The following is a 113,249-nucleotide window of genomic DNA, read 5'->3' as shown; positions in this document are numbered from 1 at the left end:
GCGGGTGCCTTGACCGTGAGCGAACTCGCGGCGGCAGGCCTGCCTTCGATGCTGGTGCCTTTGCCCCACGCCATCGACGATCACCAGACCCACAACGCCCAATATCTGGCTCGGGAAGGCGCCGCCTTCCTCATGCCACAAGCGACAACTGGCGCAGCGCAACTCGCTGAACGCCTGAACGAGGTGCTGATGCAACCCGAGAAACTCAACACCATGGCCGGCACCGCACGGCGCCTGGCCAAACCTGCAGCAACCAGCACCGTGGTGGATATCTGCCTGGAGGTGGCCCATGGTTGAAAGCCAGAAAGCCATGCCCCATCCGAAGATGGGCCGTATCCGTCGCATCCACTTCGTCGGTATCGGCGGCGTGGGCATGTGCGGCATCGCCGAAGTGCTGCTGAATCTGGGCTATGAAGTGTCCGGTTCCGACCTCAAGGCATCGCCGGTTACCGAGCGCCTGGAGTCGTTCGGTGCCGAAATCTTCGTCGGCCACCGTGCCGAGAACGCTGCCAATGCCGATGTGCTGGTAGTGTCCAGCGCCATCAACCCGGCCAACCCGGAAGTGGCCACCGCCCTTGAGCGGCGCATTCCAGTGGTGCCACGTGCCGAGATGCTCGCCGAGCTGATGCGCTATCGCCACGGCGTGGCCGTTGCCGGTACCCACGGCAAGACCACCACCACTAGCCTGCTGGCTTCGGTATTCGCCGCTGGCGGCCTGGATCCGACCTTCGTCATCGGCGGCCGCCTGACCGCTGCCGGCACCAATGCCCAGCTGGGCACCAGCCGCTACCTGATCGCCGAAGCCGATGAAAGCGACGCCAGCTTCCTGCACCTGCAGCCGATGGTCGCCGTGGTCACCAACATTGACGCTGACCACATGGCCACCTACGAAGGCGACTTCAACAAGCTGAAGAAAACCTTCGTCGAGTTCTTGCACAACCTGCCGTTCTACGGTCTGGCCGTGATGTGCCTGGACGACCCGGTGGTGCGTGAGATCCTGCCCCAGGTCAAGCGCCCAACCGTGACCTATGGCTTCAGCGAAGAGGCCGACATCCGCGCCATCAATGTGCGCCAGCAGGGCATGCAGACCCACTTCACCGTGCTGCGCCGCGACTGCGAGCCGCTGGAAGTGTCGGTGAACATGCCCGGCAACCACAACGTGCTCAACGCCCTGGCGACCATCGCCATTGCCACTGACGAAGGCATCAGCGACGCCGCCATCGTCCAGGGCCTTTCCGGCTTCCAGGGTGTCGGCCGACGTTTCCAGGTGTATGGCGAACTGCCGGTCGACGGCGGCAGCGTGATGCTGGTCGACGACTACGGCCACCACCCGACCGAAGTGGCCGCGGTGATCAAGGCCGTGCGCGGCGGGTGGCCAAGCCGCCGTCTGGTCATCGTCTACCAGCCGCACCGCTACAGCCGTACCCGTGACCTGTACGACGACTTCGTACAGGTGCTGGGCGATGCCAACGTGCTGCTGCTGATGGAGGTCTACCCGGCCGGTGAAGAACCGATCCCCGGTGCCGACAGCCGTCAGCTGTGCCACAGCATCCGCCAGCGCGGCAAGCTGGACCCGATCTACATCGAACGTGGCGCCGAGCTGGCGCCGCTGGTCAAACCGCTGCTGCGCGCCGGCGACATCCTGCTGTGCCAGGGTGCCGGTGATGTCGGTGGCCTGGCCCCGCAATTGATGAAAAGCCCGCTGTTCGCAGGCGCCAAGCAGGAGAAGTCGAAATGACCAGCGCCTACGACAAGTTGCACTCGACCCTGGACGTCAAGGCGTTCGGCCGCGTCGCCGTGCTGTACGGTGGCAAGAGCGCCGAGCGTGAAGTCTCGCTGAAATCCGGCGCTGCGGTGATCGCCGCGCTGACCAGCGCCGGTGTCGACGTGGTCGCCATCGATGTGGGCGACGACCTGCTGACGCGTCTGCAGAACGAAAAGATCGACCGCGCCTTCATCATCCTCCACGGCCGTGGCGGCGAAGACGGCAGCATGCAAGGCCTGCTGGAGTGCCTGAGCATTCCTTACACCGGCAGCGGCATCCTCGCGTCGGCCCTGGCCATGGACAAGCTTCGCACCAAGCAGGTGTGGCAGAGCCTGGGCATTCCGACCCCGCGCCACGCCGTACTGGCCAGCGAAAGCGATTGTGTTGCCGCCAGCAGGGAACTGGGCTTCCCGTTGATCGTCAAACCTGCCCATGAAGGCTCTAGCATCGGTATGGCCAAGGTGAACAGCGAGCAGGAACTGATCGCTGCCTGGCAAGACGCCGCCCACTACGATTCGCAAGTTCTGGTCGAACAATGGATTCACGGCCCGGAGTTCACCATCGCCGTGCTGCGTGGCCAGGTGCTGCCGCCGATCGCGCTGGGCACCCCGCACGTGTTCTACGACTACGACGCCAAGTACATCGCCAATGACACCCAGTACCGCATCCCGTGTGGGCTGGACGCTGTCAAGGAACAGGAACTGATCGACCTGACCGCGCGCGCCTGCGATGCCATCGGCATCGAAGGCTGGGGCCGGCTGGACGTGATGCAGGACGAGCAGGGCCGGTTCTGGCTGCTCGAAGTCAACACCGCACCGGGCATGACTGATCATAGCCTGGTGCCCATGGCGGCCCGCGCGGCCGGTCTGGACTTCCAGCAACTGGTGCTGGCGATCCTGGCCGACAGCGTAGCGACGCGAGGTTAACCAGCCATGCAAGGCGCGATGATACGTCAGCAGCAACCCGTTACCGGCCGCAGCAAGCCGGTGCCGCGTGGTGCCAGCCGACTGGTGGCCGACGAGCCCGTATCGGCGCGCCTGCCGCGGCCGAGCCTGGGCGGCCTCAAGCGCCTGCTGTGGCCAGTATTGCTGGTGGCCGCAGGCTTCGGCGCTTATGAAGGCGCCATTCGCCTGATGCCCTATGCCGACCGACCGATCACCAAGATCGACGTGCAAGGTGACCTCAGCTACATCAGCCAGCAGTCGGTACAACAGCGAATCGCGCCGTACGTGGCGGCGAGCTTCTTCAGTGTCGACCTTACGGCGATGCGTGCGGAGCTTGAGCAGATGCCCTGGATCGCCCACGCCGAAGTGCGCCGGGTGTGGCCGGACGAGGTGGTGATCCGCCTGGAAGAACAGCTGCCAGTGGCGCGCTGGGGTGACGAAGCCTTGCTCAACAACCAGGGCCAGGCCTTTACCCCACGCGAGCTGGCCAACTATGAACACCTGCCGCAGCTGGCCGGACCGCAGCGTGCTCAGCAACAAGTCATGCAGCAGTATCAGGTATTGAGTCAGATGCTGCGCCCCCTGGGTTTTTCCATCGCTCGCCTGGAGCTGCGCGAGCGGGGCAGCTGGTTCCTGACCACCGGTGCCGTCAACGACGGGCCGGGTGTCGAGCTGCTGTTGGGGCGCGACCATCTGGTGGAGAAGATGCGCCGTTTCATTGCCATTTACGACAAGACACTCAAAGAGCAGATCACCAACATCGCCCGCATTGATCTGCGATATGCCAACGGACTTGCCGTTGGTTGGCGGGAACCGAACGCACCGACGACGGCCCAACCCGCCGTTGCGAAGAATTAGAGAGAGGCAGGACCATGGCAAACGCGCATAGCGGCAAAATGATCGTCGGGCTGGACATTGGCACCTCCAAGGTGGTGGCGCTGGTGGGTGAAGTGGGCGAAGACGGCACCCTCGAGATCGTGGGTATCGGCACCCACCCGTCCCGCGGCCTGAAGAAGGGCGTGGTGGTGAACATCGAGTCGACCGTGCAGTCGATCCAGCGTGCGGTCGAAGAAGCGCAGCTGATGGCGGGCTGCCGCATTCACTCGGCGTTCGTCGGCGTGGCCGGCAACCACATCCGCAGCCTGAACTCCCACGGCATCGTCGCCATCCGCGACCGCGAGGTCAGCGTTGCCGACCTCGAACGCGTACTCGACGCCGCCCAGGCCGTGGCTATCCCGGCTGACCAGCGCGTGCTGCACACCCTGCCGCAGGACTACGTGATCGACAACCAGGAAGGCGTGCGCGAGCCGCTGGGCATGTCCGGCGTGCGCCTGGAAGCCAAGGTTCACGTGGTCACCTGCGCGGTCAACGCGGCGCAGAACATCGAGAAGTGCGTGCGCCGCTGCGGCCTGGAAATCGACGACATCATCCTCGAGCAGCTTGCCTCGGCCTACTCGGTGCTGACCGATGACGAGAAAGAACTCGGCGTGTGCCTGGTGGACATCGGCGGCGGCACCACCGACATCGCCATCTTCACCGAAGGCGCGATCCGTCACACCGCGGTCATCCCGATTGCCGGCGACCAGGTGACCAACGACATCGCCATGGCCCTGCGTACGCCGACCCAGTATGCCGAGGAAATCAAGATCCGCTACGCCTGCGCCCTGGCCAAACTGGCCGGCGCCGGCGAGACCATCAAGGTGCCGAGCGTGGGCGACCGTCCGCCGCGCGAGCTGTCGCGCCAGGCCCTGGCCGAGGTGGTGGAGCCACGTTACGACGAGCTCTTCACCCTGATTCAGGCCGAGCTGCGCCGCAGCGGCTACGAGGACCTGGTGCCAGCCGGCATCGTCCTCACCGGCGGCACCGCGAAGATGGAAGGTGCCGTGGAATTGGCCGAGGAAATCTTCCACATGCCGGTACGCCTGGGCGTACCGCACAGTGTTCGGGGGCTGAGCGACGTGGTGCGCAACCCGATCTATTCCACCGGCGTGGGCTTGCTCACCTACGGCCTGCTCAAGCAGTCCGAGGACCTGGTCCTGACCGGTAATAGCAACAGCAGCAGCAACAGCTATGGCGATGAACCGAAGGCCCCAGTGCTTGAGCGCTTCAAGCGGTGGGTCCAGGGCAACTTCTAAGTTTCAAAGCAGTAGTGGTAGGCGCGACAACTAGAGAACTGTAAGGAGAGGGAAAATGTTCGAGCTCGTAGACAACGTCCCGCAAAGCCCGGTCATCAAGGTGATCGGCGTCGGCGGTGGCGGCGGCAACGCCGTCAACCACATGGTGAAGAGCAGCATCGAAGGCGTCGAGTTCATCTGCGCCAACACCGATGCCCAGGCGCTGAAAAGCATTGGCGCACGCACCATCCTGCAACTGGGTACCGGCGTAACCAAGGGTCTGGGTGCCGGTGCCAATCCGGAAGTCGGCCGTCAGGCCGCGCTGGAAGACCGTGAGCGCATCGCCGAAGTGCTGCAAGGCACCAACATGGTGTTCATCACCACAGGCATGGGTGGCGGTACTGGTACCGGTGCTGCACCGATCATCGCCGAAGTGGCGAAGGAAATGGGCATTCTCACCGTCGCCGTGGTGACCCGCCCGTTCCCGTTCGAAGGCCGCAAACGTATGCAGATCGCCGATGAAGGCATCCGCATGCTGGCCGAGAGCGTCGACTCGCTGATCACCATCCCCAACGAGAAGCTGCTGACCATCCTGGGCAAGGATGCAAGCCTGCTGTCCGCCTTCGCCAAGGCTGACGATGTACTGGCCGGCGCCGTTCGCGGTATCTCCGACATCATCAAGCGTCCAGGCATGATCAACGTCGACTTCGCCGACGTGCGCACCGTGATGGGCGAGATGGGCATGGCGATGATGGGTACCGGTTGCGCCAGCGGCCCGAACCGCGCGCGCGAAGCCACCGAAGCGGCAATTCGCAACCCGCTGCTCGAAGATGTCAACCTGCAGGGCGCCCGCGGCATCCTGGTGAACATCACCGCAGGCCCTGACCTGTCGCTGGGTGAGTACTCCGACGTCGGTAGCATCATCGAAGCCTTCGCCTCCGACCACGCGATGGTCAAGGTCGGCACCGTGATCGATCCGGACATGCGCGACGAACTGCACGTGACCGTGGTCGCCACTGGCCTGGGCGCGCGCATCGAGAAGCCGGTCAAGGTGGTCGACAACACCCTGCAGACCGCGCAGCAGGCGTACGAGGCCTCCAATCCGGCACCGGTTCGTCAGGAGCAGCCAGCAGTGAACTACCGTGACCTGGAGCGTCCGACCGTGATGCGCAACCAGGCCCATGCAGGCGCCGCGGCGGCAGCTAAACTCAACCCTCAGGATGATCTGGACTACCTGGATATCCCAGCCTTCCTGCGTCGTCAGGCTGATTAATGGAATTTATCAGGGGTATAAGGGTGATTGGTGTTCAGCAAAGGCGGGGTCTGGTATTATCCTTAGCCTTTGTTGATACCTGTTCGCAATTAGCGATGAAGCGGCCAATGCCATGATTAGACAACGCACCCTGAAGAATACCATCCGTGCCACAGGCGTCGGCCTGCACTCCGGGGAGAAGGTCTACCTGACCCTCAAGCCTGCGCCTGTCGATACCGGCATCGTCTTCCGTCGCGCCGACCTCGACCCTGTGGTCGAGATCCCGGCACGTGCGGCCAACGTCGGTGAGACCACCATGTCCACCACACTGGTCAACGGTGACGTCAAGGTCGATACCGTCGAGCACCTGCTCTCCGCCATGGCGGGTCTGGGCATCGATAACGCCTACGTCGAGCTCTCCGCCTCGGAAGTTCCGATCATGGATGGCAGCGCCGGTCCCTTCGTATTCCTGATTCAGTCTGCCGGCCTGGAAGAACAGGACGCAGCCAAGAAGTTCATCCGCATCCTGCGCGAAGTGACAGTGGAAGAGGGCGACAAGCGCGCCACTTTCCTGCCGTTCGAAGGCTTCAAGGTGAGCTTCGAGATCGACTTCGATCACCCGGTCCTCAAGGGCCAGACCCAGAGCGCTGTCGTCGACTTTTCGAGCACCTCGTTCGTCAAGGAAGTCAGCCGCGCCCGTACCTTCGGTTTCATGCGTGACATCGAGTACCTGCGCAAGCACAACCTTGCGCTGGGCGGCAGTGTCGAGAACGCCATCGTCGTCGACGAGACCGGTGTATTGAATGAAGACGGCCTTCGCTCCGAAGACGAATTCGTCAAGCACAAGATCCTCGACGCCATCGGCGACCTCTACCTGCTGGGCAACAGCCTGATCGGCGAGTTCAAGGGCTACAAGTCCGGGCACTCGCTGAACAACCAGCTGCTGCGCAAGCTCATCAAAGAAACCGATGCCTGGGAAGTGGTCACGTTCGAAGATGCCAGCACGGCGCCGATCTCATACATGCGCCCTGTTGCGGCCGTGTAAGTTCGAACACTCTCTAGTTCATTGAGGCCACCTTCGGGTGGCCTTTTTTATGGCTTGTGTTTGGCGTGACCTGCCAGGCGTTCCAGAGCGGCGCGTAGCTTGGGGTCGGTGATGCCCTCAGCGGTATCGCGCAGGTTCTCGGCAGCGCTGTTCGACAACTCGGCGGCATGCCCGCCACGCTTGGCCGGTACCAGTGGCGGCTGCACTTTGAACAGGATTCGCCGCAGGTTGCCGAATGCCTCCATGGCCTGCAAGGCGGCCAGCAAGCGCTTCTGCTGGTAGCGCAGACGCGTGGCCCAGTGCCCGTCGGTGACCACCAGCAGCAAGGTCCCATCGCGCCACGACGCCACATGGCAATGCTCGCGGGCAGCCGGTTGCAGCTGGCTTTCCAGTAGGCGTTGCAGGTGCTCCAGGCGCTCGGCCTGGTTGAGCAGCAGGCGCAGCGGGCGGACCTGGCGCAACAGCGCTGAAGGCGGCTGGGCGGGGGAGGGTTTGTAGGCCATGGGGTACGCAGGAAGTTACAAGATCGGCAGTCTAACATCTCTAGCGATCTTGCCGGCCCTTCGCGGGGCAAGCCCGCTCCCACAGTCTGGAGTTCGACGGAGATATTGTGGGAGCGGCGGTCCGGCGATCCGGCTTGCCCCGCGAAGAGGCCGGTACTGGCGAGACTCATTCTCGATACGTTTCATCATGCTCTGGGTTGAACTCGGGGAAAATGCCCCAATCATACAAACGCCCCCACCCAAGCGCTGTGCCAGCATCGTGGCAATCGACCACTTTCCTCACCATCGTTTCCGGGTAGAATGCTCGTTCGCATGCGGCCTCAGGGCTGCACGGGCGACTCATGGGGCCGCCCTCCATCCCTACGTGTGGAAGATCCTGCCGATATGTTTGCGCCTTTGTTAAAGAAACTTTTTGGAAGCAAGAACGAGCGTGAAGTCAAACGCATGCTCAAGACGGTGAATATCGTCAATGCCTTCGAAGAGAAAATGGTCGCCCTCTCCGATGAGCAACTGCGCGCCAAGACCGCAGAGTTCAAGGAGCGCCTGGCCAAAGGCGAGACACTGGACCAACTGCTGCCTGAAGCCTTCGCCGTGGCCCGTGAGGCCGGCAAGCGCGTAATGGGCATGCGCCACTTCGACGTGCAGCTGATCGGCGGCATGACCCTGCACGAGGGCATGATCGCAGAAATGCGCACCGGTGAAGGCAAGACCTTGGTCGGTACCCTGGCCGTCTACCTCAATGCCTTGTCCGGTAAAGGCGTGCACGTGGTCACCGTCAACGACTACCTGGCCCGCCGTGACGCCAACTGGATGCGCCCGCTGTACGAATTCCTCGGCCTGTCCGTAGGTATCGTCTCGGCGTTCCAGCCGCCGGAAGAAAAGCGCGCCGCGTATGCGTCCGACATCACCTACGGCACCAACAACGAATTCGGTTTCGATTACCTGCGCGACAACATGGCGTTCAGCCAGGAAGAGAAGTTCCAGCGTGAACTCAACTTCTCGGTCATCGACGAAGTCGACTCGATCCTTATCGACGAAGCGCGAACCCCGTTGATCATCTCCGGCCAGGCTGAAGACAGCTCCAAGCTGTACATCGAGATCAACCGCCTGATCCCGCGCCTGACCCAGCACATCGAAGAAGTCGAAGGCCAGGTCACCCAGGAAGGCCACTTCACCATCGACGAGAAGAGCCGTCAGGTCGAGCTCAACGAAGCCGGTCACCAGTTCATCGAAGAGATGCTCACCCAGGCTGGCTTGCTGGCCGAGGGCGAGAGCCTCTACTCGGCGCACAACCTGGGCCTGCTGACCCACGTTTACGCCGGCCTGCGCGCGCACAAACTGTTCCACCGCAACGTCGAGTACATCGTCCAGGAAGGCCAGGTCCTGCTGATCGACGAACACACTGGCCGTACCATGCCCGGCCGTCGCTTGTCCGAAGGCCTGCACCAGGCCATCGAAGCGAAAGAGAACCTGAACATCCAGGCCGAGAGCCAGACCCTGGCCTCGACCACTTTCCAGAACTACTTCCGCCTGTACACCAAGCTGTCCGGCATGACCGGTACCGCCGACACCGAAGCGTTCGAATTCCAGTCGATCTACGGCCTCAATGTGATGGTCATCCCGCCGAACAAGCCGCTGGCGCGTAAGGACTTCAACGACCTGGTGTACCTGACCGCTGACGAGAAATACGCCGCGATCATCGCCGACATCAAGGAAAGCATGACTCAAGGTCGTCCGATCCTGGTGGGTACGGCGACCATCGAAACCTCCGAGCACATGTCGAACCTGCTGCAGAAAGAAGGGATCGACCACAAGGTACTGAACGCCAAGTACCACGAGAAGGAAGCCGAGATCATCGCGCAAGCCGGTGCCCCAGGAGCGCTGACCATCGCCACCAACATGGCCGGCCGTGGTACCGACATTCTCCTGGGCGGTAACTGGGAAGCTGAAGTGGCTGCCTTGGAAAGCCCGAGCGCCGAGCAGATCGCCCAGATCAAAGCTGACTGGCAGAAGCGTCACCAACAGGTAATCGAGGCGGGTGGTCTGCACGTGATCGCCTCCGAGCGCCACGAATCGCGCCGTATCGACAACCAGCTGCGTGGCCGCTCCGGCCGTCAGGGTGACCCGGGTTCCAGCCGTTTCTACCTGTCCCTGGAAGACAGCCTGATGCGTATCTTCGCCTCCGACCGGGTGAAGAACTTCATGAAGGCGCTGGGCATGCAATCCGGCGAGGCCATCGAGCACCGCATGGTCACCAATGCCATCGAAAAGGCCCAGCGCAAAGTCGAAGGCCGCAACTTCGATATTCGTAAGCAGCTGCTCGAATACGATGACGTGGCCAACGAACAGCGCAAGGTGATCTACCACATGCGCAACAGCCTGCTGGCTGCAGAGAACATCGGTGACACCATCGAGGAGTTCCGCAAGGAAGTGCTCGATGCCACCATCAGCCAGCACATTCCGCCACAGTCGCTGCCCGAGCAGTGGGATGTGGCCGGCCTCGAAGCCGCGTTGTCCAGCGACTTCGCCATGAAACTGCCAATCCAGCAGTGGCTCGACGAGGACGATCACCTCTACGAGGAGACCCTGCGCGAGCGCCTGTTGAAGGAAATCACCGAGGCGTATACCGAGAAGGAAGACCAGGCCGGCATCGACGCTCTGCGTACCTTCGAGAAGCAGATCTTGCTGCGCGTGCTGGACGACCTGTGGAAAGACCACCTGTCGACCATGGACCACCTGCGTCACGGCATTCACCTGCGCGGTTATGCGCAGAAGAACCCGAAGCAGGAGTACAAGCGCGAATCCTTCAGCCTGTTCCAGGAGCTGCTCGAGTCGATCAAGCGCGACACTATCCGCGTGCTCTCGCACGTTCAGGTCCGCCGCGAGGACCCGATCGAAGAAGAAGCCCGCCTGCGCCGCGAAGCCGAAGAGCTGGCGAGCCGCATGCAGTTCCAGCATGCCCCGGCGCCGGGACTGGAGAGCGAGCAGTTGAGCGAGGAGGGCGCTGAAGTGGCGGTAGCCGCTGCCCCCGTGCGCAACGACCAGAAGCTCGGCCGCAACGAGCCGTGCTGGTGTGGTTCGGGCAAGAAATTCAAGCATTGCCATGGTCAGATTGAATGATCTGATCCACTCGCAGTAACGTGACAACACCGGGGGCCGCTGCGCGGCCCATTCGCGGCACAAGGCCGCTCCCACAGGGTCTGCGCGGTTGCCCTTGTGGGAGCGGCCTTGTGCCGCGAATGGGCCGCGAAGCGGCCCCGCTCTACCATCAATATTTCCCCGATTTTCTAGGAGCGCTCTAATGGCTGTTGGTCTTGGTCCTTTGCCCACCCTGCACCCGGTTCCGGGTTTTGAACTCGGCATCGCTTCTGCCGGCATCAAGCGCCCAGGGCGCAAGGATGTAGTGGTCATGCGCTGCGCCGAAGGTTCCAGCGTGGCTGGCGTGTTCACCCTCAATGCGTTCTGCGCCGCCCCGGTGATCCTGTCCAAGCAACGCGTTCAGGGCACCGTGCGCTACCTGCTGACCAACACCGGCAATGCCAATGCCGGCACCGGCGCCCCAGGCCTGGCCGCCGCCGAGCGTACCTGCGCCAAGCTGGCCGAGCTGACCGGCGTCCCTGCCGAAGCGGTGCTGCCGTTCTCCACCGGCGTGATCGGTGAGCCGCTGCCCGTCGAGAAGATCGAAGGTGCCCTGCAAGCCGCGCTGGACGACCTGTCGGAAAACAACTGGGCCGAAGCCGCCACCGGCATCATGACCACCGACACCCTGCCCAAAGGTGCCAGCCGCCAGTTCCAGCACGACGGCGTGACCGTCACCGTGACCGGTATCAGCAAAGGCGCCGGCATGATCCGCCCGAACATGGCCACCATGCTCGGCTACATCGCCACCGACGCCAAAGTCGCCCCCCAGGTGCTCAAGGACCTGATGCTCGACGGCGCGAACAAGTCGTTCAACCGCATCACCATCGATGGCGACACCTCGACCAACGACTGCTGCATGCTGATCGCCACCGGCAAGGCCAACCTGCCGGAGGTCACCGAAGCCAGCGGCGCACTATTCGAAGCGTTAAAGAAAGCCGTATTCGAAGTGTGCATGGAAGTGGCCCAGGCCATCGTCCGTGATGGCGAAGGCGCCACCAAGTTCGTCACCGTGCAGGTCAATGGCGGTGGCAATCATCAGGAGTGCCTGGACGTCGGATACGCTGTCGCCCACTCGCCGCTGATCAAGACCGCGCTGTTTGCCTCCGACCCGAACTGGGGCCGTATCCTGGCTGCAGTCGGTCGCGCGGGTGTGCCGGAGCTGGATGTCAGCCTGATCGACGTCTACCTCGACAGCGTCTGCATCGCCAGCCAAGGCGGCCGCAGCCCGAGCTATACCGAGGCGCAGGGTTCGGCGGTGATGGCCCAGGAAGAGATCACCATCCGTATCGACCTGGGTCGCGGCCAGTGCAGCGAAACCATCTGGACTACCGACCTGTCCCACGAGTACGTGAAGATCAACGCCGAATACCGTACCTGATTCGAGGGCCCTTTCGCGGGGCAAGCCCGCTCCCACAGGTACAACACTGCTCTGGAGAACAGTTGAGTACCTGTGGGAGCGGGCTTGCCCCGCGAAGGGCTGCAAAGCAGCCCCAAATTTCAGAAACATGGAGCCGACCCATGAGCTATCACCTGATCATCGGCGACAAGCTGTATTCTTCCTGGTCGCTACGCGGCGCCCTGGCCCTTGAACTGGCCGGCGTACCCTATGAAGAAACCCTGATCAAACTCCGCCAGCCCGACACCCGCCAACGCATCCTCGCATTCTCCTCCACCGGCAAGGTGCCGCTGCTCAAGACTGAGCACGGTGTGATCGCCGACTCCCTGGCCATCGCCGAATACCTCAATGAATGCCACCCCGAGGCCCAACTGTGGCCCGCTGATGTAGCCGCCCGCGCCCAGGCGCGTTCGGCGTGCGCGCAGATGCACAGTGGCTTCGCCGCCCTGCGCGGGGAGATGCCGTTCGACCTGTCGCGGGATGAAGCGTTGGAGACTATTGCCTTGGACGTGCAGATAGACATCGACCGCATCGTCGCGCTGTGGTCCGAATGCCGTCTGGTGGCCAAAGACAGCGGGCCGTTCCTGTTCGGCAAGCCGACCCTGGCCGATGCTTTCTTCGCGCCGGTGGCCGTGCGTCTGCGCAGTTACCGGGTGGAAGTGCCCGCGGAGGCGGCCACTTATATCGAGACCATTTACCAGTGGCCAGCCTTCCAGGCCTGGCAGCAAGCTGGCTTGGCGGAGCGTGAAGGGTGAAACGGATTCATGTAGCAGCAGCGGTCATTCGTGGTAACGATGGCCGCATCCTCATTGCCCGACGTGCTGACAGCCAGCACCAGGGCGGTTTGTGGGAGTTCCCTGGTGGCAAGGTGGAGGAGGGCGAAAGCGTCGAGGCGGCGCTGGCCCGAGAACTTCGCGAGGAGCTGGGTATCGAAGTGAGCCGTTCGCGGGCGCTGATCAAGGTCAGCCATGACTACCCGGACAAACAGGTGTTGCTGGATGTCCGCGAGGTCGAGGCGTTCACTGGCGAACCCCACGGCGCCGAAGGCCAGCCGCTGGCCTGGGTGTCGCCACGGGACTTGGCGCAATACGAATTCCCCGAGGCCAACCAGCCAATCGTGGCCGCAGCGCGCCTGCCGGATCAGTACCTGATTACCCCGGATGGCCTGGAAGTGCCCGAGATGCTCAAAGGCATTCAAAGGGCGGTGGCCAGTGGTATTCGCCTGATCCAGCTACGTGCCCCGGACATGTACGATCCCAAATACCGTGACGTCGCGGTGGATGCGGTAGGCCTGTGTGGCGGCAAGGCGCAGCTGATGCTCAAAGGGCCGCTGGAGTGGCTGGGTGATTTCCCGTCCGCCGGTTGGCACCTGACAGCAGCGCAATTGCGCAAATACGCGGCCAAGGGCCGGCCATTCCCGAAAGAGCGGTGGCTGGCGGCCTCCTGTCATAACGCAGAAGAGCTGGCGCTGGCCGAGCAGATGGGCGTGGATTTCGTCACCCTGTCGCCGGTGCAGGCTACCCAAACGCATCCCGAGGCCGTACCGCTGGGTTGGGATGAGGCGCAGCGGTTGATTGCAGGCTTCAGCCATCCGGTGTTCTTGCTGGGTGGGGTAGGGCCGGGTGAGCGTGAGCGCGCCTGGGAAGCTGGGGCGCAGGGCGTTGCCGGGATTCGGGCGTTCTGGCCTGAGGCCTGACTGACTCATTAGCCTGACAGCGGCGTTGGGCTGTCAGGCTTTTGTTGCAAGTGGTGGCTTTCAAACCGGTGGGGTTGGACTCTTGACCTTGAACATCCAGCAAGTCGCGCACCAGCACAGCGCTACAAACATGTTGTAAGGGAAGAGCACCAGCCAGAGCGGCAGCATCCAGTTTTTCTTGCCCTGCAATTCACCGCGCTCGCCGGTGCGCCAGGGGGCGTAATGGCGCCACGCCTGTTTCGGTGTCAGGCAAATCGTGTTCAGAGGGATGTACCACCAGTTCGGCTCTTTGGGTGGGGGCAGTTTGTCTGGGCCGTGGTCCATGAATTGACAGATGTATTCCCAGACTTCCTGTGCGTAGATGGGGTTGCACTCTGTGGGTTCGTTGGTAGGGAACCATATAGCATCTTTCTTTTTTATCTTGCCTTCGTCAGGGCGTTCAGCGATGGCTAACCCGTACTCAATGCTGACGGAGTTTCCGCCAAATTCAGTTTTCTGAAAAAAACCACCTACACATTTATTCCAGTCGAATGTCAGAATGTTTTTATTTCGCTTGTAAATAATGGTTTTGGAGTGGCGATCGAAGTATAGGTGTGAAAGTCTTTTGATTAGAAATATTCGATACCATAGGAAAGGTGCGGCGAAAAACGGTGCAATGATATTAATGATGGCAAGCTGGATGTCAATGATGTCATTGAAGTGCCATATGTCTGAGTCATGCCAGAGACAAATCTGCATAATGATCAGAGCAAAGGTTGATGATGCGTACATTTTCCCCATTAGTACTGAATCTGGAATCCAGGGGTTTCGCAAGCCCAAAAATTCATCATCTACTGTAACTAACTGATCGTTGATGGCAGGCGAAATCTTTGAATTGGGCTTGTTTGAAAATATCCAGTGAATGCTCATGCGTGCGCGCTCAGTTCCAGAGTTACCAATGATATATGTTGTTCGTCGATGCCCGTAATGAGACAAAGAGCTTAAAGTTGGAGTCGCGAAGAATCTCCCGTGAAATGCCTTAAAGGATCGTAGGAAAATTCGCTATTTGCTTTGGTCGTCAGGTTTCGCACGCGGCTGCCGCCATCGCTCGATGATGGCGTGATTATTAATCTGACAATTTTGCGCCGGGCTGTCCGACTTTTCATGCAAGGAGAAGCTCTCAAGCCGGTGGGGGTGGGCTCTTGACGTTGAACATCCAGCAAGTCGCGCACCAACACAGCGCTACAAACATGTTGTAAGGGGAAAGCACCAGCCAGAAGGGCAGCATCCAATTTTTCTTACCCTGCAATTCACCGGGCTCTCCGGTGCGCCAGGGGGCGTAATGACGCCATGCCTGTTTCGGGGTCAGGCAAATCGTGTTCAGAGGGATGTACCACCAGTTTGGCTCTCCGGGTGGGGGCAGTTTATCGGGGCCCTTGTTCATGAATTGGTAGATGTATTCCCACAATTCCTGTGCATAGACCGGGTCGCACTCAGTGGGCTCGTTGGTAGGGAACCAGATTGCGTCCGTTGGCTTGATTTTGCCATCTTCAGGGCGTTGGGCGATTGCCAGGGCATAGCTGATGCTGAAGGCACTGCCGCTGAACTCGGTTTTTTGAAGGAAGCCGCCTATGCATTTGTTCCAATTCCATGTTGTGGTTTTTTTGCTTCCCATGATTATTATGGTTTTTGTTGTGCGGTCAAAGTAGAAGTGGGTGAGCCTTTTGATAAGGAAAAGTCGATACCAAAGAAAAGGTGTTGCAAAAAATGGTGCAATAATCGTTGCTGCTGCGAGAGGGGCGTGGAAGGTTTCAGGCCGCCATATATGTGAGTCATGCCAGAGGTAGGTTTGTAAAATGATAAGGAAGAATGTTGATGCTGCGTACATTTTTCCCATCAACACAGAATCAGGAATCCAAGGATTGCGTAAGCAAAGGGATTTATCGGTTAATTTCACCAGTTGGTCGTTAATGGCAGGTGAGATCGATGGGTTCGGTTTGTTTGGGAATATCCAGTCAATGCTCATGAGTGGGCGCTCAGTGTTAGAGTTGCGGATGCGATGTTTTCTTCGATACCTTTTTTAGGTTGGTATTCGATTGTCCGGAACTTCAGGCAGGGCGAGAGACGGTACGGGTGTTGCTATTCGGCATGAGGGGCTCCTTGTCCTGTTACCACCTGGGTTAAGGGTGGTAACTCTGGTATGAGACAAAGAGCTTACTGTTGGTGTCGCGAAGAATCCCTCGCAAAACGCCTTAAAAAATCGTAGGAAAATTCGCTATTGGCTTGATCGTCAGGTCTTTCGCACGGCTGCCAAAGTAGTTCAGGCACAGCTTGCCGTCGCCCGGTGATGACGTGATCATTAATCTGACCATTTCGCCGGGCCGCCAGGTTTTCGATGCAAGCAGAAGCTCTTAAATCGGAGGGGGCGGGCTCTTGACGTTGAACATCCAGCAAGTCGCGCACCAGCACAGCGCTACAAACATGTTGTAAGGGAAGAGCACCAGCCAGAGCGGCAGCATCCAGTTTTTCTTGCCCTGCAATTCACCGCGCTCGCCGGTGCGCCAGGGGGCGTAATGACGCCACGCCTGTTTCGGTGTCAGGCAAATCGTGTTCAGAGGGATGAGCCACCAGTTTGGCTCACCGGGGGGTGGCAGTTTATCGGCGCCCTTGTTCATGAACTGGTTGATGTATTCCCACAGTTCTTGTGCATAGATCGGATCGCACTCAGTGGGCTGGTTGGTAGGGAACCAGATTGCGTCCGTTGGCTTGATCTTGCCATTTCCAGGGCGTTGGGCGATTGCCAGGGCATAGCTGATGCTGAAGGCACTGCCGCTGAACTCGGTTTTTTGAAGGAAGCCGCCTATACATTTGTTCCAATTCCAAGTTGTGGTTTTTTTGCTTCCCATGATTATTATGGTTTGTGTTGTACGGTCAAAGTAGAAGTGGGAGAGACTTTTGATAAGGAAAATTCTGTACCAAAGAAAAGGTGCTGCAACAAAAGGCAAAATAATTAATCCGATTGCAAGGCAGATCTCGATAGAGGTTTTGAGGTGCCATATGTCAGAGTCGTGCCAGAGATAGATTTGTAGGATTATGAGTGTGCAAGTTGATGATGCATAGATTTTGCCCATCAATATAGAGTCTGAAATCCAAGGGTTTCGTAGGCATAGTAAATTATTATTTACCGTTGCCAGTTGGTCCTTGATGGCAGGCGAAATCGATGGGTTGGATTTGTTGGGGAATATCCAGTCAATTCTCATGAGTGTGCACTCACTTTCAGTGTGGCAGATGATTTGTTTTCATCGTTAATGCCTGTGTTTGGATAGTATTCGATTGTAAGGCTCAGCGTGCTTCCTGGAGGAAGTTGTGTCCTGAAGTTGAGGAGCAACCCCCCTTGAGTAAAAATGCAGGTGGGTGATATTTTTAATGTTTCGGTTTTTTTTGTGAGTGATTTTATTTGGATTGTTGTCGGTGACCATGTGCTCTGGCCAAGTAGGAAGCCACGCAGGAAAACTGTTATTTCTCCACGATTCTGTGAGTGTTCGATGCCGGTTTGAACAATGGTTCCCCAATCGGGATGTGCCCAGCGTGTGGTGTTCTGAATTCCGCTAGTGAAATCTGCCAACCCTAGTTCTCTTGCCTGGTCGCCGGATATTTTCAAGGGCATGTAATAGACGGAGTACCAGTTCTTGATTTCATAAGCAAGACTTTCGAAGCCAGGAAGGTTACCAAACGAGTCGAGTGTTAGATCTTGACGTTCTTCACCATCGTTTCTACGAGTTCCGAACACACTCCTGGCGGTCCATAATTCCAATGGGCTATGGAGCCGCTCACTACCTTTGGCTTGCAAAGCCAGGCCTGCTACAAGAACGATCGCTCCCACTGCAGCAATTGCGATCGCACGCCATCCGGCAAACGGGATTACAATTGTGGCTCCGCGTATTGCTAGACTTCCTTCTAGCATTGCTCCGGAACCGATTGAAATCGCAAGGGCTGAAAGCAATGTATACCCTGCGGCAATAGCATCCCCATTTTCTAATTGCCTTTGAATTTTTAAAGCATCGGAGGCTAATCCTAAAAGGATGGCCGGGTAGCCCGTAATGCGCGCGAAAAGGTTACTGCTCGCGAACTTGACAAGCCCGTTGCCGAAGGCCATGCCCGGCGCTGAGCTAGTTAGTTTCACCACAATCGCCTTCTGCGCCGCGCGGGTAGTGACGAGGGTCGCACTTAGCGAGCCTATTACGCCGAAAATGGCTGAGGCGAAAGCTGTCGTATATTCCGGAGCCTGACTCTTCTGCACGTTCGCGTAAGCAACTTTCAAATTGACTATGTTCAGCCAGAGCATCCCAGCGTTCGCTCCAGCGCCTGCAACTGAACGCACTATCGACGCAATCTTGGGTTTCACCGTCTGTGTCGTGGTCATTTCCAGCGTCACCGTGCGGCTGCCACTAATTAGCAACTTCTTCGACTCTTCTATCTGCGCCATGCCTGAGTCGATAAATTCAGTCACTGTCTGGCTAAGTGCGCTTTCACGTATGGCTTGGCCGGTAATCTTGTAACGCGTACTCAACAGGCCTAGCGCCTTTTCGGCATTGGCCTCCTGCGCGGCGGCCAGTATCCGCTGCTGAAAAGAGTGGCTGGCATCCCAGCGGGCCTTGCCGTTCAAGCGTTTGAGCACCACCGTATGCACCGCCTGAGCCGTGAGGTCGGTTATGTCAGCGATTGCCGGGAAGCGTCCCTCCAGCACTTCGATGGTGCTGTCCGAAGCCCCGATCAGCGTACCGGCAGCATCGGCCCTGTCTTTGAACGGATTGAACGGAGCGAGCGCCAGGTACAAAGGGCTGTCATGCTGATCGAGCCATTTCTCCAGCCGCTCAAACCGCAGATCCTGGTCTTCGGCGCCGGGGACAGGTTGGCTCATGCTGCCGAGCATCAATGCCAGGCTCATCTCCAGCCCAAGGGCGCTGGAGTAGTTGTCGCGATCGTAACCGGCAATAACGGCTGCCAGTGATCGGGGGTCGTCGACATGCCGGCCTTCGGCGGACGCCAGCCAGGCGTCATGGTCCACGCTGGCCAGCAATGCCTGCATCTGCAAGTCGGCTAGCACTTGTTGCTGCGCTTCGCGCTCGGCGATGAAGGCGTGGAAAAGCGCGCTGTCGATGCGTTGCCCCAGCCGGGCACCTTGCGGTGAGTAGTGCTCGTCAGTCAGGGCTTCGTAGCGTGCCAAGCCTATCGATTGATCGCTATTTGCCGCGCGTACGCTTGCCTCGTACTCCACATCCGGCGCATTGGCTGGGTAGAGCGTATGCAGGGTTTTTTCCAGCAATGCGGCCACGATGCTCTTGTGGTGGTAGTCCTTGCTTTGCTTGCAGATGCGCTCCACATCGTATCGGTAACAAACGGGCACCTTCTCCTGGCTCTCTGGCGGGCCGCCGAACGCATGGCGGCTTGGGTCGGGTGCGGCGGGGTCGCGCATGGCGTGCTGATAGGCATTGGCCGACAGCCCCAGGTCCATCGAGATGCCTTCAGCGTCATACAGTGCGACAACCGCAGGGACACGCGGTTGTGTGGCGGGGTAATGACGCGCCATGCTGGCTAGAGTGCCGCAGGGCATTATTTCCGGGCATGGGTGGCTGCTCCAGTCCAGGCTCATGCGCAGCGCATCGGGCTTGAAGTCCTCGACCCAGGTGCGCAGGGCGCTGACAGGCAGCACATGGGCCTGGCCGGAGTTTGTTGGCTCGCCGGCAATTAGCTCAGGAATGTCCAACGCCTGCATATGGCGGCGGCGTACCGCCGCCGAAGCCATGATCCGTGCAGTCATCGCATTGCTCCACAAATGGGAGCTGTAGCCGATCCACACTTCACCGGCGGTGTCCTGATAGGTATCAGCCCAGACCCAACCTGAGGATGCGCCGCTGATGTACCTGTCCCGTCGGTGGTACTGCTCAAGGCCGTTGTAGCGCAGTTCTTTATAGCGCCCCGCGCCGTCATGTTCGTGGATGACCAGTTTCTCGCCGCAAGGCCCTGCCATGAAGACATAGACATACCCGGCGCGCAGGGCGCGGAGGGTGTAGGCGCTTTGATGCAGTGAGGGGAAGCCTTGCTCCAGGGCGAAGCCGGCGTCGGCATAGCGAAAGTAAGGCGCGTCGACTGCCTTGGGTACTACGGCGTAGCGAATCGGCAGAATGGGAATTCGAGCGCTGCAGGCAGGGCGAGAGACGGCACGGGAAACCATGTTGCTATTCGGCATGGGGGGCTCCTTGTCCCGTTACCACCTGGGTTAAGGGTGGTAACTCTGGTATGAGACAAAGAGCTTACTGATGGTGTTGCGAAGAATCTCCCGTGAAACGCCCCAAAGAATCGTAGGAAAATTCGCTATTTTCTTTGATCGTCAGGTTTAGCGCACGGCTGCCAAAGCACTTCAGCAATAGCTTGCCGCCGCCCGATGATCCGCGCCGCCACGAACAGCAGATCCGAGAGACGGTTGATGTAAGCCAATCCAACCCCCTCCAGCGGTTCCACAGCATTCAACTGCTGACAACGCCGCTCCGCACTGCGCGCCAGGCTGCGACACACATGTGCCTGAGCAATCAGCGCTGAGCCACTGGGCAAGATGAAGTTCTTCAGCGGCCCCAGCTCTTCGTTCCACACATCGATGGCGGCCTCCAGGCGTTCTACTTCACTGAGGTTCAACGCCTGGTAACTCGGCATCGCCAGCTCGCCACCCAGGTCGAACAAGCGGTGCTGGCAAGGCGCGAGCACCTCACTCACCTCATCCAATCCCTGCTCGGCCAGGCCCGCCAGCAGCAGTCCGAGTTGGCTGTTGAGGCTATCCACCTCACCAATCGCTTCGATCCGGGGATGGTCCTTGGGCACTCGGCGCCCGTCTCCCAGGCCGGTTTCGCCCTTGTCGCCGGTGCGGGTGTAGATTTTCGACAGGCGATAGCCCATGTCAGGTCTCCGTGTGGGTCGGCGCCGGTGCTGCCGGCTGGCCGAGGGGCAGTCGCAGGGTGAAGCAGGTGCCCTGGCCGGGCGTGGACTGAACTTCCATCTGCCCCTTGTGGTTGTTGGTGATGATGAAGTACGAAACCGATAGCCCAAGGCCGGTGCCTTGGCCGATTTCCTTGGTGGTGAAGAACGGCTCGAAGGTGCGTTTGCGCACTGCCTCGGGCATGCCGACGCCGTTGTCCTCGACCTGGATTTCCGCCCACGGCGGGCTCAGTCTGGTGCGCAGGGTAATTCGCCCAGGCTCGCCATTTTGCGGTCGTTGGTGAATGGCCTGGGCGGCGTTTTTCAGCAGGTTCAGCAGCACTTGTTCCAGCTCGTTGGCGGTGCACGGCACAGGGCCCAGGTTGGGGTCGAACTGGCGGACGATGGCTTGGCCCTTGAAGTCGAAACCGATGGTCAGGTCGAAGTCATTGCCGGCGATTTCCACGGCCTGGTCGATCAGTGCGGGCAGGTCGCAGGGGACCAGCTGGCGGTTGCTGCGGCGGCTGAAGCTGAGCATGTGGGTGACGATCTTGGCAGCCCGGGCGCCGGCCTGCTGAATGCCATCGAGCAGTTGCGGTACCTCGCGGCTTTCCAGGTAACGGTTGACCACCGGCAGCTCGATGCCCAGTTCGCTGGCCTGTTCCTGGTTGCGCGGCAGCTCAGGCGACAGGCGTCGACGAATGTTCTGCACGTTGTGCAGGATCGCCCCCAGCGGGTTGTTGATCTCGTGCGCCATGCCTGCGGCGAGGCCGCCGACCGAGAGCATTTTTTCCGACTGCACCATCATCTCTTCCAAAGACAGACGCTGGGTGATGTCGTCGATGCGGATGACCACGCCACGGCCGCCACCGCCCATTAACGGGTAAAAGGTCAACGCGTAATGGCGCGGCTCGTCGTCCTTGGGCCAGGTGACCCGCTCGATTTTCGCCACGCGGTGTTTTTCCACCGTTTCCTTGAGCTGGGGCAGAAACGGTTTGAGCGGCTCGAAGGCGATGAAGATTGGCTGGTTCAGCGCCTCATCCAGTGGTGTGCCGGAGAGTACCGTGGCTTCGTGGTTCCACTGGGTCACATAGAGCTGTTCATCGAGGGCGATCAGTGCCGAGGGCATGGAGTCGATGATGCTGTTGAGGTAGTTCTGAAAGCCGGTTAGCTTTTTCTCGATCTTGCTGCGCACCTGGACTTCCAGCTCCAGCTTGCGGTTGGTATGGCGGGTTTCTTCGGCCAGGCCCTGGGCTTGGTCGTACGCGTCCTGGAACTCGTCGCGGGTGCGCTTGAGCTGCTGCTCGCGCGCTTCGATGCGCGAGAGCATGGTGTTGAAGGCGTTGGCCAGGCTGCCGATTTCGTCGTCGTTGCCGCGTTTGGCACGCAGGGCGTAGCTCTCTTCACGGGTCACCTGGCGGCTGAGTTCTTCGAGCTGGTTGATCGGCTGGGTGATCAGGCGCTTGATCTGGCGGGCGATGACCAGCCACAGCAGGATGCTGAACACCAGGATCGCCAGGCTGGCGCTGAGCGTGCCGGTGTAGAAGGCCATGGGCAATTCGCTGCTGGCCACCAGCAGCAGGTGCGCGGGCGGGCTGGCCTCGCGGGGGATGCGGATGAGTTGCGTGCTGCGAAACTCCATCAGGCGCCAGCCGTCGATATTGCGGTAGCGCTTGGGCAAGGCCAGTGGCTCGCCATGTTGCAGTTGGGCCAGCAGGCGCCCATCGCCTCCGTAGACGGCAGCGGCGCGCAGCGGGGTGTAGCTGTCCAGTTCCTTGAGCAACGCCGTGGCGGTGTCCGGGTTGTCGCCGGCACGCGCGGCCAGCTGCGGGTTGGCGACCAGTCGGCCGATGGTCTGCAACGCCTGTGGCGCCATGCTTTCCTGGGTGATCCAGTAAGCGGCGCTGATGAAGGTCAGGTTGGCCACCAGCAGGATGGTCACCAGCAGCACCAGCAGGGCCGCCAGCAGCTTCTGCCCGACCGGGAGGTTTTCCAGGCGTTGGCGCAAGGTCATGGGCAAGGCAATGTCCGTATCCGGTTGAAAGGGCGCGTCAGGCGCAGGGCAAACCGCGCGTACGCAGGTTATCGACCAGGCGCTGGTGCAGGCGTTCCAGCTGGGGCAGGGCGATGCCGTGGCGGGCTGCGGCGCGGCAGGCGTGGCCCAGCAGATAGTGCACCTCGGTGCGCCGGCCAGCGCGTACGTCCTGGTACATGGAAGAGTAGTTGGCTGAAGTGGCCAGGATCACTCGTTGCACTTCTTCGTCGAGGTTCTCCGCCGCCTCGGGCTGCCCGCAGCGGTGCAGCAGCTGGGCCAGCTCTGCGCTCAAGCCGTCGACCTCGCTCAGGTGCGCCAGCAGGCCGCCGTTGTGGCAGTCGTGCAGCACGGTCAGCGGGTTGATCGCACAGTTGAGTGCCAGTTTTCGCCACAGGCGGGTGAGAATATCCACGGTCCATTCGCCTGGAATGCCGGCATCGTGCAGGTCTTCGAACCATTCAGGTATGCCCGGGTTGGCCGGGTCGCCCAGCCAGTTGAAGCCGTGGCCGGCAAAGCGCACCCGCCAGTCGTCCTCGCGGAACGCGCCCTCGGTACTGGAGGCAAAGATGCAGCGGGTGTGCGGGACCTGGTCGGCGACTTCATCCTGGCTGCCCAGGCCATTTTGCAGCAGCACGATCTCGGCACCGTCCGCCAGGCGTGGCGCCAGGCGGGCGATGGCGGGCGCGGCGTCATAGGCTTTGCAGGCCACCAGCAGGCGGTGCACCGGCCCACTGGACTCGGCGGTTTCAGCCGGGATTGCGTAATGCGTCGCCTGGTCCTGTTCGACCAGCGTCAGGCCACCGGCCTGTTCGTAAGCCTGCAAGCGTTGCCGATCGCGCAGGATCAGCTGTACCGCCTTGCCTGCCCGTGCCAGGCGGCAGGCCCAGAGGCTGCCGAGGCTACCGGCGCCGAGAATATGCCAGGTGCTGCTCATCTGCGTTTCGCAACCCGTTATAATGAGCCCGCATTTTAACCTTCTAACCCCGACGCGCTCCATCTGCAGACTGAGCGCGCTTTCATTTTATGGAGAACAACCATGCCTTCGTTCGACGTGGTATCGGAACTGGACAAGCACGAAGTGCAGAACGCCGTCGAAAACGCCATCAAGGAGCTCGACCGCCGTTACGACCTCAAGGGCAAGGGTAGCTTCGAGTTCAAGGACAAAGAGCAGACCGTGATGCTGACCGCCGAGGCCGAGTTTCAGCTCGAGGCGATGGTCGAGATCCTGCGCCTGGCGCTGGTCAAGCGCAAGATCGACGTCAAATGCCTGGAGGTCAAAGACGCCTATGCCTCGGGCAAGGAAATGAAGCAGGAAGCCAAGTTCCGCGAAGGCATCGACAAGGAGCTGGCGAAGAAGATCGTCGCTCATATCAAGGACGCCAAGCTCAAGGTCCAGGCTGCCATTCAGGGCGAGCAAGTGCGTGTTACTGGCAAGAAGCGCGATGACCTGCAAGAGGCGATTGCTGCATTGCGTGCCAAGGAATTCGACATGCCGCTGCAGTTCAACAACTTCCGCGACTGATCGCCGCTGTGGCGGAACCCTGGTGGCGCAGTGATGTCCATGGGGGCCATGGCCGCTGAATCGCTGGCGGCCTGCTTTACTGTGTATTTGCCGTTCGGCATCAGGAGATAAATATGGATTTGAACGCTGAAGTCGATCAGCTGGTCCGCCAGTCGCAGACCTGGATCCCCTTGATCATGGAATACGGCAGCCGTGTGCTGCTGGCACTGCTGACCCTGGCGGTCGGCTGGTGGATCGTCAACAAGGTCAGCGCACGCCTGGGCAAGCTGGTCGGCCTGCGTAACGCCGACCTGGCGCTGCAGGGCTTCATCAGCACCCTGGCCAATATCGTACTGAAGGTCCTGCTGCTGGTCAGCGTGGCGTCGATGATCGGCATCGAGACCACCTCGTTCGTCGCCGCCATTGGTGCCGCCGGCCTGGCCATCGGCCTGGCCTTGCAGGGCAGCCTGGCGAACTTTGCCGGTGGCGTGCTGATCCTGATGTTCCGCCCGTTCCGCATCGGTGACTGGATCGAGGCGCAGGGTGTCAGCGGTACCGTCGACAGCATCCAGATTTTCCACACGGTGCTGCGTACCGGTGACAACAAGACGGTGATCATGCCCAACGGCAGCCTGTCCAACGGCATCATCACCAACACTAACCGTCAGCCGACACGCAAGGTGGTGTTCGATGTCGGTGTGGATTACGAGGCCGACCTGCAGAAGGCGCGCAACGTACTGCTGGAATTGGCGCAAGACCCTCGCGTGCTGGCCGACCCGGCGCCGGTGGCAGTGGTCTCGACGTTGGGCGACAGCTCGATCACTGTGTCGCTGCGCCTGTGGACCAAAACGGCCGATTACTGGGACGTGATGTTCATGCTCAACGAGCAGGCGCGTGACCGTCTGAAGGCCGAAGGGATCGACATTCCATTTCCACAGCGGGTGATCCGTGTGGTGCAGGAAACCGCAGCGCAGTAACGCTGCCCAGGGTCCAGGGCCGCATTCGCGGCCCTTTTTTTCGCCTATTACACTTGTTCACAGCCAATCGCCGTCATTTCTGGCATATAGCCTGACCCCACCTGCCTTTACCCGAAAGCCATCATGAAACCACTGCTGTACATCACCCCCCTCAGAGCCCTGCTGTTCGGCCTGACCCTGGCCCTGTTCGAGCTGCTGACCTACCTGGCCAGCGACGCCGTGATGCCGGCCATGCCCGTGGTCGTCGACCACCTGAACGCCAGCCCGGAATACATCCCCCACGCGCTCAATCTGTACCTGCTCGGTGGCGTGGTGCTGCAGTGGCTGATCGGCCCGCTGGCCGACCGCTACGGTCGCCGGCCGCTGCTGTTGACCGGTTGTGCGCTCTTCGGGGTGGCTTGTCTGGCCACTTACTGGGTGGAGGATATCGGCCTGTTCAACCTGCTGCGTCTGCTACAAGGCATCGGCCTGGGTTTCGTGGTGACGGTCAGCTATCCGGCGTTGAACGAGGCGTTCAGTGAGGCCGATGCGGTACGGATGATGGCCTTGTTGGCCAATATCGCGTTGCTGTCGCCGCTGCTCGGTCCGCTGGTAGGCACCTTGATGCTGCAATGGCTGGACTGGCGCTGGTTGTTCGTGGCGTTCGCCGTGGGTGCTGTGCTGGTGTGGGGGCTATTGTATCGCCTGATGCCCGAGACCCTCGGCGTCGAGCGCCGCGATGGCTCGCGGTTGCCGTTCACACCAATTCACTTGCTGCCGTTGCTCTCAGGCTACGGGCAACTGTTGGCAAACCGTCGCTTTGTCGCCGGCAGCGCTGCGTTGGGCCTGGTGGGTCTGCCGTTGATCGGCTGGATCGGCCTGTCGCCGGTGCTGCTGATCCACGACGAGGGGCTGAGCACGATGGCGTACGCGCTGTGGCAATTGCCGGTGTTTGGCGGACTGATTCTCGGCAACCTGATCATCAACCGCATCGCTGACCGCTATCCGTTGCCGGCGCTGGTGCGCGGAGCGTTGTGGCCTTATCTGGCTGGCCTATGCCTGATGGTCCTGGCGACCTGGTACTGGCAGACGGTGACCAGTGTAGTGGCTGGCATGTCGCTGTATGCGCTGGGGCTGGGCGTGGCCAATGCGGTGCTGTACCGCATGACGCTGTTCTCCAGCGAGCAGAGCAAGGGGCTGGTGTCAGCGATGCTGGGGATGATCACCATTGCCTTGCTGGGGCTGGGGGGCGCGGTGATGGCAATGATTGGAGCGGGGGCAAGCTTGATGCACTTTGCACTGGCGGCGGGTGTGGCGGGGGCGTTGGCGCTTTGGCCGTTGTGGTTTGTGGTCGGTGATCGGCCAGGTGAGGGAGCTGTAACTCAGTAGTGCCTTCACCGGCCTATTCGCGGGGCAAGCCCGCTCCCACAGTGTCTGGCTTGCACAGATCCATTGTGGGAGCGGGCTTGCCCCGCGAATAGGCCAGTAGAGACTGCAGAGACCTGTCAGGGCTGCTCGGCCGCCGAATTCTCCACCGGTGCCGGCTTGCCTTTGCCTGCTTCCTGGCGCCAGTGCAGCGCGATCAGGATCAACGTCGGCACCCCAAGCAGCGCGGTAATCAGGAAGAAGTTGTGATAGCCGAACTTCTCCACCATCACCCCCGAATAACCACCGATCAGGCGCGGCAGGAGCAGCATGATCGAGCTCAGCAGCGCATATTGCGTGGCTGAGAACTTCAGGTTGGTCAGGCTCGACAGGTACGCGACGAACGCCGAGGTGGCCAGGCCTGAGCTGAAGTTGTCCAGCGAAATGGTCACCACCAGCATTTCGAGGTTCGGGCCCATGTCGGCCAGCATCAGGAACAGGATGTTGGTCGCTGCCGAGGCCACGCCGCCGATGAACAGAATGGGCAGAATGCCGAAGCGCACGATCAGCAAGCCACCGGCACCCGCGCCGACCAGGGTCATGATCAGGCCGAAGATCTTGCTGACGCTGGCGATCTGGTCCTTGGTGAAGCCCATGTCGATGTAGAACACGTTGGCCATCACGCCCATCACCGTGTCCGACATGCGATACGTGGCGATCAGCCCGAGCAGCAGCAAGGCTTGCCAGCGGTAGCGGCTGATGAAGTCGTTGACCGGTGTCAGCACCGGCGCCAGGCCGCGACGGCCCATGCTCGACAGGCACGCCCAGGTCAGCAACGCATAGAGGATCAGGCGCAGGAAGGCACGGTCATCGAGCAGCAGGTCGAGTGGCGTGGCATCGCCGAAGATGACACTGGCCCAATCGGTGTTGAACAGCTGAGTAAAGCTGGCCGGTACCGACACCAGCAGCAGGATCAGCACGAACACCGAAGCCAGTTGGTGAACCAGCCCATAGCGCGCCGCCGACAACTGGGTGCGCAAGGGCACCGGCGGTTCGCGCATCACCAAGGTAGTAAACAGCGCCGGGAGCATCATCACGCCGAACAGCACGTAGGTCCCCGCCCAGGCTTTGTGCAGGTAGCTGAAGCCGGTGGAGCCGAACCATTCGGCGAAGAACAATGCACCGGCAGTGGCGAGCAGGGCGGCGACGCGATACCCGGCCATGTAGCTGGCGGCCAGGGCAGCCTGGCGCTGATCGTCGGCAATCTCCAGTCGATAGGCATCGACGGCGATATCCTGGGTGGCGGAGGCAAACGCCACCAGCACCGCCAGGGCAATCAGCCAGGAAAGGTGTTGCTGCGGGTCGCACAGGCTCATGCCAACGAGGCCGATCACCACCAGCGCTTGAGACAGCAGCAGCCACGAACGGCGCCGCCCCATGCCGCCGAGCAGCGGCAGCCGCCACTGGTCGAGCAGCGGCGACCAGACCCATTTGAAGGCATACGCCAGGCCGATCAGGCTTGCATAACCAATGGTTTCGCGCGCCACGCCAGCTTCGCGCAGCCACACCGAAAGGGTCGAAAACACCAGCATGTAGGGCAAGCCAGCAGCAAAGCCCAGCAGCAGAAGCACCAAAGTAGACGGGCTGGCATAGGCAGCAAGCGCAGCGCGCCAGGTTTTACGGGGCATGGGCCAACATCTGCCTCAAGTTTGCGAAAACAAAACGCGCACTCTAACCGCTGTGCTCCATCGGGCGCCAGCCATGGCGCGACATATCCACACGATTATTGGTTACATTCACGCCCTCCGCACGCAAGCGTGCCCGTTGTTCATCGCCCGATGGCGTACCCAGCGCCAGGCTCAGGCGCCCACCAGCGCCCAGTACCCGATGCCAGGGCAGCCGGGTGTCCGCTGGCAGCTGCCCGAGGGTTCGGCCAACCCAGCGTGCCGCCCGGCCAAGGCCGGCCAGTTCGGCCAGTTGACCATAGCTGACCACCTTTCCCTCTGGCACTTGGCCCAGAACCGAATACAGTGCCGTTCGTCGGGCCTCAGGTGTTTCCAGCGCGTGCACATATCCCTCAGACATCACGGCCTCCCTGGCCTGAAGTGAAACTGGACGAGTGGTCGCAGTAAATGAGAGTTGAACTCAACGCCATGCTGGTCGGTCTGTCCTTGCTCTGGTTGTCGGTATCTGGATAATGCCCGGCTTTTTCGTCAAATCGAACCCGTAGTCCGCTTATGCATTCTAGATCGTTGTTGTGCCTGTTGACCGCTTCCCTGTGCGCTGCCCCTGCGTTCGCCGACACCGTGTGGATGAAGAACGGTGACCGTCTGAGCGGTAAGATCCGCGTCTTCGACGGTGGCAAACTGCTGCTGGAAACACCTTACGGAGGCTCGATCTCGCTGGACTGGAAACAGGTCCAGACCCTCGAGAGCGACCAGGAACTGCTGGTCAAGCAAGATGCCTACAACGGTGAGCGCGCCAAGTCGTTGAAGGCCGCCGAGCCTGGCAAGGTGACCCTGGCCAATGGCGATGCGCCGAAGACCGTCGACCTGGCCAGCATCGAACAGATCATGAAGCCCAAGCCGGTGGTCGAGGACCTGGTGTGGAAAGGCAACGTCGACGTTGCGCTGGACTACAAGCGGGCCGAGAACGATACCGACGACTATGACGTCGGCTTCAAGACCACCGCGCGCCATGGCCGCTGGCGGCACAACGCCGAAGGCGAATACAACCGCGAGACCAAGGACGAGGTCACCACCACCAACAACTGGAGCGCCGAATATGCGCTCGACCGCTTCCTCACCGAGAAATGGTTCTGGCAGGGGCGTCTCGAATACAAGCGTGACCACATCGAGGATCTGGCTCGCCAGCGTACAGTGGGTACCGGCCCCGGTTACCAGTTCTGGGATGACGAACTGGGCGCGTTCTCGCTGGGTTCGCTGATCAACCGCACTGACTTCGAATATCAGGATGGCGCCAAGGACAACTTCTATTCGGCCGCGATGAAGTGGGACTACACCCGTTACCTGGTCGGCAAAAAGGTCCAGTTCTTCACCAACGGCGAGTTCGCCAAGCCGCTGGGCGGCGTCGCCGACTATTCGCTGGATGCCGAAGTGGGGCTGCGCTACAAGGTCACCGACTGGGCCTCGCTTAACCTCAAGGCCGAGAAGGACATCATCACCGGCACGCGTGAAAGTGACCTGGACAAGACCCGTTACACCGCTGGGTTTGGTGTGACCTGGTAAGTTGAGTGGGGGCGCTTTGCGCCCCATTCGCGGGACAAGCCCGCTCCCACACGTCCTTATGGCACCCGGCGGTGATAATGCTTATCTTGTCACCCATCCAGTCCGCCGCCAGGAGCGCCTCAAGTGAGTACCAACGCCATCCGCCCCGCCCGGGAACTGCTGCTCAAGGAATACCGCGGTGTGCTCTCGACCCATTCCAAGTCCATGCCCGGCTTCCCCTTCGGCTCAGTGGTACCTTATTGCCTGGATGCCGAGGGCAACCCGCTGATTCTGATCAGCCGCATTGCCCAGCATACCCACAACCTGCAGAAAGACCCCAAGTGCTCGCTGCTGGTTGGCGAGCGTGAGGCCGAGGACGTTCAGGCCGTTGGCCGCCTGACGGTGATGGCCGAGGCCCACAAGCTGGTCGACGAGTCCGCGGTCGAGGCAGCTGCCGAGCGCTACTACCGCTACTTCCCCGATGCTGCCAACTACCACAAGGCCCACGATTTCGACTTTTGGGTATTGCACCCCGTACGCCACCGCTACATCGGCGGCTTCGGTGCGATCCACTGGCTCGACCAGGTCACCCTGGCCAATCCGTTCGCGGGCAAGGCCGAGGCCAGCATGATCGAGCACATGAACAGCGATCACGCCAATGCCATCGCCCACTACGTCGAATTGAGCGACCTGCCACGCAGCGCAGCGGCGCAGCTGGTCGGCATCGACAGCGAAGGCATGCACCTGCGCATTGGCCAAGGCATCTATTGGCTGCCATTCCCGAGCACTTGCAATACGCCGACACAAGTTCGCGAAGTCCTGGTTTTTCTGGCGCGCGCCGACCAATGGCCGGCTGCAACTGAAGTCGAAGCTTGAAAAAGCGAGCGCACGCATCCATCTGTTGGTCTTAAAGGAAGATTGTCTTCCGTCGAGGAATCCTTGATGCGTGCTTTTCTACTGCTGTTTCTACTTTTCCCTGTGCTGGAGTTGTTCGTTTTCGTCAAGGTCAGCGCAGCCATCGGTTTCTTCCCGGCGCTACTGTTGATCATCGCCGGTTCCGCACTGGGTGTGCTGGTGATGCGTGTGGCCGGCCTGGCCACCGCCCTGCGTGCCCGTGAGAGCCTGCAGCGTGGCGAACTGCCCGCCGAGGACATGTTCCAGGGCATGATGCTGGCGGTCGGTGGTGGCCTGCTGCTGCTGCCGGGTTTCATCAGCGACGTGCTGGGCTTGCTGTGCCTGCTGCCATTCACCCGCCACCTGGCCGCGCGCAAGCTGCGTCAGCGTGCCGAGGCACAAGCCATGCGCCAGCGCGCGTTTCAGGATGATCCGTTCCAGGCACAGCCGCGCGACAGCGGCCACCGGCCCAATGTGATCGAAGGCGAGTACGAGCGCCGCGACAAGTGAATCCCCTTGGGGCCGCCTTTTGCGGCCCTCTGTTTTTCAGAGCACTGAAAAATTTTCTGCAGCAAGCCTTGTAATTGATTATGTCGGCCTCATGTATGTGGTCACCGCAAGGTTTCTGGTGGCAACGCCAGACAATACACAGGTGGTTCGCCCATCGCGGGCCACCCCCGGCAACGCCGGACCGCATCAACCCGCCGGTGTCGACACCGGCCGATGAAAACCACAATTTGGGAGAGATCGACAATGAAGCTTCGTCCTCTGCATGACCGCGTAGTTATCCGTCGCAGCGAAGAAGAATCGAAAACCGCTGGCGGTATCGTCCTGCCGGGTTCGGCCGCTGAAAAACCAAACCGTGGCGAAGTTGTCGCCGTCGGCACCGGTCGCATCCTCGACAACGGCGAAGTACGTGCGCTGGCCGTGAAAGTAGGTGACAAAGTGGTTTTCGGCCCTTACTCGGGCAGCAACACCGTGAAAGTCGATGGCGAAGACCTGCTGGTCATGGCCGAGAACGAAATCCTCGCCGTTGTCGAAGGCTGATTTCCCCGACTTCCCGTTACTCCAAAGAATTCCAAGGATTAAACGATCATGGCTGCTAAAGACGTAAAATTCGGCGATTCCGCCCGTAAGAAAATGCTGGTTGGTGTCAACGTTCTGGCTGACGCGGTAAAAGCGACCCTGGGCCCGAAAGGCCGCAACGTGGTGCTGGCCAAGAGCTTCGGCGCGCCGACCATCACCAAGGACGGCGTTTCCGTCGCTAAAGAAATCGAGCTGAAAGACGCCTTCGAAAACATGGGCGCCCAGCTGGTCAAGGAAGTCGCTTCCAAGGCCAACGATGCTGCCGGTGACGGCACCACCACCGCTACCGTTCTGGCTCAAGCCATCGTCAACGAAGGCCTGAAAGCCGTCGCTGCCGGCATGAACCCAATGGACCTGAAGCGCGGCATCGACAAGGCCACCGCTGCCGTCGTCGCCGAGCTGAAAAACCTGTCCAAGCCATGCGCCGACTCCAAGGCCATCGCTCAGGTCGGCACCATCTCCGCCAACTCCGACAACTCCATCGGTGAAATCATCGCCGAAGCCATGGAAAAAGTCGGTAAAGAAGGCGTGATCACCGTTGAAGAAGGCTCGGGCCTGGAAAACGAACTGTCCGTCGTAGAAGGCATGCAGTTCGACCGTGGCTACCTGTCGCCGTACTTCGTCAACAAGCCGGACACCATGGTTGCCGAGCTGGAAGGCCCGCTGCTGCTGCTGGTCGACAAGAAGATCTCCAACATCCGTGAGTTGCTGCCAGTGCTGGAAGCCGTTGCCAAGGCCGGCCGCCCACTGCTGATCGTTGCTGAAGACGTCGAAGGCGAAGCCCTGGCTACCCTGGTCGTCAACAACATGCGCGGCATCGTCAAGGTTGCTGCGGTCAAGGCACCAGGCTTCGGCGACCGCCGCAAGGCCATGCTGCAGGACATCGCCGTCCTGACCGGCGGCCAGGTCATCTCCGAAGAAATCGGCCTGTCCCTGGAAACCGCAACCCTGGAGCACCTGGGTAACGCCAAGCGCGTCATCCTGTCCAAGGAAAACACCACCATCATCGACGGTGCTGGCCAGGAAACCGACATCCAGGCTCGCGTCACTCAGATCCGTGCCCAGGTTGCCGACACCACCTCGGACTACGACCGTGAGAAGCTGCAAGAGCGTCTGGCCAAGCTGGCTGGCGGTGTTGCCGTGATCAAGGTCGGTGCTGGCACCGAAGTTGAAATGAAAGAGAAGAAAGCCCGCGTTGAAGACGCCCTGCACGCTACCCGCGCAGCCGTCGAAGAAGGCGTGGTACCTGGCGGTGGTGTTGCCCTGGTGCGCGCCCTGAACGCCATCGTTGACCTCAAAGGCGACAACGAAGACCAGAACGTCGGTATCGCTCTGCTGCGCCGCGCTGTTGAAGCTCCGCTGCGTCAGATCACTGCCAACGCCGGCGACGAGCCAAGCGTTGTGGCCGACAAGGTCAAGCAGGGTTCGGGCAACTTCGGCTACAACGCTGCTACCGGCGAATACGGCGACATGATCGAGATGGGTATCCTCGACCCAGCCAAGGTCACCCGTTCGGCACTGCAAGCAGCTGCTTCGATCGGCGGTCTGATGATCACCACCGAAGCCATGATTGCTGATGCCCCAAGCGAGGCTCCAGCTGGCGGCGGCATGCCAGACATGGGCGGCATGGGTGGCATGGGCGGCATGATGTAAGCCAGCCTTACCCCAGCAGTAAGAAAAAGCCCCGCCTAGTGCGGGGCTTTTTCGTTGGTCTATGTGGGAGCGGGCTTGTCCCGCGAATGGGCCGCAGAGCGGCCCCTCTGTCAGGCAACGCCGGGCTCAGCATCAAGGGCATCCGATGCAGCAGCTCGATACAGAATCAAATAATAAGACCCCAGCCCGATCAGCCAGCAGAACACTGCTGTCCACAGGTTGTGCGACAGGAAGTGCGCACCTTGCATCATCCTGCCGAGTGACAGCACCGAGCCTGCTACGAGTGCCACGGCCAATGCCAACCGAGCCAGGCGCGGCCGTCGATCACGCAGCATGAAGAACACGCCGAACAGGCAGAAACCGGTCGCCGCATGGCCGCCTGGCCAGCACAACCCCGGTTTGTCAGTCGCCGGGCGTGGCTCAAGCAACTTGCTGTAGGTTTCTTTACCGCCGAATTGGCTCAAGCTCCACGGGCACTGCACCTGGGTGACTTTCTTCAACGGTGTGACAAAGGCTGTTGAAAGACCCAGGGCCAGCACCAGGCAGCCCAGTTCGCGGCGCCAGCCAAACAGGCGCTTGCAGCAGAAACTCAGGGCAAATGTCAGCAACGCCAGCAACCCCAGTACGATCACGCCCTGTTTGACCCGATCATGCAGGATGTTCTCCAGCCAATAGCTGTGGCGGCCGATGAACTCACCCGCGGCCCGGTCGTAAAACAGGTTGGCGATGTCCATGTCGACCGAGGTCAGTTCAAGCAGGATCAAGGCCACCGCAGTAGCCACGGGAATGCCCAGGTACAGCCAAAAATTGATCGGACGAGGGCGAATGCGTTGTTGCATGACGGCTCCAGGGGATGGAAAAGACCGGGCATTGTCCTGCCCCCGCTATGCTGTGTCCGTGAAGGATGGGTGAAAAAACCGTCAACTTCGCTGAATTTATCCCAGGGCTGGCACAGACGCGGGGATGGCCTTAAGCTGCGCCTGCCGCGCACCTCAGCGAAGCGCCGCACAGGAGAACCCGATGCGTATTCTTTTGGTTGAAGACAACCGCGATATCCTTGCCAACCTGGCCGATTACCTGGGCATGAAAGGCTACACCGTCGATTGCGCCCAGGACGGCCTGTCCGGCCTGCACTTGGCCGCCACCGAGCATTACGACCTGATCGTGCTTGACATCATGCTACCCGGGATCGATGGCTATACCCTGTGCAAGCGCCTGCGCGAGGATGCGCGCCGCGATACCCCGGTGATCATGCTGACTGCCCGCGACCAGCTGGATGACCGCCTGCAGGGCTTCCGCTCCGGCGCGGATGACTACCTGCTCAAGCCGTTTGCCCTGTCAGAATTGGCCGCGCGCATCGAAGCGGTCTTGCGCCGGGCCCAGGGCGGCGGGCGCCGTACCCTGCAGGTCGCCGACCTGAGCTACGACCTCGACACCCTTGAGGTCACCCGCCAAGGTCGCCTGCTCAAGCTCAACCCGGTCGGCCTCAAGCTGCTCGCCGTGCTGATGCAGAAGAGCCCGCACGTACTTCGCCGTGAGGTACTGGAAGAGGCCCTGTGGGGCGATGACTGCCCCGACAGCGACAGCCTGCGCAGCCATGTGCACCAGTTGCGCCAAGTCATCGACAAACCGTTCGAAAAACCGCTGCTGCATACCGTCCATGGCGTCGGCTATCGCCTCGCCGAGGGCCGTGATGGAGTTTAAGCAAAGCCTGGCGCAGCGCATCATCATTGCCTTTGCGCTGATGAGCGCGCTGGTGGCAGGGGCCTTCGCCTTCGGTATCGTCGCCACGGTGCACCTGGTCGAGGAGCGGTTGATTTCCTCGGTGCTCGGTGGCGACCTGCAACGCCTGCTGCGCATGGACAGTGTCAGTGACTGGAGCCATCGCCCGCGTCCCGATCAGCTGTTCTACTTCAGCGGCGGGCGTGACGACTTCGAGCTGCCCAAGGACTTGCGCCACCTCGATAAAGGCTTCCATGAGGTTTTCCGCGACCAACTTTCTTACCACGCGATGGTCGAGATCGTCGACGGACGCCATTACGTACTGCTGCAAGATCAAAGCGATTTCGAAGAGCGCGAACGGGTGCTGTTCGCGGTCGTGGTCGTAGGCTTCGTGCTCAGCCTGGTGTTGGCAGTGTTCCTTGGCTGGCTGTTGGCACGGCGGGTGATGGCGCCGGTGATCCGCCTGGCAAGACAAGTGCGCCACCGTGACCAATTGCTTGGCCTGGCTCCGCCTTTGGCGCCGGATTACGCAGCCGATGAAGTGGGCCAGTTGGCGATTGCCTTTGACGACACGCTCGGACGCTTGCGCGATGCACTGACCCGCGAGCGGCTCTTCACCAGCGACGTCAGCCATGAATTGCGCACGCCGTTGATGGTGCTTGCCACCTCCTGCGAGCTGTTGATGGAAAACCCCAACCTCGATACCCGCTCGCGTAACCAGGTCGAACGGATTGCCCGCGCCACCGAAGAGATGCGCGAGCTGGTCAAGACTTTCCTGATGCTCGCCCGTGCCCAGCGCGATCAGGGTGCCGTGGCGTCGCAGGCGACCCTGCGCGAAGTGGCCGACGACCTGATCGGTGTGTGGCGTGACACCATCGAGCAGAAGGGCCTGACGCTGTATTTCGATGGCCGCATCAGCGCCGGTCCGTTGTTGTACAACGCCACCTTCCTGCAATCGGTGATGGGCAACTTGTTGCGCAATGCCGCGCACTACACGGACAGTGGCTACATTCGTTTGAGCCTTGAGGGCAATGGTTTCAGCGTCGAAGACAGCGGTGTCGGCATTCCGGAAGAGCAGCGCGAAGCGATGTTCAAGCCCTTTGTGCGCGGCGACGAGCGGCGTGGCGAGGGGTTGGGCCTGGGCTTGTCGCTGGTGCAACGGATCTGCGATGACCAAGGCTGGCGCGTGACCCTGACTGCGACCGCGCCACATGGGTGCCGTTTTCAGGTGGACTTGAGCCAGGGCGCCGAGAAGATCGATCCGTCGCTGCTTTGCGAGTAACGCGCTGAAACATCTTGCTTTGGTGATAACACTTTTTTCACATTGGCATGACCTGTTTCCTACGCTCACTTACCTAAGGTGAGCGCTATGGAGCCAGGAGATGCCTAATGCGTAGCCCGATCAAACTCGAATTTTCCGAGAAGTACGACCAGCAACATGCGCGTGAGTACTTCCTCAAGCACCAGGATGGCCTGGCGCGTCGCTTGTCCCACAAGCGTGACGAGCAATTGGCCCGTCGTGCCCTGGCGCTCGCCGGAGAGCCAGGGTTAGTGCTGGACTTGCCCTGCGGTGCAGGCCGATTCTGGCCACTGCTGGCGGAGAAGCATAATCGGGTGATCATTGGCGCCGACAACTCCGAGGCGATGATCGAGACAGCTTGTGCGGCACAGCCGCCAGAAGTGGTCGCACGGGTACGGCCTTTGCAGACCTCTGCGTTCGCTATCGATTTGCCGGATAACGCGGTGGACAGCATTTTCTGCATGCGGCTGTTCCACCACATCGGCGAGACGGCCCATCGAAAGACGATTCTTTCGGAGTTTCATAGAGTTAGCCGTGACAGCGTAATCCTGTCATTGTGGGTGGACGGTAACTTCAAGGCCTGGCGTCGGCAGAAGCTCGAACAGCGCCGTAGCGCCAAAGCCGAGCAGGGCAGTTACCAGAATCGCTTCGTGTTACCAGCGGAGACAGTTGAAGAAGAATTCCAGGCTGCGGGCTTCAGAATTCAGGAACGCCTCGATTTCCTGCCGTTCTATGCCATGTGGCGGGTTTATGTATTGCGTAAGGGGTAAGGTTTGATGGCTGTAGCCCAGAGAGGGGAGTCACGCTTCGATTATTACTGGCGTCAGCAGGGCGAATGGGTGGAAGAACCCAACCAACGGCGCGGCGGTGAAAGTGGGGTACAACGGCTCAATGATGGCAATGGCAAGTTGCTTTATGCCAAGCGCCAGGTTGGCCACATCTACCGCAGCCTGTTGCATCCATTCGGCAGGCCTACGGTATTGCGTGAACTCGACGCACTGAACAGCTTCGAGCAACTGGGTGTGCGGGTACCGCGCATCGTCTTTTGCGGTGCCGAGCGCGATGCCGAGCACCAATGGCGGGCACTGCTGGTCAGCGAAGCCTTGGATGGTTTCGTCGAGCTCGACACCTGGCATGCCGAAGGTGCCCGTGAGCGCTATCCGCACGTGGTACATGAGCGGATGCTCAAGGACTTGGCCGACAACCTGGCGCGCATGCACCTGGGGCACTGGCAGCATGGTTGTCTGTACGGCAAGCACGTTTTCATCAAGGTGATCGGCGAGGGTGAGCAGGCCCGCGTCGAAGTGGCTTTGCTCGATCTCGAGAAGTGCCGGCGCCGCATCAGCTGCCAGCGCGCGGCCGGTAACGACCTGCGCCAGCTGCGCCGCCATTCGTCGCTCAACGACGCAGAATGGCAATCGCTGCTCTATTTTTATGAGATGGCGTTTGGCAGCGTTGTCAAAGGGTTAGGGCAATGAAACTAGAAATCGCTCGAGCTTTGTTTCTGGTAGCTGGCTTGGCGGTGACCACGGTGGCGGTCGCCGCCTGGGAAGAACCGCGGCCAGTGGTGTTCAGCAAGGCTGAACAGGCAGAGCAGTGTGCGTTGCCGAGGGATGTGAAGCAACAGCAGGCCCAGGCGCAGCCTGATCAGGACCTGTTGCTGTTCCTGTTCGGCTTGCGGCAGGGGTTGCGGCCGTTCGGCTGACCTTGTTCGAGCAACTGAGGCCCCGCGATTGCGGGGCTTTTGCATTTCTTGTATTGGCTTTGCCGGCCCTTTCGCGGGACAAGCCCACTCCCACAGATACCCCATTGACCTGAATGAAGTGATGAACCTGTGGGAGCGGGCTTGTCCCGCGAAAGGGCCGGGTCAGGCTACGACGGGTTTCTGGTCCACTGCTTTATGCGCCAACAGGGTGTAAATGCAAGGCAATACAAACAAGGTAAACAAGGTCCCAATCGACATCCCCGTCGCGATCACCGTGCCGATATCGAAGCGGCTCACCGCTCCGGCCCCGGTCGCCATAATCAGCGGCACCATGCCGAACACCATCGCTGCCGTGGTCATCAGCACCGGCCGTAAACGAATTGCCGCAGCCTCTTCGATGGCCTCCCGCACGCTCAGGCCCTTTTCCTCACGCAACTGGTTGGCGAACTCGACGATCAGGATGCCGTGCTTGCTGATCAAGCCGATCAGCGTCACCAGCCCGACCTGGGTGTAGATGTTCATGCTGGAAATACCCAGGAACAATGGTAACAGCGCCCCGCAGATCGAAAGCGGCACCGTCACCAGGATCACCAACGGGTCGCGGAAGCTTTCGAACTGCGCCGCCAGCACCAGGAAGATGATCGCCAGCGCCAGGCCGAAGGTCACCCACAGCGCGCTGCCTTCCTGGATGTACTGGCGTGCGGCGCCGGCATAGTCGAAGGAGAACCCCTCCGGCGCTTCCTCGGCAGCAATATCCCTGACCGTCTGCAACGCCTCGCCGATGCTGACCAGGGGCACGCCCTGGATGATCGCCGAATTAAGCTGCTGGAACTGGTTGAGCTGGCGTGGCCGGGCGCGGTCGCTGAGCGTAATCAGGGTCGACAAGGGCAGCAACTGGCCTTGGTCGTTCTTCACGTAATAATTGTTCAGCCAGCCGGCATTGTCCCGGTAGGGCCGTTCGACCTGGGCGATCACCTTGTAGCTTCGGCCCTCCAGGGTAAAGCGATTGATCTCTGCCTCGCCCAGCAGGGTGGCCAGCGTGCCACCGAGAATATCCATGGACACGCCCATCTGCGCCGCCTTGGCCCGGTCGATATCGACCACCACTTCGGGCTTGTCGAAGGCCAGGTCGATGTCGAGGAAGGCGAATTTGCCCGAGGCCTGGGCGCGCTCCTTGACCCGCTGGGCCACCTCCAGCAGCGCTGGGTAATCGCCTGCGGTGTTGATCACGAACTGGAATGGCAGGCCTTCGCCGGTGCCCGGCAACGACGGCAGGTTGAAGCCGAAAATCTGTAGCCCGCCGATTTCTTCGAGCTTGCCCTGCACCAAGGGCAGCAACTCCATTTGCGTGCGGTCGCGCTCGTTCCAGGGTTTGAGCAGGAAGCCGCCGATGCCGCTCTGCACACCATTGAAACCGTTGATCTGGAACGACGAGTAGTATTCGGGGAAGGCCTTGAACAACGGCGTGAACTGGTCGGTGTAGGCGTTCAGGTAGTCGAGGTTGGCCGGCTGCGGCGAGCTGCTCATCATGAAGATCACCCCTTGGTCCTCGTTTGGCGCCAGTTCGTTCTGGGTGAACTTGAGCAGCACCGGGATCAGGCACAGGATGATCACGGCGAACACCAGCACCACCGGGCGGCTGTCCAGGGTGGTGTGCAGCAGGCGCTGGTAGCGGCCCTTGAGGCGTTCGAACACCACGTCCAGGCGATGGGCCAGGCCGTGGGCGTTCTGCTCCTGGCGCAGCAGCAGGGCGCACATCATCGGCGACAGGGTCAGCGCGACGATGCCAGAGATGATCACAGCACCGGCCAGGGTCAGGGCGAACTCCTTGAACAGGGCGCCGGTAAGCCCGATAAGAAAGCCGATCGGCGCGTATACCGCCGCCAGCGTGATGGTCATCGACACCACCGGCATGGCGATTTCCCGTGCACCTTCCAACGCGGCGTCGAACGGAGTTTTGCCTTCCTCCATGTGCCGGTGGATGTTCTCCACCACGACAATGGCGTCGTCCACCACCAGGCCGATGGCCAGCACCATCGCCAGCAGGGTCAGCAGGTTCAGCGAGTAACCCATCATCTGCATGAAGAACAGCACGCCGATCATCGACAGCGGAATGGTCACCACCGGGATCAGCACCGAGCGCAGGGCGCCGAGGAACAGGAACACCACCACGATGACGATCAACACGGCTTCGCCCAGGGTCTTGATCACTTCGTCGATGGACGCCTGGATGAACAGCGTGGCGTCATAGGCGATGGACACCTTGAGCGCGGAAGGCAGTTGGCTTTCCAGCTCCGGCATGATCCGCCGGACTTCCTTGATCACATCCAGCGGGTTGGCTGCCGGGGTGGCCTTGATGCCGATGTACACCGACGGCGTGCCATCGAACGAGCTGACCGTGTCGTAGTTCTCCGCGCCCATCTCCACCCGCGCCACATCGCCCAGCAACACGCGGCTGTTGCCGGCGGTCTTGACCGGCAGCGCGGCAAACGCCTCGGCCGATTTCAGCTCGGTGTTGGCGTTGATGCTGGTGACTACATACTCGCCCTTGACCTCACCGGCGGCGGCGAGGAAGTTGTAGCGGCGCACGGCATTGGTCACGTCAGTGGCAGCCAGGCCGAAACCGGCGAGCTTTACTGGGTCGATCCAGATGCGCATGGCGAACACCTGGTTGCCGAGAATCTCGGCCTCGGCCATGCCCGGCAACGTCGCGAGTTTTGGCTGGATGACCCGGGACAGGTAGTCGGTGATTTGCGGGTTGCTCATTTCCTCGCTGTAGAAGCTGACGTACATCAGCGCCGAGGCGTCGGCGGCTTCCTTGCTCAGCACCGGGTCTTCGGAATCCTGCGGCAGCTGGTTGCGCACTTCGTTGGCCTTGGCCAGCAACTCGGTGAACAGGCGGTCGCTGTCGGCGCCGATACGCGCGTAGATGGAGATGATCGAGAAGTTCTGACGGCTCACCGAGGTCATGTAGTCGATGCCTTCGGCGCTGGCCAGGCTCTGCTGCAGTGGCTGGGTGATGTAGCCCTGGATGGTCTCGGCGTTGGCCCCGGGGTAGGCGGTGGTCACCGTGATCAGGGCATTTTCCATTTGCGGGTACTGGCGGATCTGCAGCTTGCTCCAGGCCTGGAAACCCAGCAGCAGGATCAGCAGGCTGACCACGCTGGCCAGGACCGGGCGGCGGATGAACGGGTCGGTGAATGCCATGCCTGCCTCCTGGTCAGTTCGCGCGCGGGGTGCCTGCATCGGGTTTGAGGGCCGTGTCCTGGCCGATGCGGATGGCCGCACCGGGGGTCAGCTTGAGCTGCCCGGCGGTGACCACTTGCTCACCGGCCGTGAGCCCCTTGCTGATCACCACCACGCCATCGCGGCGTTCGCCGGTCTGCACGCTGCGCTGTTCGGCGCTGAGTTGCGGCTGGCCCTTGTCGTCTTGCTCGGGGTTGCCGTCCTTGTCCTTTTTCGGTGTGGCGACATGCACCGAGTTGCCATACAGCGTGTAGGTAATGGCGCTTTCCGGCACCACCACCTGCGGACGTGGGTCAGGCAGCAGCACCAGCAAGTTGGCGAACATGCCCGGCAGCAGCTTGCCGTCGGGGTTGGCCAGGGTCGCGCGCACCAGCAGGTTGCGTGTGCTCTCTTCGACCTTGGGGTTGATCGCGCTGAGGCTGGCGGGGAAGGTCTGGTCGGGGTAGGCGGCGACTTGCACCAGTACCTGTTGGCCGAGGCTCAACTGCGGCAATGCCTGTTCCGGCACGTTGAAGTCGACGTACAAGCTGGACAGGTCCTGAAGGGTAGCGATCACCGTACCCGCGGCCAGGTAGTCACCGACATCCACCTGGCGGATGCCGATGGTGCCGCTGAACGGGGCACTGATGCTCTTCTTGGTTTTCGATGCCTTGAGTTGGTCGACCACCGCCTGGTTGCGACGATACTGAGCGGTGAGGCGGTCGTACTCGCCCCGGGAAATGGCCGAGTCACCGACCAGTTGGCTGCCCCGGCCGAAGTCGACCTTGGCCAGGCCCAGGTCGGCCTGGGCGGTGCCGAGCAGGGCGGTTTCCTGGTCGTCGTTGAGTTGCAGCAGCAGTTGCCCGACCTTGACCTTCTGGCCGGAATCGAAGTGCAGCGATTTGACCGTGCCCTCGACTTCCAGGCTCAGCTCGACACCCTGCGATGCCTTGAGGCTGCCCACGGCAGGCAGCCGCTGCTGCCACTGGCGTTCTTCGGCCAGTGCGGCGGCCACGGTGATGGGCGGCTTGGGGGCGGTGAACATCTGGATCTGCTGGTAGATCGAGAAGGCCTTGTAGCCCCCAAGGGCCAACACGATCAGCAGAACCACGGCCAACATGATGAGCATGCGGCGGCGCAGCATAAGTCCGGTTCCTTGGAAGCGTGATTGTTATTCGTTTTGACACGACAACGGGCGATCCTGCCCACGTGTGGATGGGGGAAGTATTGACTGTTTTTGGGGGGATGGGGAATTGGTTTGTATGTGCTGGCCTCTTCGCGGGACAAGCCCGCTCCCACAGCTAAGGTGTACGCTTAACTCTTGTGGGAGCGGGCTTGTCCCGCGAAGGCGGTCTCAGGCCAGGTGCAGGTGGTTGTCCCAGAAGGCTGAAGGCAGGTCCATCGGCTGCCCGATCAACTCAGCCTTACGGCAATCGTAGTAGCGGCAACGCCCCTGCCCAGAGGTGACCACAAACCCATCCTTCACCGCCCCGACCCCCGCACAATCGGGCATCGGCGCATCGAGCTTCACTGCACCGGTATCCAGGTCCCAGACAAACAGCCGGTTGGCCCGTGGCGCGGTCAGTGCCACCAGGCGCAGGTCGCTGTGGATGGCGACGCTGGCGGTGTACTGTGCCATCGATTGCAGTTGGCGCTCGGGCACCGGGAAGGCTTTGAACGGTTCGCCCGGGCGCTTGATCGCCAGCAACTCGGCGGTCTCATCGGCATCGCCCATGAACTGCTGGCAGGCGGCGATGGTGCCATCGCTGCCGACGGCCAGGTGGCGCACGCTGTTCATCTGCTGGGCCAGAGTCTCTTTGCTCAGCAGGGTGCCGTCGCGCTGCATCAGCACCAGGCTCGGCTCCATCGCGTTGAGGTTCATCTCTACCCGGCTCTCGGCCTCGGTGCGGATACCGCCGTTGGCCACGATCAGGGTCTCGCCATCTGGCAGCCAGGCCACTTCATGAGGGCCGATGCCGTGGGTCGAAATCTCGCCAGTGTGCACCAGGCGCTCGCCTTCGAAGCGGTACACACCCAGCACGCCACGTCCGGGGTCGGTGGTGTCGTTCTCGGTGGCGTACAGCCATTCGCCGCTTTTGTGGATCACCGCATGGCCATAGAAGTGCCGGTTGGGCTGCGACCTGATGGTCTGCAACAGGCGCCCGTCGCGCAGGTCGAGCAGGTAGCTTTCGGTACCGGGGCGGCGCGCGACGAACAGGGCGATCGGCAATTCAGGGTGATTGATGATGGCATGACAACGCTGGCCCACCTCGGTGCTGAACACCTGGGTGCCGTCCAGGCGGAACCCGACCGCATAGTGCTTGCCGTCGCCATCGTCACGCGCCGACAGCAGCAAGGGTTCGCTGCTTTTGTTGCGAAACAGGCTCCAGCCGCCCAGGGTCAGGGCGCTGAGCAATACGCTAGCGAGTTTGATGGCCTGGCGTCGCAGCATGATCAGTCACCGTCGTTGGCATTGAAGCCCAGCTGGATGTTCAACGCCTTGGCCAGCTCGCCTTCGTGCAGGCGGTGGACGACGTTGAGGCTATCGTAGATCTGGTTCAGGCTCTGCTGGCCGGCGTCGTCGGCCAGTAGCTCGCCCAGGGTCTTCTGGTTGTCGGCCAGCAGTTTGAGCGAAGTAGCGTAGGCGTCGTCGATCTTTTCTGCCAGGGCTTTCTGATCGCTGGGCAGCAGGCCGCGCAGGCCCTGGTTGTCGACCCCGACCCAGACGGCCTGGGCCGCTTGGAGGGTGGCTTCGATGCTCTTGATCGACGAGTGGCTGCGCCAGGCTTCGGCTTGCAGCGGCTGCGGGATGCCCTTGCTCTGGCGGCCCATCGGCGCACCGAGTTTCTTCTTCAAGGTATCCAATGCAGTGACTTGGGAACGCAGCAGGTCGGCGATGGCTTCGTGGGAATCGGCGTAGCGCTGGTTGGGGAACTTGGTCATCTGCGACAGCATGCCGTCGGTGCTGTTCCAGCCCTTGAGGATCTCTTCGGCCAGGGCCTTCTGGTGTTCTCCGATGGCGACCAGCAGCGGGCAATAGCGGGCCTTCTGCTCGGCCGTGGCGATGTCCGGCTTGCTGTCGAACAGGATGTACTCGTAGGCCGACAGGCCGCGCACCACGACGCTGGATTTGCCCAGGGTTTCGGCATCTACCGGCTTGTCGCCGTTGACCAGTTGCTCGACCTGGCGGCCGACCAGGTTTTTCTTGTCGGGCCAGAACTGTACCTGCCAGGCGCGGTTGCCTTCGGCCAGAGGGCCGACCAACAGGGGCTGCAGCTCGGCCCAGGCTTTTTGAGCGTGGAGGAAGTCGGCGCGCGCGGTGTCCAGGCTTTGTTTGCCTTCGCAGTAGGCCAGGGCGCTGACGGCCAACTGGCGATCGGCTTCGACCCAGCGGCTGTAGGTCGGCAGGATCACCTGCTTGGCGATGGCGGCGGAGGTCACGGCCTGTGGGTCCTGCGGCGAGCAGGCACCGAGGGCGAGTGCGGCGAGGCTGGTGAACAACAGTTTGGGTCGGAACATGCCCGGCTCCTTGCGCGTTTAAAGAGAGTTCAGGAATGCCAGCAACGCGGCGCGCTGCTCGGCATCGAAGGTCAATACATGATCGCGCGCCGCCTGCGCTTCGCCGCCGTGCCAGAGCACGGCTTCGAGCAGGTTGCGAGCGCGGCCGTCGTGCAGGTACTGGGTGTGGCCACTCACGGCTTCAGTAAGGCCGATGCCCCACAGCGGCGCGGTGCGCCAGTCCTGGCCGTTGGCGGCGAATTCGGTGCGCTCGTCGGCCAGGCCTGGGCCCATGTCGTGCAGCAGCAGGTCACTGTAGGGGCGGATCACCTGGCCGGCCAATTCGGGTTCGCTGGCGTCGGCGGCGGTGGTGAACTGTGGTGTGTGGCAGCCCTGGCAACCGGCTTGATAGAACAGGTTCTTGCCGGCGAGCACCTGCGGGGCGCCGACATCGCGCCGGGCTGGCACGCCGAGGTTGCGGGTGTAGAAGGTCACCAGGCGCAGGATGTTGTCGCTGACTTCCTTCTCGCCGTCGGTGCCGTCGCCATTGGCGGCGGCCAGGCAGTCGGGCTGCGCCAGGGTGCAATCGTCCTTGGGCTGCAGGGTGCTGGTCAGGCCCATGTCGCCGTTGAAGGCGTGCACGTTCTGCTGGTTGACGTTGGGCTGCCCGGCCTTCCAACCGAAGCGGCCGACCACGGTGGTGCCCTGGGCGTCGTCCCAAACCCGGTTGGCGCGCCCGCGAATGCCATCGCGGTTGCGATCGTCCGGGTCTTCGTTGGCCAGGATGTCGGCTTCGGGGATGGCTTCTAGCAGGCCTAGGCCGATCATCGGCGGTGCCACGCGTGCGGAGAAGCGTGTATCGGGATGCATCGGTCCGTAGCCGAGCTGGGTGATCTGCAGGGTGGGGTGGCGTAGTTCGACCTGGTGGCCGTCCTTGAAGGATACGGTCTGGTTTTCGTAACTCACCCGTACCTTGCCCTCGGGGGCCACGCCTGGAATGGCCATGTCCTGCAACTGGGTGCCGTAGACCGGTTCCGGGACGACGCCCAGGCGCTCGATTTCCTTGGCCAGATAGGGCTGGTCGGGGATCGACAGGCGCACCAGCATCGACACGGCGTTGCTGTCACCGGCCTCCGGCGGATGGCCGCGACCGTCGCGCACGTGGCAGTTTTGGCAGGCGTTGGTGTTGAACAGTGGGCCCAGTCCATCGCGTGCGGTGGTGGTGGACGGGGCGATTACCCACGGGTTGCGGAAGAAGCTGTTGCCGACGGCAAAGTCCAGGCGACGTTCGGGCGTGAGGTTGGCCGACGGCAGGGAAAAAGCGTTGCGATCACTGCGCTGGACTGTCGCCTGGCCACCGGACAGCGCTTCGCCGGGCTCGGCCTGGGTGAAACGCGGGGCGTCGTCACAGGCGGCGAGGGCGAGGGCCAGCAGCGGAAGGGACAGTCGGGACAGCGACAAGGACATGCAAAATCCTGGGCGTGGGCGAAAAACCGGCGTGCAAGCTTAGCAGGGTGGGGGAGTTTGAATAAGAGCAATTTGCAATTGCTGGATGAAATTGGTGTCAGGTGGGGCCTCTTCGCGGGGCAAGCCCGCTTCCACAGATACCGGGGTGCACTCAGGATACCTGTGGGAGCGGGCTTGCCCCGCGAAGAGGCCGGCACTGACAAAAAAGGCGACCCGAAGGTCGCCTCTCTCAGAACACCATCACCACCGAATCAGAACTCGTGATCGGCAGTGTCCGGGTTCAGGTTGGCAATGCCCAGCTTACCCGCGGCCTGCTCGATCGCACCGGTCTGCTTGACCAGCGATGCGATGGCATCACGCACGATCTGATTGCCCGCAGCGTTGTCGGCGGCGATCAGCTGGTCGTAGTGCTCGCCCTTGAGCGCGTGGTCGACCATGACCTGGATTTTCGCCTCGGTGGCTTCCAGGTCGGCCTTCAGGGTAGCGTCGGCGGTCGGGTCGGCCTTGGCCACCAGCGACGACAGGCTCGGGCCGGTCAGCTTGGTGCCGTCGGCGCGGGTGTACTCGCCCAGGTAGACGTTGCGGATGCCCTTGGCGTCGTAGAAGTGCGAGTAGTGGGTGTTATCGCTGAAGCAGTCCTGCTCGTCTTCCGGCGAGTTGGCTTCCAGTGAGACCTTCATGCGCTCGCCCGCCAGTTCGCCCAGCGACAGGCTGCCCATGCCGAACAGCATCTTGCGCAGGCCGTCGGTGACAGGCTCGGCTTCCAGGGTGGCGCGGTAGTTGTCGGCGACGTTCGGCGCCCAGTTGCCGACCATCTCTTCAAGGTCCTTGACCAGCAGCTCGGTGACCGACTTCAGGTAGGCACGGCGACGGTCGTTGTGGCCACCGGTGGCGCCTTTGCCTTCGAGGTAGTCGGAAGCCGGGCGATTGCCCGCGCCAGGGCCGGTACCATTGAGATCCTGGCCCCAGAGCAGGAATTCGATGGCGTGGTAGCCGGTGGCGACGTTGGCCTCGGAGCCGCCTAGCTCGTTCAGGCTGGCCAGCTTCTCGGCGGTGATGTCCTTGACGTCGACTTTCTCTTCGCCGACCTGGATCTCGGTGTTGGCGATGATGTTGGCGCTGGCCGCCGGGTTGCCCAGGGCGTGCTCGTAGCTCTTGTCGACGTAGTCGATCAGGCCTTCGTCCAGGGGCCAGGCGTTCACCTGGCCTTCCCAGTCGTCGATGATGGTGTTGCCGAAGCGGAAGGCTTCGCTCTGCAGGTACGGAACGCGTGCGGCGGCCCAGGCAGCCTTGGCGGCTTTCAGGGTGTCGTCGTTCGGCGTTGCGAGGAATGCGTCGATGGCGGTCTGCAGGGTCTTGGCGGTGCTCAGCGAGTCGCTGTACACGGCGTAGACCATCTCGGCGTAATGCTTGACCACGGCCTTGCCGGCCGCTTCGTCGACAGCCCCGGGCGCCGCAGCGGTGGTGCTGGCGGCAGCAGGTGCCTGAGCTTGCGGGGCGGCGGCCTTGTCGTCCTTGCCCTCACCGCAGCCGGCGAGAGCGATGGCGATGGCCAGCAGACTGGCGGAGGCCAGAGGCATTCGAATCATTATGGGTTTCCCTGCGTCGTGTGGTTGGACAGTGCGCCGTGGCACGTGAAACCGCAACATCATGCGAAAGATTTGCATTTGCTGTAAAGGGGCCAGCACGCAATTGATGTAAATGCGCCGCTACAGGGCTGAGACCTGATTACGCTGCGCCTGGCGCAGGAAACTGGTCAGCTCGCGCGCCGACAACGGCTTGCTGTAGTGGTAGCCCTGACCTTCGTGGCAGCCTTGGGCGATGATGTAGGTTTCCTGTTCGGCGGTTTCCACACCCTCGGCGATCACTTGCATGCCCAGGCTCTTGCCCAGCTGGATGATCGCTCGAACGATGGTGGCATCGTCGTCGTCGTCGAGCAGGTCCTGGACGAAGCTCTTGTCGATCTTGATCTTGTCCAGCGGCAGCGACTTGAGGTAGCTCAGCGACGAGTAGCCGGTGCCGAAGTCGTCGATGGCAATCATCGCCCCGGAGCGGCGCAGGCTCAGCAGGTGCTGAGCGGCGGTGGTGATGTCTTCCATCAGGCCGGTTTCGGTCACCTCCAGTTCCAGGCTGCGCGGCGGCAGGCGGTAGGCTTGCAGCAGGTTGTTGACCACCCGGGGCAGCTCGTTGTGGTGCAACTGCACCGTGGACAGGTTGACCGCCATGCGCAGCTCGCTGAAGCCCAGGTCGTGCCATTCGCGCAGTTGTCGGCAGGCCTGGTCGAGCACCCATTCGCCGATGGTGATGATGTACCCGTTCTGCTCGGCCAGCGGAATGAACTGGTCCGGCGGGACCAGGCCCAGCTCCGGGTGCTGCCAGCGCAGCAAGGCTTCGACACCCACCACGCGGTGGTCGCGGTAGCTGATCTGTGGCTGGTAGACCAGGTACAGCTGGTTGCGCGACAGGGCTTCGCGCAGGTCCTTTTCCAGCTCGCGGCGGCGGCGCATCTCGCTGTCGACGCTGGCAATGTAGAACTGGTAGCGGTTGCGCGAGCGAGCCTTGGCCAGGGTCATGGTCTGCTCGGCTTTTTGCAGCAGTTTCTCGGTGCTGTCGCCGTCTTCGGGGAACAGCGTAATACCGATGGTGGCGCGCAGGCGGATCTGTTGATGGTCGAAGCCGAACGGCACCTCCAGGTCATCGAGGATGCTCTGGGCCAGCTCCGCAGCTTCGTAAGGCTGCTCGATATTGGCCTGGACCAGGGCAAACTGGTCGCCGCCCAGGCGGGCCAGTGCGCCCAGCCGGCCACTGTGGGCCCGCAGGCGGTCGGCCAGGGCCAGTAGCAGCTGGTCGCCAACCTGGTAGCTGAATTGTTCGTTGATGCCCTTGAAGTCGTCCAGGCCTACGCACAATACGGCGACGCGGTGCTGCAGACGGCCGCCGTCGACCAGAATCTTGTCCAGCTGTGCCTGCAATTGCTGGCGGTTTGGCAGGCCGGTCAGAAAGTCGTACTGGGCCATGCGCTGCAGGCTGTTCTCGGCCTCGTGGCGCAGGTGGGTATTGCGCTCGATCGAGGCCAGCAGCTGGTTGGCGGTATTGACCCAGATGCCCAGCTCGTTTTTCTCGTGGCCCTTCAGCAGCGGAATCTGATGCTGGCTAGGCCGGTCGGGATTGATCTGGGTGAGGTGCTCGATGATCTTCGACAGCGGCTTGGTCAGCAGCCAGTGGTAGACCAGGTAAAGCACCAGGCCCATGGCCAGCGCACGCAGCACGCCGGAGATGAAGATGATGATGGCGTTGATCAGGAAGTCTTCACCGTAGGACGCGGTGTCTAGGGTGATGCTGAGGTCGCCGTAGTACTCGCTGTATGGGCCGCGGCCGACCAGCTGGGTGGTGAAGGTGCGTTCCTGGCCGAGGATCAGGTCGGTCAGCCAGCGCATGGAAGCGTCCTGCAACGGGCGGGACTTTTCCGCCAGCATGGTTTCGTTGGGGTGGCCGATCGAGGCCTGGCGCACCGACTCGTCCTGGAACAGGCCCTCCATCACCTGCATGCCCATTTCCCGGTCGAGGCTGTATACCGCCTGGGTAGAAGGGTCGCGGAACATGTCGAGAATGCGCTGAGCGTCATTGGTGACGGCCTGGCGGGTCTTGTAGGTGTCGTAGACGATCTGTGCGCAACTGAGAACGACGCCGACCGCCAGCGCCGAAAGAAGCACGACCCTGAGCAACTTGACCGATAAGCTGTTCCGCAATTCCAGCTTCAATGGGGTTTCCTTAATCCATGCGCATGGCATCATTTTGCCATTAACGTTGGCAATACACTATCGGCCGGTAGGGCGGTCCTGAGCAGTGTATCGGTTGCCTGACCCTGCAACTTGAGTGCGCTGTAGCGAACATCCAGAGGTTTGATGTTAGCGCGCTATCCGGGCTGAGCAAGAGCCCGGCAAAAAACGGATGATTGGATCCAACAATCATAAAAAAACCCGGCGCATGGCCGGGTTTCTTGTTCAAGACGTGAGCACTCAGGCCTTGAAGGTCTTGCCTTCGAACTGCTCGGCAACGAAAGCCCAGTTGACCAGGTTCCAGAACGCCTCGACATACTTAGGACGCACGTTGCGGTAGTCGATGTAGTAGGCGTGTTCCCAGACGTCGCAGGTCAGCAGCGGGGTGTCGCCGCTGGTCAGCGGGCAGCCGGCGCCGATGGTGCTGGCCAGGGCCAGGGAACCGTCGGCTTTCTTCACCAGCCAGCCCCAGCCGGAACCGAAGGTGCCTACCGAAGTCTTGGTGAACTCTTCCTTGAACTTGTCGAAGGAACCGAAAGCGGCGTTGATGGCTTCAGCCAGGGCACCGGTAGGTTGGCCGCCGGCGTTAGGCGCCAGGCAGTTCCAGTAGAAGGAGTGGTTCCAGACCTGCGCGGCGTTGTTGAAGATGCCGCCCGAAGAGCTCTTGACGATCTCTTCCAGGGTCTTGCCTTCGAATTCGGTGCCTGGGACCAGGTTGTTCAGGTTCACGACATAGGTGTTGTGGTGCTTGTCGTGGTGATACTCCAGGGTTTCCTTGGAGATGTGCGGCTGCAGGGCATCGTGGGCGTACGGCAGCGGCGGCAATTCAAAAGCCATGGTAGATCTCCTGATTCAGGTCTAGTTCGCGGTTTGCGCAGGGCCGATCACGGGCGGCCCTATGTGCGTCGGCGAGTTTGTACTCTTTGCGACGCAAGGGCTGGATCATAGCACCAGCCCCGGCGCATAACCACGCAACAAAGATAGGGAATAGAGGTTCCAGAGCGGATGGCCGGCGCCGACCGGCGGCCTTCAATTGAAGATGAGCTGCGCCGCCACGGCGAACATCATTACCGCCACCATCAGGTCGAGCATGCGCCAGGTGGCCGGGCGGGCCAACCAGGGTGCGAGCCACGCAGCACCGATCGCCAGGGTCGAGAACCACACCAACGAAGCACTGGCGGCACCGGCGACGTAGGCACCGGGGACGGTCTGCTGGGCGCCGAGCGAACCGATCAGCAGCACGGTGTCGAGGTATACGTGTGGGTTGAGCAGGGTTACTGCCAGGGCACTGAGCAACACCGCGCGCCGTGAGCGCACGCCCTGGCCTTCCTGGTGTTGCAGGCTCTGTTTGGAGCAGGCGCTGCGCAGCGCCTTGGCGCCGTACCAGATCAGGAACACCGCGCCACCCCAGCGGGCGATCGCCAGCAGCGTCGGATTGTGCGCCAGCACCGTGGCCAGGCCGAAGACCCCGGCCGCCACCAGCAGTGCATCGCAGACGATGCACAACGCTGCCACCGGCAGATGATGTTCGCGGCGCAGGCTTTGCGCCAGGACGAAAGCGTTTTGCGCGCCGATAGCCATGATCAGGCCGAAGGCGACCAGCATGCCGTTCAGATAGCTTTGCCACATGGCTGAAACTCCATAAAAGATGCTGGCTATTGTGAAGACCGGCGCTGTATAAGAAAAACCAATAAAGCTCATACATCATTAGGAAAATCGATGTTCGACTACAAGCTGCTTGCCGCCCTGGCGGCGGTGATCGAGCAAGGTGGTTTCGAGCGGGGCGCGCAGGTGTTGGGGCTGTCGCAATCGGCCATTTCCCAGCGCATCAAACTGCTTGAGGCGCGGGTCGGCCAGCCAGTGCTGGTGCGCGCAACGCCGCCGAGCCCGACCGAAGTCGGCCGCCAGTTGCTCAACCATGTGCAGCAGGTGCGCCTGCTCGAACGTGACCTGCAGCGCCAGGTGCCGGCACTGGACGAGGAGGGCATGCCGGAACGCCTGCGCATCGCGCTCAACGCCGACAGCCTGGCCACCTGGTGGGCAGGTGCGGTGGGCACCTTCTGCGCCGAGCATCAATTGCTCACCGATCTGGTGGTGGAAGACCAGGAGGTCGGCCTCAAGCGCATGCGCGCCGGCGAAGTGGCGGCGTGCCTATGTGGCAGCGAGCGGCCGGTGGCTGGCGCGCGCAGCCTGCCGCTAGGTGCCATGCGCTATCGAGCGCTGGCCAGCCCGGCGTTCATGGCGCGGTATTTCCCGCAGGGGTTCGAGGCCAGGCGCCTGGCGCGCACGCCGGCGATTGTCTACGGTCCGGACGATTTCCTGCAGCACCGTTACTTGGCGTCGCTGGGGATCGAGGAGGGTTTCCTGCATCATCTCTGTCCGTCGTCCGAAGGCTTCCTGCGCATGACCGAAGCTGGCCTGGGTTGGGGCCTGGTGCCCGAGTTGCAGGCGCGCGAACAGCTGGCAGAGGGCAAACTGATGGAAATATCAGTCGATACCCCTATCGATGTGCCGCTGTACTGGCATCATTGGCGCAATGGCGGGCAACTGCTCGCGCAACTGACCGAACACCTGCGGCACACGGCACGGCATTGGCTGGTGCCGTTGTAACGGCGGCCGGCGTCTGTTGCATCTGAAATCTGAGGCGGAGTGTTACATGCGAATTCTGGTCACGGGCGCGAGCGGCTTCATCGGCGGGCGCTTTGCACGCTTTGCCCTGGAGCAGGGCCTGGATGTGCGGGTCAGCGGCCGGCGCGCCGAGGGTGTTGAGCACCTGGTCAAGCGCGGCGCGCAGTTCATCCCCGGCGACCTGGACGATGCCGAACTGGCCCGGCGCCTGTGCCAGGGCGTCGAGGCAGTGGTGCATTGCGCGGGTGCGGTGGGCAACTGGGGGCGCTACCAGGACTTTTATCAAGGCAATGTGGCGGTCACTGAAAACGTGGTCGAAGGGTGCCTGAAAGAGCATGTTCGACGCCTGGTGCACCTGTCGTCGCCGTCGATCTATTTCAATGGCCGTTCGCGCCTGGATATCCGCGAAGACCAGGTGCCGCGCCGTTTCCACGACCACTACGGGCAGACCAAGTACCTGGCCGAACAGAAGGTCTTCGGCGCCCAGGAGTTCGGCCTGGAAGTGTTGGCGCTGCGCCCGCGCTTCGTCACCGGTGCCGGTGATGCCAGCATTTTCCCACGACTGATGCAGATGCAGCGCAAGGGCCGTGTGGCGATCATCGGCAATGGCCTGAACAAGGTCGACTTCACCAGCGTGCACAACCTCAACGAAGCGCTGCTCAGTGCGCTGTTCGCTGACGACCGTGCCTTGGGCCAGGCCTACAACATCAGCAACGGCCAGCCGCTGCCGCTGTGGGATGTGGTGAACTACGTGATGCGCCAGATGCAGCTGCCCCAGGTCACCCGCTACCGTTCCTATGGCCTTGCCTACAGCGTGGCTGCGCTGAACGAGGCGGCCTGCATGCTCTGGCCTGGCCGGCCACAACCGACACTGTCGCGCCTGGGCATGCAGGTGATGAGCCGTGATTTCACCTTGGACATCAGCCGGGCACGGCAGTATCTGGACTACCAGCCCAAGGTCAGCCTGTGGACGGCGCTGGATGAATTCTGCGCTTGGTGGAAGCACCAGCCCCTGGGTCAGTGAACCTGACGCAGAGATGATGGTCATCAGTGCGCCGCGCGAGCGGTTTATACTCATGCCTCTTTGCTATTACTGCGGTTGAAACTACCCATGCGTAACGATGCCCACGACGATTTCGATGACGTGCCCGCCCTGCGGGCCGGTACCCCTGATGATGACGAGCTGTTGCCCGCGCATGTGTCGCGCAGCCGCCAGAAGGCCGCCAGACCGGCCAGCACCGGGCCGCTGTGGGCATTGCTCGGCGCCTCGTTCATTGCCTTGGCCGGGCTTGGCTGGTGGAGCTTTCAGCAGATCTCGCTGATGGAGCAGCAGTTGGTCGCCACCCAGGAAAGCTTTGCCCGCATCAGTGAAGACGCGGCGGGGCGCCTGCAGGCCATCAGCGGCAAGGTCGATGCCAGCGAGTCCACCAGCAGCACCGGCAGCGAGGCCCTGAAACTGCAGATTCGCCAACTGCAGGCCAGCCTGGCCGAGCAGGGCAAGCAACAGCAGGGTGTGGCCGGGCAGGCAGGTGACCTGGGCAAGCGCCTGGAGCAGGTGCTGGCCGATACCCGCGAACAGCAGAAGGCCGTGACTGAACTGCAGGCTCAGTTGCAGGCGCAATTGAAGGCGGTGAATGGCGAGCTGGCGGCGCTGAAATCGGGCCAGGTGGATGGCGGCAAGCTCGACGGGCAGCTCAAGAGCCTGAGCGATGAAGTGGCGGCGCTGAAGAAGCAGGGCAACCCCAAAGCGGCCATCGAGAGCCTGGAGCAGGATGTGCTGGTTTTAAAGAGCCAGGCGGACAATCGCCCGGCTGCGGCGCCGGCCAGTGGTGCTACGATGCAGGAGTTCGATGCGTTTCGCGGGCAGACCACGCGTAACCTGAACACCTTGCAGAGCCAGATCCAGAACCTGCAGCAGCAGATCAACGCAAGGCCTTGAGACCTCACTGCATTCTTCGCGGGGCAAGCCCGCTCCCACAGGTGTGAATTGCGACCCTGTGGGAGCGGCGGTCCGGCGACCCGGCTTGCCCCGCGAATGGGCCCCAATCACAGCCGCGGATAATCGATGTAACCCACCGGCCCCTTGGCATAAAAGGTTTCCGGATGCGCCTGGTTCAAAGGCGCATCGGCCGCCAGCCGCGCTGGCAAATCCGGGTTGGCAATGAACGGCACGCCAAACGCCACCGCATCGGCCTTACCGCTGGCCAGCGCCGCATTCGCGCTGGCTTTGTCGAAACGTTCGTTGACGATGTAAGGGCCGCCGAAGGCTGCTTTGATCAACGGCCCGATACTGTCGTCAGCCTCTTTCTCCCGCGAGCAGATGAAGGCGATGCCGCGTTTGCCCAGTTCCCCTGCCACATAGCTGAAGGTCTCGGCGCGGTCGGCGTCGCCCATGTCATGGGAATCGGCACGCGGCGCCAGGTGCACGCCGACCCGGCCGGCGCCCCATACCTCGATGGCCGCGTCGGTCACTTCCAGCAGCAGGCGGGCACGGTTTTCCAGCGATCCACCGTAGCGGTCTGTGCGCTGGTTGGTGCTGCTCTGCAGGAACTGGTCGAGCAGGTATCCGTTTGCACCGTGAATTTCCACGCCATCGAATCCGGCCGCCTTGGCATTCTCGGCGCCGCTGCGGTAAGCCTCGACAATGTCGGCGATCTCTTCGGTTTCCAGGGCGCGTGGGGTTGGGTATTCGGTGATCGGGCGTACCAGGCTGACATGGCCTTTGGGCTGGATGGCGCTGGGCGCCACGGGCAGTTCGCCGTTCAGGTAGCTGGGGTGCGAGATGCGGCCTACATGCCACAGCTGCAGGAAGATCCGCCCGCCCGCGCCGTGCACGGCTTTGGTGATGTTGTTCCAGCCGCGTACCTGCTGGTCGTTCCAGATGCCCGGAGTGTCAGGGTAGCCGACGCCCATTGGCGTCACCGAGGTCGCTTCGCTGAGGATCAGCCCTGCGCTGGCGCGCTGCACGTAGTACTCGGCCATCAGCGCGTTGGGAATGCGCCCTTCGTCGGCGCGGCAGCGGGTCAGGGGGGCCATGATGATGCGGTTGGGCAGTTGTACGTCGCCCAGCGTGATTGGATCGAAAAGCGTGGTCATAAGGGTTTACCTGCTTTGTCAGAGTGCTTGGCGCAGTTGTTCGAGGAATGCCTGGATGGCGGCGTCATTGCGTTTGAAGAAATGCCACTGCCCGACCTTCTGGCTGCTGATCAGGCCGGCGCGCTGCAAGGTCGCCAGATGCGCAGAGACCGTCGACTGCGACAGGCCGCAACGTTGGTCGATCTGCCCGGCACAGACACCGTTCTCAATGCTGTGGTGCTGGGCGGGGAAGTGCGCTGCCGGGTCTTTCAGCCAGTGGAGGATTTCTCGGCGGACCGGGTGGGCCAGGGCTTTTATTATTTCGTCGAGGTCGAGGGGCATGGGTATCAGGCTCATGGTGTAGCGGCATATCGCGATGGGACGAAATATAAATCGGTCTTTCCCGATATAGAAATATGAAGAGGTTCTGAGCTGAGCACGAATCGCTATATCGCGTTATAACGATATGAGGGCGCGTGGTGCTAGACTGCCTCCATGAACTACCTCGCACACCTGCACCTGGGCGGCCCTGCGCCGCAACAATTGCTCGGCAGCCTGTATGGCGATTTCGTCAAGGGTGGCCTCGAAGGGCGCTTCCCGCCCATGCTGGAGGCGGCGATTCGTCTGCACCGGCATATCGACAGTTTCACTGACAGCCATCCGCTGGTGCTGGCCTCGCTGGCACGCTTTCCCCGTGAACGACGGCGCTATGCTGGAATCGTACTGGATGTGTTCTTCGACCATTGTCTGGCAAAGCATTGGCACGATTATGCCGAGCAACCCTTGGTGCAGTTCACCCATGACTTTTATCAGGTGTTGTTAGCTGAACCTGAGTGGCCCGGGCGTTTGGCACATATTGCGCCGTTGATGGCTGCGGATGATTGGTTGGGTGCGTATGAGGATTTCGCGACACTGGAGAAGGTGTTCAACGGGATTGCCAGGCGCTTGTCACGCCCTCAGGGGTTGGCAGGGGTGATGGAGGAATTAGAAAAGTTGTATGAGCCGTTGCTGGCGGATTTTCGCGAATTCTATCCAAGGGTGATGGTATTTGCGCAGAGCGGAGGAATGTAAATGTACGGGACTGACCTCTTCGCGTATTGCATTGCGAAAGCTCGTACCGGATACAGTCGGCAGGTTGCGCGCCACGATAAGCTCAAAGACGCTCTCAAGTGTCGCTGAATTTTATCTGATTCCCATCTTCAACTGTTGTTATGTAAACGTAATGGGGGTTACCATTTTGATCCCGTAGCGTAATTTGAATTTTTTGCGGGTTCTCTATTTCACCTTCACCCCAATGATCGTGATCGGTATGCTTGAAACGGACGGCGTACAAGGTGTTGGGCACTCTATTTATAGGAAGATCATACTGTTCGTCATGGGCGTGTCGGCGGTGATAAAACGTTTTCAGCGAGTTGAGCGGCAGGTAATAGGCTACATTCCATTTAGATCCCCCTATGTAGTTGTCTATTATTAGGCGGTCTTGTGAGGGTGTGCTGTATACGAATTTACAAGTTGGATGTGTGCTTTTGAGTAAGTAGATGTCAATGTCTAAACCCGATTTTCCTTCTGATTCATCTCGACTAACTTCCATGCTGTCTCTTGATAAAAAGATTTTTTGACTTAGTCCATCCAAAACAGCGCTGCTGTTCGAATGTCCGGCGACGACCTCACCGGGGGTGCCAGGAGTGTCGCTGATCAAAGTAGTGTATCTGATGCCATTGATTACAATCGCTGCGCCTATCCTGGTCTTTTCATCGAGGGTCGTTTTTATCCAGAGTTGCCTTACACTCAGGCTGCTATTGTGAGGCGTGGGTTTTTCAATTGTGTCTGCGGACGACTCTGCCGGGTGGCTGTGAATGAGTAGCGTGCCATCTGATGAATACTTGAGGATGTTGAAATAGCTGTCACGCTTTTCGAAAGTTTTAGAGCTTGTAAAGAGTTTCGAGTCAAGCGGTTGTTTGCTGTCGTAGTTATAGAGACTAATTGTGTCGAGCGCGGCGTCGGAAATCGGAATTGACATGCCGTCTTTATCTTTGGCATCTATATAAATATAAATGTAAGTAGTTTGATAGCCGTTTGCGTACAGTGGGCAATTATACTTGTCAGTGCTTTCATTCAAACCTTGGATTCTGAAAGTCTTGAGGCTATCTACCCTCGAATCGTCCTGTGTTTCAGCTGTTGCGTTCAAGTGTGTCATGATCGTGCTCCTTGGGGGTGCTTTATAAAAGCACCAAAACCCAACGTTCGCACCTAGCATAATTACTAGGTCACTTGTCGTATGTTTCTGTAATAACGTGAATGGTTAAGCACACCGATAGCCCGCTCAGGCAGCCCGTACCTGCCGACGAGATGCGGTCTCGACTTCAACAGTCCCAAATAAAGCCCTGTAAATTGCCCGTTGTGCCTGAAAGGCTAACGCTGCGCGCTCTTGACCCAGGCTGGTAATGGGTTCAAGTAGGTGAATTCGCACCTGCGCACGGGGCTGAGCAAACAACCGCAGCAAGTGCGACAGCACATCATCATCGCCCACGAACGGGGCAATCGGATCGGGCTCGCCCTCACGCCGATATTCGATCGCCACCGGCTGCAGCGGCGTGCCTTGGTCGATCGCGCCCGCCAGCAAGCGGCCATGGAAAGTGCGCAGCGTGCGCCCGTCGGTGGTGGTGCCTTCCGGGAAGATCAACAGGGGGCGCGCCTGGCCCAACTGCTCAGCAATCTGCCCACGCAGGCGCTGGGCATCGCCGCCGCCGCGCCGTATGAAGAGCGTGCCGGCTTTCTCTGCCAGCCAGCCGGCCAGCGGCCAGTGGCGCACTTCGGCCTTGGACAGGAAAGACAGTGGCGTGAGCATGCCGAGCAGGGGGATGTCGGTCCAGGACACATGATTGCCCACCCAGAGCATGGGCTGCTGCGGCAGTTGGCCAATCACCTGCACGTCGAAGGGCAGCGCAGCCACCAGACGTTGCATGAACCAACGGCTCCAGCGCTGGCGCAACGCTAATGCAGCCTTGTGCCCCAGGCGCTCGCCGATGGCGATCATGCTGGCCATGACAGCGCCCAACAGCAATACCAGCAACAACCGGCCAAAACGGGCAATCACCCGCAACCGCAGCATCAGACCGCCGCCTTGAAATGACGTGCATAGCGCGGGCAAAGGTCGGCGCGCTTGAGCAGTATGAACACGTCAGCGACCTGGAAATCTTCGTCCCAGCACGGCTCGCCACAAATCTTCGCGCCCACGCGCATATAGGCCTTGAGCAGCGGCGGCATTTCGGCGATGACGTTGCTCGGCATGGCCAGGTTCGGCAGCGGCTTCTTCGGTTCGGCACGCAGGTGCTCGGTGCACAGGTAGCGTTCACGCAGGCGCTGCATGATGGCGTGGGCCTGCACGCCGCCGTCCTGCATGGGGATGCTGGCGCAGCCCATCAGGTAGCTGTAGCGGCCTTCGTTGAGTACCTCGGCCAGCTCGCCCCAGAGCACGGCGATGGTGCCGCCGTTGCGGTAGCCGGGGTCGACGCAAGTGCGGCCCAGTTCGAGGATCGGGCCCTGCAATTGCCGCAGGCCGTGCAGGCTGAATTCTTCTTCGCTGTAGAAGCGCCCCAGGCTGCTGGCGGCCTGGTGGTCGAGCAGGCGGGTGGTGGCGACCAGTTCGCCGGTGCTCAGGTCGCGCACGCCGATGTGTTGACAGTGGACATCGTAATCATCCATGTCCAGGCCCTGGTCGGCGCCTTTGAGCTTGGCCTTGAATTCTGCGCTGAACACCTTGTAGCGCAGGGCCTGTGCTTCCTGCAGGGCCGCGGCGCCGACCAGGCGCTCGGCTTGTAGACGGCGTTCAGTGCGGTTGTCGCCAGAGCGAGCGATCCGAGTCATTGCGAGTCTCCATAAGCCAGCCATTAAGGGTTGCGGCCGGTCGGCTTTGTTGTGCAAAGTCAGCCTAGGTAGGCGCGGTGTCACCTCAGTGAATCTTTGGTGATGCTTGCGTGACACCCCACAACAGCCCCTCAAGGAGCGTCCGATGGCCTGGTTGCAACGACTCAACGACCCCCTCCGTCAGCCCTTGGCGGGCACCCTGGGCGAGACCTATGCCGCGCAGCTCGAGCACCTCGGTGCGGTTGCCCCGTTCGAGCTGGCGGTGTTGGGCGGGCGGGCCATGGCCACGCCTGGGCTGGCGTTTCTCATCGGCTACCAGGCCGCCTTGCGCATGCTCTGGCCCAGCGCACCGGCCAGTCTCGGCGCGTTGTGTGCCACCGAACGGCGCAGCGTGCGTCCGGCGGATATGCAAACGCGCCTGGAGGGTTTGCGCCTGACCGGCAGCAAGGATTTCGTCACCGCCGGGCTCGATGCTGAATGGCTACTGGTGGCAGCGCGCAGCGAAGGGGCGGGTGAGCCGCCGCGGCTTAATTTGGCGGTGGTTTATCCGGGGGAGCCGGGGGTGACCCTGGAGGCTTTGCCCACTTTGCCGTTGATGCCCGAGGTCGGCCATGGGCGCCTGCAACTGCAGCAGGCGGCCTGCGAACTGCTGGCCGGCGATGGCTGGGATGCTTACGTCAAACCGTTCCGTTCGTTGGAAGACTTGTATGTGCTGGCGGCGATGGTGGCTTGGCTTTACGGGGTAGGGCAGGAATGTGCCTGGCCGCAAGATCTGCGGCTGCGCCTGATGGGTTTGTTGGCAGGTTGTGCCGAGGCCAGCCGTCAGTGTGCCGATAGTGTCGGCTGCCATTTGTTGCTGGGCGGTTTGTTCGAGCAGTTTCAGGCACTCAAAGGGCCCATCGACAAGGCGCTGGTGGTGGGGCCGGCACAGTGGGCGCAGCTCTGGCAGCGGGACCAGGGAGTGATGGCGCTGGCTACCGCTGCTCGGGAGAAGCGGTTGGCAAAAGCTTGGAGTGCCGCCGGATTGTCATGAACGCCTGCCAGGGTTGGGGGCTGCGTTGAGCTCAAGGGCGGCTGGCGATGAAGGCATGGTGGTTGATGTGGACAATGGCGATCAGCTCGGCCTGGGCCGAGGAGTGGCCCTTGCCGGATTGGCAGGCAGAGACCAGCGCCACCGATTGGCAGGCCGTCGACAGCTACGCCTTCCCCGAGCGCAGCGTGAGCGAGCGCAGCGGTATTCGCAGTGATGCGCTGTTGATCATCCGAGACGGCCGTATCCTCTACGAACGTTACACAGCCCCCACCACGGCGAGCACTGCTCACCTCACCTGGTCGGTGAGCAAGAGCGTGCTTGCCACGGTGCTGGGCGTGGCCCAGGGCGAGGGGCGTTTCCAATTGCAGGACCCGGTAGCGCGCTTCTATCTACCCATGCAGACGCATCCTGACGTGTGCCTGGCCGATCTGCTGCACTGGGCCAGCGGTCTGGACTGGCAGGAAGACTACGAATACGCGCCGCTGAAGTCCTCGGTAGTGGCCATGCTCTACACCCGCGGGCGCAATGACATGGCGGCCTATACCGCAGCACGCACGGCTGTCGAGAAACCCGGCAAACGGTTCCGGTATTCCAGTGGCGACAGCAATGTCCTGGCCGCCGCCTTGCGCGGCATGCTCGACCCCGGCGCCTACGCTGATTATCCCTGGCAGGCGTTGTTCACCCCGCTCGGTATCGAAAGCGCCGTGTGGGAACGCGATGGCACGGGCACCTTCGTGGGCTCCTCCTACCTCTACCTCAGCGCCCGTGACCTGGCGCGCATCGGCCTGCTGATGCAGCGCGAAGGGCGCTGGGCTGATCGTCAGCTGGTGCCGGCCAGCTGGGTGGCCTTCAACCGCCTGCTGTTCAGCCAGGCCCAGGCCACCCCCGGCGAAGCCAACCCTGGCGGCCACTGGTGGCTCAACCAGCCACTGAATGGCAGTGCGGCGCCCTGGCCCGATGCGCCAGCAGATACCTATGCCGCCCTCGGCCACTGGGGGCAGGCCCTCTATGTGCTGCCGACTCAGAAGCTGGTCATCGTCCGTTATGCCGATGACCGCGATGGCAGCTACAGCCCTAACGAATTGCTCAAGCGGGTGCTGGCGGCATTGGCCAAGGAGGGCGCATGAAACGTCTGCTGTTACTGGCGTTCGTCGCTTTACTGGGCTGGGCCTGGCTCGAACGCCAGGCGCTGGCGGACTTCCCGGGCATCCTCTCGGCCTATTCGGCCAAGGAGTATTGCTCGTGCCGTTTTGTCATGGGCTTCGATCAGGCGTATTGCCGGGGTTACGTGAAACAGTGGTTGCCGCTGAGCAGACTGGAAGAAGACCGCCCGCAGCGGGTGATCACCGCCGAGGGTTTGGGCCAACGCAATCAGGCTGCCTGGCAGTCCGCGCAGGCCGGCTGCCGCTTGCTGCCGTGAAGGCGGGCGGTTAAGGTTGACGGTCTGGTTTCACGAGATCTGTCATGTTCAAGCTGCCCCGTCTTCTGCCCGCCCTGCTGCTGGCTTTATGCCTGCCCGCCCACGCCAACTGGCACCTCGATGGTGAGTCCTCACGGCTGTCGTTCGTCACCGGCAAGAACGGTGACACGGCCGAGGTTCACCGTTTTCTGGTGCTGCATGGCAGCGTCGACCGCAAAGGCGTGGCTGGGCTGCGTATCGAGATGGACTCGGTGAGCAGCGGCATCCCGCTGCGCGACGAACGCATGCGTGATGACTTGTTCGAGGTTGGCCGTTTTGCCGAGGCGACGGTCAAGGCCCAGCTCGACCTGCGGCCGATCAACGACCTGGCCGACGGTGCACAGATCGAATTGCGCCTGCCGCTGACCGTCACCCTGCACGGCCAGTCCCACAGCTACAACGCCTTGCTGCTGGCGACTCGCCTGGACGCGCGGCGTTTCCAGGTGGTAACCCTCGAACCCTTGATTCTGCGTGCCGAGGACTTCGGCCTGGGGCCAGGCCTGGAAACCTTGCGCAAGTTCGCCAAGCTCAAGTCCATCAACCCGACGGTACCGGTCAATGCGGTGCTGATCTTCAACGCGCGCTGAAATGCCGGGGCCGGTTTTCCCCTGGCGCGATGGCAATCAGTTCGAGCTGCTGATCGACGGGCCTGAATTCTTCCCGCGCATGCTCCAACTGATCGAGCGCGCCGAACGCCAGGTCGATCTGGAACTGTACTTGGTCGAGGCCGGCGTCTGCGCTGAGGCGGTGGTCGTGGCGCTGGAGCAAGCGGCGCGACGGGGTGTGCGGGTGCGCTGCCTGTTCGATGATTATGGCTCGCTCGCTTTCAATTCGGCTTTGCGCCAACGGCTGCTGGACGCCGGTGTCTACCTGCGGTGGTACAACCGCCTGCGCTGGCGCCGAGGCTTGCGCAATCTGTACCGCGACCACCGCAAGCTGCTGCTGGTGGACGAGCGCTGGTCAGTGGTGGGTGGCACCGGTGTCACCGACGAGTTCTGGACCCCGGGTGAGGCGACCAGCGAGTGGCACGAGGTGATGGTGCAGATGCAGGGCCCGCTGGTGGGCGACTGGCAACTGCTTTTCGATCGCCAATGGCAGGCTAACAACCGCCGTACCGCCTGGCGCCCCCCTGAAGGCTTCGGCCTGCCACGCCTGCCCAAGGTGCCTGCGCAGGGGCAGGGCATGGGGCGGGTGGCCTATGCCGACGCCCGCCAACACCGCGACATCCTCCATTCGTTGGTCCGCGCGCTGAACAGTGGCAAGCAACGTGTGTGGCTGGCCACGCCGTATTTTCTGCCAACCTGGAGCGTGCGTCGCTCGCTGCGCCGGGCTGCGGGCAAAGGTGTCGACGTGCGGCTGCTGCTCACCGGGCCGCGTACCGATCACCCTTCGGTACGTTACGCCGGCCACCGCTACTACCCCCGTCTATTACGGGCCGGGGTGCGGATCTACGAATACCAGCCGTGTTTCCTGCATTTGAAGATGGTGCTGGTGGACGATTGGGTCAGTATCGGCTCGTGCAACTTCGACCACTGGAACCTGCGGTTCAACCTGGAGGCCAACGTCGAGGCGCTGCACTTGCCGTTGACGGACGCCGTGCTGGCCAGTTTCGAGCGCGATTTCGCCCTGAGTGAAGAAGTCGACCTGGATCACTGGCACGCCCGGCCGTTGTGGCGTCGCGTGAAGCAGCGGGCGTGGGGCTGGCTGGATCGGCTGGTCGTCAACTTCCTCGACCGTCGCGACTGATTACGACTATCGTGCAGTGATTATTCCCCTGCAAACGAAGGAGTGGATGCGATGACGGCGAAGAAGATTCTCATGCTGGTGGGCGATTACGTCGAGGACTATGAGGCGATGGTGCCGTTCCAGGCCCTGAGCATGGTCGGCCATACCGTCCATGCCGTGTGCCCGGAAAAAATCGCCGGGCAGACCGTTCGCACCGCAATTCATGATTTCGAGGGCGAACAGACCTACAGCGAAAAGCCCGGCCACAACTTTGCCTTGAATCATGACTTCGTTCAGGTGCGTCCCGAAAGCTACGATGCCTTGCTGATCCCGGGTGGCCGTGCGCCGGAGTATCTACGCCTGGATGAGCGGGTGCTGCAGTTGGTCCGCGCTTTCGACCAGGCAGGCAAGCCGATTGCGGCAGTGTGCCATGGCGCGCAACTGCTGGCGGCGGCTGGGGTGCTGGAAGGGCGCGAATGTAGCGCGTATCCGGCCTGTGCGCCGGAAGTGCGGCTGGCCGGTGGGACGTTCATCGATATCGCGGTGGACCAGGCGCATGTCCAGGGCAACCTGGTGACGGCGCCAGCATGGCCAGCGCATCCCGCTTGGTTGGCGGCCTTCCTCAAAGTATTGGGCACGCGCATCAGTTGACGCGTTCGATAGCGCTGATGGAACAATACCTGTCGTGCAGGGAAAAGGCGGTGCGTCACTGCGGATGATAGCGTTTCCCCTCAAGCCCGGCTTAGCCGAGCGTGTCATCCACATCGACAGAACGACCGCCAAGCATGCAAATACGCCTGTTGCACGGCGCCGCTATCGCGCCTTACATCGATGAACTCGCTCGCCTGCGCCTGACCGTGTTTCGTGAGTTTCCCTATCTCTATGACGGCACTCCGGAGTACGAGGCCGACCACCTGGCGGCCTACGCTCGCTCGGGCCGCAGCCTGGCAGTGCTGGCACTGGACGACGGCAAGGTGGTCGGGGCTTCTACCGGAGTACCGTTGGTGGACGTTGCGTCAGAGTTCCAGCAGCCGTTCCTGGCGCAGGGGCGTGACCCCGCCAGCGTCTACTACTTCGGCGGGTCGCTGGTGCTGCCCGAATACCGTGGTCGCGGTCTGGGCGTTCGCTTCTTTATCGAACGCGAGTCCTACGCGCACAAGTTGGCCGAGTTCGACTACTGCGCGTTCTGCGCCGTCGAGCGACCCGGTGGTCATCCGCTGCGGCCTGCCGACTACAGACCCTTGCATGGGTTCTGGCGCAACCGCGGTTTCCTCGATGACCCTTCGTTGCGTACAACCTATGCATGGCGCGATCTTAACGAGCAGGAACGCAGTGACAAGATCATGTCGTTCTGGCTCAAGGAATTGCCAATCTGAGCCGCCTGCTGACATGGACTTTTTCAGCTGTTCAGTAGGTTGTGCCAGTCATTGCGGAGAGTTCCATTAAAGTTTTCAGGAGTGAAAAGCCTGGGATTTGAGCGGCGAAAGTGACCTCCTGCAATGGGGGGGTCGCTGGCTTGCACGGGGCGTTTTATACGATTTTTCATCCAGTTCTTTGTCCCTTCGGCTCCCAGTGGGTCGAGCGGTTTTGTGAGACTGTCTGCAGATACTATGGTGTGAACCTCATCATCGAATGCTACGACTGGCCGCTTTAATGCGTCTGCCATATCCTGGGCAAACCCTGTCTTTCCTGCTTTGCAAACGATAAGAACGAGGGGTTGATCGTCCGGCACGTTTTGAAGGTAGGGCGTGAGCTCAGCAGCTAGTTCTGTGGGGGTAACGCGCTTTCCTTTAAGGTTCAGCGCAATTTTCTGTTCTACATGTCCGTGTGCTCTGTAGGCTGGGATGTTGCTTCCCCACAGGTGTTGGACAAAAGCACTCTTGTCTTTGCCCAGTGTCAATTGATCGCCAGGCCCCCATGACATATTGCGGACAGATGTATGCTTACGCAGGCTTTTGCCGATTGAACGACTTATTTTGTTTGCGGATGTCGCTGCTCTCGGCGCCATCTCCAATCCGGCACTGGCTAACCCTGTCCCTAGCGATATCCACCCCAGAATACTCGCCGTCTTGGCATCCTTGTCCATCGTAGTGAGCAACTCAGAAGCCACCCCGGTCCCCAAAGAGACGGCACTCAAGGCTGCAGCCCCCATCGCCATGACGCCGGTAGCGGTGAGTGCGAATGCAGGGGCCAGCGCGCCGAAGGTGGCGACGGTGCCGACCACGGCGAGCGCCGTGGTAATGCCAAAGACCAGCCATTTGACCCAGCTGTGGCCATCCGGGTCGATGCGGTTGACCGGGTCGCCCGCGCAATAGGCATAGGGGTTGATCCCGCCACGGCCGAACGGGCTTTCGCTGTCCGGTGCGAGGAAGATCATCAGCAGCGGGTCGTAAGGCCGGTAGCCGCCGGGGATGTACCAGCCGGTCAGCGGCTCGCGGCGTTCGCCGGCGAAACCGTACGGGTTGGCTGCCGGGTCTGGCGGGTTCTTTTCGGCGCCATGGGCGGTGTAATGGCGGGTGCGCACGGCGTCGTCGGCCTCGATGCGCACGCTGCCCTGAGCATCGCAGCCCAGCAGGGTAGCGTTGCCCTGACGCACACCGAAGGTGAGGCGGTCGAGGGCCAGCAGCTGGCCGGCGTCGCCTATCAGGCGCAGCTCGTTATTGCCGGTCCGTTCATGGGTCAACTGATCGGCGCTGTGGAAGCTGCGGGTGAGTACGTCGTCGACGGTACGGTCACACAGGTTGCCGCTGGGTTCATAGGCATATTTACACACCTGGCCCTTGTATTCGACGCGCGTGACACGGTCCTGGGCGTCCCAGGTCAGGGTACGGCCCAAGCTGTCGGACGCAAGACGGCCGCGTAGGTCGTAGGTCAGGGTGATCGTGGTCGGCCAGTCTTTATGGGTATGGTCGATGGCGCTGACCTGGCAGGGGTCTTTGGCATTGTCGTAGCGATAGGTGGCTTCATCCACGCTGGCATCGGCGAAGGTACTGATCACCGTGTCGTAGCCATCCAGTGCGTTGAGTGTAAAAACCTGCTTGACCACCCGGTTGCCGAACGGGTCCAGCGGCGCCACCGCAGCGTCGGCGGTATAGGTGTGCAAACGGCCCAGCTGGTCGTAGGCGAAGGTCTCGGTGCCCTCGCGGCTGTCGTCTTTCCAGTGACGTGCCTTGACCTGGTCGAGGTCGGTGTAGGTCAGGGTCTGCACTTCGGTCCGGGTCACGCCGGCGACGGTGGCGGCGAAGGTGCGAGTGTGCTCGCGGCCCACGCTGTCATAGGTGAGGGTCTGCACCAGTTGATTGCCACTGGCGCTGTCGTGGGAGGTGTAGCTGCAGGGCCGGGACAGCGCGTCGTAGGTGATGGCGCAGGTGAGGCTGCCTACCACCACCCGGCACAGGCGACCGAAAGCATCATGCTGGCGCTGGTGGTCGACCTCGCTGGCGTCCTCGTAGCCCAGCAGCAGGCCCGACAGGCTGTGGCGCCAGGTGGTGGTGTGCTCGCTGCCGTCGACGGCCCAGGTGTCGGTCTTGGGTTTGCCACCAGCGGTGTAGGCCATCGTCTGCCGTCCAAGCGGCCCGGTCGAGGTGCTTATCAGGGCGAGCGTGGGGTCGTAGGTGAAGTCGTTGGCAGGTTCGTTGTCTGGCTTGATCTGCCTGACCAGGTTGTCCAGTTCGGCCACGTAAGCGAAGTCGACGCGTTGGCCATCGGCCAGTGTGTTGGCGCTGGGGGGCATTTGCCCGACGGCGTAATGGTAGGCGGTAGTACGACCACCGACCGTTACGCTGAGTTGACGGCCAAGGCCGTCGAAGGTCTGTTGGCCAATAGGAGCGAATTTGCGTTTTACTGACAAGTTCATAGTGCGCCTTTCCGAATCTTGCTCTTGCTCTTGCTCTTGCTCTTGGCTTCGGCGTTGACGACCGACACCGATTCAGGATGGTCACCGTCGCTATGGCCTGCATAGGTCCAGTTAACTGCCCGGGTAAACCATTTGCCATCCTGTTGGTAATGCTGCTTGCGCGCGGTGATTCGAGAATAACCGTCATATTCGAACTCGGTGATCACTTCGTTATCCTCGGGACCGCTAGCCGGTATTACGCGTTCTTTTATGACGCGGTCCAGGCCATCGCGGGTAAATTCCGTAGTGCGCACGACGCGGCCATGGTTGTCCTTCACGACGGTTTTGATAGGGCTGCCGGCTGCATTGATGTAACCAATTTGCCTACCCGTCAGGCTTCCGTCTGGGCCTTCCTGCCATTGTTCGCTAGAGCGCCGGGCAGGATCGCTGCGGGTATGGGTGGTCACGCCGGTAGGCGCCGTTTGACGATTGGCCACACCCCAGTCGTCATAGGCGGTGGTGGTTGTCAACTTGAGTAGCAGGTTGCCGTCGGGGCGCCAGTCCTGTGTGGTGCGCTCCACCTCGCGGCCCAAGGCATCGTACTGGGTCACATTGATGTCGAAAAACACGCCAGGCTGATTGTCGAAGTCTTCGAGTTGGACCAGTACCTCTTGGCCCTGACCATCAAGCCAAGTGCGTTTGCGCTGGCCAGTGGCATCAGATTCCTCACGGCCAACCTGCGCGGCCAAGGTGTCTTCAATGCGCGGCGCATTGGATTTCACCCAGTCGTCGTTCAAGTGATAGTTGCAGGTGATTGTCGCTTCATAATTGCCCGCGCCCTTGGCGAGCACCGTTTTGACGATGCGACCCAGTTGATCATAATCATAGGCGGTTATAACGCCAGCAGCGGATTGCTCACAGTAGGTGAGGCCAGTCAGCAGTGAGCGGGCACTTTTTACGACCGACTTGGCCGTTTCGTTTAAATCGTAGCCTTGAACAGTGGTTTGCGTCCACAGCAGCGGCGGTTGTTCTGTGATCTCGTAATCGAAGTATGTTGTGGTCTGTTTGCCTTTGAGCAGTGTCGTTACCTGCTTTTGCTGGCCATACAAGCGCAAATCGGTGCGCTCGTAAGTTTGCCGGGTAATCTCCAGAATTTCGCCAGTGGTCTCGTTCTTGAGTTCTTCCAGGCATACCACTGCATGCGGGGGATCGCCGTCGATCAACGAGTTCAAGTCTTCGTATTCATAACGTGTAGAAAGCGTGGGTGCATCGTCGGCTGCAGGTTTGACGGTTTTCTTCTCAAGGAAGCGAACCATCCCAGAGGCATCCCTAGGGCAGCGAAGGGGGGAGCCTTGTGCTGGATAATAGGTGCTGGTCTCTTCAATTAAGGTCGGAAATCGCGTCAGTGTCGTATTTCCAAACTCGTCGTATTGGTAGACTGTTTCTTCGCTGTACTGGGTACGGTCACTAATGTGTCTGTAGGTTTTTTTTATGCGATGCGGCAGTTGGCACTGGGGGGGCTGCTCCACCCAGTGTTTGTCGTAATCAACACCGTACGTGGTTTCAACCGTGGTTCGGCACTTGCCGGCCTGTGTAATCTCCTTCAACAGCAAATGATGCCTGTCCCACGTTCGCTTTATGATTGTGATAGGCTGGACGAAGCCTGCGGCTTGCAAAAGAGCAAGGGCTCGATTTATAACGGCCTGGGCCCCTTGCTCAAGTGCCTGCACGGCGCTGAGCAGCTTCACGTCACCCGTAATCTGCGTTTCAGTGCTGGAATATTCGTAACGCGTCGTCAACCGGTAGAGCGTGTCTTGTCCCGTTAGCCAATTGAATTCCTGTGGGGTGCCGCCGCCCAAGTAATTGCGGGTTCCCACCCAGGTATAACGTCGAAATAGGGCCGGAGCACTGGGCCCTGCAGTGCTTAGCCAACTGGTGACCCGTGGCATGAAGTCGATGGGAGCCTTGCTCGGCAAACGGTGGGATGCTTCGAGGGATTTACTCCACTGTATGCGGTCCGTAGCGCCTAGGGGGGTAGTTACCTCAAGGGGTAGTAGTAGAAGCTGCGCTCCAACCTGTACTTCTTCGTAGTTGAAACTGAAGGGGGCCGTGACAGTCGGCACAACAAACCGCCCTAGCCTGTGGTTACTTAAGTAGAAATAATAGTCTGCAGACGCCTCGGTACCGGGCTCCAGCGTCAGTTTTTTTTCAATCCGATCATACTGGGCCAACGTGCGCCGATTGTCGCGTACGTTGAGCAGGTAAATGACGTCATTAAATTTTGACCAGTCAAAGTATAGGCTGTGGCCTTCCGCACTGCGAAGTTCATGGAGCACGTAGGTATTGCCGGACGCGGCAGGCCTATGAAGGAGCTCAGTTTCGCCACTTTTATGCGTGATGCGGAAAACAAATTCATTTTTCACCGTCGGGTGTTCTTCAACGGTGACCCGCATGGCGTTCAGCTTGTAATCGAGAAATGCTAAACGTCCGCCAGGATCGATCTCAGAGTTTTGCAGATCCACCGCAAACTTCTCACCCGAAGAAAGCGTCAGTGTCCAATATTGATTTTGCCGGGTCAGGTGCGTGTAGTGCAGCGTCCAGCCGAGGCCGAAACCGCTGTCCTGCTGAGCGTTCAGGGCATTGTAACTCAGCGTGAAAGGCCAGGATGGCCCACCCATATCGTTGGCTTGGCCGAGCGTAATAGAGATGGCTAGGTTAAATTGGCCGGTGCGAGGGTCGACGCCAGTTTGGACGGCTTGAAGAAAATTGCTGCCTTGGCTATGAATGCTGCCTGCGTTGAGGAGTGACGGTTGCGTCAGCGTTTTGTCTGGCGTCACGGTATTCATCGGAAGAATCTCTTCAGGAAAGGCCAAAGCGATAGTAGATAGTTGATGCGCGCTCAAAGCATTATGTTGAAATCAACTTTTGTACGTTTATCTAGGTCAGACCCTTCATTTATGAAAAAAAATTCGATGTTGTGCATGTTGCCGTGACGGTCTAAGACCTTTTTTTTGCACGGGCCCACCGCGCCCGCACTTTCTAAGTGGAATGGGATAGCGTCGTGGCCCTGCAAGACTAGCACCAACGCCATGCTTTCCGTGGTTTTGCTTTCTTTCAAAGGCTCAAATGTGGAGCCATATACGATTAGATCGTTATAAGTAATATCGACTGTTCCTGGGCGCGACATGCCCACATAGGTGGCGTATCGCTCTGTGTTGTCTCTTCTATGCCAACGAATCATTCCCTCCCCGTTGTTAATGTTTTTCTTCCTTTTTTTGTCGTCAGTTTCGTCGTCGGGGTTCACCTCGTTGAATGCCAGGTTCTTGAATTTCAGTGCATATTCGTGAAGGAATGTATGGTTGATATTGCCGTCGTTGGTGACTTGGAGGAAGTCATAATCAGTTTTGCTGTATGTTGGGGTGTTTAAAGTTGTAATCTCAACGTAGCTTGAAAAACCATTATCGGCGTCAGTATAATAAGTCGACCCATGGTCTCGGGTGATTACGCCTCGCAGTTTGAGTCGGGTGCCGCCCACTGTAGTGGTCGAAACATACAGTGTTCTACGCTTTTCCGCGACTGCGCTGTTTGGTTCTGGCTCCGTGACGCCAGTACCATCTGGCATGAATTCATAACTAGTGTCGCGTATCTCTGTGCCCCACCATTCCCCTTCGGCGGTGTTCTTTTCGAGCAGTGTGTTGGCACCGTTAGCCAGCAGACCCTGGCGCTCGGTTGGGAGAGGTACATATGTGCCGTCGGGGTTCTCGATCACCACTTTTAAACTATCGTACTCACTATCTGTTAAGTCATCATTGCCAGGTAAAACTTTAGCGGTAACACCGATCATAACCTGCTGTCGGCCATTGCCATAGACCATGGGTGCAGAGAAGTTTTGGATTTCAAATGTGCCTAGCCACATTCCAGGGTCAGCTTTATTATTTTTCATCTACATAACTCCAGTTTTATGGGTGGGTGTTTCTTGTCACTTGGGAGTTGTTTTGAGGTTCAATTCTAGCCTCGGATTCAACGCTAGGCACCTAGCAAAATTACCAGGTATGACTTGGGCTTTTAGATGTAAATGGTGTCAATTACTGAAATGCAGGTATAAAAAAACCCGGCGTTTGCCGGGTTTTTTATACTTGAAGGGAGGGCTTACTTAACTTCCACTGCCAAACTCTCGGCGATCTTGCCCTGCCACAGCGCAGGCCCGGTGATGTGCACCGACTCACCATTGCTGTCCACCGCAACGGTAACCGGCATGTCTTTCACGTCGAACTCGTAGATCGCTTCCATGCCCAGCTCGGCGAACGCCAGGACCTTGGACTTGCGAATCGCCTGGGCCACCAGGTAGGCAGCGCCGCCGACGGCCATCAGGTACACGGCCTTGTTGTCCTTGATCGCTTCGATGGCGGTCGGACCGCGCTCGGACTTGCCGATCATGCCCAGCAGGCCGGTCTGTTCGAGGATCTGGCGAGTGAACTTGTCCATCCGCGTGGCGGTGGTCGGCCCGGCTGGGCCTACCACTTCGTCACCGACCGGATCGACCGGGCCAACGTAGTAGATGAAGCGGCCTTTGAGATCGACCGGCAGTTCTTCGCCACGGTTGAGCATCTCGACCATGCGCTTGTGCGCGGCGTCGCGGCCGGTGAGCATCTTGCCGTTGAGCAGGATGGTCTCGCCCGGCTTCCAGCTGGCGACTTCTTCCGGGGTGATCTCGTCAAGGTTGACGCGGCGAGCGCTCGGGCCGGCTTCCCAGACTATTTCCGGGTAGGCGTCCAGCGATGGTGCTTCCAGCTCGGCAGGGCCGGAACCGTCAAGCACGAAGTGGGCGTGGCGGGTGGCGGCGCAGTTGGGGATCATGCACACCGGCAGGGAGGCGGCGTGGGTCGGGTAGTCCATGATCTTGACGTCGAGCACGGTGGTCAGGCCGCCCAGGCCCTGGGCGCCAATGCCCAGTTGGTTGACCTTCTCGAACAGCTCCAGGCGGATCTCTTCAAGGCGGTTCTGCGGGCCACGGGCTTTCAGCTCATGAATGTCGATGGATTCCATCAACACTTCCTTGGCCATTACCGCGGCCTTCTCGGCGGTACCGCCGATGCCGATGCCGAGCATGCCAGGCGGGCACCAGCCAGCGCCCATGGTCGGGACGGTCTTCAATACCCAGTCGACGATCGAGTCGGACGGGTTGAGCATGGCCATCTTCGACTTGTTCTCGGACCCGCCGCCCTTGGCCGCGACGTCCACTTCGACCTTGTCGCCAGGGACGATCGAGTAGTGGATGACGGCCGGGGTATTGTCCTTGGTGTTCTTGCGGGCACCGGCCGGGTCGGCCAGGATCGAAGCACGCAGGACGTTTTCAGGCAGGTTGTAGGCGCGACGCACACCTTCGTTGATCATATCGTCGACGCTCAGGGTGGCGCCGTCCCAGCGTACGTCCATGCCTACGCGCACGAACACGGTGACAATACCGGTGTCCTGGCAGATCGGGCGGTGGCCGGTGGCGCACATGCGCGAGTTGATCAGGATCTGGGCGATCGAGTCGCGCGCGGCAGGCGACTCTTCACGCAGGTAGGCCTCGTGCATCGCCTGGATGAAGTCGACGGGGTGGTAGTACGAGATGAATTGCAGGGCGTCGGCGACGCTCTGAATCAGGTCGTCTTGCTTGATCACGGTCATGCAGCGCGCTCCTCTTAAAGACGGGAACATTCGTAAAGGCCTTCCGACACTGCACACGGTGTGTCGAAACGCCTGGCAAGGCGCCGGCAGGTCAGGCCGACGTAAAAAGGCGCGGCAGTATAGCGCGCCTGTGGCGGCGAAACACCTGCGTGTGGTCTGGACCATGGTCGGCAGGCAACGGGCATCCTTTTTGCTGCCAGCGCTGGCTTGCCTTAGAGTGGCCCTGTAAACCCGGAGAAACAATGACCATGCCTGAACTCTGTGTGGGCCAGCGCCGCTGGACGGTGCCCACCGGCAGCAACCTGCTCGATGCCCTGAACGAGGCGGGGTTGAATGTGCCATACAGCTGCCGCGCCGGCAGCTGCCACGCCTGTCTGGTGCATTGCCTGGAAGGGCAACCGGCGGATGCCTTGCCCGAGGCATTGGCGCTGGAAAAGCACGCACAGGGCTGGCGCCTGGCCTGCCAATGCCGGGTGGTAGATGACTTGCACGTGGCGGTGTTCGACCCGCTGCAGGATGGGATACCCGCGCAGATCTGTGCACTGGACTGGTTCGCGGATGTGTTGCGTTTGCGCCTGCGGCCCGAGCGGGCGCTGCGTTACCAGGCGGGTCAGCATGTGGTGCTGTGGTGCGGATCGGTCGCTCGGCCCTATTCGCTGGCGAGCCTGCCGGGGGAAGATGATTTTCTCGAATTTCATATCGACTGCCAGCGACCAGGCGCATTTTGTGACAGCGCCCGCCAGTTGAAGGTTGGCGACGCGATGCGCTTGGGGGAACTCAGGGGCGGCGCGTTGCACTACGATCCGGACTGGCAGGCGCGACCGCTCTGGCTATTGGCCGCGGGCACTGGGCTTGCACCGTTATGGGGCATCTTGCGCGAGGCGCTGAGGCAGGGGCATCGGGGCGAAATCAGGGTGATGCATGTGGCGCGCGATGGCGCTGGGCATTACTTGGCGCAGGCGTTGCCTGGCATTGAGGGGGTGAGCGTCGAGTGCGTGTTGGCGGCGCATCTGGACGAAACCCTTGCGGCATTGCGCCCATCATCACGGCAGACCGTTGCGCTGCTGTGTGGCTCGCCGGGGAGTGTCGAGCGCTTTGCGCGGCGGCTGTTTATTGCGGGGGTGCCGCGGGGGCAGGTGTTTGCTGATGTGTTTTCTGAACATGCCTGAGGCATTTGCGGTATAGGCGTCGGCCTCTTCGCGGGCAAGCCCGCTCCCACAGGTAATGCGCAGTCCTTACGTATTGCGCAGAACCTGTGGAAGCGGGCTTGCCCGCGAATGGGCCGCAAAGCGGCCCCTTTGAAGGCTATCAGCCGACCAGCGGATCACCGACATGCAGGATCTTCATGCCGTTGGTACCACCGATGGTGTGGTAGCTGTCGCCCTTGGTCAGGATCACCCAGTCACCTTGCTCCACCAGCCCACGCTTGAGCAGTTCGTCGACCGCCGCCTGGCTGACCTTGTCGGCCGGCAGCGAGGCCGGGTCGAAGGCGATCGGGTAGACGCCACGGAACATCGAGGCACGGGCCTGGGTGGCGCGGTGCGGCGTCAGGGCGTAGATCGGCACGTGCGAACGCAGGCGCGACATGATCAGCGGGGTGTAACCACTTTCGGTGAGGGCGATGATCGCCTTGACGCCGGGGAAGTGGTTGGCGGTGTACATGGCCGCCAGGGCGATGCTTTCGTCGCAGCGCTCGAAGGTGGTGTGCAGGCGGTGGCTGGACTTCAGGTTGGTCGGGTGCTTCTCGGCACCCTGGCAGATCCGCGCCATGGCCTGGACGGCTTCGATCGGGTATGCGCCGGCGGCACTTTCGGCCGACAGCATCACCGCGTCGGTGTTGTCGAGCACGGCGTTGGCCACGTCGGACACTTCTGCGCGCGTCGGCATCGGGTTCTGGATCATCGACTCCATCATCTGCGTCGCGACGATCACTGCCTTGTTGTTGCGGCGAGCGTGCTGGATGATCTTCTTCTGGATGCCGATGAGTTCGGCGTCGCCGATTTCCACACCCAGGTCGCCACGGGCAACCATGACCGCGTCGGAGGCGGCGATCAGGCCGTCGAGGGTTTCGTCATCGGCAACGGCTTCGGCGCGCTCGATCTTGGCCACCAGCCAGGCGCTGCCGCCGGCTTCGTCACGCAGTTTGCGGGCGTACTCCATGTCCTTGGCGTCACGTGGGAACGACACGGCCAGGTAGTCCAGGTCCATTTCCGCGGCCAGCTTGATATCGGCCTTGTCTTTTTCAGTCAGGGCCGGCGCGGTCAGGCCGCCACCTTTGCGGTTGATGCCTTTGTGGTCAGACAGCGGACCACCGACGATCACCACACAGTGCAGGGCATCGGCGGTGGCGGTTTCGACGCGCATGACCACGCGGCCATCGTCGAGCAGCAGTTCGTCATTTACGCCGCAGTCCTTGACCAGGTCGGGGTAGTCGATCCCGACGATATCCTGGTTGCCTTCGGTCAGCGGGTGGACGGTGGAGAAGGTGAACTTGTCACCGACTTTCAGTTCGATGCGCTTGTTGCTGAACTTGGCGATGCGGATCTTCGGACCCTGCAGGTCGCCCAGCAGTGCGACGTGGCGGCCATTCTTGGCGGCGATGTCACGGATCAGGCGGGCGCGCGCCTTGTGCTCGTCCGGGGTGCCGTGGGAGAAGTTCAGGCGTGCCACGTCCAGGCCGGCAAGGATCAGTTGTTCGATCACTTCCGGCGAATTGCTGGCGGGGCCAAGGGTGGCGACGATTTTGGTACGGCGGATGGTCATGCACAGACTCCTATAGTGAAGCGCAGCGAAAGGCTACTCCTCAATTGCGCTGTAGTCATTGTTCCGTTGCACTACCTGCGCGCAAGGCAGGGTGGCATTTGAACGGTCGGCGTACGCTTGCAAAACCTTGTGAAGATTTGCCAGCAATGGCCGATACACTGGCATCAAAGGAGATACCCCATGCGAGCCCTGATCGTTTTCATGCTGGCGGCCAGCGCCGTCGGCTGCACCCGCTGGTCCATGGACCATCACTTGAACAACGCCTACCGCGCCTACGACCGTGGCGATTGCCAGAAGGTGATGCTTGAGCTGTCGCAGGTCGACCGCACCAGCCGTGCCCGGCCGTTCATTCACCCGGAAGTGTCGCTACTGCGCGGCCAGTGCCTGGAGCGCCAGCAGTTGTTCGTGGACGCTGCGCAAACCTATGAGTACTTGATTCAGCAATACCCGCGCAACGAATACGCCTACCGGGCCAAGGCACGTCTGCAGACCCTGGAGAAGCTTGGCCACTATCGTGCTGGCCAATCGGCGGTGGCCAGCCCGGTGACTACCTCTCCTTGGCGTTAACACCAAGGTATCGTTTATTTCACGGGATTTGCCGCGCGCGCTGCGCTAACCTGTAACTCAGTTGTTACAACAATCGCCAGTACCGGGTATTCCTGGCATCGGGTACGGACTGCACCTGTGACCATGTTCAACCAGCGCCATATCGAACGCCATCAGTTGCCTTGTGTTCTCAAGGTCTTCAATCGCTTCACCGATCAGCCGATCGGGCAGTTGGGCAATGCCTCTGAAGATGGCCTGATGTTGATCAGCCAGCTCCCTGTGCTGGTTGGGCCGGACTACGAGCTGCAGTTGCGTCGGCCGCTGGCCGGTGGGGGCTTTCAGTTCATCAACCTGACCGCCAGCTGCCTGTGGTGCCGCGAAGACCAGACACCGGGGCATTACGATTCAGGTTTCATGCTGTTGCAGGCGCCGCGCGAATACGACGAGTTCGTGCGTTCGCTGCGCGACTATTTCAGCTTCAACCCTGCCAACGCTTCCGTCTGAAGCCAGGTCCGCTAGAATCGGGTCGACCTTGTATCAGGACGACCCCGTGACCTCCATCTTCTGGCACGATTACGAAACTACCGGCATCAACCCGCGCTGCGACCGCCCGCTGCAGGTGGCCGGTGTGCGCACCGACTTCGACCTCAATGAAGTCGACGAGCCGATCAGCCTTTATTGCCGCCCATCCGACGATATCCTTCCGCACCCAGCAGCTTGCCTGGTGACCGGCATCACTCCGCAACAATTGGCCAACCAGGGCCTGTGCGAAGCTGAGTTCATGACCCGGGTGCATGAGCAACTGGCGCGCCCGGGAACCTGTGGTGCCGGCTACAACACCTTGCGCTTTGATGACGAAGTCACCCGTTACAGCCTGTACCGCAACTTCTTCGACCCCTATGCCCGCGAATGGCAGGGCGGCAACAGCCGCTGGGACCTGATCGACGTGGTGCGAACGGCGTATGCCCTGCGTCCGGAGGGCATCGTCTGGCCGCAACAGGACGGGCGCACCAGCTTGCGCCTGGAGTTGCTCAGCCAGGCCAATGGCATCGACCACGGACATGCGCACGAGGCACTTTCCGACGTGCGGGCGACCATCGCGCTGGCGCGGCTGATTCGCCAGCAGCAACCCAAGTTGTTTGAATGGCTTTTCCAGTTGCGCAGCAAGCATAAGGTGATGGAGCAAATCCGTTTATTGCAACCGCTGGTGCATATATCGGGGCGCTTTTCGGCAGCCCGTCATTATCTGGGCGTGGTCTTGCCATTGGCCTGGCACCCACATAATCGCAATGCATTGATTGTGTGCGACTTGCATCAGGAAACCCTACCGTTGATAAGGGAAAGTGCTGAGGTGCTGCGTGAACGGTTGTACACGCGCCATGAAGCATTGGCTGAAGATCAATTACCGGTACCGCTGAAGTTACTGCAGATCAATCGCTGCCCGGTCGTTGCACCGCTTTCGGTTTTACGGCCTGCGGATCAGCAACGGCTGGGTATCGATTTGGCATTGCTGCAATCACGTGGTGACGCATTGGCCAATCAACAGGTGCAGTGGCAAGACAAGCTGGAACATATCTATAGCAAGGAAGACTTTGTTCCGAGTGAAGACCCGGAGCAGCAGTTGTATGACGGTTTTCTCGGCGACCGAGATCGGCGTCTGTGCGAGCAAGTGCGCACCGTGGACCCCGCTCAATTGGGGCATGGCCACTGGATGTTCGATGATCCGCGCATGCCCGAGTTGTTGTTCCGTTACCGGGCACGTAACTTTCCCGAGACGTTGAACAGTGAAGAGCGCCAGCGCTGGCATGGCTTCTGCCAGCAGCGTCTCAGCGACCCGCAGTGGGGCGCACCGAACACGCTGGGCGACTTCGAGCAGGCGCGGCAAGGCGCCTGGGCCAATGCGGACGAGGCGGGGCGGCGGGTACTGGATGCCTGGCAGGCCCATGCCCGGCAATTATCCGAGCGGTTCGCCATCAATCCTTGAGTGAAGTTGCTTGAATAAACAAGAACGCCGGCATTGAGCCGGCGTTCTTGTTTAAAGCTGAGGTGCGTGTAAGCGGACGCATCAGTCCAGCAGGGTCGCCCAGCTTTCAACCACATCACCGCCCCACTTGGCTTTCCACTCTTTCAGGGTTTTGTGGTTGCCGCCTTTGGTTTCGATTACTTCACCGTTGTGCGGGTTCTTGTATTGCTTGACCTTGCGCGCGCGCTTGGTGACCGTGGTCTTGACGCCACCACGTGGGGCTTTGCTCAGTTTCGACTCTGGGTCGAGCAGGGCAATGACGTCACGCAGCGACTTGGAGTATTCGCCCATCAGGGTGCGCAGTTTGCCTTCGAACTCCAGTTCTTTTTTCAGCTTGTCATCCTGCGACAGGTTGGCCAGGCGGGCCTGAAGTTCCTTGATGGCTTCTTCGGTAGCGCGGTATTCGTTGATCAGCGACATGGAGTGTTCCTTGATGCGTGTTCGGAAATGTGTGTGGCAATAATAGACAGGCGAAACTCTCAAGTAAACCTATTAATCAGGCCATAAACTCTTAATGTGCCTGTGACAAAATATCTCAAGATTAAGGAAAATTTACATATGGCCCTGTACTTCGTCATGTTTGTCATCTGCGTGTTGCGGCAGGCTGTCGCAGCCAGCGACGCAGGACGGCGCCGGCTGCGGGCGCAATGATTACTGCGTTTTTTCGGGCAGGCCGCTAGAATGAGCGCCTTTGCGAAGTTCTTGGAGTCTTATTCATGCGCACCTATCGTCTGGTGATCGCCTGCCCCGACCGTGTTGGTATCGTGGCGAAAGTCAGTAATTTCCTGGCTTTGTACAATGGTTGGATCAACGAGGCCAGCCACCACTCCGATGAGCAAAGTGGCTGGTTCTTCATGCGCCATGAAATCCGTGCCGAATCCCTGCCATTTGGTATCGAGGCCTTCCGCGAAGCGTTCGCACCGATCGCCGAAGAGTTCTCCATGACCTGGCGCGTGACCGACTCGGCGCAGAAGAAGCGTGTGGTGCTGATGGCCAGCCGCGAGTCCCATTGTCTGGCCGACCTGCTGCATCGTTGGCACACCGACGAGCTGGATTGCGAGATCCCTTGTGTGATCTCCAACCACGACGACCTGCGCAGCATGGTCGAGTGGCACGGTATTCCGTTCTTCCATGTACCGGTCGACCCGAAAGACAAGGCACCGGCATTTGCCGAAGTATCGCGCCTGGTTCAGGAGCATTCGGCCGACGTGGTGGTGCTGGCGCGCTATATGCAGATCCTGCCGCCGCAACTGTGCCAGGATTTCGCAGAACGGGTGATCAACATTCACCACAGCTTCCTGCCGTCGTTCGTCGGTGCCAAGCCTTACCACCAGGCCGCCCTGCGCGGCGTGAAACTGATCGGTGCGACCTGCCACTACGTGACCGAAGAACTGGACGCAGGTCCGATCATCGAGCAGGACGTAGTGCGGGTGAACCATGCCGACAGCATCGAGGACATGGTCCGCTTCGGCCGTGATGTCGAGAAGATGGTGTTGGCCCGCGGCCTGCGCTATCACCTGGAAGACCGCGTGCTGGTGCATGGCAACAAGACTGTGGTGTTCGACTGATACACCCGAGGGGGCTGCGATGCAGCCCCCATTACATAGGGGAGAACATAATGGCAACTTCCCGCAACAAGCCCACCGCCTCGTCACCGCCTACCCTCGGCGAAGGCTGCCTTGCCCGTTACGACCCCGAAGCCCTCAGCGAAGAGGATGGGGCCGACTTTGCCGGCGCAGCCGATCTCTGGCGCCAGCTCAACCCGCCTGACGCCGCCAGCGCTCCAGCAACGGACGCGCCAGCAGGCAGACGAACACCGGCCCCCCGGCCAGCAGATAAAAGTAGTACGTGACCGCGCGCCAGATCAGGATGGCCGCGGCGGCGGTCGAGCTGCCCACCAAGGGTGTCAGTAAGCTGGCCGAGGTCAGCTCAGCGGCTCCGGCGCCACCCGGCATCAGGCTGAACTGGCCGGCGCTGAGCGAGAGCATCTGCACCAGAAAACTGGGGATCCACGAAAGCTCCACGCCCAAGCCTTGCAACACCAGGTACAGCACGCTGTAACGAAGGCTCCAGTGCGCGCAGGTGAGGGTGAACACCAACACCAATGTGCGTTTTGGCAATTGCCAGGTTTGTCCCAGCGCCTCGATAAAATGCAACAGCTTGCGCGCCCAGCGGCGTTTGCGCTTTGACGACATGCCCAGGCGCTGTAACAGGCGCCCATTCGCCCGCATCACTGCGCGGCGATAGCGCAGCAGCAACACTATCGCTGCCAGGGCCGAGCACAACAGCAGGGCGCTGCCGAGCAGCATGGTTTCCTGGCTGCGGCCGAGGCTGTGGAACAGGGCGTAGCCGGCAATCGCGAGCATCGCGCAGAAGAAGAACAGCAGGTCGTTCAATTGATCCATGGCAAACACGGCGCCGCTGCGCGCTGGGCCGATGCGTTCGCGCGCCAACAGTGCCATGAGGGTCAGGGGCCCGCCGCTGCCGCCTGGGGTGGTGCAGATGGCGAATTCGGTGGCCATCACCACGCCGAGACTGCGCACGTGCCCGAGCGCGGCCCCGTGCTGGCCAAGCAGCAGTCGCAGGCGTAGGGCATTGATCACCCAGCACAGCAAGATCATGCCCAGCAGTGTCAGCATGAGGCCTGGGTCGAACGCCTGCAGTCTGGGCAGCAGCTCGCTGCCGCCCAGCAGCGTGGGTACCAGCACCGCGCAGAGCATTGCCAGCGCCAGCCAGCCGAGGCGGCTCATGCAATCACCTGGCGCTCCAGCCAGGCCGATTTGGTCAGTGGCTCGCGGCCTTGCCGCAGCAAGTTGTCGAGCGTCTGTAGCCAGTAGTCACGCGAGGCGCGGTGGCGCATGTCCACCGGGTGCAGGCCCAGGCGCAAGGTTTCGGCGTCCCGCCAACGCTTGCTCTGCCAGTCGCAAAGCACCCTCGACAGGCCGCGGCGCCATGCGCTGCGGGCGCTCCAGACCAAACCTGGGGCCTCGTATGCGGTGAAATCCGGTAAACGATACAAATGCTGGGGAGTGCTGGTGTAGCGCAATGGCAGCTGGCGCAGGGCTTCGCGGGTGCCCTTGCTCATCAGCCAGGCAGGCGCGACGAAGCCTGCGACCGGCCAGCCCTGTTGGGCAAACAATGTCAGGCCTGCTTCCAGGCGTTGCAACGCCTGCGCCTGGTCGAGGCCGTAGAATTCGCCTTCATGGGTGTAGATGCGGCGCATGAAGAACTCGCCCGGACTGCGCGGCGACGGCCCTTCGTCGGCATGGTAGAACCCGTGCAACGCCAGCTCGTCGCCCCGCGCCAATCGCCGTTCGAGTAAGCGGCAAAAGGTTGGCGAGCGGGTCAATGGGTTACGGTGATGGAAGTCCGGCACCACCAGCCAGGTCATGGGCACGTTGCCCATCTCGTCGACCGCTTGCACGAACGGCTGATAGTCCGGCCAGGTCTCGGGCGCGATGTCGTGCAGCACCAGCATCAGGCTGCGCGGGGCGATGCTTGCCTCAGCCATGGGCGCGTACCAACGGCTGATGGCCGAGCACCGCTTGATAATGCAGCAGCAGCCCGTTGACGACGTTGTCCCATGAATAGTGCTGCTCGACATGGCTGCGTGCCTGGGCACCCAGCTTGCGTACGCCGTCTTCGTACGCCTCGCGCACAGCCGTCGCCATGGCCAGTCCATCGTTGGCCTGGCACAGGCGCCCGCACTGTTCGTTGACGATCTCTCCAAAAGCCCCGGCGCGCACGGCGACCACCGGGGTGGCGCTGGCCATCGCTTCGAGGATGACCAGGCCGAAGGTTTCCTGATCGCCGGCATGCACCAGCAGGTCGGCGCTGGCGACCAGTCGGGCGACTTCCTGCGGCGCGCAGAAACGGTTGATCACACTGACATTGTCCGGCACGTTGGCGGGCATGTTCGAACCCACTAGCAACAAGTGGTAGGGGCGGCCCAGGCGCTGCATGCAGTCGAGCAGTACCGGCAGATTCTTTTCCCGCGAGCCACGGCCAGCAAACACCAGCAGCCGACTGGTATCGGGGATGCCCAGTTCGGCGCGCAGCTGCGGGTCGCGGTGCTGCGGGTTGAAGGTCTGCAGGTCGACGCCCAGGCGCTGTACATGGACATCACGCACGCCCAGGCGGCGCAGCTTGTCGGCCATCACTTGGCTGGGCGCCAGCACCCGGTCGAAGTTGCCATATAGCTTGCTGACGTAAGCTTCGACATTGGGGGTGAACCAGTTGCCCATGCGGTTGCTGACCAGCAGCGGCAGGTCGGAGTGGTAGAAACCGATGACGGGCACGTCGAGTTGCCGGCGTGCCTCCAGGGCCGCCCAGGCGGTGAGGTAGGGGTCGCCCACTTCGATCAGGTCGGGCTTGAGGCGGCGCAGCACATTGCACCAGGGCGCCAGGCGCACCGGGAAACGGTAGCCCTTGCCAAAGGGCAGGGGTGGGGCGGGGACGTGGTAGATGCCATCGGCGTGGCGCGCACTGGCACCGGGAATCAGCAGGCTGTGGCGCACGCCGTGAAGGGCATCGAGACGGTGGTGTTTGGCATCAAGGTAAGTCCGTACGCCTCCACTGGCCGGGGCGTAGAACATGGTGATGTCAGCGATGTGCACGATCAGCATCCCTCCGGGATCGTCTTCGGGTCTGTCACGCGGCGGTAAGGGGCCGGCGATGACGCGCCTAAAGGTTGACCTATCAGAAGGATAGTTTGTTCGGTTGGAATCGCGGCAGGCAGTTTCCTGCCTGCCGCTGGAGGTCAGATGCGGAAGCTGCCGACCAGGTGCTTGAGGCGGCTGGCCTGCTGCTCCAGGTCGGAGCACGCGCGCAGGGTGGCCTGCAGGTTCTCGACCCCTTCCTGGTTGAGCAGGTTGATCTCGTTGATGTCCATGTTGATCGACTCGACCACGGCCGTCTGCTCTTCGGTGGCAGTGGCTACCGACTGGTTCATGCCATCAATCTCGCCGATACGCACGGTGACGCTGTCCAAACGCTCGCCGGCCTGGTTGGCGATGGCCCTGCTGTCCTGGCTGTGGCGCTGGCTCTGGCCCATGGTATCGACGGACTCGCGTGCGCCGACCTGCAGCTCTTCGATCATGGTCTGCACCTGCTGCGCCGATTCCTGGGTGCGGTGCGCCAGGTTGCGTACCTCGTCGGCCACCACCGCGAAACCACGCCCGGCTTCACCGGCCCGGGCCGCTTCGATCGCGGCATTGAGCGCCAGCAGGTTGGTCTGCTGGGAGATGCTGGTGATCACTTCGAGAATCTGGCCGATGTTCACGGTCTTGCTGTTGAGCGTCTCGATGTGCGCGCTTGACGTGACAATCAGGTCCGACAGACGGTTCATCGCGTCGATGTTGCGCGCCACCACCTGCTGCCCTTCTTCGGCCAGCAGTCGCGCGGAGCTTGCATGCTGCGATGCCTGGGCGGCATTGCCGGCGATTTCCTGGGCAGCGGCGCCCAGTTCGTTGATGGCGGCGGCCACGCTGTTGGTGCGGTTGGACTGCTCGTCGGAGTTGGTCATCGACGAGTTGGAGGCGCTGATTACCCGCAGGGCCACTTCGTTGACCTGCTCGGTGGCCGAGGACACTTCGCGGATCGAGCCGTGAATACGTTCGACGAAGCGGTTGAACGCGGTGCCGAGGATGCCGAATTCGTCGTGGTTGTGAATCTTCAGGCGCTTGGTCAGGTCGCCTTCGCCTTCGGCGATGTCTTCCATGGCGCGGGTCATGGTCAGCAGCGGTTGCATCAGCACCCGGATCAGCAGGCCTAGCAGGCCGATGATGATCACCACCGCCACCACCGTGGCGATCACCGCCGAGGTGCGGAAGGTGCTGAGCATGGCGAAGGCCTTGTCCTTGTCCACCGACAGGCCGATGTACCAGTTGGCCGATGGCAGGCCGTTGATCGGGGTGAAGGTCAGCAGCCGGGTCTGGCCATCGGCCTGGATTTCAGTGAGCTCACCGGAGAGTTTCGGCGTGTGCTGCGGGAACAGGTCCGACAGTGATTTCATCACCAGCGCCTGGTCCGGGTGCACCAGGATCTTGCCCTGGTCGTTGACCAGGAACGCGTAGCCCATGCCACCGAAACTCAAGGAGTTGATGATCTGTACCAGGCCGTCCAGGGCCAGGTCGCCCCCGACCACGCCGACGCTGCTGGAGACCTTGCTGAGGATGCCGATGACCATCTTGTTGGTGGTCATGTCGATGTAGGGCTCGGTAAGGATGGCGCTCTGGGTAGTCATGCCGTCCTTGTACCAGGGGCGGCTGCGCGGGTCGTAGCCTTCGGGCATCGGCGAGTCCGGGCGCACGCTGAAACCGCCGTCGACCTTACCCAGGTAGACGGTCAGAAAGCTTGAGATCAGTGCGTTCTGGCTCATCAGCGTTTCAGCGTTGGCAGGTTGCTGGGCAATGTTCTGTGCCAGGTTTTCAACCAGTTTGATACGGCCTTCGAAGAGGTTGCGAATGTTGGTGGAAGTGGACGCACTCATTTCCGCCAGATAGTTCTCCAGGTTCTCGCGGATGGCATTACGCTGGAGATAATCGTTGTAGAGCGTGAACAGGCTGAAGGCGAGTATCACGATCAATGAGGCGGCGAAAAGAATCTTGTGGCTGAAACGAAGGCTTTTGTTCATGGCGTAATCGGTTCCGCTAAGGTTTTTATCGGGCGTTCGCACAAGTACCGCTATAAAACAGTGCAACATCCCGAAAATCCTTTCTGGGGTGTTCTGTCTTTAAAGGCGAATATCATCCCGACCTATCGGCCGACGGGTGGCCAAGCTTGAGCAGAGGATTGAAAAGATGCCGGAATCTTCGACCATAGTTGTAGGCGCTGGCCCGGATGGCCAGCCTGTCAATCAAGCCATGCGCCTGGCCAATCGCCACGGGTTGGTTGCCGGTGCCACCGGTACCGGCAAGACCGTGACTCTGCAACACTTGGCAGAGGTGTTCAGTGACGCAGGCGTGGCCGTGTTCGCGGCCGATGTCAAAGGTGACCTGTGCGGTGTCGGGGCCGCAGGCGCGCCCCAGGGTAAGGTGGCCGAGCGGATCGCTGGCATGCCTTGGCTGGGCTATCAGGCGCAAGCTTATCCGCTGAGCCTGTGGGATATCGCCGGGCAATCCGGCCATCCGCTACGGACCACGCTCAGCGAAATGGGTCCGTTGTTGCTCGGCAACTTGCTGGAGCTGACCGACAGCCAGCAGGCAGCGCTGTATGCCGCGTTCAAGGTGGCCGATAGAGATGGCCTGCTGCTGCTCGACCTCAAGGACCTCAAGGCGCTGCTCGCGCACCTGAAAGACAATCCGCAATTGCTGGGCGAAGACAGTGCACTGATGACCACGGCCTCGACCCAGGCCTTGTTGCGCCGGCTGGCAACGTTGGAGCAGCAGGGCGCCGAGGCGCTGTTTGGCGAACCGGCGCTGCAGTTGGAAGACCTGTTACGGCCCGACGCTGATGGTCGCGGGCGAATTCATTTGCTCGATGCCAGCCGGCTGGTGCACGAGGCGCCGAAGGTGTACGCCACCTTCTTGTTGTGGTTGCTGGCCGAGTTGTTCGAACAACTGCCGGAGCGTGGCGATGCAGACAAGCCCGTGCTGGCGCTGTTTTTCGATGAGGCGCATCTGCTGTTCAACGGCACGCCCAAGGCCCTGCAGGATCGTCTGGAGCAGGTGGTTCGGTTGATTCGCTCCAAGGGCGTGGGGGTGTTTTTCGTCACCCAATCCCCGAGTGACCTGCCGGATACCGTATTGGCCCAGTTGGGGTTACGCATCCAGCACGGATTGCGCGCGTTCACCGCCAAGGAGCAGAAGTCGCTGAGGGCCGTGGCGGATGGTTTTCGGCCAAATCCTGCATTCGACACCTTGGCGGTGCTGACCGAACTGGGTATTGGTGAGGCGCTGGTGGGCACCCTGGAAGAGAAGGGCACACCGGCGATGGTCCAGCGGGTCTTGATTGCACCGCCGCAATCGCGCATTGGGCCGTTGAGTGCGGCCGAGCGCAGTGCATTGATTGCCGAGTCGCCGTTGGCGGGGCGCTATGACAAACCGATTGACCGCGAGTCGGCGTATGAAATGCTGACCCAGCGCAAGGGCGAGCCGCTAGAGCCGGCGCCGGTGCCGAAGGCGGATGAAGAGAGCCTGGCCGACAAGGCCGGGGATTTTCTGCAGAGTGCGGCGGGTCAGGCGATCAAGTCTGCGGTGCGCCAGGCGGCCAATCAGTTGGGGCGGCAGTTGGTGCGGGGGTTGATGGGCTCGTTGCTGGGTGGCAAAAAGCGCTAGTGAGTCAGTGGCGGCCTCTTCGCGGGGCAAGCCCGCTCCCACGGATGTACTCCAAGCTAATTCACAGTGGCGTCTCTGTGGGAGCGGGCTTGCCCCGCGAAGAGGCCAGTCCAGACCCATAAAAAAAGGCACCTCTAAGGCGCCTTTCTCATGCAGCAGCAGGGCTCAGCCAATCGCTTTGGACGCCAGCCAGAACAGGCCGGCCGACAGTCCCACCGTTGCAGGCAGGGTCAGCACCCAGGCCAGCAGAATAGTCTTCACCGTGCCGCCTTGCAGGCCGCTCTTGTTCGCGACCATGGTGCCGGCCACGCCGGACGACAGCACGTGAGTGGTCGACACCGGCAGGGCGAAGACGTTGGCCAGGCCGATGGCGCAGGCTGCAGTGATCTGCGCCGACATGCCCTGGGCATAGGTCATGCCCTGCTTGCCGATCTTCTCGCCAACGGTCAGGACCACGCGCTTCCAGCCGACCATGGTACCCAGGCCGAGGGCCAGGGCGACGGCCACGATCACCCAGAACGGGGCGTATTCAGTGGTGGCGGTGAGGTCTTTGCGCAGCTTGTCCAGATCTGCCTTTTCACGGGCTTCCAGGCCTGGCAGCTTGCCGACTTTTTTCGCGGTGTCATCCAGGCACAGCAAATAGCGGCGGACTTCCACGCGCTTGTCGGCATCCAGGGCACGGTAATCGGTCACGCCTTGCAGCGAGGACTGCAGCGCGGCGATGGTCGGCTCCGTCTGTTGCGGGTTGCAGCTGAACTGCTCCGGCAGGTCGCTGGCCTGTGCTTTGCCCAGTGCCAGGAACTCGCCCAGGGTGGCGGCGTTGCGCTGATAGAACTGGCTCAGGTGAGTGGTCGCATCGCGGGTGCGTTCGATCTGGTAAGTAGTGCTGTTCAGGTCGAGCACGAACTTGGCCGGGACAATGCCGATCAGCACCAGCATGATCAGGCCGATGCCTTTCTGGCCATCGTTGGAGCCATGCACGAAGCTCACGCCCATCGCCGAAATCACCAGCACCAGGCGGTTCCAGAACGGTGGGTGCTTCTTGTCGTCGAGCTTGCGACGCTGCTCCGGCGTCTTGTGCATCTTCGACAGCGGGCGCCACCATTTCAGGCCAAGCAGCAGCAGGGCGGCGACAGCGAAGCCGGCCATCGGCGAGACTACCAGCGACAGGCCGATATCGATCGCCTTCTGCCAGTTGACGCCATCACCCAGCGGGATGTCGTTGATCAGCGCGTTGGCCAGGCCTACGCCGAGGATCGAGCCGATCAGGGTGTGCGAGCTGGAAGCCGGAATACCGAAGTACCAGGTGCCCAGGTTCCAGGCGATGGCTGCAGCCAGCAGCGAGAAGACCATGGCCAGGCCATGCCCGGTGTTCACATTGATCAGCAGTTCGACCGGCAGCAGGTGCACGATGGCGTAGGCCACCCCGACACCACCGAGCAGTACGCCGAGGAAGTTGAACACCCCGGAGAAGAACACGGCCAGGTGTGGTGGCATGGCTTTGGTATAGATGACGGTGGCTACCGCGTTGGCGGTGTCATGAAAGCCATTGATGAACTCGAATGCGAGCACGAAGGTCAGGGCGAGTAGCAGGCTCACCAATACCCAGGCATCCAGTCCGCTGAATAAATCGATCATGAAGGTTGTCTGGCGGTCATTTGGGGGGCGGGATTATGCCAGAAAACCTTGGCAATCGATGCACCCGTAGCTGACCGATGGCAGCTTTGTGATCGACCTCAACGCTTTGCTGGAAACGGAAGAAACACATTAAAGTTCCGTAAAAAGCTACAAAAAAAGCCTAAATCCGCCAAATGTCTGATAACGGCGAGGCGAGGCGCAGCTTCAAACGGTTGTATGAAATTTGTGTAAATCCATTTCATCCTCAGCCTTTCGGTAAGGATAAGCCGCGTCGGGGGCATCGGCCCCGCGACGCGATGGCAGAGGCAAGGGATGGGCCGAGCTGCTCAGGGCTCTTCGCTGCGCAGCTCTTTTTCCATCTTTTCCAGTTCCTGGCTGAACACCTGATCCTGGACCGTGGCACGTTTGCGCCAGGGTTTGCGTTCCGGCTCTGGTTGCGCCGCGTATGTGGTGACTTCACCACCGTAAACTTCCTTGTAACGTTCAGCCTGGCGCTCGAGTTCCGCGCGCAGTTCATCTTTCGTCACAGTAGTACCTGAATGTAGAAGGCTGGTATTGCATGCACGCGCTAGTTGCCCATGCACAGGATTTGCTGGCCGTCGTAGAAAGGTTGGGCCAATGTTAACTGCCGGCGTATCGATCCGGGCCAGCAGAATCGATTATAGCAATCGCCAATACCTCAACCAGACTTATTTACCCAGGCTGACATCCATCGTCGAAGTTTGCGGGTTGCGCCTGCCTGTGCAAAGTTTGAACAGGCACTTATCGGTAAGTTCGCTGTTGTTGCGCTTGCCAGCGAGGCAAATAAAACGGCCCCGCACAAGGCGAGGCCGTTGCCTGGGGACTTCTACGGTGGGTACCTGACCAGTCTCTCCAAAGAAGCCACATGTGGCAGGAGAAAGGTATAAGCAAACGTGTCAGCGGTCAATTGCGATTATCGGCCGCTTGTTCGATAATCGCACGAAGCAGCGATTTTTTTGAGGTGAACGATGAGCGACGAAATCCCGGTCAACGAATCTGCCAGCCCAGACGCAGTACGCCCGACGACACCGGCCATGGCTCCGCCCATCGTGGCGTCACCCGCCAAGCGTATCCAGGCATTCACGGGCGATCCGGACTTCATGACCTCGTTGGCCCGAGGCCTGGCCGTCATTCAGGCATTCCAGGAACGCAAGCGTCACCTGACCATCGCTCAGATCAGCCATCGCACAGAAATCCCCCGTGCGGCCGTGCGCCGTTGCCTGCATACGTTGATCAAACTGGGCTATGCCACCACTGACGGGCGCACGTATTCGCTGCTGCCCAAGGTATTGACGCTGGGCCATGCCTACCTTTCTTCGACGCCGCTGGCGGTATCGGCGCAACCCTACCTCGACCGTATCAGCGATCAGCTGCACGAGGCCGCCAACATGGCCACCCTCGAAGGCGACGACATTCTTTATATTGCCCGTTCGGCTACAGTCGAGCGGCTGATCTCGGTCGATCTGTCGGTCGGTGGGCGCCTACCGGCCTATTGCACATCGATGGGGCGTATCCTCTTGGCGGCGATGGACGACACCAGTTTGCGCGAATACCTCGATCGCGCCGACCTCAAGGCCCGTACCAGCCGAACCCTGCACGACTCCGAGTCGCTGTTCGCCTGCATCCAGCAGGTACGTGCGCAAGGCTGGTGTGTGGTCGATCAGGAGTTGGAGCAGGGGCTGCGCTCGATTGCCGTGCCGATCTATGACGCTTCGGGGCAGGTGCTGGCGGCGCTTAACGTCAGTACCCATGTCGGACGTGTCAGCCGTAGCGAGCTTGAACAGCGGTTCCTGCCGATCCTGCTGGCTTCGAGCCGTGATCTTTGCCACCAGCTGTTTGGCTAAGTGCGCCTTGCACCCCTATCGAACACGCCATCCGTTTCCTGTGCGATAAACGCACAGTGTCGCTCCGGGCGAATTGCGCCCCCCTCATTCGCTGATTAATGTCTCTCGCAACGGTCGGCTTAGCCGACCGAACAAGAACAATTACCCGGCGCACTTCTCGATTGCTAACCCTGTACGAATTGCCCTGTACAGCGGCCCGATTGTGCCCACTTCTGGATAACAACAATGAACAAGCCACAATCAGTCGGGAACTGCCTCGACGTCCAGTCGTTCATCAACGACCAACCACTGTCGCGCTATCAATGGCGGGTAGTGATTCTCTGTTTCCTGATTGTTTTCCTCGATGGCTTGGACACTGCCGCCATGGGCTTCATCGCCCCGGCGTTGTCACAGGAGTGGGGGATCGACCGCGCCAGCCTCGGCCCGGTGATGAGCGCCGCATTGATCGGCATGGTATTCGGCGCCTTGGGGTCAGGGCCATTGGCCGACCGCTTTGGCCGCAAGGGCGTACTGGTCGGCGCGGTACTCGTGTTCGGTGGCTTCAGCCTCGCCTCGGCCTACGCCAGCAATGTCGACCAGTTGCTGGTGCTGCGCTTTCTGACCGGCCTGGGCCTGGGTGCTGGCATGCCCAACGCTACCACACTGCTCTCTGAATACACCCCAGAGCGCCTCAAGTCGCTGCTGGTCACCAGCATGTTCTGCGGCTTCAATCTGGGCATGGCCGGTGGTGGTTTCATTTCCGCCAAGATGATCCCGGCCTATGGCTGGCACAGCCTGCTGGTGGTCGGCGGTGTGCTGCCGCTGCTGCTGGCCGTGGTGCTGATGGTCTGGTTACCGGAGTCGGCACGCTTCCTGGTGGTGCGCAACCGGGGCACCGACAAGGTGCGCAAGACCCTGGCGCCGATCGCCCCGGCCGTGGTGGCGCAGGCCGCCAGCTTCAGCGTGCCGGAACAGAAAGCCGTAGCCGCCCGCAACGTGTTTGCGGTGATCTTCTCCGGCACCTACGGCCTGGGCACGATGCTGTTGTGGCTGACCTACTTCATGGGCCTGGTGATCGTCTACCTGCTGACCAGCTGGCTGCCGACGCTGATGCGTGACAGCGGTGCGAGCATGGAGCAGGCCGCCTTCATTGGTGCGTTATTCCAGTTTGGTGGGGTACTCAGTGCGGTGGCGGTGGGATGGGCCATGGACCGCTATAACCCGCATAAGGTCATCGGCATCTTCTACCTGCTGGCAGGGGTGTTCGCCTACGCGGTCGGTCAGAGCCTGGGCAACATGACCGTGCTCGCCACCCTGGTGCTGGTTGCCGGGATGTGCGTGAACGGCGCGCAATCGGCCATGCCTTCACTGGCGGCGCGTTTCTACCCGACCCAGGCGCGCGCCACTGGCGTGTCGTGGATGCTGGGCATTGGCCGCTTCGGCGCGATCCTCGGTGCCTGGAGTGGCGCGACCCTGCTGGGCCTGGGCTGGAACTTCGAGCAGGTGCTGACGGCGTTGCTGGTGCCGGCGGCGCTGGCGACCGTGGGTGTCATCGTGAAAGGGCTGGTAAGCCACGCAGACGCGACCTAGTAGGAGCGGCTTCGGCCGCGAACACCGGCGAAGCCGGTGCCATCCACCGTGTCGCTTGCTTCGCGGCTAAAGCCGCTCCCACAGGGGGCTGCAGTGGATTTTAGAGAGAGGGAGTGGGGTAACAAATTGTTCGATAATCGCACGAATAGTCGATTATCGGATTGTCAGCGACCCACCCGGCTCCTTAATCTGAGCTCAACGTAGCACCCTGACCAGGAGTCTCCAAATGGCTGCAATTCTCCCGCTTCACGAAGCCGTGAAGCAGTTCATCCAGGACGGCGATACCGTCGCCCTCGAAGGCTTCACCCACCTGATCCCGACCGCCGCCGGCCACGAGATCATCCGTCAGGGCAAGCGTGACCTGACCCTGGTGCGCATGACCCCGGACCTGATCTACGACCAGCTGATCGGTGCCGGCTGCGCCAGCAAGCTGATCTTCTCCTGGGGCGGTAACCCCGGTGTCGGGTCGCTGCACCGCCTGCGCGACGCGGTCGAGAAGCAATGGCCGCATGCGATCGAAATCGAAGAACACAGCCATGCCGACCTGGCCAACGCCTACGTCGCCGGTGCCTCCGGCCTGCCGTTCGCAGTACTGCGTGCCTACGCCGGCTCCGACCTGCCAAAGGTCAACCCGCTGATCCAAAGCGTCACCTGCCCGTTCACCGGTGAAGTGCTCGCCGCCGTGCCATCGGTACGCCCGGATGTGACCGTGATCCACGCGCAGAAGGCCGACCGCAAGGGCAACGTGCTGCTGTGGGGCATCCTCGGCGTGCAGAAGGAAGCGGCCCTGGCGGCCAAGCGATGCATCGTCACCGTCGAAGAAATCGTCGATGACCTGCAGGCGCCGATGAACGCCTGCGTACTGCCGACCTGGGCCCTCAGCGCAGTTTGCCTGGTCCCCGACGGCGCACACCCGTCCTACGCCCACGGCTACTACGAGCGTGACAACCGCTTCTACCAGGCCTGGGACCCGATCGCGCGCAATCGCGAGTCGTTCACCGCCTGGATTGACACCTATATCCGTGGCACCGCCGATTTCAACGCATTCAAGGCCAAGCTGGCCAGCACCGCGGAGGCTGCACAATGAGCTACTCCACTTCTGAAATGATGACCGTTGCCGCTGCTCGTCGCCTGCGCAATGGTGCAGTCTGCTTCGTCGGTATCGGCCTGCCGTCCAAGGCCGCCAACCTGGCGCGCCTGACCTCGTCGCCAGACGTGGTGCTGATCTACGAATCCGGCCCGATCGGCGCCAAACCGAGCGTGCTGCCGCTGTCGATCGGTGACGGCGAGCTGGCCGAAACTGCCGACACCGTGGTGCCGACCGGCGAGATCTTCCGCTACTGGCTGCAGGGTGGCCGTATCGATGTTGGCTTCCTCGGTGCAGCCCAGGTTGACCGCTTCGGCAACATCAACACCACTGTGGTGGGTGATTACCACGCCCCGAAAACCCGCCTGCCGGGTGCCGGTGGCGCGCCGGAGATCGCAGGGTCCGCCAAGCAGGTGCTGATCATCCTCAAGCAGTCGCCGCGAGCCTTCGTCGACAAGCTCGACTTCATCACCTCGGTCGGCCACGGTGAAGGAGGCGACTCGCGCAAACGCCTTGGCCTGCCCGGCGAAGGCCCGGTCGGCATCATCACCGACTTGTGCATCATGGAGCCGGAAGCTGGCACCCACGAATTTGTCGTCACCGCCATTCACCCGGGGGTGACCCGCGAGCAGATCACTGCCGCCACGGGCTGGGCAATCCGTTTTGCCGACGACGTGCAGATCACCGCTGAACCCACCGCGGTCGAACTGGGCGCATTGCGTGACCTCGAAGCCCGTACCGCTGCGGCCCATGGCCAGGTGGCAGGAGAAGCCTGATGCGCGACGTATTCATCTGTGACGCTATCCGCACCCCGATCGGCCGCTTCGGCGGCGCCCTGGCCGGTGTGCGTGCCGACGACCTGGCAGCGGTCCCGCTCAAGGCGCTGATCGAGCGCAACCCGGGCGTGCAATGGGATCAACTCGACGAGGTGTTCTTCGGCTGCGCCAATCAGGCCGGCGAAGACAACCGCAACGTGGCACGCATGGCGCTGCTGCTTGCTGGCCTGCCGGACAGCGTCCCTGGCGTGACCCTCAACCGCCTGTGCGCTTCGGGCATGGACGCCATCGGTACGGCATTCCGTGCCATCGCCAGCGGCGAGATGGAGCTGGCCATCGCCGGGGGCGTCGAGTCGATGTCGCGTGCGCCGTTTGTCATGGGCAAGGCTGAAAGCGGCTACTCGCGCAACATGAAGCTTGAAGACACGACCATCGGCTGGCGCTTCATCAACCCGTTGATGAAGCGCCAGTACGGCGTGGACGCCATGCCCGAAACCGCTGACAACGTGGCCGACGATTACCAGGTTTCGCGTGCCGATCAGGACGCCTTCGCCCTGCGCAGCCAGCAGAAAGCCGCCGCCGCCCAGGCTGCCGGCTTCTTTGCCGAAGAAATCGTGCCGGTGCGTATCGCCCACAAGAAGGGTGAAACCATCGTCGAGCGTGACGAACATCTGCGCCCGGAAACGACCCTGGAAGCACTGACCAAACTCAAGCCGGTCAATGGCCCGGACAAAACCGTCACCGCTGGCAATGCTTCGGGCGTGAACGACGGTGCTGCGGCACTTATCCTGGCTTCGGCTGAAGCGGTGAAGAAGCACGGCCTGACTCCGCGCGCCCGCGTTCTGGGCATGGCCAGCGGCGGCGTTGCCCCTCGCGTGATGGGCATCGGCCCGGTTCCGGCAGTGCGCAAGCTGACCGAGCGCCTGGGTGTGGCGATGAGCGACTTCGACGTGATCGAGCTCAACGAAGCGTTTGCCAGCCAAGGTCTGGCGGTGCTGCGCGAGCTGGGTGTGGCCGATGATGCGCCGCAGGTTAACCCTAATGGCGGTGCGATTGCCCTCGGGCATCCGTTGGGCATGAGTGGTGCGCGGCTGGTGTTGACTGCGCTTCACCAGTTGGAGAAGAGCGGTGGGCGCAAAGGCTTAGCGACCATGTGTGTTGGTGTTGGCCAAGGGCTGGCGCTGGCCATCGAGCGCGTTTGACCGTATCGCCGGCAAGCCGGCTCCCACAAGGAACCACGCATTCCCTATGGGAGCCGGCTTACCGGCGATAGGGCCGGTAATTACGACACAAGGCTAATGGCAAGCCCGCAAGCGGAACGAGTGTGTTACTAGGTATGTCTAGACTTACCTAGCACCCTCCTGGAGTAAAACCATCATGACCTCAGCCTATTACACCGGCGAAGAGCGCAGTAAGCGCATCTTCGCCATCGTCGGTGCCTCCTCAGGCAACCTGGTGGAATGGTTCGACTTCTACGTCTACGCCTTCTGCGCGATCTACTTTGCCCCGGCCTTCTTCCCCTCCGACGACCCGACCGTGCAGTTGCTCAACACCGCCGGCGTGTTCGCTGCGGGCTTTTTGATGCGCCCCATCGGAGGCTGGATCTTCGGCCGCCTGGCCGACCGTCATGGCCGCAAGAATTCCCTGATGATCTCGGTGCTGATGATGTGTTTTGGCTCCTTGATGATCGCCTGCCTGCCCACCTACGCCAGCATTGGCACCTGGGCCCCGGCGCTGCTATTGCTGGCGCGCCTGATCCAGGGCCTGTCGGTGGGTGGCGAGTACGGCACCACCGCAACCTACATGAGTGAAGTGGCGCTGCGCGGCCAGCGCGGTTTCTTCGCCTCGTTCCAGTACGTCACCCTGATCGGCGGCCAGTTGCTGGCGGTGCTGGTGGTGGTGATCCTGCAACAACTGCTGACTGAGGACGAATTGCGCGCCTGGGGCTGGCGCATTCCGTTCGTGGTCGGCGCCATTGCCGCGCTGATCTCGCTGATGCTGCGCCGCTCGCTGCACGAGACCAGCAGCGCCGAAACCCGCAACGACAAGGATGCCGGCTCGGTCAAGGGCCTGTTCCGCAACCACGCGGCGGCCTTCATCACCGTGCTCGGCTACACCGCCGGTGGCTCGCTGATCTTCTACACCTTTACCACCTACATGCAGAAGTACCTGGTCAACACCGCCGGCATGACCGCGAAGCACGCCAGCTACGTGATGACCGGCGCGCTGTTCCTGTTCATGGTGCTGCAGCCGTTCTTCGGCATGCTCTCCGACCGCATCGGCCGGCGTAATTCGATGCTGTTGTTCGGTGCCTTGGGTACGCTGTTCACTGTGCCGTTGCTGATGGCGCTGAAGACCGTCACCAGCCCGTTCATGGCCTTCGTGCTGATTACCCTGGCTTTGTGCATCGTCAGTTTCTACACCTCGATCAGCGGTCTTGTGAAGGCCGAGATGTTCCCGCCGCAGGTGCGTGCACTGGGCGTGGGCCTGGCCTATGCCGTGGCCAACGCGATGTTCGGCGGTTCGGCCGAATACGTGGCCCTGGGCTTGAAAACCCTCGGCATGGAGAACACCTTCTACTGGTACGTGACAGCGATGATGGCAATCGCCTTCCTGTTCAGCCTGCGCCTGCCGAAACAGGCGGCGTACCTGCACCATGATGATTAAGGACGTTGCATGACCAACCAGCTGTTCGACGCCTACTTCACCGCCCCGGCCATGCGCGAGGTTTTCTCCGACCGCGGTCGCCTGCAAGGCATGCTCGATTTCGAAGCGGCACTGGCGCGCGCCGAAGCGTCTGCGGGGTTGGTGCCGCACAGCGCGGTCGCAGCCATCGAGGCCGGCTGCCAGGCTGAGCGTTATGACGTTCGCGCGCTGGCCGAGGCCATCGCCACTGCTGGCAATTCGGCGATCCCGCTGGTCAAGGCATTGGGCAAGGTGATTGCCAGCGGCGTGCCCGAGGCGGAGCGCTACGTGCACCTCGGCGCTACCAGCCAGGATGCGATGGATACCGGGCTGGTGCTGCAATTGCGCGATGCGCTGGGCCTGATTGAGGCTGACCTTGCCAAACTGGCAGAAACCCTGTCGCGTCAGGCTCTGCAGCATGCCGACACGCCGCTGGTGGGGCGTACCTGGCTGCAGCATGCCACGCCAGTGACCCTGGGCATGAAGCTGGCGGGTGTGCTCGGTGCACTGACGCGTCACCGCCAACGCCTGCAAGAGCTTCGCCCACGTTTGTTGGTGCTGCAGTTCGGTGGTGCTTCCGGCAGCCTTGCGGCGTTGGGCAGCAAGGCGCTGCCGGTCGCCGAAGGCCTGGCCGAACAGCTCAAGCTGACCTTGCCTGAACAACCGTGGCACACCCAGCGTGACCGCCTGGTGGAATTCGCCTCGGTACTGGGCCTGGTCGCCGGTAGCCTGGGCAAGTTCGGCCGCGACGTCAGCCTGCTGATGCAGACCGAGGCGGGCGAGGTGTTCGAGCCCTCCGCGCCGGGCAAGGGCGGTTCGTCGACCATGCCGCACAAGCGCAACCCGGTGGGCGCAGCGGTGCTGATCGGTGCCGCTACCCGCGTACCCGGGTTGCTTTCGACGCTTTACAGTGCAATGCCCCAGGAGCACGAGCGCAGTCTCGGCCTGTGGCATGCCGAGTGGGAAACACTGCCGGATATCTGCTGCCTGGTTTCGGGCGCCTTGCGCCAGGCCCAGGTGATCGCCGAGGGCATGGAGGTGGATGCCGAGCGCATGCGCCGCAACCTCGACCTGACCCAGGGCCTGGTGCTGGCTGAAGCGGTGAGCATCGTCCTGGCCCAACGCCTGGGCCGCGATCGCGCCCATCATCTGCTGGAGCAATGCTGCCAGCGCGCCGTGGCCGAACAGCGCCACTTGCGCGCCGTGCTGGGCGATGAGCCACAGGTGACCGCCGAGCTGACCGAACAAGAACTCGAGCGCCTGCTCGACCCAGCCCATTACCTCGGCCAGGCCCGCGTCTGGGTGGCGCGCGCCGTGGCTGAACATCAACGTTTCATTGCCTGAAGGAGACCGCTGTGGCGCATTTGCAACTGGCCGATGGCGTACTGAACTATCGACTCGACGGCCCGGAAGATGCCCCGGTGCTGGTGCTGTCCAACTCGCTGGGTACCGACCTGGGCATGTGGGACAGCCAGATTCCGCTGTGGAGCGAGCACTTCCGGGTGCTGCGCTATGACACCCGTGGCCATGGCGCCTCACTGGTCACCGAAGGCCCCTACAGCGTTGAGCAACTGGGCCAGGATGTATTGGCGCTGCTCGATGGCCTGGACATCCAGCACGCGCATTTCGTCGGCCTGTCCATGGGCGGTCTGATCGGTCAGTGGCTGGGTGTCCATGCTGGCGACCGTCTGCACAGCCTGACCCTGTGCAACACCGCAGCGAAAATCGCCAATGACGAGGTGTGGAACACCCGCATTGACACCGTGCTCAAGGGTGGTCAGCAAGCCATGGCCGATCTGCGCGATGCCTCCATCGCCCGTTGGTTCACCCCGGCATTTGCCGAGGCGCAACCTGAGCAGGCGCAGCGCATCTGCCAGATGCTCGCGCAGACCTCCCCCGAAGGCTACGCCGGCAACTGCGCGGCCGTGCGCGATGCCGACTTCCGTGAGCAACTGGGCCGTATCCAGGTGCCTACGCTGGTCGTGGCCGGTACCGAAGACGTGGTCACTACCCCGGAACATGGCCGCTTCATGCAGGCCAGCATCATCGGTGCCACTTACGCCGAGTTCCCGGCGGCGCACCTGTCCAATGTCGAGATCGGCGAGGCGTTCAGCCGTCGCGTGCTCGACTTCCTGCTGGCTCGCTGAGGAATACGCCATGGATGAGAAACAACGTTACGACGCCGGCATGCAAGTGCGCCGCGCGGTGCTCGGCGATGCCCACGTGGACCGCAGCCTGGAGAAGCTCAACGATTTCAACGGCGAGTTCCAGAACATGATCACCCGCCATGCCTGGGGTGATATCTGGACCCGCCCGGGCCTGCCGCGCCACACCCGCAGCCTGATCACCATCGCCATGCTGATCGGCATGAACCGCAACGACGAGCTCAAGCTGCACCTGCGCGCGGCGGCCAACAATGGCGTGACCCGTGACGAGATCAAGGAAGTGCTGATGCAGAGCGCGATCTACTGCGGCATCCCGGCAGCCAATGCCACCTTCCACCTGGCGGAGTCGGTGTGGGATGAGCTGGGTGTGGAATCGCGGGATTAACTACCGCGAATAGCCACCGGCCCGGCATTGGCTTCCACGGCTTGTTTCAATGCCGGGCACAGGCCCAACATGAACGCGGCTTCGGCCACTACGAACAGAGGCCCGATGATCAGCCCGCTGACATCATCGACGAACGCCGGCTTGCGGCCCTCGTAGTGGTGCCCGACAAATTGAATGATCCAGCCCACCACGAACGCCCCTGTCCCGACGCTTAGCCACAGTGAAGTGCTTTGCACGGCCAATACCTGTCCCACCCACAGGCAAAGCCCCAGCAGCACACCCATGACCAGCCCGAAGCGCAGGTCCAGGCGCAGGTAGAACCACACCGAGGCCGCCGCTGCCAGCAGGGCAGGGGACAGCCAGATGCCGGCCAGGTCCCAGCCCGGGCGCGACAGCAGGATAGCCACTGCGGCCACGATCAGCGGGATGCCAATGAAATGCGTGCCGATATTGCGCGGGTCGCGGTGGTAGTTGGCGTACTGGCTCAGGTGTTCGACGAGGTTTTTCATTGTTGTTCCTCCTTGGCTGACCTCCCTCAATAATGCTGAGGATAGCCCGAAGTCACAGCATCATCAGTTCAGCGAATGGCAGCACTGCGCAGCGGCGCATCAAGCCCCACCAGCGTCTCGATCATCGCCCGCGCCGCCGGTGACAGGCGATAGCCGCTGCGGCTGACCACACCACAGCGCACGCTCAGCACCTCCAGTGCCGGCGGGAGATTGCGCCAGTGCAGGCGGACCAGGCGCCCGGCGGCCAGGTCATCGGCCACCGCCTCCTCGCTGGCGGTGCCGATGGCATCCGTGGACTGGACCACGCTGCGCAGAACGGTGAGGTGCTCGGTTTGCAGGTGCGGGGTGAAGTCGCTACGTCCGCTCAGGTTGGCCAGGCGCTTGCGCACCCCCGGGGCGAGCAGGGCGCTGGCGAGTGGGTAGGCGAACAGGTCGTTGGTCGACAGGCTGTCCTTGGCCAACAACGGGTGACCGGGGCGGCAGAAGAACAGACCGGGGCGTGGGCTGAGCGGTTCGGTGTGGAAGTTCGGATCGGCTTCGAACGGGCGGACGTCATCGACGAAGAACTCGATCTGTTCGCGGCGCAGCGCCTGCCCAAGGCGCTCGGCGTTATCGACCAGCAGCGCGGTGCGGATCCCGGGGTGGCTACCCATGAAGTGCCGCAAGGCTTCCGGGACCAGGCGCACGGCCAGGGCGGGGCCACTGCCGAAGTGCAGTTCGCCGGCATCGAGCTTGGTCATCTGCAGCACTTCGTTGCTCAGCTGCGCGGCGCCTTGGACCAGGCGCCTGGCGTGTTGCAGTACCACCAGGCCTTCGGGGGTCGGTGGCAGGGCTTTGCTGGCGCGATCGACCAAGGCACAACCAAAGGCCTGCTCCAGGCCCTGGATGGCGCGGCTGAATGCGGGTTGAGTGATACCCATGGCCTCGGCGGCGCGGACGAAGCTGCGGTACTCGGTGAGGGCGATGAAGTAGCGCAGTTGGCGAAGGTCCATGTCAGGCTCTGCGGCGGAAACAGGGCTCGATTTAATCGGCTGTTTTATATGTCGTCAAAGAAGGTTTATAGATTTGTTTATTTCTTTTGGTTATTTGCATCGATTATGGCCTTTCGCGGGGCATGTGGGAGCGGGCTTGTCCCGCGAAAGCGCCGGTGAAATCAAAGCAGATTTAACGGATAGCTCACAATCAACCGGTTCTCATCGAACGAATTGGTGCTGAAATCCCGGCGCATGGTCGAGTTGCGCCACTTCACCGACAAATCCTTGAACGACCCGGATTGCACCACATAAGCCAGCTCCGTTTCGCGCGCCCATTCCTTGCCATCGGTCACGCCGCCTGCAGTGACGTTGTCGCCCTTGATATAGCGGTTCATCAGGGTCAATCCGGGGATGCCGACAGTGACAAAATTGAAGTCGTGACGCAGCTGCCAGGAGCGCTCCTTGGCATTGTCGAAACTTGAGTTGTAGCTGTCGTTGGCCAGGGTGCCGCCACTGGTGCCGTTGACCCGCAGCCAGGCATCGTCGCCGCTGACTTTCTGCAGGCCGACATAGAAGGTGTTGCCCTTGTAGCGCGCCGAGAGCATCGCCGAAGCTGTGCGGTTGTCGAGTTCGCCTGCGCGTTCGGCGCCGTCTTCCTTGCCGACGAAGTAGCCGAGGTTGGCGCCCAGGGTCCATTCGCCGAGCGGCTGGCTGTGTACCAGGTTGAGGTATTGCTGGCGGTAGATGTCCTTGAGCTGGGCATTCCACAGGCCGATCATCGTGCGCTTGTCGTTGAAGGCGTACTCACCACCGCCGAAGTTGAAGCGGTCGGAGGTGAAGGCCGCGCGGCCGTTCAGCGACATGTCTTCCATGCTGGCGTCGTTGCGCGGGCTGTTGCCACGGAACTGACCGGCGTACAGGGTCAAGCCGTCGATTTCCTTCGAGGTCAGCTGGCCACCGCGGAAGGTTTGCGGCAGCGAGCGACCATCGTCCGAGCGCAGGATTGGCAGCACCGGCATCCACTCGCCGACTTTCAGTTCGGTTTGCGACAGCTTGGCTTTCAGCGCTACGCCCAGGCGGCCGAAGTCGTCGGCGGGCCGGCCATCGTCGTGCACGGGCAGTAGGTGGGTATTGGTAGTCCCTTTGCCGCCATCGAGCTTGACCGAGTACAGGCCAAGTACGTCCACGCCGAAACCCACGGTGCCCTGGGTGAAGCCGGAGCGGGCATCGAGGATGAAGCTTTGTGTCCATTCTTCGCCCTTGGCCTGCGAGTGGGCGGGGTCGACGAAGTTGCGGTTGATGTAGAAGTTGCGCAGGTTGAGGCTGGCCTTGGCGTCCTCCATGAACCCGCTTTCGGCGGCGAACGCGGGGAGCGCGCAGGACATGGCCAACAGGCCGGGCAGCAGCTGGCGTGCGGGGTGCGAAGTGCTCATCTGTCGTGGATCTCTTGTTTTTATTGGGCGAGCCGATGGGGCGTTGCTGGAGGCGATGGTGCGGGGAAGGGAAGGGGCGAGGCAATTCGCCGCAGGCGGAAGCGGGCGATAATCGAACGGAATGTTCCAGCTGGTTAGTTGTGGCCCACGGGCCAACAAAAAGCCCACCGCGAGGGTGGGCTTGATCAAACTACAGAAGCATTCAGCTCTTCGGGGTTTCCACCGAAGCCTGCTGATTGGCCTGCCCGGTCTGCTCGTACCAGCCGCCACCCAGCGCCTTGTACAGGTTGACCTCGCTGGTCAGCTGCGACAGGCGATCGGTGATCAGCGACTGTTGCGCACTGAACAGGTTGCGCTGGGCGTCGAGGAAGGTCAGGTTGCTGTCGATACCAATCCGGTAACGGCGTTCGGCCAGGCGGTAGTAGTCCTGGTTCGCCTGCACCAGGTCGCGTTGCGCCTGCAGCTGCTCTTCGAAGGTCTTGCGCGCCGCCAGGCCATCGGAGACTTCCTGGAAGGCGGTCTGGATGGTTTTTTCGTACTTGGCGACGTTGATGTCCTTCTGGATCTTCGAATAGTCCAGGCTGGCCTTCAAGCTGCCGGCGTTGAAGATCGGCAGGTTGATCTGCGGCTGGAACAGCCAGGTGCCCGAGCCGCCCTTGAACAGCCCGTCCATGTCCGGGCTCAAGGTCCCGGCGTTGGCGGTCAGGCTGATGCTCGGGAAGAACGCTGCGCGCGCTGCACCGATGTTGGCATTGGCGGCCTTGAGCAGGTGCTCGGCCTCCTGGATGTCCGGGCGGCGGGTCAGCAGGTCGGAAGGCAGGCCAGCAGGCACCTCGGCCAGCTGGTCGGCATCGAGCTTCAGCGCTGCCGGCAGGTTGGCCGGTACGCCGGTGCCGAGCAGCACGGCCAGGCTGTTGACGTCCTGGGCGACCAGGCGCTGATACTGCGAGTACTTGACCCGGGCACCTTCCACGGCGGTGCGCGCCTGGCTCAGGTCGAGCGCCGAGGCCACACCGACTTCGTTGCTACGACGGGTAAGGTTGTAGCTTTCCTCGTACGTCTTGAGGGTGTCTTCGGTCAGCTTGAACAGCGCCTGATCGGCCTGCCAGGTGTAGTAGGCGTTGGCCACGCTGGCCACCAGGGCGATCTGCGTGGAGCGGCGCGCCTGTTCGCTGGACAGGTAGGTTTCCAGGGCCTGGTCGGTCAGGCTGCGCACGCGGCCGAACAGATCCAGCTCATAGGCGCTGACGCCAAGAGTGGCCGAGTACTGGCTGGTGATGCTGGATTCGCCGGTAGTCGACAGGTTCGCCGGGAGCCGCTGGCGGCTGCCGCTGCCGGTGGCCGAAACCGCCGGGAACAGGTCGGCACGCTGGATGCGGTACTGGGCGCGGTAGGCGTCCAGGTTCAACGCCGCGACGCGCAGGTCGCGGTTGTTCACCAGCGAAGTCTGGATCAGCTGTTGCAGCGCCGGGTCATGGAAGAACTGGCGCCAGCCCTGTTCGGCGGCGGCGACGTCAGCCGACTGGGTCGGCGAGTACGCAGGGCCTTGCGGCCACTGCTGAGCCACCGGCGCTTCCGGGGTCTGGTAGTCAGGAATCAGCGAGCAGCCGCCAAGAATGAAAGCGGTTACCGCCAGGGACAACAAAGACTTGGTCATTGCCCAGCCTCATAACGTGGAGTTTCAGGGGTGACGTCTTTTTCCGGCTCTTTGCTGCCGAACAGCGACGACACTGCGACGAAGAATAGCGGTACCCAGAAGATTGCCAGAATGGTCGCACTGATCATGCCGCCGATCACGCCAGTACCGATAGCATGCTGGCTGCCCGCGCCGGCACCGCTGGCGATGGTCAACGGTACCACGCCGAGGATGAACGCCAGCGAGGTCATGATGATTGGGCGCAGACGCATGCGGCACGCCTCGATTGCGGCGTCGTACAGGCTCTTGCCCTGCTCGTGCAATTCTTTGGCGAATTCGACGATCAAAATCGCGTTCTTCGCCGCCAGGCCGATGGTAGTCAACAGGCCGACCAGGAAGTACACGTCGTTGGACAAGCCGCGCATGCTGGTGGCGATCAGCGCACCGATGATACCCAGCGGTACCACGAGCACGACGGCGATCGGGATCGACCAGCTTTCATACAAGGCTGCCAGACAGAGGAACACGAACAGTACCGAGAGGGCGAACAGTGCCGGCATCTGCGAGCCGGAGAGTTTTTCCTCGTAGGACATGCCGGTCCAGGAGAAGCCGATGCCGTCCGGCAATTCGCCTGCGATGCGTTCCACCTCGGCCATGGCCTCACCGGTACTGTAGCCAGGGGCTGGCGCACCGAGAATTTCCATGGCCTCGACACCGTTGTAACGGGACAGTTTGGGCGAACCGTAGGTCCACTCACCCTTGGCGAAGGAGGAGAACGGCACCATTTCGCCTGCACCGTTGCGCACGTACCACTTCTGCAGGTCTTCCGGACTCATCCGGGCGTTCGGCTCACCCTGGATGTACACCTTCTTGACCCGGCCACGGTCGATGAAGTCGTTGACGTAGCTGGCACCCAGGGCAATCGACAGGGTGTTGTTGATGTCGGCGATGGTCACGCCCAGGGCGCTGGCACGTTCGTCATCAATGGTCAGCTGGTACTGCGGTTCATCGTTCAGGCCGTTCGGGCGCACGGCGCTGAGCACCTTGCTCTGGGCAGCCTTGGCCAGGAACTGGTTGCGCGCTTCCATGAGTTTGGCATGGCCGACACCACCGCGGTCCTGCAGGAACACGTCGAAGCCGGTGGCGTTACCCAGCTCCAGCACCGCAGGCGGAGCGAAGGCGAACACCATCGCATCGCGGAAGGTGAAGAAGTGCTGCTGGGCGCGCTGTGCCAGGGCGAACACGCTGTTTTCCGCAGAGCGTTCGCCCCAGGGTTTGAGCATGATGAACGCCATGCCGGAGCTCTGGCCGCGACCGGCGAAGTTGAAGCCGTTGACGGTGAACACCGAAGCCACCGTGTCGGACTCTTCCTTCAGCAGGTACTCACGCATCTGGTCGACCACCACTTGGGTGCGCTCGGCACTGGAACCGGCCGGCGTCTGCACCTGGGCGAACAGTACGCCTTGGTCTTCCTCAGGCAGGAACGCCGTTGGAATACGGGCGAACAGCCAGATCATGCCGACCACGATCAGCGCATAGGCGAGCAGGAACGGGACCTTGTTGCGCAAGATGGTGCCGACGCTGCGCTCGTAGCCATTGACGCTGCGGTCGAAGTTGCGGTTGAACCAGCCAAAGAAACCGCCCTTGGCCACATGGTGCTCGCCCTTCTTCAGCGGCTTGAGCATGGTGGCGCACAGCGCCGGGGTGAAGATCAGCGCGACCAGGACCGACAGGCCCATGGCCGAGACGATGGTGATGGAGAACTGCCGGTAGATCACCCCCGTGGAGCCGCCGAAGAAGGCCATTGGCAGCAGTACCGCCGACAGCACCAGGGCGATACCCACCAGGGCGCCCTGAATCTGCTCCATCGAACGCTTGGTCGCCTCCTTGGGCGGCAAGCCTTCTTCGGACATGACCCGTTCGACGTTCTCCACCACGACGATGGCATCGTCCACCAGCAAGCCGATGGCCAAAACCATGGCGAACATGGTCAGGGTGTTGATGCTGAAGCCCGCTGCGGCAAGGATACCGAAGGTACCCAGCAATACCACCGGTACGGTCATGGTGGTGATGATGGTGGCGCGGAAGTTCTGCAGGAACAGGTACATCACCAGGAATACCAGGACCACGGCTTCGATCAGGGTGTGGATTACCCCGCTGATCGATTCGGTGACCACTGGCGTGGTGTCATACGGGAATACCGCTTTTACCCCAGGCGGGAAGAACGGTTCCAGGTCGGTGATGGTCTGGCGCAGGGCCTTGGCGGTATCCAGGGCGTTGGCACCAGTCGCCAGCTTGACCGCAAGGCCGGAGGCCGGCTTGCCGTTGAACTGGGCGCTGACGGCGTAGTTTTCGCCACCCAGGCCGACCTGGGCGACATCACCCAGGCGTACTTGCGAACCATCCTTGTTGACCTTGAGCAGGATCTTCTCGAACTGCTCGGCGGTCTGCAGGCGGGTCTTGCCGATGATGGTGGCGTTGAGCTGGGTACCCGGCAGGGCAGGCAGGCCGCCGAGCTGGCCGGACGACACCTGCACGTTCTGCGCGGCGACTGCGGTCTTGACGTCGACCGGGGTCAACTGGAACTTGTTCAGCTTGGCCGGATCCAGCCAGATGCGCATGGCGTACTGCGCACCGAACACCTGGAAGTCACCTACACCGGCAGTACGCGAGATCGGGTCCTGCATGTTGGAGACGATGTAGTTGGCCAAGTCATCCTTGGTCATGCTGCCGTCTTCGGACACCAGGCCGATCACCAGCAGGAAGTTTTTCACTGCCTTGGTCACGCGGATACCTTGCTGCTGCACTTCTTGCGGCAGCAGTGGGGTAGCCAGGTTCAGCTTGTTCTGCACCTGAACCTGCGCGGTGTCGGCGTTGGTGCCTTGCTCGAAGGTGGCCGTAATGGTCATGCTGCCGTCGGAGTTACTCTCCGAAGACACATAACGCAGGTTGTCGATACCGTTGAGCTGCTGCTCGATGACCTGCACCACGGTGTCCTGCACCGTCTGCGCCGAGGCGCCCGGGTAGGTCACGGCGATGGCGATGGCCGGCGGCGCGATGCTTGGGTACTGGTTGATCGGCAGCTTCAGGATCGACAAGGCGCCGACCAGCATGATCACCAAGGCGATCACCCAGGCGAAGATCGGGCGATCGATAAAGAACTTCGACATGGTTTACTCCGCTTTGGCGTCTGCTTTGGCCGCGTTGGCCTGATCAGGGCTACCTGGCTTCTTGACGTTGGTGGCATCGCTGACCTTGACCTCGACGCCAGGGCGTACGTACTGCAGGCCTTCGGTGATCAGACGGTCGCCCGGGTTCAGGCCTTCTTCGATCAGCCAATCGCTGCCCAGGGTCCGGCTGGCCTTGAGCTGGCGCAGTTCGACCTTGTTCTCCTGGTTGACCACCAGCGCGGTCGGTGCACCCTTGAGGTCACGGGTGACACCTTGCTGCGGGGCCAGGATGGCGTTGCTGTTGACCCCGGCCTTGAGCCGCGCATGGACGAACATACCGGGCAGCAGGGTGTGATCCGGGTTGGGGAAGATCGCGCGCAGGGTCACGGAGCCGGTGGTCTCGTCGACCGCGACTTCGGAGAACTCCAGACGGCCGTCACGCTTGAACAGGCTGCCGTCTTCCAGCACCAACTGCACCGAAGCCGAGTTGTCGCCGGCCTTCTGCAGTTGGCCGCTTTCCAGGTCACGGCGCAGCTTGAGCAACTCGGCGGTGGACTGGGTGACGTCGACGTAGATCGGGTCGAGCTGCTGGATGGTGGCCATGGCGTTGGTCTGGCCATTGCTGACCAGGGCCCCTTCAGTGAACGACGAACGTCCGATGCGACCACTGATCGGTGCGAGGACCTTGGTGTAACGCAGGTCGATCTGGGCGCTTTTCAGCGAGGCATCGGCTTGCAATCGTTTGGCATTGGCGTCGTCGTATTCCTGTTTGGACACTGCCTGTTCGTCGATCAGCTGCTTGTAGCGTTCGGCCAGCGAGCGCGTAGCTTGAAGGTTGGCCTGGGCGTTGGCCAGGTTGGCTTCGTACACGGCTGGGTCGATCTGGTACAGCTGCTGGCCTTCCTTGACGTCACTGCCTTCCTTGAACAGGCGCTTGAGAATGATGCCATTGACCTGGGGGCGGACTTCGGCGACGCGGTAGGCGCTGGTGCGCCCCGGCAGTTCCGAGGTCAAAGTGAAGGCTTGGGGCTGAATGGTCACGACGCCGACCTGAGGAGCCTGTGCTGCGGGCGCGGCTTCTTCTTTCTTGCAGCCACTTAGCAGAGTTGCCAGGGCGACGGCGGAAACCAGAGCGGTAACGGCTGGCTTGAATTGCATGAGGATCCTCGGGTCGCTGGAGCGGGGAGACGCTCAAGAGTAATGGAAGAGTCTTGTCAGAAAAAATGCTATCAGGTGGATAAATAGCTTACTAACGAATATACTTACATTCATGCTTGTTTGTAAATAGCGTTGGGTTGTACCTGTCTACTCTCCCAGCCCCTTGATTAGCCTATCCGGGCGGCACCCTGCAGAGGTGCTCCCGGCGGACGTCCCGCACGCGACGCGCTTGCGGGCCCAGATGAGGTTGTACTGCCATGGTCCGTCGAACCAAAGAAGAAGCCCAGGAAACCCGCGCGCAAATCATTGAGGCTGCGGAAAAGGCCTTCTACAAGCGCGGGGTTGCGCGAACCACGCTGGCTGACATCGCCGAGCTGGCGGGCGTGACCCGGGGTGCGATCTACTGGCACTTCAATAACAAGGCGGAGCTGGTGCAGGCGCTGCTCGACAGCCTGCACGAAACCCATGACCACCTGGCGCGCGCAAGTGAAAGCGAGGACGAGGTCGACCCGCTTGGCTGCATGCGCAAGCTGTTGCTGCAAGTGTTCAACGAGCTTGTGCTCGACGCCCGTACCCGGCGTATTAATGAAATCCTGCATCACAAGTGCGAGTTCACCGATGACATGTGTGAAATTCGCCAGCAGCGCCAGAGCGCAGTACTGGATTGCCACGAGGGCATTACCCTGGCGCTGGCCAATGCCGTACGCCGTGAGCAGTTGCCGGCCGAGCTGGATGTGGAGCACGCGGCCGTGGCGTTGTTTGCCTATGTCGATGGCCTGATCGGGCGCTGGCTGCTGTTGCCGGAAAGCTTCGATCTGCTGCGCAATGTTGAAAAATGGGTCGACACCGGGCTGGATATGCTGCGCTTGAGCCCTGCATTGCGCAAATGACACTTTGTTAAGGATTGTGAGGCAGTGTTTCCCTTCGATATTAAGGGGGGATTAATACCTTCGCCTAATGCCTTAATGCCCGCGCAGTTGCCGGTCCGGCAAAGCCAGCGCGGCCATCAGGCCCAGCAATGCCACCCCTGCGCTGCCCAGTAAGAGGTGGCGGAAAGTTTCCAGCAAGCGTGCCTGAGTCGTCGGATCCGGCTCGCCTGCCTGCAAGCTCCCCAGCAGTGGATTACCCATCAACTCGAAGCCACCCTGGTGCAGCAGCGCCAGCAGCAGGCTGGACATGCACGCCACACCCATGGCCCCGCCAAGCGAGCGGAACAAGTTGGTGGTGCTGGTGGCCACGCCGATTTCCTTGCTATCGACCGCACTCTGGGTGCCGACCAGCGAGGTCGGGAACTGCAGGCCGCAGGCAATACCGGCCAACAGCATGAACACGGCGCTGAGCAGCGCGGATTGCGGCGGGGTGATAGCCATGGCGAAGATCGCCACCGGCATCAACAGCGCGCCGGCAAGAATCTGCGGTTTGTAGCGGCCCGTGAAGCTGGTCATGCGTCCGCCGGTAAACGCCCCGATGGGTAGGCCAATCGCCAAGGGCAACAGGTGCAGCGCAGCACTGTCGGCACCCGCACCGGTGATGCCCTGGTAACGCAGGGGCATCAGCATGGTTAGCGAGATGGACTGGAAGCTGGCGAAAAAAATCACTCCCCAACAGAGCACGGCAACTCGATTGGCAAACAGGCCGAGCGGCAGCAACGGTTCCTGGCAGCGGCGTTCATGGCCGATGAACAAGGCCGTGCCGAGCCCTGCGCTGGCAAACAGGACCAATACGGCTGGTGCGGACCAGGCCTGGCCTTGTCCGACCAATGTAATACCTAGCAGCAGGCTGCCCAGGCCGAGAATCAACAACACGGCCCCGAGGTAGTCTACTCGCGCTTGTCGTCGCTGTACCGGCATGCCGCCCAAAGCGCGTCGGATCGCCCAAACAGCGACCAGGCCAAGCGGCAGGTTGATCCAGAACACCCAACGCCATGACATATACTCGGTCAGCCAGCCGCCCAGCACCGGGCCAGCAATGCTCGCCACGGCATACATGCTACTGAAATAGCCCTGATAGCGCCCACGTTCCCGGGGTGGCACGAAATCGCCGATGATCGCCTGGCTCACCGACACCATGCCGCCAGCGCCGATGCCCTGCAGCACTCGCGCCAGCACCAGCTGCTGCATGTCCTGAGCGAGGGCGCAGGCGATCGAGGCCAGGGTGAACAGGCTGATGCCGGTGAGGATCATGCGCCGACGCCCGTACAGGTCACCGAGTTTGCCATAGATCGGCACCGCCACGGTCATCGCCACCATGTAGCCGGAGATCACCCAGGCCAGCAGGCCGACATCGTTGAATTGCGCGGAAATGGCTGGCAGCGACACGGCGACGATGGTCTGGTCCAGGGCACCGAGGAAGATCGCCAGCATCAGCGCGGTGAGGACGTTGCGCAGAACGGTAGGGGGCAGGGCGGCTGTCACGGGAGTACCTTCCATCGGCTGTCGAACGCCGGTAATAGTGTCGAATTGTAACCCGACTTAGGTAGCTTCCTATGTACTATCTGCATCCCCTATGCAAGATCGGCATTGGCGCATTCATCCAGTGCTGCATGGCCGCGTGATATCGTGCATGGACCGCAGGGGCTGAAATTCGGGGCTTGCACCAGCTTGGTGCAGCATGTTGTCGCAGGATTTCAGTGCCGCTGTATCCCACACCTTTTATTCCTCTGCCTGCATGTCGAGCATGACCGCCCAGATGGCGACGGTTGGAACAGGTCAGGTAGACCCGATTCAGGGGTCGGTAGCAACCGTTCAATTTCACCTATAAGCGGAGTGATCATGCCCAGGGCTTCCCACCAAGATTTGCGTTTTGCCTTCCGCGAGCTGCTCGCTTCAGGTTCCTGCTATCACACGGCCTCCGTGTTCGACCCGATGTCGGCGCGCATCGCCGCCGACCTGGGCTTCGAAGTCGGTATTCTCGGTGGCTCGGTCGCGTCGTTGCAGGTGCTGGCGGCGCCAGACTTCGCCCTGATCACCTTGAGCGAATTCGTCGAGCAAGCCACCCGCATCGGCCGCGTGGCCCAGCTGCCGGTGCTCGCCGATGCCGACCATGGTTACGGCAACGCGCTCAATGTGATGCGCACGGTGATTGAGCTGGAGCGTGCCGGCGTCGCTGCGCTGACCCTCGAAGACACCCTGCTACCGGCCCAGTTCGGGCGCAAGTCCACCGACCTGATCCCCGTCGAAGAGGGCGTCGGCAAAATCCGCGCGGCGCTGGAGGCGCGGGTCGACTCATCGCTGGCGATCATCGCCCGCACCAACGCCGGGGTGCTCAGCACCGAAGAAATCATCGTGCGCACCCAGAGCTACCAGAAGGCCGGTGCCGACGGCATCTGCATGGTGGGCGTGAAAGACTTCGAGCAGTTGGAGCAGATTGCCGAACACCTGACCGTGCCCTTGATGCTGGTGACCTACGCCAACCCCAACCTGCGTGATGACGAGCGCCTGGCGCGTTTGGGCGTGCGCATCGTGGTCGATGGCCATGCCGCGTATTTTGCCGCTATCAAAGCCACCTACGACTGCCTGCGCCTGCAGCGTGGTCAGCAGAACAAATCTGAGAACCTCAGTGCCACCGAGCTTTCGCACACCTACACCCAGCCCGAGGATTACATCCGCTGGGCCAAGGAGTACATGAGCGTCGAGGAGTGACCAGGACGAGGCCCTTCACGACAAACCGGCATCCCACTCAGGCTCATCGCTGAACCGCTGCGCAAGGAAGTCCAACATGCTGCGCAACGTTGCCGGCATGTGCTTGCGTGACGTGTACACCGCGTTCAGGTTCAGCGCTTGCGGTCGCGCATCGGGCAGCAGGCGGATCAGTTCGCCCGTGCGCAGCGCTGCGGCAGCCTGGTAGGTCGGCAGCATGGCAATCCCGGCGCCGGCCAGTGCGGCCTTTTGCAGCGTCATCGCCTCGTTGGCGCTGATATTCCCCTCCACCGGTACGATGATCTGCTGGCCGTCCACTTCGAATTGCCAGAGGCTATGGCCGAAGTAGGCATGGGTAAGGCAGTTGTGCATGCTCAGATCTTCCACCCGCTGCGGTGTGCCATGCTCAACCAGATAGGCCGGTGCCGCACATACGACTGAGCGGCACACGGTCAGCCGCCGGGCGATCAGGTTGGGGTCCAGGTCGTTGCTGGTGCGGATGGCCAGGTCGATGCGCTCGTCCACCAGGTTCACCGTGCGATCGAGCATCTGCAGTTCGACCTTCACTCCGGGGTAGCGCCGCACATACGCGGCCACCGCATCCACCAGCTGTGCCTGGCCGAACGACGTGCTGACGCTGATGCGCAACGCGCCGCGCGGTGCATCTTCCGGTTGGCGCACGGCGGCCTGCAGGTCGCCGGCCAGTTCCAGCAACTGGCGGCAACGGGGCAGGGTCTCCAGGCCGGCGGCGGTCAGGCTCAGCTTGCGCGTGGTGCGCTGCATGAGGCGCGCGCCAACCCACTCTTCCAGTTCTGCCAGGTAGCGCGAGACCACAGGTCGCGATAGCTGCAGATGATCCGCCGCTGCCGACTGGCTGCCCAGGTCGACGACGGTGATGAAAACGCGCATGGCGTTGAGACGGTCCATGATTTGCTCGTTTTTAGAAACAAACTATGTTCGAGCATCGCATTTTTTGTCATGGATTACGCAACTAAGCTGTTGATCCTTCTTCTAGCGGACGGTCACAGAGCATGTCGATTTTCACGCCTTTGCGCAGCCTGGTTCTGGCATGCCTGGCCCTGACGGGTCAGGCCCAGGCCGCCGAGCCACTGCAGCTGGATATCTACAACCCGGGCCATGAGGCCATCTTCCCGGTCAGCTCGGTGATCGTCAGCGGTGAGAAAGACGCCATCCTGGTCGACGCCCAGTTCGGCAAGGCCCAGGCTGAACAGGTGGTACAGCGCCTGCGTGCTGGTGGCAAACACCTGACGACCATCTATATCAGCCATGGCGATCCAGATTACTACTTCGGGTTAGATACCCTTATCCAGGCATTCCCTGAGGCCAAGGTAGTCGCCTCGGCTGCTACCGTTACCCATATCCGCCAGACCATGGATGCCAAGCTGGCCTACTGGGGCCCGCAGATGGGCGCGGACAAACC

The 113,249-nt window shown here is 61.5% G+C and carries 98 protein-coding genes and 1 pseudogene (2 of these 99 running past the window's edge); 53 read left to right on the top strand and 46 right to left on the bottom strand.

The genetic code is table 11. The annotated features are described in order from the left end of the window. The 7 genes from murG to lpxC form a co-directional block, all read left to right on the top strand. Window positions 1-297 carry the 3' portion of an undecaprenyldiphospho-muramoylpentapeptide beta-N-acetylglucosaminyltransferase gene (murG, locus tag ACZ6YA_RS12110; protein ID WP_465897349.1) on the top strand. 783 nt of this gene lie to the left of the window's left edge, so 297 of the gene's 1,080 nt are visible here — the last part of the coding sequence; its start codon lies off the left edge, out of view; the stop codon is at window positions 295-297. Continuing rightward, window positions 290-1,738: a UDP-N-acetylmuramate--L-alanine ligase gene (gene murC / locus ACZ6YA_RS12105; protein WP_465897348.1), complete on the top strand. Its 1,449-nt coding sequence runs from the start codon at window positions 290-292 to the stop codon at window positions 1,736-1,738. Before murG ends, murC begins: the two co-directional genes overlap by 8 nt. Next, window positions 1,735-2,691, top strand: coding sequence for a D-alanine--D-alanine ligase (locus tag ACZ6YA_RS12100; protein ID WP_465897347.1), 957 nt, complete (start codon window positions 1,735-1,737; stop codon window positions 2,689-2,691). Before murC ends, ACZ6YA_RS12100 begins: the two co-directional genes overlap by 4 nt. A 6-nt stretch (window positions 2,692-2,697) precedes the next feature. After that, a complete protein-coding gene (locus ACZ6YA_RS12095) occupies window positions 2,698-3,567 on the top strand; it encodes a cell division protein FtsQ/DivIB (protein WP_465897346.1) in 870 nt (289 codons plus the stop codon). A gap of 14 nt (window positions 3,568-3,581) precedes the next feature. Next, window positions 3,582-4,844 carry a cell division protein FtsA gene (gene ftsA / locus ACZ6YA_RS12090; RefSeq protein ID WP_186477488.1) on the top strand — a complete coding sequence of 421 codons (1,263 nt, stop codon included), beginning with the start codon at window positions 3,582-3,584 and terminating at the stop codon, window positions 4,842-4,844. A gap of 55 nt (window positions 4,845-4,899) precedes the next feature. Next, window positions 4,900-6,096 (top strand): cell division protein FtsZ, encoded by a 1,197-nt coding sequence (gene ftsZ / locus ACZ6YA_RS12085; RefSeq protein ID WP_016488958.1) that lies wholly within the window; start codon window positions 4,900-4,902, stop codon window positions 6,094-6,096. A 112-nt stretch (window positions 6,097-6,208) separates the two neighbouring features. After that, window positions 6,209-7,120 carry a UDP-3-O-acyl-N-acetylglucosamine deacetylase gene (lpxC, locus tag ACZ6YA_RS12080; RefSeq protein ID WP_403134838.1) on the top strand — a complete coding sequence of 304 codons (912 nt, stop codon included), beginning with the start codon at window positions 6,209-6,211 and terminating at the stop codon, window positions 7,118-7,120. A 47-nt stretch (window positions 7,121-7,167) separates the two neighbouring features. Here the strand turns inward: lpxC and ACZ6YA_RS12075 are convergent, their stop codons facing one another. Then, window positions 7,168-7,623: a DUF721 domain-containing protein gene (locus tag ACZ6YA_RS12075; protein WP_403134841.1), complete on the bottom strand. Its 456-nt coding sequence runs from the start codon at window positions 7,621-7,623 to the stop codon at window positions 7,168-7,170. A 384-nt stretch (window positions 7,624-8,007) separates the two neighbouring features. On the opposite strand from ACZ6YA_RS12075, the gene secA reads away from it, so the two are divergent. From secA to ACZ6YA_RS12055, 4 genes are all read left to right on the top strand, one after another. Beyond that, window positions 8,008-10,743: a preprotein translocase subunit SecA gene (gene secA, locus ACZ6YA_RS12070; RefSeq protein WP_465897344.1), complete on the top strand. Its 2,736-nt coding sequence runs from the start codon at window positions 8,008-8,010 to the stop codon at window positions 10,741-10,743. Between the two features lie 181 nt (window positions 10,744-10,924). Beyond that, window positions 10,925-12,142 carry a bifunctional glutamate N-acetyltransferase/amino-acid acetyltransferase ArgJ gene (gene argJ / locus ACZ6YA_RS12065; RefSeq protein ID WP_465897343.1) on the top strand — a complete coding sequence of 406 codons (1,218 nt, stop codon included), beginning with the start codon at window positions 10,925-10,927 and terminating at the stop codon, window positions 12,140-12,142. Between the two features lie 140 nt (window positions 12,143-12,282). After that, window positions 12,283-12,915 carry a glutathione S-transferase family protein gene (locus ACZ6YA_RS12060; RefSeq protein WP_465897342.1) on the top strand — a complete coding sequence of 211 codons (633 nt, stop codon included), beginning with the start codon at window positions 12,283-12,285 and terminating at the stop codon, window positions 12,913-12,915. Further along, on the top strand, window positions 12,912-13,856 hold the full coding sequence (locus tag ACZ6YA_RS12055) for a Nudix family hydrolase (RefSeq protein WP_465897341.1): 945 nt from the start codon (window positions 12,912-12,914) through the stop codon (window positions 13,854-13,856). Before ACZ6YA_RS12060 ends, ACZ6YA_RS12055 begins: the two co-directional genes overlap by 4 nt. Before the next feature lie 60 nt (window positions 13,857-13,916). Here ACZ6YA_RS12055 and ACZ6YA_RS12050 read toward each other — a convergent pair whose 3' ends face one another. From ACZ6YA_RS12050 to ACZ6YA_RS12020, 7 genes are all read right to left on the bottom strand, one after another. Beyond that, a complete protein-coding gene (locus ACZ6YA_RS12050) occupies window positions 13,917-14,765 on the bottom strand; it encodes a DUF6708 domain-containing protein (RefSeq protein ID WP_465897340.1) in 849 nt (282 codons plus the stop codon). A 250-nt stretch (window positions 14,766-15,015) separates the two neighbouring features. Next, window positions 15,016-15,861 (bottom strand): hypothetical protein, encoded by an 846-nt coding sequence (locus ACZ6YA_RS12045; RefSeq protein ID WP_465897339.1) that lies wholly within the window; start codon window positions 15,859-15,861, stop codon window positions 15,016-15,018. 385 nt (window positions 15,862-16,246) lie between these two features. Further along, window positions 16,247-17,095 carry a hypothetical protein gene (locus ACZ6YA_RS12040; protein WP_465897337.1) on the bottom strand — a complete coding sequence of 283 codons (849 nt, stop codon included), beginning with the start codon at window positions 17,093-17,095 and terminating at the stop codon, window positions 16,247-16,249. After that, entirely contained in the window at window positions 17,092-20,085 is a 2,994-nt protein-coding gene (locus ACZ6YA_RS12035; RefSeq protein WP_465897336.1) for a T6SS effector BTH_I2691 family protein, read from the bottom strand. The genes ACZ6YA_RS12040 and ACZ6YA_RS12035 overlap by 4 nt, the downstream gene beginning before the upstream one ends. A 125-nt stretch (window positions 20,086-20,210) precedes the next feature. Then, the gene (locus tag ACZ6YA_RS12030) at window positions 20,211-20,786 is read right to left on the bottom strand and encodes a cob(I)yrinic acid a,c-diamide adenosyltransferase (protein WP_465897335.1); all 576 of its coding nucleotides are present in this window, start codon (window positions 20,784-20,786) and stop codon (window positions 20,211-20,213) included. 1 nt (window position 20,787) lies between these two features. Then, window positions 20,788-22,818 carry a sensor histidine kinase gene (locus tag ACZ6YA_RS12025; RefSeq protein WP_465897461.1) on the bottom strand — a complete coding sequence of 677 codons (2,031 nt, stop codon included), beginning with the start codon at window positions 22,816-22,818 and terminating at the stop codon, window positions 20,788-20,790. A 37-nt stretch (window positions 22,819-22,855) separates the two neighbouring features. After that, on the bottom strand, window positions 22,856-23,773 hold the full coding sequence (locus ACZ6YA_RS12020) for a putative 2-dehydropantoate 2-reductase (RefSeq protein WP_465897334.1): 918 nt from the start codon (window positions 23,771-23,773) through the stop codon (window positions 22,856-22,858). A 102-nt stretch (window positions 23,774-23,875) separates the two neighbouring features. Between ACZ6YA_RS12020 and ACZ6YA_RS12015 the strand changes: the two genes are divergently transcribed. The 3 genes from ACZ6YA_RS12015 to ACZ6YA_RS12005 all read left to right on the top strand — a co-directional run bounded on the left by ACZ6YA_RS12015 (window position 23,876) and on the right by ACZ6YA_RS12005 (window position 26,685). Beyond that, a complete protein-coding gene (locus ACZ6YA_RS12015) occupies window positions 23,876-24,361 on the top strand; it encodes a YajQ family cyclic di-GMP-binding protein (protein ID WP_400800036.1) in 486 nt (161 codons plus the stop codon). Window positions 24,362-24,474: 113 nt separating this feature from the next. Continuing rightward, the gene (locus ACZ6YA_RS12010) at window positions 24,475-25,317 is read left to right on the top strand and encodes a mechanosensitive ion channel family protein (protein WP_465897333.1); all 843 of its coding nucleotides are present in this window, start codon (window positions 24,475-24,477) and stop codon (window positions 25,315-25,317) included. A 123-nt stretch (window positions 25,318-25,440) separates the two neighbouring features. Then, entirely contained in the window at window positions 25,441-26,685 is a 1,245-nt protein-coding gene (locus ACZ6YA_RS12005; protein ID WP_465897332.1) for an MFS transporter, read from the top strand. A 116-nt stretch (window positions 26,686-26,801) separates the two neighbouring features. On the opposite strand, the gene ACZ6YA_RS12000 is transcribed toward ACZ6YA_RS12005, so the two are convergent. Together ACZ6YA_RS12000 and ACZ6YA_RS11995 are read right to left on the bottom strand one after the other, a co-directional pair. Continuing rightward, window positions 26,802-28,349, bottom strand: coding sequence for an AmpG family muropeptide MFS transporter (locus ACZ6YA_RS12000; protein WP_465897331.1), 1,548 nt, complete (start codon window positions 28,347-28,349; stop codon window positions 26,802-26,804). A gap of 43 nt (window positions 28,350-28,392) precedes the next feature. Further along, window positions 28,393-28,746, bottom strand: coding sequence for an MGMT family protein (locus ACZ6YA_RS11995; protein WP_465897330.1), 354 nt, complete (start codon window positions 28,744-28,746; stop codon window positions 28,393-28,395). A 152-nt stretch (window positions 28,747-28,898) separates the two neighbouring features. On the opposite strand from ACZ6YA_RS11995, the gene ACZ6YA_RS11990 reads away from it, so the two are divergent. The 5 genes from ACZ6YA_RS11990 to groL all read left to right on the top strand — a co-directional run bounded on the left by ACZ6YA_RS11990 (window position 28,899) and on the right by groL (window position 33,521). Further along, a complete protein-coding gene (locus tag ACZ6YA_RS11990) occupies window positions 28,899-29,909 on the top strand; it encodes a DUF481 domain-containing protein (protein WP_465897328.1) in 1,011 nt (336 codons plus the stop codon). 123 nt (window positions 29,910-30,032) lie between these two features. Next, complete coding sequence (locus ACZ6YA_RS11985) at window positions 30,033-30,764, top strand: HugZ family pyridoxamine 5'-phosphate oxidase (RefSeq protein WP_465897327.1); 732 nt, start codon at window positions 30,033-30,035, stop codon at window positions 30,762-30,764. A 66-nt stretch (window positions 30,765-30,830) separates the two neighbouring features. Next, the gene (locus ACZ6YA_RS11980) at window positions 30,831-31,292 is read left to right on the top strand and encodes an FxsA family protein (RefSeq protein WP_465897326.1); all 462 of its coding nucleotides are present in this window, start codon (window positions 30,831-30,833) and stop codon (window positions 31,290-31,292) included. A gap of 243 nt (window positions 31,293-31,535) precedes the next feature. Beyond that, window positions 31,536-31,829, top strand: coding sequence for a co-chaperone GroES (locus tag ACZ6YA_RS11975; RefSeq protein WP_016488938.1), 294 nt, complete (start codon window positions 31,536-31,538; stop codon window positions 31,827-31,829). Between the two features lie 48 nt (window positions 31,830-31,877). Next, window positions 31,878-33,521 (top strand): chaperonin GroEL, encoded by a 1,644-nt coding sequence (gene groL / locus ACZ6YA_RS11970; protein WP_465897324.1) that lies wholly within the window; start codon window positions 31,878-31,880, stop codon window positions 33,519-33,521. 110 nt (window positions 33,522-33,631) lie between these two features. Here groL and ACZ6YA_RS11965 read toward each other — a convergent pair whose 3' ends face one another. Continuing rightward, complete coding sequence (locus ACZ6YA_RS11965) at window positions 33,632-34,360, bottom strand: phosphatase PAP2 family protein (protein WP_465897323.1); 729 nt, start codon at window positions 34,358-34,360, stop codon at window positions 33,632-33,634. A 181-nt stretch (window positions 34,361-34,541) separates the two neighbouring features. Between ACZ6YA_RS11965 and colR the strand changes: the two genes are divergently transcribed. The 5 genes from colR (at window position 34,542) to ACZ6YA_RS11940 (ending at window position 38,248) form a co-directional block, all read left to right on the top strand. Continuing rightward, window positions 34,542-35,225 (top strand): two-component system response regulator ColR, encoded by a 684-nt coding sequence (gene colR, locus ACZ6YA_RS11960; protein ID WP_003255215.1) that lies wholly within the window; start codon window positions 34,542-34,544, stop codon window positions 35,223-35,225. Continuing rightward, window positions 35,215-36,525 (top strand): sensor histidine kinase, encoded by a 1,311-nt coding sequence (locus ACZ6YA_RS11955; RefSeq protein WP_465897322.1) that lies wholly within the window; start codon window positions 35,215-35,217, stop codon window positions 36,523-36,525. Before colR ends, ACZ6YA_RS11955 begins: the two co-directional genes overlap by 11 nt. 107 nt (window positions 36,526-36,632) lie before the next feature. Then, window positions 36,633-37,313, top strand: coding sequence for a class I SAM-dependent methyltransferase (locus ACZ6YA_RS11950; RefSeq protein ID WP_465897321.1), 681 nt, complete (start codon window positions 36,633-36,635; stop codon window positions 37,311-37,313). A gap of 6 nt (window positions 37,314-37,319) precedes the next feature. Then, on the top strand, window positions 37,320-38,021 hold the full coding sequence (locus tag ACZ6YA_RS11945) for a lipopolysaccharide kinase InaA family protein (RefSeq protein ID WP_465897319.1): 702 nt from the start codon (window positions 37,320-37,322) through the stop codon (window positions 38,019-38,021). Next, window positions 38,018-38,248: a hypothetical protein gene (locus ACZ6YA_RS11940; RefSeq protein ID WP_465897318.1), complete on the top strand. Its 231-nt coding sequence runs from the start codon at window positions 38,018-38,020 to the stop codon at window positions 38,246-38,248. The genes ACZ6YA_RS11945 and ACZ6YA_RS11940 overlap by 4 nt, the downstream gene beginning before the upstream one ends. 162 nt (window positions 38,249-38,410) lie before the next feature. Here the strand turns inward: ACZ6YA_RS11940 and ACZ6YA_RS11935 are convergent, their stop codons facing one another. From ACZ6YA_RS11935 to ACZ6YA_RS11895, 9 genes are all read right to left on the bottom strand, one after another. Then, window positions 38,411-41,455: a multidrug efflux RND transporter permease subunit gene (locus tag ACZ6YA_RS11935; RefSeq protein WP_465897317.1), complete on the bottom strand. Its 3,045-nt coding sequence runs from the start codon at window positions 41,453-41,455 to the stop codon at window positions 38,411-38,413. Window positions 41,456-41,468: 13 nt separating this feature from the next. Further along, window positions 41,469-42,617: an efflux RND transporter periplasmic adaptor subunit gene (locus ACZ6YA_RS11930; RefSeq protein ID WP_465897316.1), complete on the bottom strand. Its 1,149-nt coding sequence runs from the start codon at window positions 42,615-42,617 to the stop codon at window positions 41,469-41,471. 210 nt (window positions 42,618-42,827) lie between these two features. Beyond that, entirely contained in the window at window positions 42,828-43,925 is a 1,098-nt protein-coding gene (locus ACZ6YA_RS11925; protein WP_465897314.1) for a DUF1513 domain-containing protein, read from the bottom strand. A gap of 2 nt (window positions 43,926-43,927) precedes the next feature. Beyond that, window positions 43,928-44,992 carry an imelysin family protein gene (locus tag ACZ6YA_RS11920; protein ID WP_465897313.1) on the bottom strand — a complete coding sequence of 355 codons (1,065 nt, stop codon included), beginning with the start codon at window positions 44,990-44,992 and terminating at the stop codon, window positions 43,928-43,930. An 18-nt stretch (window positions 44,993-45,010) separates the two neighbouring features. Further along, on the bottom strand, window positions 45,011-46,438 hold the full coding sequence (locus tag ACZ6YA_RS11915) for a di-heme oxidoreductase family protein (protein ID WP_465897312.1): 1,428 nt from the start codon (window positions 46,436-46,438) through the stop codon (window positions 45,011-45,013). A 251-nt stretch (window positions 46,439-46,689) separates the two neighbouring features. Then, window positions 46,690-48,027, bottom strand: a complete 1,338-nt coding sequence (locus tag ACZ6YA_RS11910; RefSeq protein ID WP_465897311.1) for an imelysin family protein — start codon at window positions 48,025-48,027, stop codon at window positions 46,690-46,692. A 120-nt stretch (window positions 48,028-48,147) separates the two neighbouring features. Next, entirely contained in the window at window positions 48,148-50,199 is a 2,052-nt protein-coding gene (locus ACZ6YA_RS11905) for a putative bifunctional diguanylate cyclase/phosphodiesterase (RefSeq protein WP_465897310.1), read from the bottom strand. A gap of 258 nt (window positions 50,200-50,457) precedes the next feature. Then, window positions 50,458-51,054 carry a superoxide dismutase gene (locus ACZ6YA_RS11900; protein ID WP_465897309.1) on the bottom strand — a complete coding sequence of 199 codons (597 nt, stop codon included), beginning with the start codon at window positions 51,052-51,054 and terminating at the stop codon, window positions 50,458-50,460. 192 nt (window positions 51,055-51,246) lie between these two features. Beyond that, entirely contained in the window at window positions 51,247-51,846 is a 600-nt protein-coding gene (locus tag ACZ6YA_RS11895; protein WP_403134910.1) for a LysE/ArgO family amino acid transporter, read from the bottom strand. Between the two features lie 90 nt (window positions 51,847-51,936). Here ACZ6YA_RS11895 and ACZ6YA_RS11890 point away from each other — a divergent pair, with 90 nt between their 5' ends. The 3 genes from ACZ6YA_RS11890 (at window position 51,937) to ACZ6YA_RS11880 (ending at window position 54,784) form a co-directional block, all read left to right on the top strand. After that, window positions 51,937-52,827, top strand: a complete 891-nt coding sequence (locus ACZ6YA_RS11890; protein ID WP_465897308.1) for a LysR family transcriptional regulator ArgP — start codon at window positions 51,937-51,939, stop codon at window positions 52,825-52,827. 46 nt (window positions 52,828-52,873) lie between these two features. Beyond that, entirely contained in the window at window positions 52,874-53,869 is a 996-nt protein-coding gene (locus ACZ6YA_RS11885; RefSeq protein WP_465897307.1) for an NAD-dependent epimerase/dehydratase family protein, read from the top strand. 87 nt (window positions 53,870-53,956) lie between these two features. Further along, the gene (locus ACZ6YA_RS11880; RefSeq protein WP_465897306.1) at window positions 53,957-54,784 is read left to right on the top strand and encodes an ATPase; all 828 of its coding nucleotides are present in this window, start codon (window positions 53,957-53,959) and stop codon (window positions 54,782-54,784) included. 107 nt (window positions 54,785-54,891) lie between these two features. Here the strand turns inward: ACZ6YA_RS11880 and ACZ6YA_RS11875 are convergent, their stop codons facing one another. Next, window positions 54,892-55,941 (bottom strand): alkene reductase, encoded by a 1,050-nt coding sequence (locus tag ACZ6YA_RS11875; protein ID WP_465897305.1) that lies wholly within the window; start codon window positions 55,939-55,941, stop codon window positions 54,892-54,894. A gap of 18 nt (window positions 55,942-55,959) precedes the next feature. Beyond that, window positions 55,960-56,262 carry an ArsR/SmtB family transcription factor gene (locus tag ACZ6YA_RS11870; protein ID WP_465897304.1) on the bottom strand — a complete coding sequence of 101 codons (303 nt, stop codon included), beginning with the start codon at window positions 56,260-56,262 and terminating at the stop codon, window positions 55,960-55,962. Window positions 56,263-56,415: 153 nt separating this feature from the next. Here ACZ6YA_RS11870 and ACZ6YA_RS11865 point away from each other — a divergent pair, with 153 nt between their 5' ends. After that, window positions 56,416-56,991, top strand: coding sequence for an acyl carrier protein phosphodiesterase (locus tag ACZ6YA_RS11865; protein WP_465897303.1), 576 nt, complete (start codon window positions 56,416-56,418; stop codon window positions 56,989-56,991). A 94-nt stretch (window positions 56,992-57,085) separates the two neighbouring features. Here the strand turns inward: ACZ6YA_RS11865 and ACZ6YA_RS11860 are convergent, their stop codons facing one another. From ACZ6YA_RS11860 to olsB, 3 genes are all read right to left on the bottom strand, one after another. Continuing rightward, complete coding sequence (locus ACZ6YA_RS11860) at window positions 57,086-58,117, bottom strand: hypothetical protein (protein ID WP_465897302.1); 1,032 nt, start codon at window positions 58,115-58,117, stop codon at window positions 57,086-57,088. A 126-nt stretch (window positions 58,118-58,243) separates the two neighbouring features. Next, on the bottom strand, window positions 58,244-59,032 hold the full coding sequence (locus ACZ6YA_RS11855) for a lysophospholipid acyltransferase family protein (RefSeq protein WP_465897300.1): 789 nt from the start codon (window positions 59,030-59,032) through the stop codon (window positions 58,244-58,246). Next, complete coding sequence (gene olsB, locus ACZ6YA_RS11850; RefSeq protein ID WP_465897299.1) at window positions 59,032-59,787, bottom strand: L-ornithine N(alpha)-acyltransferase; 756 nt, start codon at window positions 59,785-59,787, stop codon at window positions 59,032-59,034. The genes ACZ6YA_RS11855 and olsB overlap by 1 nt, the downstream gene beginning before the upstream one ends. Before the next feature lie 145 nt (window positions 59,788-59,932). On the opposite strand from olsB, the gene ACZ6YA_RS11845 reads away from it, so the two are divergent. The 7 genes from ACZ6YA_RS11845 (at window position 59,933) to ACZ6YA_RS11815 (ending at window position 65,380) form a co-directional block, all read left to right on the top strand. After that, window positions 59,933-60,820, top strand: coding sequence for an acyl-CoA dehydrogenase middle domain-containing protein (locus ACZ6YA_RS11845; RefSeq protein WP_465897298.1), 888 nt, complete (start codon window positions 59,933-59,935; stop codon window positions 60,818-60,820). A 65-nt stretch (window positions 60,821-60,885) separates the two neighbouring features. After that, on the top strand, window positions 60,886-61,947 hold the full coding sequence (locus ACZ6YA_RS11840; RefSeq protein WP_465897460.1) for a serine hydrolase domain-containing protein: 1,062 nt from the start codon (window positions 60,886-60,888) through the stop codon (window positions 61,945-61,947). Next, window positions 61,944-62,240, top strand: coding sequence for an amidase (locus ACZ6YA_RS11835; RefSeq protein WP_465897297.1), 297 nt, complete (start codon window positions 61,944-61,946; stop codon window positions 62,238-62,240). The genes ACZ6YA_RS11840 and ACZ6YA_RS11835 overlap by 4 nt, the downstream gene beginning before the upstream one ends. 44 nt (window positions 62,241-62,284) lie before the next feature. Then, complete coding sequence (locus tag ACZ6YA_RS11830; RefSeq protein WP_465897296.1) at window positions 62,285-62,866, top strand: YceI family protein; 582 nt, start codon at window positions 62,285-62,287, stop codon at window positions 62,864-62,866. A 1-nt stretch (window position 62,867) separates the two neighbouring features. Then, window positions 62,868-64,025 (top strand): phospholipase D-like domain-containing protein, encoded by a 1,158-nt coding sequence (locus ACZ6YA_RS11825; RefSeq protein WP_465897295.1) that lies wholly within the window; start codon window positions 62,868-62,870, stop codon window positions 64,023-64,025. 51 nt (window positions 64,026-64,076) lie between these two features. Continuing rightward, window positions 64,077-64,655 carry a DJ-1/PfpI family protein gene (locus ACZ6YA_RS11820; RefSeq protein ID WP_465897294.1) on the top strand — a complete coding sequence of 193 codons (579 nt, stop codon included), beginning with the start codon at window positions 64,077-64,079 and terminating at the stop codon, window positions 64,653-64,655. A gap of 134 nt (window positions 64,656-64,789) precedes the next feature. Beyond that, complete coding sequence (locus ACZ6YA_RS11815; RefSeq protein ID WP_465897293.1) at window positions 64,790-65,380, top strand: GNAT family N-acetyltransferase; 591 nt, start codon at window positions 64,790-64,792, stop codon at window positions 65,378-65,380. Window positions 65,381-65,403: 23 nt separating this feature from the next. On the opposite strand, the gene ACZ6YA_RS11810 is transcribed toward ACZ6YA_RS11815, so the two are convergent. From ACZ6YA_RS11810 to ACZ6YA_RS11795, 4 genes are all read right to left on the bottom strand, one after another. Further along, a complete protein-coding gene (locus ACZ6YA_RS11810) occupies window positions 65,404-67,860 on the bottom strand; it encodes an RHS repeat-associated core domain-containing protein (protein ID WP_465897292.1) in 2,457 nt (818 codons plus the stop codon). Beyond that, window positions 67,857-70,685, bottom strand: coding sequence for an RHS repeat domain-containing protein (locus tag ACZ6YA_RS11805; protein WP_465897291.1), 2,829 nt, complete (start codon window positions 70,683-70,685; stop codon window positions 67,857-67,859). Before ACZ6YA_RS11805 ends, ACZ6YA_RS11810 begins: the two co-directional genes overlap by 4 nt. A 53-nt stretch (window positions 70,686-70,738) precedes the next feature. Continuing rightward, the gene (locus ACZ6YA_RS11800; protein ID WP_465897290.1) at window positions 70,739-71,782 is read right to left on the bottom strand and encodes a hypothetical protein; all 1,044 of its coding nucleotides are present in this window, start codon (window positions 71,780-71,782) and stop codon (window positions 70,739-70,741) included. Between the two features lie 206 nt (window positions 71,783-71,988). Beyond that, a complete protein-coding gene (locus ACZ6YA_RS11795; RefSeq protein ID WP_465897289.1) occupies window positions 71,989-73,512 on the bottom strand; it encodes a fumarate hydratase in 1,524 nt (507 codons plus the stop codon). 248 nt (window positions 73,513-73,760) lie between these two features. On the opposite strand from ACZ6YA_RS11795, the gene ACZ6YA_RS11790 reads away from it, so the two are divergent. Further along, window positions 73,761-74,681: an iron-sulfur-binding ferredoxin reductase gene (locus ACZ6YA_RS11790; RefSeq protein WP_465897288.1), complete on the top strand. Its 921-nt coding sequence runs from the start codon at window positions 73,761-73,763 to the stop codon at window positions 74,679-74,681. Window positions 74,682-74,820: 139 nt separating this feature from the next. Here ACZ6YA_RS11790 and pyk read toward each other — a convergent pair whose 3' ends face one another. Beyond that, window positions 74,821-76,275 carry a pyruvate kinase gene (gene pyk, locus ACZ6YA_RS11785; protein WP_465897287.1) on the bottom strand — a complete coding sequence of 485 codons (1,455 nt, stop codon included), beginning with the start codon at window positions 76,273-76,275 and terminating at the stop codon, window positions 74,821-74,823. 180 nt (window positions 76,276-76,455) lie between these two features. On the opposite strand from pyk, the gene ACZ6YA_RS11780 reads away from it, so the two are divergent. The 3 genes from ACZ6YA_RS11780 (at window position 76,456) to sbcB (ending at window position 78,805) form a co-directional block, all read left to right on the top strand. Further along, the gene (locus ACZ6YA_RS11780; RefSeq protein WP_465897286.1) at window positions 76,456-76,842 is read left to right on the top strand and encodes a tetratricopeptide repeat protein; all 387 of its coding nucleotides are present in this window, start codon (window positions 76,456-76,458) and stop codon (window positions 76,840-76,842) included. 123 nt (window positions 76,843-76,965) lie between these two features. Further along, entirely contained in the window at window positions 76,966-77,325 is a 360-nt protein-coding gene (locus ACZ6YA_RS11775) for a PilZ domain-containing protein (protein WP_465897459.1), read from the top strand. Window positions 77,326-77,371: 46 nt separating this feature from the next. Then, window positions 77,372-78,805, top strand: a complete 1,434-nt coding sequence (gene sbcB, locus ACZ6YA_RS11770; protein ID WP_465897285.1) for an exodeoxyribonuclease I — start codon at window positions 77,372-77,374, stop codon at window positions 78,803-78,805. Between the two features lie 81 nt (window positions 78,806-78,886). Here the strand turns inward: sbcB and mvaT are convergent, their stop codons facing one another. After that, complete coding sequence (gene mvaT / locus ACZ6YA_RS11765; protein ID WP_465897284.1) at window positions 78,887-79,264, bottom strand: histone-like nucleoid-structuring protein MvaT; 378 nt, start codon at window positions 79,262-79,264, stop codon at window positions 78,887-78,889. A 296-nt stretch (window positions 79,265-79,560) separates the two neighbouring features. On the opposite strand from mvaT, the gene purU reads away from it, so the two are divergent. Beyond that, window positions 79,561-80,412: a formyltetrahydrofolate deformylase gene (purU, locus tag ACZ6YA_RS11760; RefSeq protein ID WP_465897283.1), complete on the top strand. Its 852-nt coding sequence runs from the start codon at window positions 79,561-79,563 to the stop codon at window positions 80,410-80,412. Window positions 80,413-80,601: 189 nt separating this feature from the next. Here the strand turns inward: purU and ACZ6YA_RS11755 are convergent, their stop codons facing one another. From ACZ6YA_RS11755 to ACZ6YA_RS11735, 5 genes and pseudogenes are all read right to left on the bottom strand, one after another. Further along, window positions 80,602-81,594, bottom strand: a complete 993-nt coding sequence (locus tag ACZ6YA_RS11755; RefSeq protein ID WP_465897282.1) for a lysylphosphatidylglycerol synthase transmembrane domain-containing protein — start codon at window positions 81,592-81,594, stop codon at window positions 80,602-80,604. Then, window positions 81,591-82,355: a DUF2334 domain-containing protein gene (locus ACZ6YA_RS11750; protein ID WP_465897281.1), complete on the bottom strand. Its 765-nt coding sequence runs from the start codon at window positions 82,353-82,355 to the stop codon at window positions 81,591-81,593. The genes ACZ6YA_RS11755 and ACZ6YA_RS11750 overlap by 4 nt, the downstream gene beginning before the upstream one ends. Continuing rightward, window positions 82,348-83,469 carry a glycosyltransferase family 4 protein gene (locus ACZ6YA_RS11745; protein WP_465897280.1) on the bottom strand — a complete coding sequence of 374 codons (1,122 nt, stop codon included), beginning with the start codon at window positions 83,467-83,469 and terminating at the stop codon, window positions 82,348-82,350. Before ACZ6YA_RS11745 ends, ACZ6YA_RS11750 begins: the two co-directional genes overlap by 8 nt. A 134-nt stretch (window positions 83,470-83,603) precedes the next feature. Further along, the gene (locus ACZ6YA_RS11740) at window positions 83,604-84,368 is read right to left on the bottom strand and encodes a methyl-accepting chemotaxis protein (RefSeq protein WP_465897458.1); all 765 of its coding nucleotides are present in this window, start codon (window positions 84,366-84,368) and stop codon (window positions 83,604-83,606) included. Between the two features lie 93 nt (window positions 84,369-84,461). Next, window positions 84,462-85,334: pseudogene (locus ACZ6YA_RS11735) on the bottom strand (cache domain-containing protein); the annotation flags it as partial. 310 nt (window positions 85,335-85,644) lie between these two features. On the opposite strand from ACZ6YA_RS11735, the gene ACZ6YA_RS11730 reads away from it, so the two are divergent. Further along, window positions 85,645-87,120: a helicase HerA-like domain-containing protein gene (locus ACZ6YA_RS11730; protein ID WP_465897279.1), complete on the top strand. Its 1,476-nt coding sequence runs from the start codon at window positions 85,645-85,647 to the stop codon at window positions 87,118-87,120. Between the two features lie 165 nt (window positions 87,121-87,285). Here ACZ6YA_RS11730 and ACZ6YA_RS11725 read toward each other — a convergent pair whose 3' ends face one another. Then, window positions 87,286-88,758 (bottom strand): inorganic phosphate transporter, encoded by a 1,473-nt coding sequence (locus ACZ6YA_RS11725; protein ID WP_465897278.1) that lies wholly within the window; start codon window positions 88,756-88,758, stop codon window positions 87,286-87,288. Window positions 88,759-89,084: 326 nt separating this feature from the next. Further along, entirely contained in the window at window positions 89,085-89,285 is a 201-nt protein-coding gene (locus ACZ6YA_RS11720) for a hypothetical protein (protein WP_400800167.1), read from the bottom strand. A 462-nt stretch (window positions 89,286-89,747) separates the two neighbouring features. Here ACZ6YA_RS11720 and pcaR point away from each other — a divergent pair, with 462 nt between their 5' ends. From pcaR to pcaC, 9 genes are all read left to right on the top strand, one after another. Then, complete coding sequence (pcaR, locus tag ACZ6YA_RS11715) at window positions 89,748-90,623, top strand: pca regulon transcriptional regulator PcaR (RefSeq protein WP_465897277.1); 876 nt, start codon at window positions 89,748-89,750, stop codon at window positions 90,621-90,623. Window positions 90,624-90,848: 225 nt separating this feature from the next. After that, window positions 90,849-92,192, top strand: a complete 1,344-nt coding sequence (pcaK, locus tag ACZ6YA_RS11710) for a 4-hydroxybenzoate transporter PcaK (protein ID WP_465897276.1) — start codon at window positions 90,849-90,851, stop codon at window positions 92,190-92,192. A gap of 226 nt (window positions 92,193-92,418) precedes the next feature. Then, window positions 92,419-93,279 (top strand): CoA transferase subunit A, encoded by an 861-nt coding sequence (locus tag ACZ6YA_RS11705; protein ID WP_465897275.1) that lies wholly within the window; start codon window positions 92,419-92,421, stop codon window positions 93,277-93,279. Continuing rightward, window positions 93,276-94,055: a CoA-transferase subunit beta gene (locus ACZ6YA_RS11700; protein ID WP_465897274.1), complete on the top strand. Its 780-nt coding sequence runs from the start codon at window positions 93,276-93,278 to the stop codon at window positions 94,053-94,055. Before ACZ6YA_RS11705 ends, ACZ6YA_RS11700 begins: the two co-directional genes overlap by 4 nt. Beyond that, the gene (gene pcaF, locus ACZ6YA_RS11695; RefSeq protein WP_465897457.1) at window positions 94,052-95,257 is read left to right on the top strand and encodes a 3-oxoadipyl-CoA thiolase; all 1,206 of its coding nucleotides are present in this window, start codon (window positions 94,052-94,054) and stop codon (window positions 95,255-95,257) included. The genes ACZ6YA_RS11700 and pcaF overlap by 4 nt, the downstream gene beginning before the upstream one ends. 175 nt (window positions 95,258-95,432) lie before the next feature. Further along, on the top strand, window positions 95,433-96,722 hold the full coding sequence (locus ACZ6YA_RS11690) for an MFS family transporter (RefSeq protein ID WP_465897273.1): 1,290 nt from the start codon (window positions 95,433-95,435) through the stop codon (window positions 96,720-96,722). 9 nt (window positions 96,723-96,731) lie between these two features. Then, complete coding sequence (locus ACZ6YA_RS11685) at window positions 96,732-98,084, top strand: 3-carboxy-cis,cis-muconate cycloisomerase (RefSeq protein WP_465897272.1); 1,353 nt, start codon at window positions 96,732-96,734, stop codon at window positions 98,082-98,084. Window positions 98,085-98,095: 11 nt separating this feature from the next. Continuing rightward, the gene (pcaD, locus tag ACZ6YA_RS11680) at window positions 98,096-98,887 is read left to right on the top strand and encodes a 3-oxoadipate enol-lactonase (RefSeq protein WP_465897271.1); all 792 of its coding nucleotides are present in this window, start codon (window positions 98,096-98,098) and stop codon (window positions 98,885-98,887) included. Window positions 98,888-98,897: 10 nt separating this feature from the next. Continuing rightward, on the top strand, window positions 98,898-99,290 hold the full coding sequence (gene pcaC, locus ACZ6YA_RS11675; RefSeq protein ID WP_400800189.1) for a 4-carboxymuconolactone decarboxylase: 393 nt from the start codon (window positions 98,898-98,900) through the stop codon (window positions 99,288-99,290). On the opposite strand, the gene ACZ6YA_RS11670 is transcribed toward pcaC, so the two are convergent. The 6 genes from ACZ6YA_RS11670 to ttgA form a co-directional block, all read right to left on the bottom strand. Then, window positions 99,287-99,799, bottom strand: a complete 513-nt coding sequence (locus ACZ6YA_RS11670; RefSeq protein WP_465897269.1) for an Mpo1 family 2-hydroxy fatty acid dioxygenase — start codon at window positions 99,797-99,799, stop codon at window positions 99,287-99,289. The genes pcaC and ACZ6YA_RS11670 overlap by 4 nt on opposite strands. Window positions 99,800-99,867: 68 nt before the next feature. Further along, window positions 99,868-100,791 (bottom strand): LysR family transcriptional regulator, encoded by a 924-nt coding sequence (locus tag ACZ6YA_RS11665; protein WP_465897268.1) that lies wholly within the window; start codon window positions 100,789-100,791, stop codon window positions 99,868-99,870. Between the two features lie 161 nt (window positions 100,792-100,952). Beyond that, window positions 100,953-102,206, bottom strand: coding sequence for an OprD family porin (locus ACZ6YA_RS11660; protein ID WP_465897267.1), 1,254 nt, complete (start codon window positions 102,204-102,206; stop codon window positions 100,953-100,955). A gap of 202 nt (window positions 102,207-102,408) precedes the next feature. Continuing rightward, window positions 102,409-103,863, bottom strand: coding sequence for an AdeC/AdeK/OprM family multidrug efflux complex outer membrane factor (locus tag ACZ6YA_RS11655; protein WP_465897266.1), 1,455 nt, complete (start codon window positions 103,861-103,863; stop codon window positions 102,409-102,411). Continuing rightward, window positions 103,860-107,012 (bottom strand): multidrug efflux RND transporter permease subunit TtgB, encoded by a 3,153-nt coding sequence (ttgB, locus tag ACZ6YA_RS11650; protein ID WP_465897265.1) that lies wholly within the window; start codon window positions 107,010-107,012, stop codon window positions 103,860-103,862. Before ttgB ends, ACZ6YA_RS11655 begins: the two co-directional genes overlap by 4 nt. A gap of 3 nt (window positions 107,013-107,015) precedes the next feature. Further along, the gene (gene ttgA, locus ACZ6YA_RS11645; RefSeq protein WP_465897264.1) at window positions 107,016-108,170 is read right to left on the bottom strand and encodes a toluene efflux RND transporter periplasmic adaptor subunit TtgA; all 1,155 of its coding nucleotides are present in this window, start codon (window positions 108,168-108,170) and stop codon (window positions 107,016-107,018) included. Window positions 108,171-108,427: 257 nt separating this feature from the next. Here ttgA and ttgR point away from each other — a divergent pair, with 257 nt between their 5' ends. Further along, window positions 108,428-109,060 (top strand): efflux transport transcriptional regulator TtgR, encoded by a 633-nt coding sequence (gene ttgR, locus ACZ6YA_RS11640; protein WP_465897263.1) that lies wholly within the window; start codon window positions 108,428-108,430, stop codon window positions 109,058-109,060. Between the two features lie 72 nt (window positions 109,061-109,132). On the opposite strand, the gene ACZ6YA_RS11635 is transcribed toward ttgR, so the two are convergent. Then, entirely contained in the window at window positions 109,133-110,584 is a 1,452-nt protein-coding gene (locus ACZ6YA_RS11635) for an MDR family MFS transporter (protein WP_465897262.1), read from the bottom strand. Window positions 110,585-110,941: 357 nt separating this feature from the next. On the opposite strand from ACZ6YA_RS11635, the gene ACZ6YA_RS11630 reads away from it, so the two are divergent. Beyond that, window positions 110,942-111,811 carry an isocitrate lyase/PEP mutase family protein gene (locus ACZ6YA_RS11630; protein ID WP_465897261.1) on the top strand — a complete coding sequence of 290 codons (870 nt, stop codon included), beginning with the start codon at window positions 110,942-110,944 and terminating at the stop codon, window positions 111,809-111,811. Window positions 111,812-111,826: 15 nt separating this feature from the next. Here the strand turns inward: ACZ6YA_RS11630 and ACZ6YA_RS11625 are convergent, their stop codons facing one another. Next, window positions 111,827-112,735 carry a LysR family transcriptional regulator gene (locus tag ACZ6YA_RS11625; protein WP_465897260.1) on the bottom strand — a complete coding sequence of 303 codons (909 nt, stop codon included), beginning with the start codon at window positions 112,733-112,735 and terminating at the stop codon, window positions 111,827-111,829. Between the two features lie 104 nt (window positions 112,736-112,839). Here ACZ6YA_RS11625 and ACZ6YA_RS11620 point away from each other — a divergent pair, with 104 nt between their 5' ends. Further along, window positions 112,840-113,249, top strand: partial view of an MBL fold metallo-hydrolase gene (locus ACZ6YA_RS11620; protein WP_465897259.1) — the 5' portion only. Its footprint extends 466 nt past the window's final position; 410 of the gene's 876 nt are visible here — the first part of the coding sequence; its start codon is at window positions 112,840-112,842; its stop codon lies off the right edge, out of view.

It is taken from the genome of Pseudomonas sp. NPDC090752, assembly GCF_055584805.1.
This window is presented reverse-complemented; position numbering and strand designations above follow the sequence as displayed.

Bases quoted from the DNA above. Each gene is read 5' to 3' on its own strand.
- murC (WP_465897348.1), top strand. From the start codon at position 290: ATGGTTGAAAGCCAGAAAGCCATGCCCCATCCGAAGATGGGCCGTATC.
- ACZ6YA_RS12100 (WP_465897347.1), top strand. From the start codon at position 1,735: ATGACCAGCGCCTACGACAAGTTGCACTCGACCCTGGACGTCAAGGCG.
- ACZ6YA_RS12095 (WP_465897346.1), top strand. From the start codon at position 2,698: ATGCAAGGCGCGATGATACGTCAGCAGCAACCCGTTACCGGCCGCAGC.
- ftsA (WP_186477488.1), top strand. From the start codon at position 3,582: ATGGCAAACGCGCATAGCGGCAAAATGATCGTCGGGCTGGACATTGGC.
- ftsZ (WP_016488958.1), top strand. From the start codon at position 4,900: ATGTTCGAGCTCGTAGACAACGTCCCGCAAAGCCCGGTCATCAAGGTG.
- lpxC (WP_403134838.1), top strand. From the start codon at position 6,209: ATGATTAGACAACGCACCCTGAAGAATACCATCCGTGCCACAGGCGTC.
- ACZ6YA_RS12075 (WP_403134841.1), bottom strand. From the start codon at position 7,623: ATGGCCTACAAACCCTCCCCCGCCCAGCCGCCTTCAGCGCTGTTGCGC.
- secA (WP_465897344.1), top strand. From the start codon at position 8,008: ATGTTTGCGCCTTTGTTAAAGAAACTTTTTGGAAGCAAGAACGAGCGT.
- argJ (WP_465897343.1), top strand. From the start codon at position 10,925: ATGGCTGTTGGTCTTGGTCCTTTGCCCACCCTGCACCCGGTTCCGGGT.
- ACZ6YA_RS12060 (WP_465897342.1), top strand. From the start codon at position 12,283: ATGAGCTATCACCTGATCATCGGCGACAAGCTGTATTCTTCCTGGTCG.
- ACZ6YA_RS12050 (WP_465897340.1), bottom strand. From the start codon at position 14,765: ATGAGCATTCACTGGATATTTTCAAACAAGCCCAATTCAAAGATTTCG.
- ACZ6YA_RS12045 (WP_465897339.1), bottom strand. From the start codon at position 15,861: ATGAGCATTGACTGGATATTCCCAAACAAACCGAACCCATCGATCTCA.
- ACZ6YA_RS12040 (WP_465897337.1), bottom strand. From the start codon at position 17,095: ATGAGAATTGACTGGATATTCCCCAACAAATCCAACCCATCGATTTCG.
- ACZ6YA_RS12035 (WP_465897336.1), bottom strand. From the start codon at position 20,085: ATGCCGAATAGCAACATGGTTTCCCGTGCCGTCTCTCGCCCTGCCTGC.
- ACZ6YA_RS12030 (WP_465897335.1), bottom strand. From the start codon at position 20,786: ATGGGCTATCGCCTGTCGAAAATCTACACCCGCACCGGCGACAAGGGC.
- ACZ6YA_RS12025 (WP_465897461.1), bottom strand. From the start codon at position 22,818: ATGACCTTGCGCCAACGCCTGGAAAACCTCCCGGTCGGGCAGAAGCTG.
- ACZ6YA_RS12020 (WP_465897334.1), bottom strand. From the start codon at position 23,773: ATGAGCAGCACCTGGCATATTCTCGGCGCCGGTAGCCTCGGCAGCCTC.
- ACZ6YA_RS12015 (WP_400800036.1), top strand. From the start codon at position 23,876: ATGCCTTCGTTCGACGTGGTATCGGAACTGGACAAGCACGAAGTGCAG.
- ACZ6YA_RS12010 (WP_465897333.1), top strand. From the start codon at position 24,475: ATGGATTTGAACGCTGAAGTCGATCAGCTGGTCCGCCAGTCGCAGACC.
- ACZ6YA_RS12005 (WP_465897332.1), top strand. From the start codon at position 25,441: ATGAAACCACTGCTGTACATCACCCCCCTCAGAGCCCTGCTGTTCGGC.
- ACZ6YA_RS12000 (WP_465897331.1), bottom strand. From the start codon at position 28,349: ATGCCCCGTAAAACCTGGCGCGCTGCGCTTGCTGCCTATGCCAGCCCG.
- ACZ6YA_RS11995 (WP_465897330.1), bottom strand. From the start codon at position 28,746: ATGTCTGAGGGATATGTGCACGCGCTGGAAACACCTGAGGCCCGACGA.
- ACZ6YA_RS11990 (WP_465897328.1), top strand. From the start codon at position 28,899: ATGCATTCTAGATCGTTGTTGTGCCTGTTGACCGCTTCCCTGTGCGCT.
- ACZ6YA_RS11980 (WP_465897326.1), top strand. From the start codon at position 30,831: ATGCGTGCTTTTCTACTGCTGTTTCTACTTTTCCCTGTGCTGGAGTTG.
- ACZ6YA_RS11975 (WP_016488938.1), top strand. From the start codon at position 31,536: ATGAAGCTTCGTCCTCTGCATGACCGCGTAGTTATCCGTCGCAGCGAA.
- groL (WP_465897324.1), top strand. From the start codon at position 31,878: ATGGCTGCTAAAGACGTAAAATTCGGCGATTCCGCCCGTAAGAAAATG.
- ACZ6YA_RS11965 (WP_465897323.1), bottom strand. From the start codon at position 34,360: ATGCAACAACGCATTCGCCCTCGTCCGATCAATTTTTGGCTGTACCTG.
- colR (WP_003255215.1), top strand. From the start codon at position 34,542: ATGCGTATTCTTTTGGTTGAAGACAACCGCGATATCCTTGCCAACCTG.
- ACZ6YA_RS11955 (WP_465897322.1), top strand. From the start codon at position 35,215: ATGGAGTTTAAGCAAAGCCTGGCGCAGCGCATCATCATTGCCTTTGCG.
- ACZ6YA_RS11950 (WP_465897321.1), top strand. From the start codon at position 36,633: ATGCGTAGCCCGATCAAACTCGAATTTTCCGAGAAGTACGACCAGCAA.
- ACZ6YA_RS11945 (WP_465897319.1), top strand. From the start codon at position 37,320: ATGGCTGTAGCCCAGAGAGGGGAGTCACGCTTCGATTATTACTGGCGT.
- ACZ6YA_RS11940 (WP_465897318.1), top strand. From the start codon at position 38,018: ATGAAACTAGAAATCGCTCGAGCTTTGTTTCTGGTAGCTGGCTTGGCG.
- ACZ6YA_RS11935 (WP_465897317.1), bottom strand. From the start codon at position 41,455: ATGGCATTCACCGACCCGTTCATCCGCCGCCCGGTCCTGGCCAGCGTG.
- ACZ6YA_RS11930 (WP_465897316.1), bottom strand. From the start codon at position 42,617: ATGCTGCGCCGCCGCATGCTCATCATGTTGGCCGTGGTTCTGCTGATC.
- ACZ6YA_RS11925 (WP_465897314.1), bottom strand. From the start codon at position 43,925: ATGCTGCGACGCCAGGCCATCAAACTCGCTAGCGTATTGCTCAGCGCC.
- ACZ6YA_RS11920 (WP_465897313.1), bottom strand. From the start codon at position 44,992: ATGTTCCGACCCAAACTGTTGTTCACCAGCCTCGCCGCACTCGCCCTC.
- ACZ6YA_RS11915 (WP_465897312.1), bottom strand. From the start codon at position 46,438: ATGTCCTTGTCGCTGTCCCGACTGTCCCTTCCGCTGCTGGCCCTCGCC.
- ACZ6YA_RS11910 (WP_465897311.1), bottom strand. From the start codon at position 48,027: ATGATTCGAATGCCTCTGGCCTCCGCCAGTCTGCTGGCCATCGCCATC.
- ACZ6YA_RS11900 (WP_465897309.1), bottom strand. From the start codon at position 51,054: ATGGCTTTTGAATTGCCGCCGCTGCCGTACGCCCACGATGCCCTGCAG.
- ACZ6YA_RS11895 (WP_403134910.1), bottom strand. From the start codon at position 51,846: ATGTGGCAAAGCTATCTGAACGGCATGCTGGTCGCCTTCGGCCTGATC.
- ACZ6YA_RS11890 (WP_465897308.1), top strand. From the start codon at position 51,937: ATGTTCGACTACAAGCTGCTTGCCGCCCTGGCGGCGGTGATCGAGCAA.
- ACZ6YA_RS11885 (WP_465897307.1), top strand. From the start codon at position 52,874: ATGCGAATTCTGGTCACGGGCGCGAGCGGCTTCATCGGCGGGCGCTTT.
- ACZ6YA_RS11880 (WP_465897306.1), top strand. From the start codon at position 53,957: ATGCGTAACGATGCCCACGACGATTTCGATGACGTGCCCGCCCTGCGG.
- ACZ6YA_RS11875 (WP_465897305.1), bottom strand. From the start codon at position 55,941: ATGACCACGCTTTTCGATCCAATCACGCTGGGCGACGTACAACTGCCC.
- ACZ6YA_RS11870 (WP_465897304.1), bottom strand. From the start codon at position 56,262: ATGCCCCTCGACCTCGACGAAATAATAAAAGCCCTGGCCCACCCGGTC.
- ACZ6YA_RS11865 (WP_465897303.1), top strand. From the start codon at position 56,416: ATGAACTACCTCGCACACCTGCACCTGGGCGGCCCTGCGCCGCAACAA.
- ACZ6YA_RS11860 (WP_465897302.1), bottom strand. From the start codon at position 58,117: ATGACACACTTGAACGCAACAGCTGAAACACAGGACGATTCGAGGGTA.
- ACZ6YA_RS11855 (WP_465897300.1), bottom strand. From the start codon at position 59,032: ATGCTGCGGTTGCGGGTGATTGCCCGTTTTGGCCGGTTGTTGCTGGTA.
- olsB (WP_465897299.1), bottom strand. From the start codon at position 59,787: ATGACTCGGATCGCTCGCTCTGGCGACAACCGCACTGAACGCCGTCTA.
- ACZ6YA_RS11845 (WP_465897298.1), top strand. From the start codon at position 59,933: ATGGCCTGGTTGCAACGACTCAACGACCCCCTCCGTCAGCCCTTGGCG.
- ACZ6YA_RS11840 (WP_465897460.1), top strand. From the start codon at position 60,886: ATGTGGACAATGGCGATCAGCTCGGCCTGGGCCGAGGAGTGGCCCTTG.
- ACZ6YA_RS11835 (WP_465897297.1), top strand. From the start codon at position 61,944: ATGAAACGTCTGCTGTTACTGGCGTTCGTCGCTTTACTGGGCTGGGCC.
- ACZ6YA_RS11830 (WP_465897296.1), top strand. From the start codon at position 62,285: ATGTTCAAGCTGCCCCGTCTTCTGCCCGCCCTGCTGCTGGCTTTATGC.
- ACZ6YA_RS11825 (WP_465897295.1), top strand. From the start codon at position 62,868: ATGCCGGGGCCGGTTTTCCCCTGGCGCGATGGCAATCAGTTCGAGCTG.
- ACZ6YA_RS11820 (WP_465897294.1), top strand. From the start codon at position 64,077: ATGACGGCGAAGAAGATTCTCATGCTGGTGGGCGATTACGTCGAGGAC.
- ACZ6YA_RS11815 (WP_465897293.1), top strand. From the start codon at position 64,790: ATGCAAATACGCCTGTTGCACGGCGCCGCTATCGCGCCTTACATCGAT.
- ACZ6YA_RS11810 (WP_465897292.1), bottom strand. From the start codon at position 67,860: ATGAACTTGTCAGTAAAACGCAAATTCGCTCCTATTGGCCAACAGACC.
- ACZ6YA_RS11805 (WP_465897291.1), bottom strand. From the start codon at position 70,685: ATGAATACCGTGACGCCAGACAAAACGCTGACGCAACCGTCACTCCTC.
- ACZ6YA_RS11800 (WP_465897290.1), bottom strand. From the start codon at position 71,782: ATGAAAAATAATAAAGCTGACCCTGGAATGTGGCTAGGCACATTTGAA.
- ACZ6YA_RS11795 (WP_465897289.1), bottom strand. From the start codon at position 73,512: ATGACCGTGATCAAGCAAGACGACCTGATTCAGAGCGTCGCCGACGCC.
- ACZ6YA_RS11790 (WP_465897288.1), top strand. From the start codon at position 73,761: ATGCCTGAACTCTGTGTGGGCCAGCGCCGCTGGACGGTGCCCACCGGC.
- pyk (WP_465897287.1), bottom strand. From the start codon at position 76,275: ATGACCATCCGCCGTACCAAAATCGTCGCCACCCTTGGCCCCGCCAGC.
- ACZ6YA_RS11780 (WP_465897286.1), top strand. From the start codon at position 76,456: ATGCGAGCCCTGATCGTTTTCATGCTGGCGGCCAGCGCCGTCGGCTGC.
- ACZ6YA_RS11775 (WP_465897459.1), top strand. From the start codon at position 76,966: ATGTTCAACCAGCGCCATATCGAACGCCATCAGTTGCCTTGTGTTCTC.
- mvaT (WP_465897284.1), bottom strand. From the start codon at position 79,264: ATGTCGCTGATCAACGAATACCGCGCTACCGAAGAAGCCATCAAGGAA.
- purU (WP_465897283.1), top strand. From the start codon at position 79,561: ATGCGCACCTATCGTCTGGTGATCGCCTGCCCCGACCGTGTTGGTATC.
- ACZ6YA_RS11755 (WP_465897282.1), bottom strand. From the start codon at position 81,594: ATGAGCCGCCTCGGCTGGCTGGCGCTGGCAATGCTCTGCGCGGTGCTG.
- ACZ6YA_RS11750 (WP_465897281.1), bottom strand. From the start codon at position 82,355: ATGGCTGAGGCAAGCATCGCCCCGCGCAGCCTGATGCTGGTGCTGCAC.
- ACZ6YA_RS11745 (WP_465897280.1), bottom strand. From the start codon at position 83,469: ATGCTGATCGTGCACATCGCTGACATCACCATGTTCTACGCCCCGGCC.
- ACZ6YA_RS11740 (WP_465897458.1), bottom strand. From the start codon at position 84,368: ATGACCAACTCCGACGAGCAGTCCAACCGCACCAACAGCGTGGCCGCC.
- ACZ6YA_RS11730 (WP_465897279.1), top strand. From the start codon at position 85,645: ATGCCGGAATCTTCGACCATAGTTGTAGGCGCTGGCCCGGATGGCCAG.
- ACZ6YA_RS11725 (WP_465897278.1), bottom strand. From the start codon at position 88,758: ATGATCGATTTATTCAGCGGACTGGATGCCTGGGTATTGGTGAGCCTG.
- pcaR (WP_465897277.1), top strand. From the start codon at position 89,748: ATGAGCGACGAAATCCCGGTCAACGAATCTGCCAGCCCAGACGCAGTA.
- pcaK (WP_465897276.1), top strand. From the start codon at position 90,849: ATGAACAAGCCACAATCAGTCGGGAACTGCCTCGACGTCCAGTCGTTC.
- ACZ6YA_RS11705 (WP_465897275.1), top strand. From the start codon at position 92,419: ATGGCTGCAATTCTCCCGCTTCACGAAGCCGTGAAGCAGTTCATCCAG.
- ACZ6YA_RS11700 (WP_465897274.1), top strand. From the start codon at position 93,276: ATGAGCTACTCCACTTCTGAAATGATGACCGTTGCCGCTGCTCGTCGC.
- ACZ6YA_RS11690 (WP_465897273.1), top strand. From the start codon at position 95,433: ATGACCTCAGCCTATTACACCGGCGAAGAGCGCAGTAAGCGCATCTTC.
- ACZ6YA_RS11685 (WP_465897272.1), top strand. From the start codon at position 96,732: ATGACCAACCAGCTGTTCGACGCCTACTTCACCGCCCCGGCCATGCGC.
- pcaC (WP_400800189.1), top strand. From the start codon at position 98,898: ATGGATGAGAAACAACGTTACGACGCCGGCATGCAAGTGCGCCGCGCG.
- ACZ6YA_RS11670 (WP_465897269.1), bottom strand. From the start codon at position 99,799: ATGAAAAACCTCGTCGAACACCTGAGCCAGTACGCCAACTACCACCGC.
- ACZ6YA_RS11665 (WP_465897268.1), bottom strand. From the start codon at position 100,791: ATGGACCTTCGCCAACTGCGCTACTTCATCGCCCTCACCGAGTACCGC.
- ACZ6YA_RS11660 (WP_465897267.1), bottom strand. From the start codon at position 102,206: ATGAGCACTTCGCACCCCGCACGCCAGCTGCTGCCCGGCCTGTTGGCC.
- ACZ6YA_RS11655 (WP_465897266.1), bottom strand. From the start codon at position 103,863: ATGACCAAGTCTTTGTTGTCCCTGGCGGTAACCGCTTTCATTCTTGGC.
- ttgB (WP_465897265.1), bottom strand. From the start codon at position 107,012: ATGTCGAAGTTCTTTATCGATCGCCCGATCTTCGCCTGGGTGATCGCC.
- ttgA (WP_465897264.1), bottom strand. From the start codon at position 108,170: ATGCAATTCAAGCCAGCCGTTACCGCTCTGGTTTCCGCCGTCGCCCTG.
- ttgR (WP_465897263.1), top strand. From the start codon at position 108,428: ATGGTCCGTCGAACCAAAGAAGAAGCCCAGGAAACCCGCGCGCAAATC.
- ACZ6YA_RS11630 (WP_465897261.1), top strand. From the start codon at position 110,942: ATGCCCAGGGCTTCCCACCAAGATTTGCGTTTTGCCTTCCGCGAGCTG.
- ACZ6YA_RS11625 (WP_465897260.1), bottom strand. From the start codon at position 112,735: ATGGACCGTCTCAACGCCATGCGCGTTTTCATCACCGTCGTCGACCTG.